Source organism: Streptacidiphilus sp. MAP12-33, from assembly GCF_041261265.1.
Taxonomy (GTDB): Bacteria; Actinomycetota; Actinomycetes; order Streptomycetales; family Streptomycetaceae; genus Streptacidiphilus.
This window is the reverse complement of the sequence record NZ_JBGCCA010000038.1, coordinates 1-103,876: the sequence shown is the minus strand read 5'-3', so window position 1 is coordinate 103,876 and position 103,876 is coordinate 1. Positions and strand designations below refer to the sequence as shown.

At 72.8% G+C, this 103,876-nt stretch carries 78 protein-coding genes and 1 rRNA gene; 20 read left to right on the top strand and 59 right to left on the bottom strand.

Going from position 1 to position 103,876, the window contains the following annotated elements:
• Positions 1-150: 150 nt before the first annotated feature.
• Positions 151-2,256: a type IIA DNA topoisomerase subunit B gene (locus tag ABH931_RS31755; protein WP_370121013.1), complete on the bottom strand. Its 2,106-nt coding sequence runs from the start codon at positions 2,254-2,256 to the stop codon at positions 151-153.
• Between the two features lie 489 nt (positions 2,257-2,745).
• Between ABH931_RS31755 and ABH931_RS31750 the strand changes: the two genes are divergently transcribed.
• The gene (locus ABH931_RS31750) at positions 2,746-2,982 is read left to right on the top strand and encodes a hypothetical protein (RefSeq protein ID WP_370121010.1); all 237 of its coding nucleotides are present in this window, start codon (positions 2,746-2,748) and stop codon (positions 2,980-2,982) included.
• A 155-nt stretch (positions 2,983-3,137) separates the two neighbouring features.
• Here the strand turns inward: ABH931_RS31750 and ABH931_RS31745 are convergent, their stop codons facing one another.
• From ABH931_RS31745 to ABH931_RS31715, 7 genes are all read right to left on the bottom strand, one after another.
• Positions 3,138-3,977, bottom strand: coding sequence for a trypsin-like serine protease (locus ABH931_RS31745; protein WP_370121007.1), 840 nt, complete (start codon positions 3,975-3,977; stop codon positions 3,138-3,140).
• A gap of 333 nt (positions 3,978-4,310) precedes the next feature.
• Complete coding sequence (locus ABH931_RS31740; RefSeq protein WP_370121004.1) at positions 4,311-5,939, bottom strand: RNA polymerase sigma factor; 1,629 nt, start codon at positions 5,937-5,939, stop codon at positions 4,311-4,313.
• A gap of 388 nt (positions 5,940-6,327) precedes the next feature.
• Positions 6,328-7,272: a FadR/GntR family transcriptional regulator gene (locus tag ABH931_RS31735; protein WP_370121001.1), complete on the bottom strand. Its 945-nt coding sequence runs from the start codon at positions 7,270-7,272 to the stop codon at positions 6,328-6,330.
• A gap of 162 nt (positions 7,273-7,434) precedes the next feature.
• Entirely contained in the window at positions 7,435-8,292 is an 858-nt protein-coding gene (locus ABH931_RS31730) for a hypothetical protein (RefSeq protein ID WP_370120998.1), read from the bottom strand.
• 226 nt (positions 8,293-8,518) lie between these two features.
• Positions 8,519-9,634 (bottom strand): ATP-binding cassette domain-containing protein, encoded by a 1,116-nt coding sequence (locus ABH931_RS31725; protein ID WP_370120995.1) that lies wholly within the window; start codon positions 9,632-9,634, stop codon positions 8,519-8,521.
• A gap of 109 nt (positions 9,635-9,743) precedes the next feature.
• Complete coding sequence (locus tag ABH931_RS31720) at positions 9,744-10,490, bottom strand: NUDIX domain-containing protein (RefSeq protein WP_370120992.1); 747 nt, start codon at positions 10,488-10,490, stop codon at positions 9,744-9,746.
• 43 nt (positions 10,491-10,533) lie between these two features.
• Positions 10,534-11,736, bottom strand: a complete 1,203-nt coding sequence (locus tag ABH931_RS31715; RefSeq protein ID WP_370120989.1) for a DUF4192 domain-containing protein — start codon at positions 11,734-11,736, stop codon at positions 10,534-10,536.
• A gap of 191 nt (positions 11,737-11,927) precedes the next feature.
• Here ABH931_RS31715 and ABH931_RS31710 point away from each other — a divergent pair, with 191 nt between their 5' ends.
• Both ABH931_RS31710 and ABH931_RS31705 read left to right on the top strand, forming a co-directional pair.
• Positions 11,928-14,144 carry a DEAD/DEAH box helicase gene (locus ABH931_RS31710; RefSeq protein ID WP_370120986.1) on the top strand — a complete coding sequence of 739 codons (2,217 nt, stop codon included), beginning with the start codon at positions 11,928-11,930 and terminating at the stop codon, positions 14,142-14,144.
• A 215-nt stretch (positions 14,145-14,359) separates the two neighbouring features.
• A complete protein-coding gene (locus ABH931_RS31705; protein ID WP_370120983.1) occupies positions 14,360-15,025 on the top strand; it encodes a hypothetical protein in 666 nt (221 codons plus the stop codon).
• A gap of 82 nt (positions 15,026-15,107) precedes the next feature.
• On the opposite strand, the gene ABH931_RS31700 is transcribed toward ABH931_RS31705, so the two are convergent.
• The 3 genes from ABH931_RS31700 to ABH931_RS31690 all read right to left on the bottom strand — a co-directional run bounded on the left by ABH931_RS31700 (position 15,108) and on the right by ABH931_RS31690 (position 17,315).
• Positions 15,108-15,641, bottom strand: coding sequence for a hypothetical protein (locus ABH931_RS31700; protein WP_370120980.1), 534 nt, complete (start codon positions 15,639-15,641; stop codon positions 15,108-15,110).
• Positions 15,642-15,929: 288 nt separating this feature from the next.
• Entirely contained in the window at positions 15,930-16,613 is a 684-nt protein-coding gene (locus tag ABH931_RS31695; RefSeq protein ID WP_370120977.1) for a ribonuclease HII, read from the bottom strand.
• 54 nt (positions 16,614-16,667) lie between these two features.
• Positions 16,668-17,315: a TetR/AcrR family transcriptional regulator gene (locus tag ABH931_RS31690; protein ID WP_370120974.1), complete on the bottom strand. Its 648-nt coding sequence runs from the start codon at positions 17,313-17,315 to the stop codon at positions 16,668-16,670.
• A 193-nt stretch (positions 17,316-17,508) separates the two neighbouring features.
• Between ABH931_RS31690 and ABH931_RS31685 the strand changes: the two genes are divergently transcribed.
• Both ABH931_RS31685 and dapA read left to right on the top strand, forming a co-directional pair.
• On the top strand, positions 17,509-19,080 hold the full coding sequence (locus ABH931_RS31685; protein ID WP_370120971.1) for a DHA2 family efflux MFS transporter permease subunit: 1,572 nt from the start codon (positions 17,509-17,511) through the stop codon (positions 19,078-19,080).
• A 104-nt stretch (positions 19,081-19,184) separates the two neighbouring features.
• A complete protein-coding gene (gene dapA / locus ABH931_RS31680) occupies positions 19,185-20,090 on the top strand; it encodes a 4-hydroxy-tetrahydrodipicolinate synthase (RefSeq protein WP_370120968.1) in 906 nt (301 codons plus the stop codon).
• Here dapA and ABH931_RS31675 read toward each other — a convergent pair.
• From ABH931_RS31675 to nrdR, 4 genes are all read right to left on the bottom strand, one after another.
• Positions 20,066-20,365 carry a YciI family protein gene (locus tag ABH931_RS31675; protein ID WP_370120966.1) on the bottom strand — a complete coding sequence of 100 codons (300 nt, stop codon included), beginning with the start codon at positions 20,363-20,365 and terminating at the stop codon, positions 20,066-20,068. The two genes, dapA and ABH931_RS31675, sit on opposite strands and share 25 nt — an antisense overlap.
• Before the next feature lie 42 nt (positions 20,366-20,407).
• Positions 20,408-21,040 (bottom strand): histidine phosphatase family protein, encoded by a 633-nt coding sequence (locus ABH931_RS31670; RefSeq protein ID WP_370120963.1) that lies wholly within the window; start codon positions 21,038-21,040, stop codon positions 20,408-20,410.
• 594 nt (positions 21,041-21,634) lie between these two features.
• Complete coding sequence (locus ABH931_RS31665) at positions 21,635-24,544, bottom strand: vitamin B12-dependent ribonucleotide reductase (RefSeq protein WP_370120960.1); 2,910 nt, start codon at positions 24,542-24,544, stop codon at positions 21,635-21,637.
• 137 nt (positions 24,545-24,681) lie between these two features.
• A complete protein-coding gene (nrdR, locus tag ABH931_RS31660) occupies positions 24,682-25,164 on the bottom strand; it encodes a transcriptional regulator NrdR (protein ID WP_370120957.1) in 483 nt (160 codons plus the stop codon).
• Positions 25,165-25,728: 564 nt separating this feature from the next.
• Between nrdR and lexA the strand changes: the two genes are divergently transcribed.
• Complete coding sequence (lexA, locus tag ABH931_RS31655; protein WP_370120954.1) at positions 25,729-26,421, top strand: transcriptional repressor LexA; 693 nt, start codon at positions 25,729-25,731, stop codon at positions 26,419-26,421.
• Between the two features lie 81 nt (positions 26,422-26,502).
• Here the strand turns inward: lexA and ABH931_RS31650 are convergent, their stop codons facing one another.
• The 13 genes from ABH931_RS31650 to miaA form a co-directional block, all read right to left on the bottom strand.
• On the bottom strand, positions 26,503-26,808 hold the full coding sequence (locus tag ABH931_RS31650) for a hypothetical protein (protein ID WP_370120951.1): 306 nt from the start codon (positions 26,806-26,808) through the stop codon (positions 26,503-26,505).
• Positions 26,809-26,979: 171 nt separating this feature from the next.
• Entirely contained in the window at positions 26,980-29,106 is a 2,127-nt protein-coding gene (locus ABH931_RS31645) for an ATP-dependent DNA helicase (RefSeq protein ID WP_370120949.1), read from the bottom strand.
• A gap of 12 nt (positions 29,107-29,118) precedes the next feature.
• Entirely contained in the window at positions 29,119-29,973 is an 855-nt protein-coding gene (locus ABH931_RS31640; RefSeq protein ID WP_370120946.1) for a carbon-nitrogen hydrolase family protein, read from the bottom strand.
• Positions 29,974-30,005: 32 nt separating this feature from the next.
• Complete coding sequence (locus ABH931_RS31635; RefSeq protein WP_370120943.1) at positions 30,006-31,568, bottom strand: lysine N(6)-hydroxylase/L-ornithine N(5)-oxygenase family protein; 1,563 nt, start codon at positions 31,566-31,568, stop codon at positions 30,006-30,008.
• 66 nt (positions 31,569-31,634) lie between these two features.
• Positions 31,635-32,393: a GNAT family N-acetyltransferase gene (locus ABH931_RS31630; protein ID WP_370120940.1), complete on the bottom strand. Its 759-nt coding sequence runs from the start codon at positions 32,391-32,393 to the stop codon at positions 31,635-31,637.
• The gene (locus tag ABH931_RS31625) at positions 32,390-34,585 is read right to left on the bottom strand and encodes an IucA/IucC family siderophore biosynthesis protein (protein WP_370120938.1); all 2,196 of its coding nucleotides are present in this window, start codon (positions 34,583-34,585) and stop codon (positions 32,390-32,392) included. Before ABH931_RS31625 ends, ABH931_RS31630 begins: the two co-directional genes overlap by 4 nt.
• Positions 34,582-36,618, bottom strand: coding sequence for an aspartate aminotransferase family protein (locus ABH931_RS31620; RefSeq protein ID WP_370120936.1), 2,037 nt, complete (start codon positions 36,616-36,618; stop codon positions 34,582-34,584). The genes ABH931_RS31625 and ABH931_RS31620 overlap by 4 nt, the downstream gene beginning before the upstream one ends.
• Entirely contained in the window at positions 36,615-38,144 is a 1,530-nt protein-coding gene (locus tag ABH931_RS31615; RefSeq protein WP_370120933.1) for a diaminobutyrate--2-oxoglutarate transaminase family protein, read from the bottom strand. The genes ABH931_RS31620 and ABH931_RS31615 overlap by 4 nt, the downstream gene beginning before the upstream one ends.
• A 268-nt stretch (positions 38,145-38,412) precedes the next feature.
• Positions 38,413-39,957 carry a GTPase HflX gene (hflX, locus tag ABH931_RS31610; protein ID WP_370120930.1) on the bottom strand — a complete coding sequence of 515 codons (1,545 nt, stop codon included), beginning with the start codon at positions 39,955-39,957 and terminating at the stop codon, positions 38,413-38,415.
• A 60-nt stretch (positions 39,958-40,017) separates the two neighbouring features.
• Positions 40,018-42,603 (bottom strand): bifunctional (p)ppGpp synthetase/guanosine-3',5'-bis(diphosphate) 3'-pyrophosphohydrolase, encoded by a 2,586-nt coding sequence (locus ABH931_RS31605; RefSeq protein ID WP_370121027.1) that lies wholly within the window; start codon positions 42,601-42,603, stop codon positions 40,018-40,020.
• A gap of 419 nt (positions 42,604-43,022) precedes the next feature.
• Positions 43,023-43,901 (bottom strand): diaminopimelate epimerase, encoded by an 879-nt coding sequence (dapF, locus tag ABH931_RS31600; protein WP_370120927.1) that lies wholly within the window; start codon positions 43,899-43,901, stop codon positions 43,023-43,025.
• 54 nt (positions 43,902-43,955) lie between these two features.
• Positions 43,956-44,450, bottom strand: coding sequence for a hypothetical protein (locus tag ABH931_RS31595; RefSeq protein WP_370121024.1), 495 nt, complete (start codon positions 44,448-44,450; stop codon positions 43,956-43,958).
• A gap of 216 nt (positions 44,451-44,666) precedes the next feature.
• Positions 44,667-45,578 (bottom strand): tRNA (adenosine(37)-N6)-dimethylallyltransferase MiaA, encoded by a 912-nt coding sequence (miaA, locus tag ABH931_RS31590; RefSeq protein ID WP_370121022.1) that lies wholly within the window; start codon positions 45,576-45,578, stop codon positions 44,667-44,669.
• 146 nt (positions 45,579-45,724) lie between these two features.
• On the opposite strand from miaA, the gene ABH931_RS31585 reads away from it, so the two are divergent.
• Complete coding sequence (locus ABH931_RS31585) at positions 45,725-46,033, top strand: antitoxin (RefSeq protein ID WP_370120925.1); 309 nt, start codon at positions 45,725-45,727, stop codon at positions 46,031-46,033.
• Here the strand turns inward: ABH931_RS31585 and ABH931_RS31580 are convergent.
• Positions 46,000-46,704, bottom strand: coding sequence for a class III extradiol dioxygenase subunit B-like domain-containing protein (locus ABH931_RS31580; protein ID WP_370120923.1), 705 nt, complete (start codon positions 46,702-46,704; stop codon positions 46,000-46,002). The two genes, ABH931_RS31585 and ABH931_RS31580, sit on opposite strands and share 34 nt — an antisense overlap.
• Before the next feature lie 339 nt (positions 46,705-47,043).
• A complete protein-coding gene (gene miaB, locus ABH931_RS31575) occupies positions 47,044-48,567 on the bottom strand; it encodes a tRNA (N6-isopentenyl adenosine(37)-C2)-methylthiotransferase MiaB (protein WP_370120921.1) in 1,524 nt (507 codons plus the stop codon).
• 118 nt (positions 48,568-48,685) lie between these two features.
• On the opposite strand from miaB, the gene ABH931_RS31570 reads away from it, so the two are divergent.
• Positions 48,686-49,711 carry a TAXI family TRAP transporter solute-binding subunit gene (locus tag ABH931_RS31570; protein WP_370120918.1) on the top strand — a complete coding sequence of 342 codons (1,026 nt, stop codon included), beginning with the start codon at positions 48,686-48,688 and terminating at the stop codon, positions 49,709-49,711.
• Between the two features lie 21 nt (positions 49,712-49,732).
• Here the strand turns inward: ABH931_RS31570 and ABH931_RS31565 are convergent, their stop codons facing one another.
• The 4 genes from ABH931_RS31565 to ABH931_RS31550 form a co-directional block, all read right to left on the bottom strand.
• Complete coding sequence (locus tag ABH931_RS31565; RefSeq protein WP_370120915.1) at positions 49,733-50,737, bottom strand: MerR family transcriptional regulator; 1,005 nt, start codon at positions 50,735-50,737, stop codon at positions 49,733-49,735.
• A 59-nt stretch (positions 50,738-50,796) separates the two neighbouring features.
• Positions 50,797-51,756, bottom strand: a complete 960-nt coding sequence (locus ABH931_RS31560) for an alpha/beta fold hydrolase (protein ID WP_370120912.1) — start codon at positions 51,754-51,756, stop codon at positions 50,797-50,799.
• Between the two features lie 256 nt (positions 51,757-52,012).
• Positions 52,013-53,410, bottom strand: coding sequence for a sensor histidine kinase (locus ABH931_RS31555; protein ID WP_370120910.1), 1,398 nt, complete (start codon positions 53,408-53,410; stop codon positions 52,013-52,015).
• Positions 53,411-53,447: 37 nt separating this feature from the next.
• Complete coding sequence (locus ABH931_RS31550; protein ID WP_370120907.1) at positions 53,448-54,176, bottom strand: response regulator transcription factor; 729 nt, start codon at positions 54,174-54,176, stop codon at positions 53,448-53,450.
• 255 nt (positions 54,177-54,431) lie between these two features.
• On the opposite strand from ABH931_RS31550, the gene ABH931_RS31545 reads away from it, so the two are divergent.
• The 4 genes from ABH931_RS31545 to ABH931_RS31530 all read left to right on the top strand — a co-directional run bounded on the left by ABH931_RS31545 (position 54,432) and on the right by ABH931_RS31530 (position 58,233).
• Positions 54,432-55,196, top strand: a complete 765-nt coding sequence (locus tag ABH931_RS31545) for an ATP-binding cassette domain-containing protein (protein ID WP_370120904.1) — start codon at positions 54,432-54,434, stop codon at positions 55,194-55,196.
• A gap of 128 nt (positions 55,197-55,324) precedes the next feature.
• A complete protein-coding gene (locus ABH931_RS31540) occupies positions 55,325-56,953 on the top strand; it encodes an FAD-dependent monooxygenase (protein WP_370120901.1) in 1,629 nt (542 codons plus the stop codon).
• A 348-nt stretch (positions 56,954-57,301) separates the two neighbouring features.
• Positions 57,302-57,847 carry a cysteine dioxygenase gene (locus ABH931_RS31535; protein WP_370121019.1) on the top strand — a complete coding sequence of 182 codons (546 nt, stop codon included), beginning with the start codon at positions 57,302-57,304 and terminating at the stop codon, positions 57,845-57,847.
• Positions 57,844-58,233: a rhodanese-like domain-containing protein gene (locus tag ABH931_RS31530; protein ID WP_370120898.1), complete on the top strand. Its 390-nt coding sequence runs from the start codon at positions 57,844-57,846 to the stop codon at positions 58,231-58,233. The genes ABH931_RS31535 and ABH931_RS31530 overlap by 4 nt, the downstream gene beginning before the upstream one ends.
• A gap of 179 nt (positions 58,234-58,412) precedes the next feature.
• Here the strand turns inward: ABH931_RS31530 and rny are convergent, their stop codons facing one another.
• Positions 58,413-59,825, bottom strand: coding sequence for a ribonuclease Y (gene rny, locus ABH931_RS31525; RefSeq protein WP_370120895.1), 1,413 nt, complete (start codon positions 59,823-59,825; stop codon positions 58,413-58,415).
• Positions 59,826-59,997: 172 nt separating this feature from the next.
• Positions 59,998-60,981 (bottom strand): zinc-binding dehydrogenase, encoded by a 984-nt coding sequence (locus ABH931_RS31520; protein ID WP_370120892.1) that lies wholly within the window; start codon positions 60,979-60,981, stop codon positions 59,998-60,000.
• A gap of 137 nt (positions 60,982-61,118) precedes the next feature.
• Here ABH931_RS31520 and ABH931_RS31515 point away from each other — a divergent pair, with 137 nt between their 5' ends.
• Positions 61,119-61,754 (top strand): TetR/AcrR family transcriptional regulator, encoded by a 636-nt coding sequence (locus ABH931_RS31515; RefSeq protein WP_370120889.1) that lies wholly within the window; start codon positions 61,119-61,121, stop codon positions 61,752-61,754.
• Here ABH931_RS31515 and ABH931_RS31510 read toward each other — a convergent pair.
• The 5 genes from ABH931_RS31510 to ABH931_RS31490 all read right to left on the bottom strand — a co-directional run bounded on the left by ABH931_RS31510 (position 61,730) and on the right by ABH931_RS31490 (position 66,946).
• Positions 61,730-62,284, bottom strand: coding sequence for a regulatory protein RecX (locus tag ABH931_RS31510; RefSeq protein ID WP_370120886.1), 555 nt, complete (start codon positions 62,282-62,284; stop codon positions 61,730-61,732). The genes ABH931_RS31515 and ABH931_RS31510 overlap by 25 nt on opposite strands.
• Before the next feature lie 401 nt (positions 62,285-62,685).
• Positions 62,686-63,816, bottom strand: a complete 1,131-nt coding sequence (recA, locus tag ABH931_RS31505; protein WP_370120883.1) for a recombinase RecA — start codon at positions 63,814-63,816, stop codon at positions 62,686-62,688.
• 149 nt (positions 63,817-63,965) lie between these two features.
• Complete coding sequence (locus ABH931_RS31500) at positions 63,966-65,114, bottom strand: AI-2E family transporter (protein WP_370120880.1); 1,149 nt, start codon at positions 65,112-65,114, stop codon at positions 63,966-63,968.
• 74 nt (positions 65,115-65,188) lie between these two features.
• Complete coding sequence (locus tag ABH931_RS31495; RefSeq protein WP_370120877.1) at positions 65,189-65,383, bottom strand: DUF3046 domain-containing protein; 195 nt, start codon at positions 65,381-65,383, stop codon at positions 65,189-65,191.
• Between the two features lie 30 nt (positions 65,384-65,413).
• On the bottom strand, positions 65,414-66,946 hold the full coding sequence (locus ABH931_RS31490) for a helix-turn-helix domain-containing protein (RefSeq protein WP_370120874.1): 1,533 nt from the start codon (positions 66,944-66,946) through the stop codon (positions 65,414-65,416).
• 163 nt (positions 66,947-67,109) lie between these two features.
• On the opposite strand from ABH931_RS31490, the gene ABH931_RS31485 reads away from it, so the two are divergent.
• Entirely contained in the window at positions 67,110-68,459 is a 1,350-nt protein-coding gene (locus ABH931_RS31485; protein WP_370120871.1) for an MFS transporter, read from the top strand.
• Positions 68,460-68,472: 13 nt separating this feature from the next.
• Here ABH931_RS31485 and ABH931_RS31480 read toward each other — a convergent pair whose 3' ends face one another.
• The 4 genes from ABH931_RS31480 to ABH931_RS31465 all read right to left on the bottom strand — a co-directional run bounded on the left by ABH931_RS31480 (position 68,473) and on the right by ABH931_RS31465 (position 72,315).
• Entirely contained in the window at positions 68,473-68,784 is a 312-nt protein-coding gene (locus ABH931_RS31480) for an AzlD domain-containing protein (protein WP_370120869.1), read from the bottom strand.
• Positions 68,781-69,581, bottom strand: a complete 801-nt coding sequence (locus ABH931_RS31475) for an AzlC family ABC transporter permease (protein WP_370120865.1) — start codon at positions 69,579-69,581, stop codon at positions 68,781-68,783. The genes ABH931_RS31480 and ABH931_RS31475 overlap by 4 nt, the downstream gene beginning before the upstream one ends.
• Entirely contained in the window at positions 69,578-70,429 is an 852-nt protein-coding gene (locus ABH931_RS31470) for an AraC family ligand binding domain-containing protein (protein WP_370120862.1), read from the bottom strand. The genes ABH931_RS31475 and ABH931_RS31470 overlap by 4 nt, the downstream gene beginning before the upstream one ends.
• A gap of 314 nt (positions 70,430-70,743) precedes the next feature.
• Entirely contained in the window at positions 70,744-72,315 is a 1,572-nt protein-coding gene (locus ABH931_RS31465) for an MFS transporter (protein ID WP_370120859.1), read from the bottom strand.
• Positions 72,316-72,466: 151 nt separating this feature from the next.
• Here ABH931_RS31465 and ABH931_RS31460 point away from each other — a divergent pair, with 151 nt between their 5' ends.
• Positions 72,467-73,123: a TetR/AcrR family transcriptional regulator gene (locus ABH931_RS31460; protein WP_370120857.1), complete on the top strand. Its 657-nt coding sequence runs from the start codon at positions 72,467-72,469 to the stop codon at positions 73,121-73,123.
• A gap of 112 nt (positions 73,124-73,235) precedes the next feature.
• Here ABH931_RS31460 and ABH931_RS31455 read toward each other — a convergent pair whose 3' ends face one another.
• Positions 73,236-74,714, bottom strand: a complete 1,479-nt coding sequence (locus ABH931_RS31455) for a S8 family serine peptidase (RefSeq protein WP_370120854.1) — start codon at positions 74,712-74,714, stop codon at positions 73,236-73,238.
• 334 nt (positions 74,715-75,048) lie between these two features.
• Between ABH931_RS31455 and ABH931_RS31450 the strand changes: the two genes are divergently transcribed.
• Entirely contained in the window at positions 75,049-79,704 is a 4,656-nt protein-coding gene (locus ABH931_RS31450) for an ATP-dependent helicase (protein ID WP_370120851.1), read from the top strand.
• A 512-nt stretch (positions 79,705-80,216) separates the two neighbouring features.
• On the opposite strand, the gene ABH931_RS31445 is transcribed toward ABH931_RS31450, so the two are convergent.
• From ABH931_RS31445 to ABH931_RS31410, 8 genes are all read right to left on the bottom strand, one after another.
• Entirely contained in the window at positions 80,217-80,567 is a 351-nt protein-coding gene (locus ABH931_RS31445) for a helix-turn-helix domain-containing protein (protein WP_042374105.1), read from the bottom strand.
• Positions 80,568-80,758: 191 nt separating this feature from the next.
• Positions 80,759-81,250, bottom strand: coding sequence for a CinA family protein (locus ABH931_RS31440; protein WP_370120847.1), 492 nt, complete (start codon positions 81,248-81,250; stop codon positions 80,759-80,761).
• Positions 81,247-81,882, bottom strand: coding sequence for a CDP-diacylglycerol--glycerol-3-phosphate 3-phosphatidyltransferase (gene pgsA, locus ABH931_RS31435; RefSeq protein ID WP_370120845.1), 636 nt, complete (start codon positions 81,880-81,882; stop codon positions 81,247-81,249). The genes ABH931_RS31440 and pgsA overlap by 4 nt, the downstream gene beginning before the upstream one ends.
• A gap of 65 nt (positions 81,883-81,947) precedes the next feature.
• Positions 81,948-83,429 carry a 30S ribosomal protein S12 methylthiotransferase RimO gene (gene rimO, locus ABH931_RS31430; protein ID WP_370120842.1) on the bottom strand — a complete coding sequence of 494 codons (1,482 nt, stop codon included), beginning with the start codon at positions 83,427-83,429 and terminating at the stop codon, positions 81,948-81,950.
• 292 nt (positions 83,430-83,721) lie between these two features.
• Positions 83,722-84,546, bottom strand: coding sequence for a helix-turn-helix domain-containing protein (locus tag ABH931_RS31425; RefSeq protein WP_370120840.1), 825 nt, complete (start codon positions 84,544-84,546; stop codon positions 83,722-83,724).
• Between the two features lie 294 nt (positions 84,547-84,840).
• Positions 84,841-87,624 (bottom strand): DNA translocase FtsK, encoded by a 2,784-nt coding sequence (locus ABH931_RS31420; protein ID WP_370120837.1) that lies wholly within the window; start codon positions 87,622-87,624, stop codon positions 84,841-84,843.
• A 110-nt stretch (positions 87,625-87,734) separates the two neighbouring features.
• Positions 87,735-88,385 (bottom strand): response regulator, encoded by a 651-nt coding sequence (locus ABH931_RS31415; protein WP_370120834.1) that lies wholly within the window; start codon positions 88,383-88,385, stop codon positions 87,735-87,737.
• Positions 88,386-88,758: 373 nt separating this feature from the next.
• Positions 88,759-93,294 carry a HAMP domain-containing protein gene (locus tag ABH931_RS31410; protein WP_370121016.1) on the bottom strand — a complete coding sequence of 1,512 codons (4,536 nt, stop codon included), beginning with the start codon at positions 93,292-93,294 and terminating at the stop codon, positions 88,759-88,761.
• 396 nt (positions 93,295-93,690) lie between these two features.
• Here ABH931_RS31410 and ABH931_RS31405 point away from each other — a divergent pair, with 396 nt between their 5' ends.
• Positions 93,691-96,387 carry a SpoIIE family protein phosphatase gene (locus ABH931_RS31405; protein ID WP_370120831.1) on the top strand — a complete coding sequence of 899 codons (2,697 nt, stop codon included), beginning with the start codon at positions 93,691-93,693 and terminating at the stop codon, positions 96,385-96,387.
• A 10-nt stretch (positions 96,388-96,397) separates the two neighbouring features.
• Here the strand turns inward: ABH931_RS31405 and ABH931_RS31400 are convergent, their stop codons facing one another.
• Both ABH931_RS31400 and ABH931_RS31395 read right to left on the bottom strand, forming a co-directional pair.
• Positions 96,398-96,652 (bottom strand): nitroreductase/quinone reductase family protein, encoded by a 255-nt coding sequence (locus ABH931_RS31400; RefSeq protein ID WP_370120828.1) that lies wholly within the window; start codon positions 96,650-96,652, stop codon positions 96,398-96,400.
• A gap of 43 nt (positions 96,653-96,695) precedes the next feature.
• Complete coding sequence (locus ABH931_RS31395) at positions 96,696-97,454, bottom strand: DUF817 domain-containing protein (protein WP_370120825.1); 759 nt, start codon at positions 97,452-97,454, stop codon at positions 96,696-96,698.
• Between the two features lie 156 nt (positions 97,455-97,610).
• Here ABH931_RS31395 and ABH931_RS31390 point away from each other — a divergent pair, with 156 nt between their 5' ends.
• Positions 97,611-100,217 (top strand): cellulase family glycosylhydrolase, encoded by a 2,607-nt coding sequence (locus ABH931_RS31390; protein WP_370120822.1) that lies wholly within the window; start codon positions 97,611-97,613, stop codon positions 100,215-100,217.
• A 208-nt stretch (positions 100,218-100,425) separates the two neighbouring features.
• Positions 100,426-100,995: a GPR1/FUN34/YaaH family transporter gene (locus ABH931_RS31385; RefSeq protein WP_370120819.1), complete on the top strand. Its 570-nt coding sequence runs from the start codon at positions 100,426-100,428 to the stop codon at positions 100,993-100,995.
• On the opposite strand, the gene ABH931_RS31380 is transcribed toward ABH931_RS31385, so the two are convergent.
• Together ABH931_RS31380 and ABH931_RS31375 are read right to left on the bottom strand one after the other, a co-directional pair.
• The gene (locus ABH931_RS31380) at positions 100,976-101,878 is read right to left on the bottom strand and encodes a phosphatase PAP2 family protein (RefSeq protein WP_370120816.1); all 903 of its coding nucleotides are present in this window, start codon (positions 101,876-101,878) and stop codon (positions 100,976-100,978) included. The genes ABH931_RS31385 and ABH931_RS31380 overlap by 20 nt on opposite strands.
• A gap of 79 nt (positions 101,879-101,957) precedes the next feature.
• Positions 101,958-102,524, bottom strand: coding sequence for a helix-turn-helix domain-containing protein (locus tag ABH931_RS31375; protein ID WP_370120813.1), 567 nt, complete (start codon positions 102,522-102,524; stop codon positions 101,958-101,960).
• 36 nt (positions 102,525-102,560) lie between these two features.
• Here ABH931_RS31375 and ABH931_RS31370 point away from each other — a divergent pair, with 36 nt between their 5' ends.
• A complete protein-coding gene (locus tag ABH931_RS31370) occupies positions 102,561-103,715 on the top strand; it encodes a benzoate/H(+) symporter BenE family transporter (RefSeq protein WP_370120810.1) in 1,155 nt (384 codons plus the stop codon).
• Positions 103,716-103,771: 56 nt separating this feature from the next.
• Here ABH931_RS31370 and rrf read toward each other — a convergent pair.
• A 5S ribosomal RNA gene (gene rrf / locus ABH931_RS31365) occupies positions 103,772-103,876 on the bottom strand; the annotation flags it as partial.

Genomic DNA, 103,876 nt, shown 5'->3' with positions numbered 1-103,876 from the left:
TTTTTGTTTTTTTTCGTTGTTTTTTGTTTTTGTTTTGGGTGGGTGTGTGTTTTGGTGTTTGTGGGTGGGGGGGGGGGGGGGTGGGGGGGGGGCGCCCCCCCCCCCCCACCCCCGGGTGGACCGCTCGGACGACAGGCCGTCCGGAACGGGTCAGACGTCGATGCGGGAGCGGTCGAGCAGCGAGGCGGACTCGACGATGAACTCCTTGCGTGGCGCGACGTCGTTGCCCATCAGCAGGTCGAAGACCCTCTCCGCGGCGTCCAGGTCGCCCAGGTTGACCCGGCGCAGGACGCGGTGCCGGGGGTCCATGGTGGTCTCCGCCAGCTGGTCCGCGTCCATCTCGCCCAGACCCTTGTAGCGCTGGATCGGGTCCTTCCAGCGCTGGCCCTTGCGCTGGAGCTCCAGCAGCGTGTTGCGCAGCTCGCTGTCGGAGTAGGTGTAGATGTACTTGTCCTGGCCCTTGCGCGGGCTGGTCAGCTCGACCCGGTGCAGCGGCGGGACGGCCGCGAAGACCCGGCCGGCCTCGACCATCGGGCGCATGTAGCGCTGGAAGAGGGTCAGCAGCAGGCAGCGGATGTGGGAGCCGTCGACGTCGGCGTCGGCCATCATGATGACCTTGCCGTAGCGGGCCTGGTCGATGTCGAAGGTGCGGCCCGAGCCCGCCCCTATGACCTGGATGATCGCCCCGCACTCGGCGTTCTTGAGCATGTCCGAGACGGACGCCTTCTGCACGTTGAGGATCTTGCCCCGGATCGGCAGCAGTGCCTGGAACTCGGAGTTGCGGGCCACCTTGGCGGTGCCGAGCGCGGAGTCACCCTCGACGATGAACAGCTCGGTGCGGTCGACGTCGTCGCTGCGGCAGTCGGCCAGCTTGGCCGGGAGCGAGGAGGTCTCCAGCGCGGTCTTGCGACGCTGCGCGTCCTTGTGCTGACGCGCGGCGACACGGGTGCGCGCGGCGGCGACCACCTTGTCCATGACCGTGCGGGCCTGGGCCTTGGCATCTCGCTTGGTGGAGGTCAGGAACTCCTTGAGCTCCTTGGCCACCACGGCCGCCACGATCCGCTGCGCGGCGGAGGTGCCCAGCACCTCCTTGGTCTGTCCCTCGAACTGCGGCTCGGCGAGGCGGACGGTGACCACCGCCGTCAGCCCCTCGAGCGCGTCGTCCTTGGTGATGTCGTCCTCGGCGACGCGCAGCAGCTTCGCCGCCCGCAGCGCCTCGTTGACCGTCTTCGTCAGCGAGCGCTCGAAGCCGGCGACGTGGGTGCCGCCCTTGGGCGTGGAGATGATGTTGACGAATGAACGGACCGTGCTGTCGTAACCGGTGCCCCAGCGCAGCGCGATGTCGACCCCGAGCTCGCGCACGACCTCCGTCGGGGTCATGTGGCCGAGCTCGTCCAGGACCGGGACGGTCTCCTTGAAGGTGCCCTGGCCGGTGATCCGCAGCGTGTCGCAGACCGGCTTGTCGGGCGCGAGGAAGTCGCAGAACTCGGCGATGCCGCCGTCGAAGCGGAAGACCTGCTCGTCCACGGGGGCACCGTCGACGCCGCGCTCGTCGCGGACGACGATCGTCAGGCCGGGCACCAGGAACGCCGTCTGCCGGGCCCGGTTGTGCAGCTGCTCCAGGGAGAGCTTGGCGTCCTTGAGGAAGATCTGCCGGTCGGCCCAGTAGCGGATCCGGGTGCCGGTCCTGCCGCGCGGCGCCTTACGGCCCGTGTCCAGCATGCTGCCGGGAGTGAACTCGGCGTCGGGCCCCTCCCCCTGGAAGGAGCCCGGGGTGCCACGACGGAAGCTGAGGGCGTGGACCTTGCCGCCGCGGTCCACCTCGACGTCGAGGCGGGCGGAGAGGGCGTTCACGACGGAGGCGCCGACGCCGTGCAGACCGCCGGAGGCGGCGTAGGAGCCGCCGCCGAACTTGCCGCCGGCGTGCAGCTTGGTCATGACGACCTCGACGCCGGACAGGCCCGTCTTCGGCTCGATGTCGACCGGGATGCCGCGACCGCTGTCGCGGACCTCGACGGAGCCGTCACTGTGCAGCATCACCTCGATGCGGTCGCCGAAGCCGGCCAGGGCCTCGTCGACGGCGTTGTCGATGATCTCCCACAGGCAGTGCGTGAGGCCCCGGCTGTCCGTGGATCCGATGTACATGCCGGGGCGCTTGCGGACCGCCTCCAGCCCCTCGAGGACGAGAAGGTGCCGCGCGGTGTAGTTGGAGCCGTCCTTCTGGGCGCTGGCGGGCACGGTCTGTTCGGCGGTCACGCGGTCCTGCTCCTTAACCTTCAAAGCCTTCGCTACGGATGGACGAAACGACTTGGGATTCGCGTGACGGAATTCATGCCGACTTCCGCTCGCTGCGAACAAGAGCTCCTTCCCTGGCTTCCGGCCCGGGGGCCAAGGCACCATGGCAGGAATGCTGCCGGGATGCAGGCTACCGGTGCGTGGGCTGGGGCTATTGCTTCCCGCTCATCGTGGCTTATGCTACGCGCACCTCGCACGGGCGTTCGATAACACGTTCGAGTGAAGGTTAGCCATCCACGACAGCAGGCATGAACCGTTCCCACTCCGGGCACGTCCTCATCAACAACAAGGCATCACAGAACCACGCACCACCGACAGCATCGCTACCAAGACCGCCGTCTCCATCCCCGTCCGGACACCGCTCAAAAAGAAAGACCGAGCGGGAACGAATCCGGCCTGGTTGGATGTTGACCCTGGTAAGACAGCTCGTCGAGCTAGAGAAGAGGCGACGTGACTACTAACGTTCTCACCCCCGCGACCCCGCTGACCGCGGCCGACCGCTGCGACCGCTGCGGCGCCCAGGCCTACCTCCGCGTCGTGCTCGCGTCCGGTGGAGAGCTGCTCTTCTGCGCTCACCACGGCCGCAAGTTCGAGCCGGAGCTGAAGAAGATCGCCGCTGAGATACAGGACGAGAGCGGCCGTCTGTCGGCCACGCCGGCGGCGGCGACCGAGGCGGACGAGCGCTGACCCTGCGCGGTCGAGCGAACACGCCCGGCGCACGAAGGCCCGGGCCCTGCGTCTCGGTTGTCCTGGTCGACGACGAGCTGAACTGAAGAACAGAGCTGTCGCAGACGGTGGGCGGCGGACCGAAAGGTCCGCCGCCCACCGTCATGTGACGTCCCTCACAGTTGGCCGCGGATCGCGTCCACCATCGCCGACAGGCGGGTGTAGACGCCCGGATGCCCGGGCTCCGCGCAGCCCTCGCCCCAGGAGACGACACCGACCAGACGCCCGGCCACCACCAGCGGCCCGCCGCTGTCCCCCTGGCAGGCATCGCGGCCCCCGAGGGACTGCCGGCCCGCACAGACCATCGTGTGGCCGTCGAAGCTGCCCGAGGGGCCCGAATGGTAGTCGGCCGCACAGGTGGCGTCGGCCACCATCGGCACCTGCACCTGGTGCAGGGTGGTGGGGTAGCTGCCGTTGCCGCGCAGATCCCCCCAGCCGAGTACGGTGGCGGCGGTGCCCGCCACATAGGGGGCGGTCGCGCCCTGGTCCACCATCGGCAGAACGGCCGCCGGATCCTGCGGCTCGGCGAGCGTGAGGACCGCCACGTCCCACTCGTTGGTGGACATGTCGTAGGACGGATCCACCCAGGTGTCGACGACGGGCACCTCGCTCCCCGAGGAGGAGGCGAGATCGGTGCGCCCCACGATCACGGAGAGGTCGGGCCGGCTCACCCGCTGCCCCGTCGACTCGTCGTAGAGGCAGTGCGCCGCCGTCACCACCTTGGTCGGACTGACGAGCGTGCCGCCGCAGAACTGCCCGGAGCGCGAGTCGCCGTAGACCGACCGGCTGGACACGGCCACCATCCACGGGTGGTCCGTCGTACTCGCCTTCACCCCGCCGACGATCGCCGCCGCCGGCGTCGCCGGACAGGCGAGGGCCGCCGGCAGTGCCGCGAACAGCACCAGCAGCGTCCGCCTGCGCTTCGGTGACTCCCCGCACCTCTGCCTGGATCCCACCCTGTTCCCTTCGCCGCACAGACTCCCGTCGCGCCACAGGGTATCGAGGTGATCACGGAACGTGCCCGAAGCCATGCACGAAAGAGCACCAGAACGTCTGCCCGAAGAGTGAACCGAACCTGTTGGTGGACGGAACTCCCGCTCTGGATTCCCTGCCTGACGGATCGTCGACCCAGCGAGGGGGGAACCGGTCATGCTGATCGCCTGGATCATCCGGCTGTTCGAGCGCCCCAAGCAGCAGGGTGGCGCCGGAAACGCCCACCGAACCGGCAAGGCCCCCGAACCGCACGCGGTTCGGGGGCCTTGCCGGTGTCATGCGCCGGACGCGACCGATCAGTCCAGGTAGTCGCGCAGGACCTGCGAGCGCGACGGGTGGCGCAGCTTCGACATGGTCTTGGACTCGATCTGGCGGATGCGCTCACGGGTGACCCCGTAGACCTTGCCGATCTCGTCCAGCGTCTTCGGCTGACCGTCGGTCAGACCGAAGCGCATGGAGACGACGCCGGCCTCGCGCTCGCTCAGGGTGTCCAGCACCGAGTGGAGCTGCTCCTGAAGCAGGGTGAAGCTGACCGCGTCAGCCGGGACCACGGCCTCGGAGTCCTCGATGAGGTCACCGAACTCGCTGTCGCCGTCCTCGCCGAGCGGGGTGTGCAGCGAGATGGGCTCGCGGCCGTACTTCTGGACCTCGACGACCTTCTCGGGCGTCATGTCCAGCTCCTTGGCCAGCTCCTCCGGGGTGGGCTCGCGACCCAGGTCCTGGAGCATCTGGCGCTGGACGCGGGCCAGCTTGTTGATGACCTCGACCATGTGCACCGGGATACGGATGGTGCGGGCCTGGTCGGCCATCGCGCGGGTGATCGCCTGACGGATCCACCAGGTGGCGTACGTGGAGAACTTGTAGCCCTTGGTGTAGTCGAACTTCTCGACCGCGCGGATCAGACCGAGGTTGCCCTCCTGGATCAGGTCCAGGAAGAGCATGCCGCGACCGGTGTAGCGCTTGGCCAGCGAGACCACCAGACGGAGGTTGGCCTCCAGCAGGTGGTTCTTGGCCCGGCGGCCGTCCTCGGCGATGATCTCCAGCTCGCGCTGCAGACGCGGCGCCAGCTTGTCCTCGGTGGCCAGCTTGTCCTCGGCGAAGAGGCCGGCCTCGATGCGCTTGGCGAGCTCGACCTCCTGCTCCGCGTTGAGCAGCGGGACCTTGCCGATCTGCTTGAGGTAGTCCTTGACCGGGTCGGCGGTGGCACCGGCCACGGCGACCTGCTGGGCGGGAGCGTCGTCCTCGTCCTCGTCGGACAGGACGAAGCCCTCGGACTCCTCCTCACCCTCGGCGGGCGCATCGCCCTCGGGGGTAGCCGTCACAGCGGCGTCCTCGAGCAGCTCCTCGTCTCCGAGCTGCTCCTCCTCGCCCTCGGCCTTCTTGCCGGGGGCCGCCTTGACGGCGGTCTTCTTGGCAGCGACCTTCTTGGCCGCCGGAGCGGCCTTCTTCGCCACGGCCTTCTTGGCCGCGGCTGCCGTGGCCGGAGCGGCCACCAGGGTCGCCTCGACCTCGACGGAGGTGACGGACTCGGTGACCGAGACGGTCACCGGCGCCGCGGCAGCGACGCGCGGAGCAGCGGTACGGGTCGTGCTCGCGGCAGCCGCAGGGCGCGGAGCGACGGACTTGGTCGCCGTCGTCTTCGTGGCAGTGCTCTTCGCCGCGACGCTCTTGCGGGGGCGCTTGGGTGCGGACGACTCCGCAGCGCTCACCATCAGCGTCACACCCTCCTCATCGAGGACCTGGTTGAGGCTGCGCATGACGTTCTTCCACTTGGTGACCGGGATCTGGTCCACCTCGAAGGCATGCCGCACGTCATCACCGGCGATCTGCCCCTGAGCCTTACCCCGCTCGATGAGCGCCATCAGAGCGGCGGACTCGGAGATCTCGGGAGGGAGCGAACGGGATGTGCTGGCCGACACGAACAACCTCTCGGAAGTGAGTGGACAGAAGGCCCGCCACAGCGGCGGCCCTCTGGAAACTGCAAATGCTGTGGATCTGGCGGATCAGTACGGATCTGTCACCGCCCTCGTACACATCGCTCGGCGCGGCAAAGCGTTACGCCCTACTTACGTGGCGCAGGTCACATACTTCGGGAGTCGCTTGCCAAACTGAGGTGTACCCCGTTCAACCATGCCAGATCCGTGCTCATTCCGAGTGTCGCCTGAATCGGGTAGCGCGATCGGCCCACGAGCGCCCCGGCGCGACCCGGCGGTGGTGTCCCGGCCGGTCGATCGCACCGAGAACGCCGCAGGCCGCCGCGGTCATGGCGTGGTCCACGCATGACGGCGGCGGCCTGCCGGGTGCCCTGCGGCGTCAGTGCTCGCGCGGGCCGGGGACGAGCGGGTCGACCTCCGGGTGCACCATCAGCAGGGACCGCGTGGCGGCCTCGGCCGCGGTGCCGTCACCGGTGGCGAGCGCTTCGACGAGGCGCACGTGCAGGCCCACGGACGGCTCGGACGGGCGGTCGCAGGCCGTGATCGGCCCACCGGAGACCTGGAGCGCGGAGCCGACGATGCCCGCGAGGTGCTCCAGCATCTTGTTGCCCGCCAGGTCCATCAGCACCGCGTGGAACTCGGCGTCGGCCCGGCCGTAGGTGAGCGCGTCGCCCTGGGCGGCGGCGTGGCCCATGATCTCGGTCATGTCGTGCATGCGCTGGCGGGCCTCGTCCCGGCCGTGCCCGGCAGCCAGCCGGGCCGCCAGCGGCTCGATGGCCCAACGGAGCTCGAACAGCTCGCGACGCTGGTCCTCGCGCTGCGGGCCGAAGGCGCGCCACTCGATGATGTCGGGGTCCAGCAGGTTCCAGTCGGCGACCGGACGGACTCGGGTGCCGACATTGGGGCGGGCGCTGACGAGGCCCTTGGCCTCCAGTACGCGCAGGGACTCGCGGACGACGGTGCGGGAGACCTCGAACCGCTGCCCGATCTCCTCGGGCACCAGCGGGCGGTCGGCCCCGAGGTCACCGGAAACGATCATTTGACCGAGCTGCTGGACCAGCTGTCCGTGCAGTCCGCGACCGCGACTTCCGGCGGCGCGGCGGCCGACCCGGCCGAGGTCGGGGTCGGAGCTCTCCCAGTGCAGCGAAGCGCCGCTCGTGGCGTGGGACACACCAGGGGCCGAGCTGTGCGAGGCGCCTACGGGGAAGCGGTCCAGCTGAGTGGACGTCATCTGGGCGGGGGGCATCGTGGGGTGCGCAACGGTACTCACGTCTCCTTTGTCGGCGATGGGCCTCGCGCCCTTGAGGAATTTCGTGAAAAGCACACGAAAGGGTGATCGCGCATCACTACACAATTGACGCCATATCGGCAGTTATTGCCCATCTGTGCCCTGGGCATGCCACAGCGCGCCTCGACGTGCCCTTGACACGCCCCGGAACGGCCGCCACCGGTCCCGAACCGCCGGCTCAAGCGACCCCTCGACGGCTCACAGGGCGCTCCGGCGCGGGAGCAGCACCAGGTAGGCGAGGAGCAGCACCGCGACGGGCGCCGCCACCGCGACCGCGAGCCCGGCGTCGGAGACCGTGGTCCCGCTGTGCAGTCCCGTCAGGGCCCCGTAGAGCCAGGCGTGGTGCCCGTCCACGGGGAAGAGCCGGCCCCAGCGGAAGGCCGGCGCCGGGCTCGCGGTGGCGGTGGCGGTGGCGGTGGCGGCGCCCGCCGCGGACTGCCCGAACAGGGCCGAGGCGACCGGCTCGATCAGCACCGGGATGGTGATCAGCACGAGCATCCCTGCGGCGGCGCTGCGCAGCAGCACGGCCCCGAGCAGGCCGATCCAGCCCCCGGCCACGACCAGCGCGAGGTAGCCGCCCAGGGCAGGCGGCACATGGCCGTGGAACGCGGCGGACTCCAACGGCACCGCCAGCGCGCGGTTCCCGACGTGCAGCACCACCGCGTCCAGGGCGAGGGTGCCCACCCCGAGCAGTGCGGCGAAGACCCCGACGGTGAGCAGCTTGGCCAGCAGCAGCGCCAGCCGCCGTCGCAGCGGACGCAGCAGCGCGAGCGGTGCGGGATGCCGGAACTCGTGACCGGCCGAGAGTGCCCCGACGACGCCGGCGCCCAGCGCCGCGAGTGGGAGCGGAAGCAGCGGCAGGCCCGCCGTCAGCACCCGCACCGGATCGGCCGACGGCGAGCCCGCCGCCGCGGTCTGTCGCAGCGTCAGCGCCGCCACGGTGGCACTGGTGACCAGCACCACGGCCGGGACCAGCCAGGTCGATCGCACCCCGGCCAGGCGTCGGCGCTCATAGGTCAGTGCGTGCACGGGTCGCTCGCTCTCGTTGTCCGTCACTCGTTCTCGTCGCCGGTTGCGCGTCGCCGGCAGCCCGTCGCTGCCGGCCCGTCGCCCGTTGCCCGTCGCGGTCGTGCCAGGGCTCTTGCCCGTCCTCGGACGGGCGCAGGGGGGTGGTGGCGTGCTCCGCGCTCATAGGCGCGGCGTCCGGGCTCGGTGGTCGCAGCCGGGCCCTCACCGGGCCATCGCCGGGCCCCAGGGGCTCCGCCCTCGCCAGGTGTCCCGGTCAGCCGTCCTCGTCGGCGAAGAGGGGGCCGCCGACCTTCGGCTCACGACGTGCGGGCAGCACGTCGGCACTCGCGGCGGGCACGATCACCTGCGCGGTGACCGTCTCTCCCGGGCCCACGGCAACCGTCGCCCGAGCAAGGGTCGCTCCGGCCGGTTCGGGCGGACGCGGCCCGGGCGTGGGGGCGTGCTCGACGACCTGGTCGGCCAGCTCGTGGAGCAGGATGCCATGCCGGAAGGCCAGCTCACCGATCTCGGTCCGGGCCACGCCCTCGACGGCGATCACGTTGCCGCCGTCGTGGCGGACGGTCGCGCCGTTGGCCGACAGCAGGTCTGCCAGACGGGACACCTGCGGGCCACGGACGGACACCTCGTCGCGCAGCCTGGTGCGCCGGAACTCCTCCACCGGCTGGTCCGCCAGCAGCCGACCGAGGTCGAGCGTGACCACCCGGTCCGCCAGCTGGGCCGCCTGCTGCGGGCTGCGCAAGGTCACCAGCACCGCCCCGCCGCCGGCCGCGAACGCCCGCAGGAAAGCGTGGAACCACTCCACGTTCTTGGGCGAGAGGCCCTCGGTGGGCTCGTCGAGGACGAGCGTGCGGGGGTCGCCCAGGAGCGCCTGCGCCAGCTGCAGGCGACGGTTCATCCCGGGCGAGAAGGTGCGCAGCCGGTGCTCGGCCGCCGGTCCGAGGCGGGTCTGCTCCAGCAGTTGATCGGCCCGGCGCGCCGGGACGCCCGCGGCGGCCGCCATCATCCGCAGGTGCGCCCGGGCCTTGCGCCCGGGGTGGCCCGCGGGACGGTCGGCCTCGCCGAGCACCACGCCGACCTCGCGTTCCGGCCGGGACAGCCGCCGATAGGGGCGTCCGTGGAACAGGGCCGCGCCCTGTCCCCGCTCGAGGCCGAGTGCCAGGCGCAGGGCCGTGGTGCGCCCGGAGCCCTCCGGGCCCAGCAGGACCGTGACCTGACCTGCCCGGGCGTCGAAGGACAGGTCCAGCACCGCGGGCGGCCGACCCCGCCGCCCGGCCTTGGTCAGTCCGATCGCCTGGAACGGGTGGTGGCCCTGCCGCACCTGCCGGCTCCGGGCGGCCTCGTCGGCCTGGGTCTGGACAGTCTGAGCCACGGTCGGGCACCTCCGCGCTGGTCACCCCCAACGCCAGCACGATAGACCGACATGGTTACTTTGCGTGGGATTGACCGATACGGCGCGTGGGCGTCGGCGCCCCGCGGCGTCAGCTGTCGGGGCGCAGCATCGGCGGGTTCAGCACCATGGCTCCCCCGGCACGGAACAACTGCGCAGGTCGGCCGCCCTGACGTGTCGTGGTGCCGCCGGCCGGGACCAGGAAGCCCGGCGTGCCCGTGACCTTCCGGTGGAAGTTGCGCGGGTCCAGCTGCACGCCCCAAACGGACTCGTACACCCGGCGCAGCTCGCCGACGGTGAACTCCGTGGGGCAGAAGGCCGTGGCCAGCGCCGAGTACTCGATCTTGGACCGGGCACGCTCGACTCCGTCCGCCAGGATCGCGCTGTGGTCGAAGGCGAGCAGCATCCCGTCGTCCCCCTTGCGGCCGAGCAACTCCTCGACCGGCGCCCAGCGGGCGCTGCGGACATCGCCACCGGGCCTGGGGGTAGGCAGATCCGGAGCCAGGGCCAGGTAGGCCACGCTCACCACGCGGAGTCGCGGATCGCGCTGCGGGTCTCCGTAGGTGGCGAGCTGTTCCAGATGGGCGCCGACCCCCGGCCCCTGGCCGGGGGCGCCGTGCGCCCGCAGGCCGGTCTCCTCGGCCAGCTCACGGGCCGCCGCCTCGACGAGTCCCTCGTCGGGACGGACGAAACCGCCGGGCAGGGCCCAGAAGCCCTGGAAGGGAGGTTCACCTCGGCGGACCATCAACGCGCACAGGGCATGGTCGCGCACGGTCAGGACCACCAGGTCGACGGTGACCGCGAAAGGGGGGAAGGCCGACGGATCGTAACGCGACATGGGCCGCATCTTAGTCGTCTCTGTGACGATAAACAGTGGGCCCTCAATCGGCCGATCGGCCCAGGCAGCGAGGAAGCCTGCCGCGGCGACGCCGGCCGCCCCTGCGGATGCGGGCCGCCCGCTCGGCCCGAAGGGTGGCGCACAGCGTGTCCGGTACGGCTCCGCAGTTGATCGCCTCGTACAGGAGCGAGGCGAAGGTGTAGGTCGGATCGAGGGACAGTGCCCGGCCCAGGGCCACCCGAGCGGTGACCGTGTCCCCCGTCACCCAGGCCGTCCAGCCGAGCAGTGAGAGCGGGGCGGCCGCGTGGTCGGCAAAGGGGCCGACACAGCGTCTGGCGAGGTAGCGCCAGAGCCTGGCGGCATGGGCGACATCGGGCGGGTCGAGCCATTCGGCGGCTCGATCGCGGGTGAGGCGGTCCTGGAGGCCGAGAACGATCCGCGCCGCCTCGCGGTCGTCCAGCCGGCTGTCGCCGTGCCGGAAACGGACGACGGCGGCATCGATCAGCATGACCGTGGTCTCCCGCAACCGCTCGCGCCCTCCCTCCCGGTCGAGCTCTGCGGAGATCGCCGGCATCTCCCTCTCGAAGGCGTGCAGCAGGGGCACGGCCGCGTCGGCGACCACGGGTTCCAGCTCCCGGTGCATGTCGCTGAGGGTGCCCCGGACCTGGATCCCGGCGAACGCCGCCGCCGCGGCGACGGCCGAGGTACTGCCGGGAGCGCGGACCGGCGCCCCCTCCGGAGGGCAGCAGGTGGCGTCGGTGCAGGTGTAGGAGAACCACCGCCCGGCCGACAGGCACAGGGACTCGTGGACCGGGACGCCGGCCGCCGTGAATGCCCGGGTGAGCAGCGCGGAAAGGGGACGCAGCCGCTCCGCCACCGCCTGTGGGCTCCCCGCCGGCCCGGGGTCCTGGCAGAGGTAGACGATGACGGCGTCCGGCGGCCGGTCGCGCTGCTCCGACAGCGCCAGCAGGAAACCCACCACCTCCGCCGCGGCGGCCGGCCAGGCCCCGGGAGGCGGGATGTCGACGCGGACGGAGCCACCCTGACGACGGCGCTCTCCTTGCAGCCCCAGCGCCACCACGCTGTCACTCGGATAGAAGCCGAGCAGGTAGGGCAGTGCGTCCGCCATGTCGGCGGGAGACCTCATCCGGACCACGGGACGCTCGAAGGCGGAGAGGGCCGGTACCGGCGGATCGGACGGGGAGGGCGAGGCCGCGGAGTGCGGCGGGATGCTGTGCTCGTTCATGGGGCGAGCGTGTCCCGACGCGGGAGGGCCTGCTCCGGCGGCCGCGAATCTGTGGACAGGTCGACGGGTGTGGAAAACTCCGCCACCCGATCGAGTGAGCCTTGGGCCGTTTCGGGTCCCGCGAACCGTTTCTCCACAGGTTCGAGGTGACCGGTTCGCCTTTGTCGGCGCCGCCGACTATCAATGAGCGCATGGATGAGACCCAGCTCCAGGACCGCACCGCCGTGCGGGCACAGGCCGACGCGGTACTGCGCTCGCTCGCCGGCGGCGACGCCCGACTGCGCGAGGACCAGTGGCGCGCGATCGAGGCGCTCGTCGTCGACCGGCGTCGGGCGCTGGTCGTGCAGCGCACCGGCTGGGGCAAGTCCGCCGTCTACTTCGTCGCCACGGCCCTCCTGCGGGCCGCGGGTTCGGGGCCGACGGTCATCGTGTCGCCCCTGCTCGCCCTGATGCGCAACCAGGTCGAGTCCGCCGCCCGCGCGGGCATCAGGGCGCGCACCATCAACTCCTCGAACACCGAGGAGTGGGAGTCGGTCCACGCCGAGATCGCCGGCGGAGAGGTCGACGTCCTTCTGGTCAGCCCCGAGCGGCTGAACAATCCGGATTTCCGGGACGAGGTCCTGCCCCGGCTCGCGGCCGCCACCGGTCTGCTGGTGGTCGACGAGGCACACTGCATCTCCGACTGGGGCCACGACTTCCGCCCCGACTACCGCCGGCTGCGCACCATGCTGGCGGACCTGCCGGCCGGTGTTCCGGTCCTGGCCACGACGGCCACGGCCAACGCGCGGGTCACCGCCGACGTCGCCGAGCAACTCGGCACCCACTCCGGGCCCGCACAGGAGCCCAGCACCCGGGGCGAGGCCCTGGTCCTTCGCGGTCCGCTGGACCGGGAGAGCCTCAGTCTCGGGGTCCTTCAGCTGGGCGACCCGGCCCACCGGCTCGCCTGGCTCGCCGACCGGCTGGAAGAACTGCCCGGCTCCGGCATCATCTACACCCTGACCGTGGCGGCCGCCGAAGAGGTGACCTCCTTCCTGCGGCAACGCGGTCACACGGTCGCGTCCTACTCGGGTCGCACCGAGGACGCCGAACGGCAGGCCGCCGAGGCGGACCTGCTGGCCAACAGGGTCAAGGCGCTCGTCGCCACCTCCGCCCTGGGTATGGGCTTCGACAAGCCGGATCTCGGCTTCGTGGTTCACCTCGGGTCGCCCAACTCCCCGATCGCCTACTACCAGCAGGTGGGCCGGGCCGGGCGCGGTATCAAGCACGCGGAGGTGCTGCTCCTGCCCGGAGCCGAGGACGCCGCCATCTGGCGCTACTTCGCCTCCTTGGCCTTCCCCGGCGAGGCGCAGGTCCGGACGACGCTGGAGGCGCTGGCCGGCCACACCACCCCTGCGGGGGAAGCACTGCCGCTCTCCACCCCGGCCTTGGAGGCCAGGGTCGATCTGCGCCGTACCCGGCTCGAGACCATGCTCAAGGTGCTCGACGTCGACGGCGCGGTCCGCAGGGTCAGGGGCGGCTGGGTCGCCACAGGGCAGCCCTGGGCCTACGACGCGGCCCGCTACGCCCGGGTGAACGAGACCCGGGTGGCCGAGCAGCAGGCGATGCTCGACTACGCGGCCTCGGAGGCCTGTCGTATGGAGTTCCTGCGTCGCCAGCTGGACGACCCCGAGGCGGCGCCCTGCGGACGGTGCGACAACTGCACCGGCGGGCGCCGTCCCACCGAGGTGAGCGCCGAGACCCTCGCGGCCGCCCGGGCCGCCCTGGGCCGGCCCGGCCTCGAGATCGAGCCCCGCCGGATGTGGCCGACGGGCATGCCCGCGGTCGGGGTCGAGCTCAAGGGCCGGATCCCGGTGGGCGAGCAGGCCGGCGCCGGGCGGGCCCTCGGGCGGCTGTCGGACATCGGTTGGGGCACCAGGCTGCGTGCCCTGCTCGCTCCGGAGACACCCGATGCCCCCGTTCCGCCCCAGGTGCTCGACGGCGTCGTCACCCTTCTGGCGGACTGGTCCCGCGGGCCCTCCGCCTGGGAGCAGCGCCCCTCGGCCGTCGTGGCCATCGCCTCGCGGACCAGGCCCGAACTGATCGGGAGCCTGGCCGCGGGCATCGCCCGGATCGGCAGGCTGCCACTGCTCGGCCAGGTCGAGTACGCCGCGGGCGTCGACCCGCGACGGGGCGGGCGCGGCAACAGCGCCCAGCGGCTCAAGCAGCTCCACGACGCGTTCGTGCTGTCGCCGGATCTGGCCGCCGCCCTGGCCGCGCCGGACGGGGACGGCGCCGGGGCCCTCAGCGGTCCGTTGCTGCTCGTCGACGACTACGCGGACAGCGGCTGGACCCTCGCGGTCGTGGCGCGGCTGCTGCGCCGCGCCGGCGCTCCAGCGGTCCTCCCCCTGGTTCTGGCACAGTCCTCCTGACCGGGTGTCGGCTGCCCAGGCGGCCGAACGGTGGAGACACCTCGGCGTGCCGAGTGGGACTTATCTGTCGGATCACCAGAAGCAGGGACACTTCCGGCGGGATCACCGTTGCCGGTCCGTGCGGAGCACGTGAGAATTGGCAGGTATCCCGGCCCGACGTTCCGTCCACGGCTGGTGTGCGAGGTGCCCGCGCCCGGGCACGGGGAAGGAGGATCTTGAGCATCGGCCATCCCCTCAAGCTGTCCGGGGAGTCGCACACCCCAGCCCCGGCACGTTCGGTCGACCCGTCCACCTGGGCCGACGCGGGGCTGCCCACGCTGCTCGACCCCCGATCCGTGGTGGGCGAACTGCACCGCATCCACCTGCCACACCCCGGTGTCACCGTGCTGGGGGTGCTGTCCGGTGAGGGCCGCGTCGTGGGCGGCGCCTCGTTCGTGGTCCCCGAGCGGATCACCGATGGCTGGCATCTGCGCAACGTCCTGCTCGCGCACCTGCGGCACGTGGTGCCCCACGGCCTGCGGCGGCGCTCCCCGGCCCACAGCACGGTGGTGCTCCAGTGCCGCGACAGCCCGGCGGACTGGACGGACCTGGACGGTGCCTGGATGTGGGCCCTGCAGGACGCCTCGGTCCTGCACGGCCTCCGGTGCGGTGCCTACATCACCCTGACCGAGGAGGGCTGGCAGGTCCTCGGCGAGAGCCGCCGCGGCCGCAGTCCGCAAGCCGGGTCCTGGGTGCGCCGTACCGTCAGCACGGTCAGCGAGCTGCCCAGCAGAGAACGCCTGCCGTCCCTTTCGACGATCACGCCGGCGGCGGTCGAGAGCGCTCGACCGCGCCCCGCGCTGATGCCGGCCGCCCCGGTGGCGCAGGCAGTGGCCCACTGACGGCCCCGCGTCCCCAGGCGGCCTCCCACGAGGACGCCCCGGGCCCCGCCGGACGGATCCCGTCGGGGCCGGGGGGCGATTCTCAGCGCTGCGCCGGCAGCGGGGTCTCCCCGCAGACGATCAGCAAGGACGTGGCACGGGCCAGGGCGACCGCGAGGGCGTCCTGGACGGTACCGGTGTCGCCGCCGTTGACGCAGAGCACGACGACCTCACGACGCGTCGGCCGGCAGTCCTGGGCGGAGGCGTAGAAGACGTCATCCCCGGCCTCCAGTTGTGCCCAGTAGCGCTCGGCGCCGAAGGACTGCTCGTGCTGCTGCCAGGGGTGCGCCTCAGCAGTGGTCAGCACCAGGATCTGTCCGGGCGTGCGACCGGCGTCGAGCAGCAGGTCGACTGCCTCGTCCGCGCGGTCCAGCGCGACGTCGGGGGCGGCCGGCAGCAGTTGCAGCTCCGGAAGGGTGGGCAGCGATTCGGCGCTCCGACGGGCCGGGGCTCCCGGCTTGGCGGCGCGCGTGGGCCCGGCCGGAGGGCCGGGAACGGGACGCCGGGCCGTCGGTCCGGGCCGGGGCCCGGGACGCGGCGTGGCGGCCACGATGGTGGGGGTGGGTACTGCGGTCACGGCGGTGCGGGCTACCGGGTCCGTCTCGTCGATGGATGGAACGCCCTGGCCCGAGTCGGTCTTGTGGATCTCCAGCTCCTCGGCACGATTTCTGGCGGCGCACTGGGTAGCGCCGAACAGCGCCCCAGAGCTTACTCGTTGCCTGTGAGCAGCCGATAGGGGGGTTCGCCCGCCGGACAGGACGATGACCGAACATGCATCCGCAGGCTTCCTGGAAGCAGACTCGGGGTCGTCTCCAGGCCATCGGGGCTCGATAGCGGAACGCCACCCGCCGCTGCCGACGCGTCGTCAGAACCCGAGCGAGAGCTGCTCCCCGGCGTCCACCGGCTCGCGGTGGACCCGCAGGTGCCGCCATTCGGGGAGCTCCTCCAGATACGCCCAGGAGAGTCGGTGCTGCCCTGTCGGACCGAGCCGTTCGAGCGCGGCCCGGTGCACCGGCGAGGGGTAGCCGGCATTGTCGGCGAAGGCGAAATCCGGGTACTGGCTACCCATCTCCGCCATGAGCGCGTCCCGGCGGACCTTCGCGATCACAGACGCCGCGGCGACGGCGATGCAGGACTGGTCGCCCTTGATAACGGTCCGCACCCGCCAGGGGCCCCCGAGGTAGTCGTGCTTGCCGTCGAGGATGACCGCGTCGGGCTGCTCCGGCAGGGCATCCAGTGCCCGCACGGCGGCGAGCCGCAGCGCGGCGGTCATGCCGAGCTCGTCGCACTCCCGTGGGCTGGCGTGACCGAGGGCATAGGCATGGACCCACTTGGCGAGCAGCGGCTCGAGTTCCTCACGGCGCCGCTGGGTGAGCAGCTTGGAGTCGGTGAGCCCGGCCGGCGGCTTGCGCAGGCCGGTGATCGCGGCGCAGACGGTGACCGGTCCGGCCCAGGCCCCGCGCCCCACCTCGTCGACCCCCGCGACCAGCTGGGCACCGGCCCGGCGCAGCGAGCGCTCGACGGAATGGGAGGGTGGATCCACAGGCATGCCTTCAGCCTAACGGCCCCGCCGGGGCCCGTTGGCGCGCCTGTGGGAGGAGCCCTACGGCCGGGCGACCCCTCGGCCCTCGCGGGTGACCCCTCGACCCTCGCCGGGCGGCCGGAGCACGGGCAGCAGCACCTCGTCGACGAGGGCCTGCGCCTCCTGCTCGGTGAACCGCCCCTGCCGGGTCTTGGTCCGGTACATCATCATCGCCGGCACGAGGTCGAGCACCATCGGCGTCGCGACCTCCAGGCGGACCTCCCCGCGCTCGGCGGCCGCCCGGATCACCTGCAGGAGCAGCAGGTGCGCCGGGTCCAGGATCTGGCGGTGAACGAGACCGATGAAAGCCGCCGCCCGCTCGTGGTCCAGCTCACTGATCACCGCGCGCGCGGCACAGCCGGGGCGGGAGCTCATGGCGACGCGCAGCCCCGCGAGCACGGCGAGCAGGTCGGTGCGCAGGTCGCCGGTGTCCGGCGGCGCTCCGGCGGGCGGCAGGCTGGCGCTGAGGGCGTCGAGGACCAACTGCTCCTTGCTGTCCCATCGCCGATACAGGGAGGCCTTGCCGGTCTGCGCGGCCGTGGCCACCGCCTCCATGCTGAGCCGGGCGTAACCGGAGGCGATGAGCTGCTCGAGGGTGGCCTCGAAGATCGCCTGCTCCAGGGCCGGGCCGCGGCGCCGGACCGCGACGGAGGGCGTCGTCCTTCGCATGGCCGTGCACCCCCGAACATGACGTTGCTGACTGGTGGGCGCCGGGCCAGATAGAGAGCTAGCCAGTTAGAGAGCTATGAGTCTTGTGTCCCTATTTGTCCGGGTCTAGGGTCGAGGCTAGTGAACGCCTCCGTTCATTCCAAGCCCCTTTTCCCCGCATCCAGCCTCCGCGCCACACATCCCAGGGGGAGCCGTGGCCACTTCGAAGACCCTCACCCGCAGCGCTCCGGCCCAGGCCCGGCGTGGCCAGCACTCCGGCATCTCCCTGGCGGTCATCGCGACCACGCAGCTGATGGTCGTGCTGGACATCACGATCGTGAACATCGCGCTGCCCCACATCTCCACCGCACTGCACTTCACCTCGACCAGCCTGTCGTGGGTGCTCAACGCCTACACGCTGACCTTCGGCGGTCTGCTGCTCCTGGGCGGGCGTATCGGCGACATCCTGGGCCGCAGACCCACGCTGATCACCGGTGTGCTGATCTTCAGCTGCGCGTCGCTGCTCGGCGGACTCGCCACCTCCGCCTGGATGCTCCTGGCGGCCCGGGCACTGCAGGGCATCGGCGGCGCCATCGCCTCGCCGACGGCGTTCGCGCTGATCGCCACCAACTTCAAGGAGGGCCCCGAACGGAACCGGGCGTTCGGCGTCTACTCGGCCGTCGCCGGCGCGGGTGGCGCGATCGGGCTGCTCCTCGGCGGCATTCTCACCTCCTGGCTCTCCTGGCGCTGGGTCCTGTTCGTCAACGTCCCGATCGGCATCGCCCTCGCCCTGCTGGCCCCGCTCTACATCAACGACTCCGAACGCCACCCCGGCCGGTTCGACCTGCCCGGCGCCCTGAGTTCCACCCTCGGCATGGCCACCCTGGTCTACGGCTTCATCCGCGCCGCCGAGGACGGGTGGTCCGACGCCTGGACCCTGGCATCCTTCGCCGCTGCGGTCGCCCTGCTGATCTCGTTCCTGGTGATCGAGTCGCGGACGGAGCAGCCGATCACCCCGCTGCGGATGTTCCGCAACCGGAACCGCTCCGGCGCCTACGTGCTCATGCTGTGCCTGGCGGCCGCGATGTTCGGGATCTTCTTCTTCATGACCCAGTTCATCCAGGACATCCTTGGCTTCAGTCCGATCCGCGCAGGCCTGGGCTTCCTGCCGATGAGCTTCTCGATCATCCTGGCCGCGCAGATCGCGGCACGGCTGCAGACCAGGTTCGGCGCCAAACCGTTCATGATCCTCGGCACGGTCATGATCACTGCCGGCGCCTACTGGATCACTCAGCTGGACGTGCACAGCAGCTACGCGGGAGGCGTCCTCGGGCCGACAATGATCTTCGGCTTCGGCATGGGCTCCATCTTCGTCCCGGTGATGCTGACCGCCGTCTCCGGCGTCGCCCCACACGAGACGGGCTCCGCGACCGGTCTGCTCAACACCACCCAGCAGGTCGGCGGCTCGCTCGGCCTGGCGATCCTGGTGACGGTCTTCGCCACCGCCCAGCGCAACGAGGCCAAGGCGCTGCTGCCGGCGCACGATCCCAACCAGGTCTTCGTCCACGGCATGACCGCCGCCTTCCAGGTGTCCCTGGTCTTCACCGGCATCGCCCTGCTGATGGCCCTGTTCGTGATGAAGCCGCCGCAACGCCTCGGCCTCATGGCGCAGTCGGACGCTCCGCCCACCACCCGGACGACGTCCCGGGATTCGGCCTCAGCGGCGGCCTCGGACCCGGGACCGGGCTCGGGCCCGGAACCGCCGCCGCGCAACGAAGCGGCCTGACGTGGCCGACGGTTCACGGCCGCGCGACTCATTAGCAACCGTGAACCGTCCGCTACAGGAATCGTCGCTGGTGCTTCACGGCTACCGCCGTCCAGGCTGGGGACATGAACGACACCACTCCCCAGGAACCCCTCCCGCTGGGCCGCTGCCTGGCCGCCATGGTGACCCCCTTCCGCCATGACGGGACGCTCGACACCGAGGGTGCACAGAAGCTCTCGGCGCATCTCGCCGACTCCGGTTGCGACGGACTCGTCCTCAGCGGCACCACGGGAGAGTCGCCGACCACCACCGACACGGAGAAGGAACAGCTGATCCGCTCGGTCGTCGAGGCCGTGGGCGGACGGGTCAAGGTGATCGCAGGCGTCGGCACCAGCGACACGGCACACACCGCCACCCTCGCCCGAGCGGCGGAGCGCGCGGGCGCGGACGGCCTCCTCGTGGTGACCCCGTACTACAGCCGCCCCCAGCAGGAGGGCGTGCGGCGCCATCTGAGCGCCGTGGCCGACGCGGTGTCGCTCCCGGTGATGCTCTACGACATCCCCCACCGCACGGGCACCCGCCTCTCGGCCGAGACCCTGCGCACCCTGGCGGAGCATCCGCGGATCATCGCGGTGAAGGACGTCAGCTACGAGCTCGCCGCCGTGGCCCGGACCATCGCCGAGACAGGTCTGCACTACTACTGCGGAGCGGACGAACTGAACCTCCCGCTCCTGGCCATCGGGGCCGTCGGAGTCGTCAGCACGGTCGCCAACGTCGCACCTCGGCAGACCCTGGCCGTACTCGACGCTCACGCCCGCGGGGCCAACACCGAAGCGCTGCGTCTGCACCAGCGGCTGCTGCCGCTGGTGCAGACGATGATGGACGAGGCACCCGGCACGGTCACGGCGAAGGCCCTGCTGACCGATGCCGGCCTGCCCGCGGGCCCCGTCCGGCCGCCCCTGGTCGAGGCCGGCCAAGGACTGCTCGACCGGCTGCGGACGGCCCTTCAGGACGCCGGCAGCTCCCGGTAGGCGGCGAGGCAGTCGGCGGTCTTGGTCGCCGCGAACTCGACCACGTCGTAGCGGGCGACGCCGCCCTTGGCGAAGGGGTCCTCGGCCAGCAGCGCGTCGAGAGCGGGCCGGTCCAGGCCACCGACCAGGAGCACGCCACCCGTCCGCGGCACCTTGGCACCCGAGGCGAGCATCACGCCCTGGGCGTACTGCTCGTCCAGCCAGGCCCGGTGCTCCAGCAGGAGCGCGTCCACCTGCTCGATCGGGGCGGTGTAGGAGAGGGTGACGATGAACACGGGCGAGCTCCTAGCCGGATGCGGACCTCCGGAAGCCTCCGGTCAGGTCCAGCGGTCGAACGGACGATCAAGCGTATAGCGGCCGTCGGGCCCGAGATCGAGGGTCCGCATCTCCCCGTTGTCCGGATTGGACAGCGCCTCGAACTCGTCCACGCTCCAGTGGAACCAGCGCATGCAGAACAACCGCATCAGCAGACCGTGGCAGACCAGCAGCACGTTCGGCGGGTAGTCGGCGCGCTGGAAGTTGCGGTGCAGGGTCTCGAAGAAGGCACCGACCCGGTCGTAGGCGTCGGCCCCGGATTCCCCCTGGGTGAAGCGGTAGTAGAAGTGCCCGTACGCGTCGCGCAGCTTCCGCTGCCGGCGGATGTCGTCGACGTCCTGGAGATTCCCCCAGTCCTGCTCGCGCAGCCGGGGCTCCTCCATCACGCGGATCCGGGCCGGCTCCAGCCCGAGCAGTTCCAGGGTCTGCCAGGTCCGGGTGTAGGGCGAGACGTACACCTGAACCCGCTCGACGCCGAACAACGCCCGCAGTTCCGTGCCGGCCACCCGGGCCTGCTCGCGACCGCGCGCGGTCAGGGTCAGGGCATGATCGGGGACACGCTCGTAGATCGTCTCGTCGACATTCCCCTCAGACTCGCCATGTCTGATCAGGACAATTCGCCTCGGCCGCGCCATACCGGCCACGGTAACCCAGCGGGCGTCGCGAGGCCTCGCCGTCTCACCGCACCGAGCTGCCCCACCGCCGGCGCTCCAGGCGAGGCGAATCCCGGCAGCTCACCGCAGCCGTCGCCCCCAGCAGCGTCGGCCGGGCCGCGAGCCCGGTCGGAGCGTCCGGGAGAGTCCGGAGCAGCACCCGATGGCACAGCTCGGCTGTCGTCCCCAGTCGGCGGCAGCCAGCTCGCACTTCGGGGAATCCCCGGAGCCGGGGCCGGGCTCCGGGGCACACGGACTTCCTGTCGCGGCTCAGGCCTTCACTGATCCTCGGCGTCCGCCCGTCGATCAGGGAATGCTCGCAGCCTCAACCGTGGTGCCCGGTGGTCGGCAAGCCACCGCATCCCGTTGTCGTCCGCAGCGAGAGCGTCACGCGCGGTCCGGGTCCACTCCGCCCGGTCGTGGACCTCGAGGCAGGTCGCCCGGAGCATCTCCTGCTGGGCCTCGGTGCATCCCGCAGCTCCAGGAGTGTGGACGGTCAGCTGCTGAGCCGACCGAGGAACGCGGAGAGGGAGCCGGCCGATGGCCGACTCCCTCTCTCATCCGCAGGTCACAGGATCAGCTGCAGCCGCTGGTGGAGCCGCAGCCCTCGCAGAGGTAGCAGCTGCCGGCGCGGCGCATCTTGGTGCCGCAGGAGAAGCAGAGCGGGGCGTCGGAGTTGATGCCCTGCTGGATCTCCAGGAGCTCCGCGGTGTTGTGCGGGGCGGGGCTCGCCACGGCGGCGGTGGTCTGGATGACGACCGGGGCCGGCGCCGGGACGGCGGCCGCGGCACGCGGGGCGGACTGGGCCAGGCCCTCGACGTCCACATCCTCCTCGTCGGTCGGCTCGTAGGAGCCGGTCTCCAGGTGGCGCTGACGCTCCTCGACCGAGTGGATGCCCAGCGCGGAGCGGGTCTCGAACGGCAGGAAGTCCAGCGCCAGGCGGCGGAAGATGTAGTCGACGATCGACTGCGCCATCCGCACGTCCGGGTCGTCGGTCAGACCGGCCGGCTCGAAGCGCATGTTGGTGAACTTCGAGACGTAGGTCTCCAGCGGAACGCCGTACTGCAGGCCCACCGAGACCGCGATGGAGAAGGCGTCCATCATGCCCGCGAGGGTCGAGCCCTGCTTGGACATCTTCAGGAAGACCTCACCCAGGCCGTCGTCCGGGTAGGAGTTGGCGGTCATGTAGCCCTCGGCGCCACCCACCGTGAAGGAGGTGGTGATGCCGGGACGGCCCTTGGGCAGGCGCTTGCGCACCGGACGGTACTCGACGACCTTCTCGGTGACCGCGACCGGAGCCGAAGCCACCACGGGCGCCGCGGACTTGGCCGAGTCGGAGGACTTGGTCTTGGCCGAGAGCGGCTGGCCGACCTTGCAGTTGTCGCGGTAGATCGCGAGCGCCTTGACGCCGAGCTTCCAGGCCTCGAAGTAGATCTCCTCGACCTCCTCGACGCTCGCGCTCTCCGGCATGTTGACGGTCTTCGAGATCGCGCCGGAGATCCAGGGCTGGATCGCGGACATCATCCGGACGTGGCCCATCGGGGAGATGGAGCGCTCGCCCATCGCGCAGTCGAAGACCTCGTAGTGCTCCGGCTTGAGGCCGGGGGCGTCCACGACGTTGCCGTTCTCGGCGATGAAGGCGACGACCGCCTCGACCTGCTCGTCCTGGTAGCCCAGACGCGTCAGCGCCCGCGGCACGGTGCCGTTGACGATCTGCATCGAGCCGCCGCCGACGAGCTTCTTGAACTTGACCAGGGCCAGGTCGGGCTCGACGCCGGTGGTGTCGCAGTCCATCATCAGGCCGATGGTGCCGGTCGGCGCCAGCACGGAGGCCTGCGCGTTGCGGAAACCGTTCTTCGCGCCGATGCGGACGACGTCCTGCCAGGCCTCGGTGGCCGCGGCCCAGACCGGGGTGTCCAGGTCGTCCATGCGCTTGGCGGCGTCGTTGGCCTCCGCGTGCTGGCGCATGACGCGCTGGTGCGGCTCGGCGTTGCGGGCGTAGCCGTCGAACGGGCCGACGACACCGGCCAGCTCCGCGGAGCGCTTGTAGGCGGTACCGGTCATCAGCGAGGTGATGGCGCCGGCGAGCGCCCGGCCGCCCTCGGAGTCGTAGGCGTGACCGGTGGCCATCAGCAGGGCGCCGAGGTTGGCGTAGCCGATACCCAGCTGGCGGAAGGCACGGGTGGTCTCGCCGATCTTCTCGGTCGGGAAGTCGGCGAAGCAGATGGAGATGTCCATCGCGGTGATGACCAGCTCGACGACCTTGGCGAAGGTCACCGCGTCGAAGCTGTCGTCGTCGCGGAGGAACTTCATCAGGTTCAGCGAGGCCAGGTTGCAGCTGGAGTTGTCCAGGTGCATGTACTCCGAGCAGGGGTTGGACGCGTTGATGCGGCCGGACTCGGGGCTGGTGTGCCAGTGGTTGATCGTCGAGTCGTACTGGATGCCCGGGTCGGCACAGGCCCACGCGGCCTCCGCCATCTTGCGGAACAGGCCCTTGGCGTCGATGGTCTCGATGACCTCGCCGGTCATCCGGGCGCGCAGACCGAACTGCTCGCCCTTCTCGACGGCCTGCATGAACTCGTCCGAGACGCGCACCGAGTTGTTGGCGTTCTGGTACTGCACCGACGTGATGTCGTCGCCGCCCAGGTCCATGTCGAAGCCCGCGTCGCGCAGCGCGCGGATCTTCTCCTCCTCCTTCACCTTGGTCTCGATGAAGGCCTCGACGTCCGGGTGGTCCACGTCGAGCACGACCATCTTGGCCGCGCGGCGGGTGGCGCCACCGGACTTGATGGTGCCGGCGGAGGCGTCGGCGCCACGCATGAAGGAGACCGGACCCGAGGCGTTGCCGCCCGAGGAGAGCAGTTCCTTGGAGGAGCGGATGCGGGAGAGGTTCAGGCCGGCGCCGGAGCCGCCCTTGAAGATCATGCCCTCTTCCTTGTACCAGTCGAGGATCGACTCCATGGAGTCGTCGACGGCCAGGATGAAGCAGGCGCTGACCTGCTGGGGCTGGGTGGTGCCGACGTTGAACCAGACCGGCGAGTTGAACGAGAAGACCTGGTGGAGGAGGGCGTAGGTCAGCTCGTGCTCGAACACCTCGGCGTCGGCGGCGGTGCCGAAGTATCCGTACTTCTCACCGGCGGCGCGGTAGGTCTTCACCACGCGGTCGATGATCTGCTTGAGGCTCCACTCGCGCTGGGGGGTGCCCACCGCGCCGCGGAAGTACTTGCTGGTGACGATGTTGACCGCGTTCACCGACCAGAAGTCGGGGAACTCGACGCCGCGCTGCTCGAAGTTGATCGAGCCGTCACGCCAGTTGGTCATGACGACGTCACGGCGCTCCCAGGTCACCTCGTCGTAGGGGTGCACCCCCGGCGTGGTGAAGATGCGCGCGACCGTGAGCCCGGCGCCCGCCTTGGGCTTGGCGTCGGCCTTGCCCTTGGCCGCTCCGTTCCGGCCGGCGCGGGAGCCGCTCGTGGTGTCTGTCATTGCCGCCTCCTCCTGGGCAAACGCCCTGAGCGCCCCGCTGCTTCCCGGGGTCGCCTGCTGGTTCGTTTGGTTCATGTCGTACAGATCGGCACAGGGTGCCGATGTGGTGCCGCGCGCACCCTGGAACGTGCCGAGGGTCAGGGCGTGGGCGCGGGCACGGGGGACCGCTCACCGGGAAGCTCGGTACGGAGCTCGGCGATGGCGGCCTCGAAGTCTTCGAGTGAGTCGTAGGCCCGGTAGACCGAGGCGAACCGGAGGTAGGCCACGACATCCAGCTCCCTGAGCGGGCCCAGTATGGCCAGACCCACGTCATGAGCGGACAGTTCGGCGCTCCCGGTGGAGCGCACGGCCTCCTCGACCCGCTGGCCCAACAGCGCCAGGGCGTCCTCGGTGACGGGCCGGCCCTGACAGGCCTTCCGCACTCCGCTGATCACCTTGTCGCGACTGAAGGGCTCGGTGACCCCGCTGCGCTTCACCACCATCAAGGCGGCGGTCTCCACCGTCGTGAACCGGCGGTTGCAGTCGGGGCACTGGCGCCTGCGTCGGATCGAGCTGCCGTCGTCGGTGGTACGGGAGTCCACGACCCGGCTGTCCGAGTGGCGACAGAAGGGGCAGTGCATGTCCCGCTCCCCTCCTGACTGTGGCCGCTGCTCGCTCCGAGGCAGACCACAATCTGTGGGCTGCGGTCCCCTATCTAACCACTAGATCTGGTGTGTCACGTACCGACGCGCCACCGCGTGTCGTGTCGGCCGGTTCACGCTTCGAGATCGGTGCAGGTCAGTCGCGAGGCGTCGCGGAAGGGCGTTCTCGGGCCTGTCGAGGGGCGTCGCAGGAGGGGGTTTCGACCACATCCGGAGGTGATCCGTGAGAGGATTCGACTCGAACAAGCGATCGTACGAGCGAGTAGGAAATACACCCTGAACCTTGATCAGGTCAGGGTTTCTGGCAATAATTCACTCGAACGTGTGTTTGGCGCAACCTTTCGATAGGACCTACCGTTGGCCTATTCAAGGGAGAACGTCCGTAGGTAGAGAGGGGCCGCCGTGACCATCGCAGAAAGCAGCACCGTCCCGGTGCAGGAACGCTCCCAGTTCGCCACCCAGGAAGACACGCGAAACCTCGCTTCCGGGCTCGTTCCGGACCAGGCTAGCGGCGCTTCCACCACGCACTCCTCGGGACACTCCTTGGATATTCAAGAAAGCCCCGCACGCGCGCTCCCGGGGCGCCCGCCGGGCATCCGTACCGACGAGGCGGGGCTGACCGAGCGCCAGCGCCGCGTCATCGAGGTCATCCGCGATTCGGTCCAGCGCCGCGGATATCCCCCGAGCATGCGGGAGATCGGCCAGGCCGTGGGCCTGTCCAGCACCTCCTCGGTCGCCCATCAGCTGATGGCGCTGGAGCGCAAGGGCTTTCTGCGCCGCGACCCGCACCGTCCGCGTGCCTACGAGGTGCGCGGCATGGAGGTCGCCCGCCCGGTCCCCGAGGCCAACAGCGGCCGTCCGGCCACCTCCTACGTGCCGCTCGTCGGCCGGATCGCGGCCGGTGGCCCGATCCTTGCCGAGCAGTCCGTCGAGGACGTCTTTCCGCTGCCCCGGCAGCTCGTCGGCGACGGTGAGCTGTTCGTACTGAAGGTCAGCGGCGATTCCATGATCGAGGCCGCGATCATGGACGGCGACTGGGTCACCGTCCGCCGCCAGCCGGTCGCCGAGAACGGCGACATCGTCGCCGCGATGATCGACGGCGAGGCCACGGTGAAGCGCCTCAAGCGCGAGGACGGACACATCTGGCTGATGCCGCACAACGCGGCGTACGAGCCCATTCCGGGCGACAACGCGACGATTCTCGGCAAGGTCGTGGCCGTGCTCCGTCGACTGTAGTGGCGGGTGCCGTCCTGATGGACGGCACCACCCAACGGGCCGTCGGAGCGCGACACGACGGCCCGCTTTCTGCTGCTGGGGCTACCCGGCACGCTGCGGCCGGGCCTTGAGAGACCTGACACATCCGCGGCGGTTGGACAGGATCATCCCGGCGACGCCGGTGCCCTCCGTCACCGCACCCGCGGCGTCACCGCACCCGCGGCGCGCGCCGGCGGGCGGGCCACGCACGAGCAGCACAGCCGGCAGCAGCCAGCGGAGCGCGCAGAAACCGCTCCCCACCACCAGCATCAACCCCACGAACACCGCCACTCCGTGGTCGTCGGCGTCGGGGTGTGCGCCCTCCCAGGCCGACACGGCCAGGTAGAACCAGACCCCGAACCCGGTCACCGCCGCCACAGGCCGACGCCGCGAAGGTCAGCCGAACGGCGTGGCGCAGCGCAAGAGGGCCGCCCAGGTACGCCTCGGCCGGTACCCCTGTCCTGGTCATCGACACGCGGCGATGCTACGGCCGCCCCGGGCCTGCGTCCGGCGAATCGAAGGCCCGGGCGGACTCCTCCACTACCGCGGCCGTACGGGTGCTGCCGAGGCGTTGATGGCGGCCAGGGAACGACGGACCTGGTTGCGGTCGGTGGTGTACCAGAACTCCGGCATCGACGAGCGGAAGAAGCCGCCGTAACGGGCCGTCGCGAGGCGGGAGTCGAGAACGGCTACGACCCCGCGGTCGGCCGCCGAGCGGACCAGCCGGCCGGCGCCCTGGGCCATCAGCAGCGCGGCATGGGTGGCCGCCACCGCCATGAAGCCGTTGCCGCCGTGTTCCTCGACCGCCTTCTGGCGTGCGCTCATCAGCGGGTCGTCCGGACGCGGGAACGGGATGCGGTCCATCACGACCAGCTGGCAGGCCGAGCCCGGCACGTCCACCCCCTGCCACAGTGAGAGCGTGCCGAACAGGCAGCTCTCCGCGTCCGCGGAGAAGCGCTTGATCAACTCCCCCAGTGTGTCCTCGCCCTGAAGCAGGATCTCCCCGGGGACGCGGTCCCGCAGTGCCTCCGCCGCCGCCTGGGCGCCCCGCATCGAGGAGAAGAGGCCGAGCGTGCGGCCGCCGGCCGCACCGATCAGGTCGGCAAGCTCGTCCAGCATCTCGGGGCGCTCCGGGTCCCGCCCGGGCGGCGGAAGGTGCCGGGCGACGTAGAGGATGCCCTGCTTGCGGTAGTCGAACGGCGATCCGACGTCGAGGCCGCGCCAGACCGGCACGGCCGTCGTACCCTCGAGCGTCTCGCCCACGTCGTCGCGCCCCGTCGAGGAGAGGCCGAGCGAGGCGGCGACTCCGGTGAAGTCCCCGCCCAGCTTGAGGGTGGCGGAGGTCAGCACGACGGAGCGCTCGGTGTAGAGGTTCTCCCGCAGCAGGCCGGAGACGCTCAGTGGGGCGACGCGCAGCGAGGCCGGTGCCGCCAGGAAGCGGTCGTTACGGTCGATCCACACGACGTCGTAGACGCTGCCCTCCAGCAGGCGGTCCGTCGTGTCGTGGATCGTCTCCAGCGAGGCCATGGCCTGCTTGCGCACGGCGTCCTCGTCGGTGACGCCGCGGTCGCGGATCTCACCCAGCGAGGTGATCACCTCGCGGGCGGCCTCGCGGATCGCCGCCACCGCGAAGTACAGGTTCTCAGGGAGCTCCTCGACGCGGCCGCCGTCGGCGATCTCCATCAAGCCGTGGTAGTTCTCCGCCGCGGCCTGGAGTTTGTCGACGGCCTTCTCGTTGGCGAGCTTGCCCGCCCGCTTGACGGCGCGGTTGACCGCCGTCGTGGTGAGCTCCGCGGTGGCGATACCGGTGACCCGGGAGACCAGCTCGTGCGCCTCGTCGACGACCAGCAGACCGTGCTCCGGCAGCACCGGCGCGCCCTCCAGCGCGTCGATGGCGAGCAGTGCGTGGTTGGTCACCACGACGTCGGCGAGCTTGGCCCGTTCACGCGCCTTCTCCGCGAAGCACTCCCCGCCGTAGGGGCACTTGGTGGCGCCGAGGCACTCCCGGGAGCTCACCGACAGCTGCTGCCACGCCTTGTCGGAGACACCGGGCGAGAGGTCGTCGCGGTCGCCCGTCTCGGTCTCGTCGGCCCAGTCGCGCAGGCGGACGATGTCCTGGCCCAGCTTGCTGCTGGGCCCGCCCAGCACCTCGGCGGGGTCGAAGAGCCCGTCCTCGTCGTCGCTGGGCGCGCCCTCGTGGGCGCGGTGCAGGCAGAGATAGTTGGAGCGGCCCTTGAGCATGGCGTAGGTGGGCTTGCGCCGCAGCAGCGGATGCAGCGCCTCGACCGTGCGCGGCAGATCACGCTCGACCAGCTGGCGCTGGAGCGCCAGCGTGGCCGTTGCCACGACGACCTTGTCGCCGTGGGCGAGGGAGGGGACCAGATAGGCGAGCGACTTGCCCGTGCCCGTGCCGGCCTGGACGAGCAACTGCTCGCCGTTGTCCACCGCGGCGGCGACGGCCTCCGCCATCGCGACCTGGCCGGGCCTCTCGACGCCGCCCACCGCTGCCACGGCGGCGTGCAGCAGCTCCCGGATGCGGGAGGGGCCTCCCACATCAGAGGCAGCCGCACCGGTGGCGTCGGTGGCGTCGTCTGGGCCGGCCGCGTCGGCCGGGGCGGGGGTGGTGCCGGAATCGGCCGGGGCGGGCTCAAGGATGCTGTCACTCATGGCCCTCCCACCCTAGAGGGCACCACTGACAAATCGCTGCCGGACGGGTGCGGTCAGGCCCGGATCCACCAGCACGGGTTCCTCCTCGCGGGCCGTGCGCAACGCCCTCGGGGAGAACTCGGCGACGGCCAGGCCCGGATCGGCCGTGCCGGCGTCGGCCAGCAGTTCGCCCAGCGGACCCCAGATCGCGCTGTGACCGCCGCCGACGTAGGGGCCGCTGGGCCCGCAGTGGTTGGCCAGCACGGTGTAGGAGGTGTTGTCCATCGCGCGGGCCGGGAACAGGAAGCCGCCCGCCTTGGCCACGAACGTGGGGCTGAACATCGCGCCGTTCAGGTAGGCGTGGCAACCGTCCAGTGCGGCGGCACGGGCGTGCTCGGGAAAGGACGAGTCGAAGCAGATGCTGAGCCCCAGCCGCCAGCCGTCGAGCAGCAGGGTGGCGCCGCAGGCTCCGGGGGCGATGCCGGCCGCGCGCTCGTTCGGCGTCGCGTGCTGCTTGTCGTAGGTGGCTGCCAGACTGCCGTCACGGTCGAAGGCGAGCGCGGAGATGCGCACCTCGCCCTCCTCGGTGCGGGTCGGCGCGCCGACGACGAGGGCGGTGCGGGTGGCGGCGCAGGCCTCGCGCAGGGGGTCGAGGCGCGGGTCGGCTGCGCCGGTGGTGTGGCGGCCCGGGTCGGCGGTGAGGCCGGGAAGCTCGTAGCCGGTGAGGAAGAGCTCCGGCAGGACGAGCAGGTCGGCGCCGCGATCGGCGGCGCGGCGGACCAGGTCGGCGGCGGTGGCCGCGTTGGCGACGAGGTCCAGGGGCGCACACGCGGCCTGTCCGGCGGCCACGGTCAGCGGGGCGGCAGGCAGCGGGGAAAGATCATCCATGGCGTGGAGCGTACTGGCGGAACCCCGAAATGTCAGGGGTGAACCAGGGCTGCGGGTCTTTCAGGGGCGGAGTGCTCCACGTGCTCCCTCGCGGTCGGGGTACGCCCGCGACCGGCCCTGGCCTGGTGGTCCACCGCCGGGACCAGGAGCCGGTCGGCCGCGAGGTCACGCGCGCTGTCAGGACGGCCGAAGGTGGTCCAGGCGGTGGCCCTGGGCAGCCGGTGCACCGGCCGGCCGAGCACCTGCGCGCAGACGGCGTTGAGGATGACGGCCGCCCGGTGGGCGCCGAGGCCCAGGTCCGGGGTGCCGACACCGTGGGTGTGCAGTTCGGCGTTCTGCACGTAGAGGCCGGCGGTGACCTCAGGCCACAGACCCACCCGGTAGTCCAGGTCGACGCGGTACCGGCCCTTGGCGTCCCAGTCCACGAGGTGGTCCACGGGATCGAGCAGGGCCGGGCGTCGTGCCACGTAACCGGTCGCGAGCAGGGCGAGGTCGGTGCGCAGGGTGTACTGGGCGGCCGACTGCGGGTGCGCGCAGTCGAGTTCGAGCCCGCCGTGGGGTCCGCGCCGGGCCGCGAGGACCTCGGTGCCCGGCACGATCTCGACATCCGGCCCGCCGCCCACCGCGCTGCGCTCGTAGAGGGCCTCGTGGATCGCGGCGAGGGTCTCCGCGCTGGCCGCCTTGTAGAGCTGCCACTGACGCGGCACGAGAGCGTCGCGCACCGGCTCCGGCAGGGTGTGGAAGTAGCGGGTGTAGTCCGGGGTGAAGTGCTCCAGGCCCAGCTTGGAGTACTCCATGGGCGCGAGCGCGGCGCTCCGGGTGATCCAGCGGAGCCGCGGACCGCCGACGGGACCCCGGCGCCGGAGCAGGTCGAGAAAGACCTCCGCGCCGGACTGTCCCGAGCCGACCACCGTGATGTCGTCGAGGACGCCCAGCCCGCCGTCGTTGTCAGTGCCCCGCGCCAGCGTCAGGGGTGAGCGAGGAGAGGTGAGGTACTCGCCGGAGTGCAGCACCGGTCCGGCGGTGGCCAGCAGCTCGGTGAAGGCCGGGGGGACGACGGGTTCGGTTCCGACACCGAGAACGAGATGGCGCGCGAGGTAGGGCTCGTGGCCCGGCACCTCCACCTCGAAGAGCTCCCGCTCCGTGTTCCAGCGGACGGCCTTGACGGGGCTGTCGAACTGGCAGTTCGGGAGTCGGGTGGCGGCCCAGCGGCAGTAGTCCGCGTACTCACGCCGGGTCAGGTGCCACTGCTCGGAGAAGTAGAACGGGAAGAGCCGGTCGTGGTCGCGCAGGTAGGCCAGGAACGACCAGGGGCTGGTCGGGTCGACCAGGGAGACCAGGTCCGCCAGGAAGGGCACCTGCATCCTGGCGCCCTCGATCATCAGGCCGGGGTGCCAGCTGAACTCCGGTTTGGCCTCCAGGAAGACCGATCTCAGGCCGGGCACGCGGTCGGCCAGGGCCGCCAGGGAGAGGTTGAACGGGCCGAGGCCCACGCCGACGAGGTCGTGGACCGGGGCAGGTGCGCCGAAGGGCGTGTCGGAGGCTTCCGGTCGGCGGGGGGCGCCGTCTCCGACCGGGGAACGTGAGGGATCCACGGGCTGGCTCTTTCGAACGATGAGAGAAGGGAAGGGACATGAAGGGTGGCTGGTGGGCGCCGGCGGTCATAGCACCCGGTCGTAGACCATGAGCGCGGCGTGTTTCTCCGGCAGCAGCAGCTCGGAGTCGTAACGGAAACCGGCACGGAGGAAGGCCCGCACGGAGGGCAGGTTGCGCACGTCGGGTTCGGCCACGACACGGTGGCAGGCCTGCCGCTCCCGGAGGATCCGCTGGGTCAGCGCCGCGATGAGGGTGCCCCCGAGACCACGCCCCCGCGCGGAGGAGGGGCCGATCAGGAGGTGGATTCCGGTGTCGTGGGGGCGCGCCGGGTAGTGCCTGGCCAGCGGGTCCAGGTCCGCCCGGTACACCTCCCAGTAGCTCATCGGCGCCCCGTCGAGCAGCCCGAGGCAGGGCACGCTGCGGCCGTCGCCGTCGAGTTGGACACGGACATGGTGCTCGGTGAGGTCGGCCGGCCCGCAGAGCTCCCAGAACGTCGAGACGACCGGATCGTTCATCCACTCCACGAGCAGCGCGAGGTCGCGCGGAAGCCGGACGGGCTGAAGCCGCAAGACCCCGTGCCGGGTGTACATCGCACCCCAGCGGGCCACACCGTCGAGCAGATCATCCCGGCGGGGCCGGGGCGGCCCGGGCCAGGGCGCCGGGTGCGGCCGGGCGTGGGTCGTGAGGCGGTGCTGCGCCGGGACCCCGGCCGAGCCCACCGGCACCCCGGCCGGGCCCGCCGAGGTGGTCGAGGCCGTCGCCGAGGCGGCGGCCGGGCCGGGAGTGGGGCCGGACTCCCCTGGTCGGTGGTGCTGCTCGTTCACGCGTCGGCTCCCACGTCGGCTCCCACGAGGGCCTCGCGCGTCGTCGGCACGGCGGTCGTCGCCGGGGTGGCCGGCCGTGCACCGTGGCGCCCGGCGGCCGGTCGGTCCACCAGCGGGTTGGCAAAGGGCACGTACACCGACTGGGTCTCCACCGGGCCCACGAGTTCGTCGAGGCCCTGCAGACGGGTGAGCAGGTTCGCCTTGCACCGCAGTGTGGGTGTCTCCAGCAGGCGACCGGGCAGAGCGGATCCGGTGACGGCCGCGTGCCCGGCCAGGAACCGGCGCAGAGCGGCCAGCAGCACGCGCTCGTCAGCGAGCCCCTGGGCGCCGAAGGCACCCACCAGTCCCAGGAGGTGATTGATACCCAGGTAGTAGGCGAACCGTTCGTCCGCCACGGCGTCCGGTACGAAGGTGTCACTGGCCCGACCGAGGCCGGGGAGCCGGCGCTCCAACCCCGGTGCTGCCGAATCCCGGAAGTAGTAGCCCTGGTTGTCCCGGTAACGTCCGCCGACCGGCCAGCCCTCCTCGTCGAGCAGGACGAGGGTGTTCTGCTGGTGGGCCTCCAGCGCGACACCCGCGTGGCCGTCCAGCCACAGGATGGGCAGGACCACCGCGTCGAGGTGGCGCAGGAACCATTCCGCCGCGACGGTCGTCGCCGGACGGCCGGTCCGGACGGAGAGCCGGTGCACCAGCTCGGCCAGGTGCGAGGCGTGCCCTCCCGGCCACGGCCGCTCCGCGACGAGCCCGGCCAGGCAGTGCGCGCGGTCCTGCGCACCGAACAGGTTCTGCCGCAGGACGGTGTCGAACCCGCTCGCGGCGGCCGGATCCGCCTCGCCGCCCGGCAGGTCCACGCCGATCCAGGCCGGGTCGCGGACGATGTCGAAGCCGGGGTGGGCCGCACGCCACTCGGCGCCCAGCCCGTCCTCGAGCAGGCGGTGCACCTCGGCACCGCGCAGCAGCTCCTTGCGGAGGTTCTCGCGGCGGGAGTTGGTGATCCGCAGCCCCAGGGACAACTTGAGCATCCACGGGGTGCCCGGCTGGTAGACGGTCCGCACCGAGGAGGTCGGGTACCAGAGCCCGCCCGCCTGGCCGAGGTCGCGCAGCCGACCGGCGTCGAGCAGCGCACGGACGTCGGGCCGGTTGCACAACTCCCTGGCCTGCCAGGGGTGGACCGGGAGCACCACGGTCCCCTCGGGCGCGGGCGGCGTGTCCTCTCCCCGCAACGCCTCGGTGATCCGGGCCGTGCCGTCGACGCCGAGGCGATCCTCCAGCGGCCCACCCGGCGCAGCGGTGTGACGACGTGCCGAGGCCGCCCAGGCCGGCAGGACGCCCTCCCCGGCCGCCACGAGCTCGCGGTCGACAGCGAACCAGTGGAGCCGTAGCGCGCCACGCAACTCGGGTGCGTAGGCGGCGGCTTCGGCCTCGCCGAGCCCCTCGCGGCTCTTCGGGGTCGGATGGAGCGGGTGCCCGAGCAGCAGGGCCTGCTCGGAGCGGAGGAACGGCGTCGCCGTCGGCCCCGGTTCGGCGGCCGCCCGCCGCTGGGCGACGAACTGCGCCGTGCGGCGCACCGAGTCGGCGACCCGGCCCGCGAGATCGGCGACGTGGTCGGCGGCCGGTGCGGTGCCGGTTGGAGGGGTGCCGGTAGGAGGGGTGCCGGTGGCTGTGTGCCCCAGCGCGTCGGCCCCCGCCGAGCGTGCGAGCAGGGCGGCCACGGTGACGGCATCGGCGGCGCGGCCCGGCACGGGAACAGAGGCAAGGGCAGAGCCGACGCCAGAGGCAGAGGCGGGCGATGCGGCGCCAGAGGCGGGCGATGCGGCACGGGCGGAAGCCGGGCCCGTGGCAGGTGCGGGAGCAGGCTCCGTGACACCGGGAGCCACGGCCCGGCCCGGCGCCAGCTCGGCGCGCCCGAACCGGTGCCAACCGGCCGCAGAGCGGTATCGGACGGGTGCCCGCAGCAGGAAGCCGTCCCCCAGGGCGAGCTCCAGCCACTCCCCCGCCTCGGGCACCGGAACACCGGTCTCCCGGACCCAGCACCGCAGGAGGTTCTCGGTGGCCGCGGCGTCCGCGACCACGAAAGGATCGGGATGGTGCAGCGTCTCCACGCCGACGGTGCGGGCCCGGTCCGTCGGACGCGCCCCGGACGCGTTCGGGGACGGCGCCGCGGGGGACTGCTGGGCGGGGACGATGGTCACGCGGGCTTCTCCTGAGTCGTGCTCGGGCGGTGCGGGGCGGGCCCGGCCCGACCGGCCCACTCGCGCTCGACGGCGGCTCCTGCCGCGACGACGAGGGCGAGCAGACGGTCGAGGTCCGCCTCGGTGGTGTGCGGGTTGAGCAGGGTGAGTTTCAGACGCACTCCCCCGCCCGGGCCCGGCAGTTCGGTGCGGCCGACGACCGCCGTGCCGTCGGCGAGCAGGAGCCGCCGCAGCTCGGCGTTGACCTCGTTGCTGAGGGCCATGGCCGGGTCGTCCCCGGCCTCGGCGGGTGCCTCCGGGAGGGCAGGGACGGCGGCCAGGTCCGGGAGGTAGCGGAAGAGCACCGTGGTCAGGACCGGATCGGCCACCAGCTCCAGGCGCGGTTCGGCCGCGATCGCGCGGGCGGCGTGGTGGACGAGCTCGTGACAGCGGTCGACAAGGGCGCCGAGGCCGGACCGGCCCAGGGTCCGCAGCGTGACGGCGACCTTGAACGCGTCCGGTCGCCGGGTGGTGCGCAGCGAGCGGCCGAGCAGGGAGGTGTACCCGGCCTCCTCGTCGTCGGCCGGGTTGAGGTAGGCGACACGCTGCTCCAACGGGCCGAGCGTCGCTGCGTCCGCGGCGAGCAGAACGCCTGCCGCGACCGGCTGCCAGCCGAGCTTGTGCAGGTCCAGTCCGACCGTGTCGGCGAGGCCCAGCCCGTCCAGCAGCGGAGCGAGGCGGTCGGAGAAGAGCGCGCCACCCCCGTAGGCGGCGTCGACGTGGAACGGCACGGCGTGACGCCGGGCGACGGCGGCGATGCTCCGCAGCGGGTCGACGGCGCCCCGGTCCGTGGTGCCGGCGGTCGCGACGACGCAGCACGGGATGCTTCCCGCGGTCCGCGCGTCCGCGAGGCCCCAGTCGAGCAGGCGGGGGTCGAGCGTGCCGTCCTCGCCCGTCTCGATCGGGACGACCGCGTGGGCGCCGAGGCCGAGGACGGCCGCCGCCCGGGCGAGCGAGAAGTGCGCGGCGGCCGAGCAGAACACGCGCAGGCGTCCCGCCGCCTCGGCGGGGATCGCGCCACCCCCCTGCACACCGAACTCCCGGGCCAGGACGGCGTCACGGGCAAGCAGGAGGGCCATCAGGTTCGACTCGGTGCCGCCGGTGGTGAAAACGCCGCGCGCTTCCTCGGGCCGCGCGAAGCCGACGGCCCCGGCGAGCAGGCGCAGCACGGCCGTCTCGATCTCGGTCCCGCCCGGTGCCTGGTCCCAGGAGTCGAGCGAGGGATTCAGTGCGGCCACGGCCAGATCGGCGGCGGCGGCGACGGCGAGCGACGGGACGTGCAGGTGCGCGGCACACAGGGGGTCGGCGGGGTCGGCGGCCGTGGCGGCGAGGGCCCGGGTCAACTCCCAGAGGGCGTCCTGCTCTCCGGTCTCGGGCAGCAACGAGCCGGGCGCGAGGAGGTCGCGCAGTGCCCCCGCGACGCCCTCCGGGCCGCCGCCCGGCAGCGGCCCACCCCGCGCCTCCGCGCCGACCCGCAGGGCGCCCAACACCTGTGCCAACAACGGCGCGAGGGCCTCCGGCCCGTCCACTCCCCCGGCCAGCAGCGCCGCCCCACCCACAGAACCGGGGCCGCCGGGGGCGCCGGGACCGCCCGCCGGGGCGGTCGCCGGGACCGAGCCATGAGAGTCGGCCGCGGATCCGGGGATACGGGTGACGTCCGAGTCGCCCGCGGATCCGGGGACGGCCGGGATGCCCCGTACGTCCCCGGCGCCCGCAGCGCCCGGGGCCGGGGCCACCGCGGGAGCGACAGGGTCATCCGGGGTGGGCGTGCTGCGCTCGGTCCGGGTTCGCGCCGTGCCGGACGTGCCCGGGACCGACGCGTCGCCTGCGGAGGTCGGAACATCCGCAGCGGCCGCGGCCGTGGCCGAGGCCGTGGCGTCGTCCACCGCGTCGGGGGCACCCGCCGAACCCGGGGGCCCCGGGTTTTCGGAGGTGCCCGGGAGGGGCGAGTCGGTCGGGTCCGGGGTGTGGCCGCGCGGGTGAACGGGGCTCATGACGTGCCGCCGGAGCGTGAGGCGGCCTCGGGCGCGGCGGACCGGGCTGCGGGTACACGCTCGCGCGCAGCCGCGCCGCCTCCCGCCGCGGCGACCCCGGCCGGCGTACCCGCCGGTGTCGCGGGTGCCGACTGCCACTCCGCGCCGTAGACGGCCCGTGACGCGGCGGTGATGGCGTCGGCGAGGCGGTCCAGGACCGCTTCCGCCTGCTCGTCCGTGATGGTGAGCGGCGGCAGCAGGCGGACCACCGAGCCGTGGCGGCCGCCCAGTTCGACGATGAGGCCGCGGTGGAGGGCCTCCGCCCGGACGGCGTGGGCGAGCTCGGAGGCGGCAGGGCGGGCGCCGAGGTCGTCGGGGGTGGCCCGTGGGTCCACGAGCTCGACGCCGAGCATCAGGCCGCGACCGCGCACGTCGCCGATCACGGGCAGCTCGCGTTGGACTCCGCGCAGCCACGCCAGCATCCGCGTGCCGAGCTCGGCCGCACGCGCGGCCAGTCCCTGCTCGCTGACGAACCGCAGCGTCGCCGCGCCCGCGGCCATGGCGAGTTGGTTGCCGCGGAAGGTGCCGGCGTGGGCGCCGGGCGACCAGCTGTCCAGCTCCGCCCGGTAGACGATGGCGGCCAGCGGGAGGCTGCCGCCGACGGCCTTGGAGACGACCATGACGTCCGGCTCGACGCCGGCGTGCTCGACCGCCCAGAAGGTGCCGGTGCGACCCACGCCGGTCTGCACCTCGTCGACGATCAGCGGGATGCCGTGGCGCGTGGTCAGCTCGCGCTGTTCGCGCAGCCACGCGTCGGGGGCGGGGATGACGCCGCCCTCCCCCTGGACGACCTCGACGAGCATGCCGGCGGGGCGGTCGACGCCACCCTTCGGGTCGTCGAGCAGCGACGTGGTCCAGCGGGTGCCCAGCCGGGCACCGGCCGCGCCGCCGACACCGAACGGGCAGCGGTAGGCGTAGGGATAGGGCAGGCGAGTGACCGGGCCGCCCGCGCCACCCCCCTCGCCGAGCCCGGCGCGGACGGCGACGTCGCCCGTCGCGCCGAGCGCGCCCGCCGTCTGGCCGTGGTAGCCGCCGGTGAAGGCGAGCAGGCCGTTGCGGCCGGTGGCCAGGCGGACCAGCTTCAGCGCCGCCTCGACGGCGTCCGTCCCCGCGGGGCCGCAGAACTGGATCCGGGCGCCACGTGCGAAGGCGGGCGGCAGCGTCTCGAAGAGGGCGGTGGTGAAGTCGTCCTTGACCGGCGTGGCCAGGTCGAGCACGTGCAGGGGGGCCTCTGCCTCCAGGACGGCGCGGATGGCCTGCAGCACGACGGGGTGGTTGTGCCCCAGCGCGAGCGTGCCGGCGCCCGCCAGGCAGTCGAGGTAGCGGCGGCCGTCGGCGCCCTCGACGGTCATGCCCCGGGCCCGGACCGGGACGATCGGCAGCGAGCGGGCGTAGGTGCGGGCGGCCGACTCGCGTGCTGCCTGCCGACCGAGGATCGCCTCCGCGCTCCTGCTGTTCTTCACGATCGGCGGCGCCGTGGCGGACATGGGCTCAGTACCTCCTCGCGGACGGGCAACCACCCGAACGAGCAGCCCCGGTTGCGGTGGTACGCACCCCCTTCGGGTGACGTTCCAACGGGCTAACGACCATGAGCGCCACGGAGAAACGGCTTTGCACAAAGCCCGCACAGGAGCTGCACGTCCGTGCGTGAACGACCCACCGAACCGGGGGTGGCGCAGAGCGCGGGGACGGCGAAGGCCCCCGCGTTCCCGGGGAACCGGGAGCGCGGGGGCCTCGTACGTGATCGTGCGGGCGTCAGCCCTCGACGGCCGCCAGGGCCAGCGGCGCGAGCGTGAACGCCTCGAGCTCGGCGGCCAGTTCGGCGCCGACGCGGGCGCGCAGCACCGTGCCCTCGCCGGTGTGCTCCTCGCCCAGCACCTCGCCGTCCCGGTGGACCTTGGCCACCAGATCGCCGCGCGTGTAGGGGACGAGCGCGGTGACCTCGATCGACGGACGCGGCAGCTCGGACTCGACGAGCGTCAGCAGCTCCTCGATGCCCATGCCGGACCGGGCGGAGACGGCGATCGCGTGGGGCTCACGCCGCAGCAGGCGTGCGAGCACCAGCGGGTCGGCGACGTCCGCCTTGTTGATCACCACGATCTCCGGCACGTTCTGCGCGCCGACCTCGACGATGACCTCGCGCACGGCGGCCAGCTGGGCCTCCGGCTCGGGGTGCGCGCCGTCGACGACGTGCAGGATCAGGTCCGCGTCGGCGACCTCCTCCATGGTCGAGCGGAAGGCCTCGACCAGGTGGTGCGGGAGGTGCCGGACGAAGCCGACCGTGTCGGCCAGGGTGTAGACGCGACCGCCGGGCGTCTCGGCGCGACGGACGGTCGGGTCCAGGGTGGCGAACAGGGCGTTCTCCACCAGCACGCCGGCTCCGGTGAGCCGGTTGAGCAGGGAGGACTTGCCGGCGTTGGTGTACCCGGCGATCGCGACCGAGGGCACCTGGTTGCGACGGCGCTCCTGGCGCTTGGTGTCGCGGCCCTTCTTCATGTCCGCGATCTCGCGGCGCAGCTTCGCCATCTTCTCGCGGATCCGGCGCCGGTCCGTCTCGATCTTGGTCTCACCGGGACCACGGGTGGCCATACCGCCGCCGGACGAGCCGGAGCCACCACCACCCATCTGCCGGGAGAGCGACTGACCCCAGCCTCGCAGCCGCGGCAGCATGTACTGCATCTGCGCGAGCGAGACCTGGGCCTTGCCCTCTCGGGACTTGGCGTGCTGGGCGAAGATGTCCAGGATCAGCGCGGTCCGGTCGACCACCTTGACCTTGACGACGTCCTCGAGGTGGATCAGCTGGCCCGGCGAGAGCTCACCGTCGCAGACCACGGTGTCCGCGCCCGTCGAGAGCACGATCTCGCGCAGCTCGGCGGCCTTGCCGGAGCCGATGTAGGTGGCGGGGTCGGGCTTGTCACGGCGCTGGATCACGCCGTCGAGCACCTGGGAACCGGCCGTCTCGGCGAGGGCGGCGAGCTCGGCCAGCGAGTTCTCCGCCTCCTCGGCGGTGCCATCCGTCCACACGCCGACGAGCACGACCCGCTCCAGGCGGAGCTGCCGGTACTCGACCTCGGTGACGTCCTCGAGCTCGGTGGAGAGCCCGGAGACACGGCGCAGCGAGGCGCGGTCGGAACGGTCGTACTGGTCACCGTCGTAGTTGTTGGTGTAGAGGCGCCCGGGAACCCCGTCGATTCCCGCGAGGTCCTCGTCCATCAGTGCCTCTGCGCGCAGATCGGCGGGGCGGCGGGTGCCGCGGCCGTCGTTCGCGTCGGCGTCGCGGGTTTCGAACGTGGAGGTCATCGCATCCTTAAGGTTCGCGGCCTTGGCGGTCGCAGTCTTCGGGCAGTCGCCCGCTGGCGGCTACTCCCTCGACAGCTCCGGCTGCGGATGCTCGCCCTGCGAGTGCCCGGCCGGGTGCTGGGAGGAATCCCCATGAGAGGACAACGCGGCAGGTCTGCCGCGCATTCCCCTCGATGGTCGCACGGCCCTCGGGCTCCGGTCACCATCATTTCGGGCGGCCGCCCGCTCCGGCTCCGGACCCGTGACCGCGCCGGACGCGCCCGGCGTGCGGCTGCCCGTCCCGGCGGCCCGGTAGACGTCGTAGACGCCCGGCACCCGGAGCATGACCCGCATCAGCTCCGGCAGCGCCTCGGGGTCGGGCAGCTCGACCGTGTAAGTGTGGCGTACCTGCAGCTCACGCGGGGGCTCGACCTCGGCCGAGATGATGTCCACGCCCGCGCCGGACATGGCCGCGGTGAGATCCGCGAGCAGCCGCGGCCGCCCGAGCGCGTCGGCCTGGACGGTGACGCGGTAGCCCGTCGGAATCGGGCTGTCCAGCCAGCGCGCCTCGACCGGCGGGCGGCCCGTGGCGCGCATCGCCGTGCCGGTCGGGCAGTCCGCGCGGTGCGCCGCCAGGCCGCCGCCGCGGATCGCGAAGCAGAGCAGCTCGTCCGGCGGGACCGGGGTGCAGCAGCGGGCCAGGCGGACGGGGGCCTCCGGCTTGGCGGGGGCGGTGATCACGGCACGACCCGCGTCGACGAGGCCGCCGCCCAGCAGCTGGTGACCGCGTGGGGCGCCGAGCAGCGGGCCGGTGGGCAGGCCGGGCTCCTGGTCGGGATGGGTGGCGAGCCAGCGTTCGATGGCGATCCTGGCGCCCGGCGTGCGGGCGTGGGCCAGCCACTCGGGCGCCGGCCCGGCCGTCTCCTCCCCGGGCGGCTCGGTCAGCAGCTCGACCGTGTCGCCGTCGTGGAGCGGCGTGGACAGGGCCGTGAGCCGGCCGTTGAGGCGCATGCCGACACATCGGTGGCCGTGCTCCTCGCCGGCGGCGTACGCGACGTCCACGCCGGTGGCCCCGGCGGGCAGCTGCCGCCGGGCGGGGGGCGCGCCCTCGCGGGCGTCACCGGCCAGAACGGTGATCTCGCCGTCCCCGGCGAGGTCGGCGGTGAGCTGGGACCAGAAGGTGTCCGGGTCCGGGGTCTCGCGCTGCCAGTCGAGCAGCCGGGCGAGCCAGCCCGGACGGGCCGGGTCGGTGTGGTCGAGCGGATCGCGCGTGTCCGCGTCGTCCGGGCCCTCCGCCGCTGCCCCGGCAGCCGCTGCTGCCGCCGCCGGATCCGTGCCGTCCACGCCGTCCGGGGCCGCGCCCGGGGCGCCGAGGGCGACCACGCCGAACTCCGCGACCCGGTGCATTCGCTCCGTGCGCACCAGCACCTCCACCACCTCGCCCTGCTCGGTCGTGACCGAGGTGTGCAGGGACTGGTAGAGGTTGAACTTGGGGGCGGCGATGAAGTCCTTGAACTCGCCGGGCAGCGGGGTCCAGCAGGTGTGGAGTTCACCGAGGACGGCGTAGCAGTCGGCGTTCTCCTCGACGACGACGAGCAGCCGGTCGAAGTCCGTCGGCCCGAGCTCGGCGCGGCGCCGAAGCCGGGACCGCTGCACCGAGACGCAGTGCCGCGGCCGGACGCTGACCTCCGCCGGCACGCGTGCGTCGCGCAGCTGGCGCCGCAGCTGCGCGGCGAAGACCTCCAGCGGGGGAACCGCCCCACCGGCCTCGCCACCCACCGAGACCGCCGAGCCCGCCGCCACGAGCGCCCCGGAGCCGGCTCCGGGGCGCACGCCCACGTCGGCACCGGCACCGGCACCGGGGCGCACACCGATGGCGGCGGCATCCGGGGCGAGCGCGGCCGCGACGCCCCCGGCACGGTCGGCGCCCGCCGTCACCCCGCCCCCCGCGCCGGAGCCGCCGCCCGCACCTGCGCCCGAGCCCGGTGTGCCGGGCTCGGCGCCGTAACGGGCCCGGTTGGCGCCGAGCAGAGCGGTCGTGGCGGCGTACTCCTCCGGGTGGAGGGTGGCGAAGACGATGTCCTCCAGCTCCGTCTTGACCACTTGGATGCCGAGCCGCTCGGCCAGCGGGATCAGCACGTCGCGGGTCACCGTGGCGATCCGGATCTGGCTGGCCGGCTTCATGTGCCGGATGGTGCGCATGTTGTGGAGCCGGTCGGCGAGCTTGATGACCATGACCCGGACGTCCCGGCCGGTGGCCACCAGCATCTTCCTGAAGGTCTCGGCCTCCGCCGCCGCGCCGAAGTCGACCTTCTCCAACTTGGTGACGCCGTCGACGAGATAGGCCACCTCGTCGCCGAAGCCCTCGCGAACCTGATCCAGCGTCATCGCCGTGTCCTCGACCGTGTCGTGGAGCAGGGCGGCCACCAAGGTCGTGGTCTCGGCGCCGAGTTGGGCCAAGATCATGGCCACGGCGAGCGGATGGGTGATGTAGGGCTCACCGCTCTTGCGCGTCTGGCCGCGGTGCGACGCCTCGGCGACCTGGTAGGCGCGGTCGAGCAGGGCGAGGTCGAGGCGGGCCTGCGGATGGTGCAGCCGGTGGGCGCGGACGACGGGAACGAGCGCGTTGGCCGACTGCGCACGCCCCCCGGCCAACAGGGCCGCCATCCCGGCACGCCCGAGGCCCGACCGGCCCAGGGCGGCCCGGCGCAGCCCCGGCAGCGCGCGTACTGCGGACACCGCAGACGCCGACACTGCAGAGACGGTTCTGCGCCCCTCCAGCGGCGCCCCCTCCAGGGGGACACCAGGGACGCCGGGCACGGCGTGGAGATCACCGGCATTCATGCGCACCTCCGGCAGCGATCACCGGAGCAGGCGGCAGCTCCGATGGTCCATGCTAGCGAGTGCAACACACACCGCGACGCCACGTGTTCCCAACGTCACCTTGATCACCCGTTCGGGGGATTTGAACCGGTCCGCGGCTGGCAAGGATAAGAGGTTCACCCGATGCGGTTCGCCGGCCAGACTTCTGGCTTCGCCGGGCAGACTCAGGCTTCGCCGGGCGGCTGAGGCTTCCGCCAGGCGGCTCAGGCGCGGGCGAGCCAGTCGGCGTCGAGTTCGCCCTCGGCGAGGATCACGGCCGGACCGGTCATCTCGACGACCCCGTCGGGGTGCTCGGTGAGGATCAGGCGTCCACCGGGAACGTCGACGGTGTAGGTCACGGACTCGCCCGTCAGGGCCGGGTCCACGCCGTCGCGACGGGCGGTCGCGACCAGCACCGCGCAGGTGCCGGTGCCGCACGACCGGGTCTCACCGGAGCCGCGCTCGTGGACGCGCATCGCGACGTGGCGCGGGCCGCGGTCCACGACGAACTCGACGTTGACGCCCTCGGGGTAGACGGCGGCCGGCGTGACCTCGGGTGCGGCGTGGAGGGTCCCCGCGTCGGCGAGGTCCTCGACGAAGACCACGGCGTGCGGGTTGCCCATGTTCACGTTCCGCGCGGGCCAGCGGTGGTCGCCGACGGCGACCTCGATGCCGGTGTCCGGCCCCGGCAGCAGTGCCTTGCCCATGTCCACCGTCACGTCGCCCTCGGCTGCGGTGCGGACGTGCTTGACGCCGCCCCGGGTGGCGACGGAGAACTCCCCCGGCTCGACCAGCCCGGCCTCGACGAGGTACCTGGCGAAGACCCGGACGCCGTTGCCGCACATCTCGGCGATGCTGCCGTCCGCGTTGCGGTAGTCCATGAACCAGGGCGCGGTAGCGGCGTGGATCTTCGCCTCCGGGTGCGCGGCGGAGCGGACCACCCGCAGGATGCCGTCGGCGCCGAGACCGGCGCGACGGTCGCAGAGCAGGGCCACCTGGCCGGGGCTCAGCTCCAGCAGGCCGTCGGGGTCGGGGAGGATGACGAAGTCGTTCTCGGTCCCGTGGCCCTTGAGGAAGCGGATGCCCTTCACCGTGTCGTTCACGTGATCCATCGTACGTGCGTCAGGTGTGGCTCGGCCGTGGGCTCAGCCGTGGGCTCAGCCGTGGAGGTGGGCGACGCGCCAGAGGCCGAGGGCGAGCAGGACCAGGGCCGTCGCGGTGTAGCCGAGCAGGGGGCGCCAGCCGGCGCGCTTGCCGGAGCCGGCCCGCGGGAGCCCGGGGAAGACGTATCCCGCGCGGCGCGCGGCCATCGCGCCCCAGCCCGCCGACGCGGCGGTCAGCAGCAGGCCGAGCATGCCGACGAGACTGCCGCCGGAGTCACCGGAACCGCCGGAGCCGCCCTCGAAGGCCAGTGGGAAGGCGAACATCAGCGAGCCGAGTATGGCCAGCGCGGCGATCGGCAGGACCTGCCAGACCCGCAGCCGCCCCTCGGGACGCAGCTCACGCGGGTGCAGCGCGTTCTCGTCCTGCGCGGGCAGCGACGGAAGCGGTGTCAGTTCCCGTGCCCGAAGCTCCTGTGCGTGCACTGCGTCCTGGTCCTCGGAGTCGAAGGGGTCGTCCGGGAGGCGATGCGTGTCGGGGCCGGTATCCATGGACACGCGGCCTCCCTGCGCCATACGCCGGGGAGTTCACGCTCCACCGGACCACCGATGCTCTCGATGCTCGATGATGGCACGTCGGTGGTGCGCGACGATGCCCGCACATGGCGTTCTCGGTGATCCGTGGCCATGACGTGATCAGGTCGTAACCGGGCGTCCGATCGTCGGCAACAGACGTGCGAATGACGGCCGACCAGCGACCGTCCGCACTCAGAACAGGGCGAGCGCCCGCTCCAGGAGTTCGGCGGCGGGGGCCTCGGGGTCGCGGTCCAGCCAGTGGACCCGGGGGTCGCGACGGAACCACGACTCCTGGCGCCGCGCGAAGCGGCGGGTGGCCCTGACCGTCTCGGCGCGGGCCTCCGCGTCGTCGTAGTCCCCGTCCAACTGGGCGAGGGCCTGCTGGTAGCCGAGGGCGCGCGCGGCGGTACGGCCCTCGCGCAGCCCCTGGGCCTCCAGCGTGCGGACCTCGTCGAGCAGGCCGCCCTCCCACATCCGGTCGACACGGAGCGCGATCCGCTCGTCCAGCAGCGGACGCGGCATGCGGACGCCGATCTGGACGGCGTCGTAGACGGAGTCGTGGCCGGGCAGGTTGGCCGTGAACGGCAGGCCGGTGATCTCGACGACCTCCAGCGCGCGGACGATGCGGCGCCCGTTGCTGGGCAGGATCGCCCGCGCGGCCTCCGGGTCGACGGCGGCGAGGCGGGCGTGGAGGGCACCCGACCCGTGCTCCTCCAGCTCCGCCTCCAGCCGGGCCCGGACCTCGGGGTCGGTGCCGGGGAACTCCAGCTCGTCGATCGCGGCGCGCACGTACAGGCCCGAGCCGCCGACAAGGACCGGCGTGCGCCCCTGGGCGAGCAGCGCGTCGATCCGCTCGCGCGCCAGGCGCTGGTACTCGGCGACGCTGGCGGCCTCGGTGACGTCCCAGATGTCGAGGAGATGGTGCGGGACGCCTTCACGCTCGTCCATCGTGAGCTTGGCGGTGCCGATGTCCATGCCCCGGTAGAGCTGCATGGAGTCGGTATTGACGACCTCGCCGCCCAGATGCCGGGCGAGGGCGACGCCGAGGTCGGACTTGCCGACGGCGGTGGCGCCGACGACGGCGACGACACGCGCCTGGCCCAGGACGGGGCCGGCGGCGGAGGGCGAGGTGGCGGGACTGGTCACCCCTCTAGTCTGGCAAATCCGCCGCGCGGAAATACCATATGGATATTGATGGGCGATTTGCCCGGCTCTGGGCTCGCGAGCCCCTGGCAAGGAACGGAGCGGTCATGGGCATCACGGACTCCCTCAAGGGCGCCATGAACCAGGCCACCAAGAAGGCCACCGACTACGCCGGAAGTCACAAGTCCCAGATCGGCGCGGGCCTGGACAAGGTCGGCGACATGGCCGACAAGGCCACCAAGGGCAAGTACAAGTCCCAGATCGACATGGGCAAGGGCAAGGCCAAGGACGCCGTCAACAAGATGGGCGGCCCCGCCGACACCATCCAGGGTGAGGCGACCGAGAAGCCGACGGACGCGGCCTCGGATCAGAACCCCGGCGATCAGGCTCCGGGCGACCAGGACGCGACGAAGTAACCGACCCCGTACGGGGCGTCGTCGTAGAGCAGCCGGGCGGAAGCGACCGGCTGCTCGTCGCTGCCCGCGGCGCCCGTCAGCACCTGCCAGGGGGCGCGGCCGGAGGCCATCAGCTCGAACGCCAGCTCCGCGTCCAGCTGCGGCAGCTCACCGGCGGCGAGGCCCGCTGCCACGGCGGCGTCGAAGGGCTCGGCCCGCTCGTCGAGGTAGCCCGGGGCCTTCAGGGTCCGGCGCGCGCTGCCCTCGCCGAGCACCAGCAGGCCGACGCGCGGTGCGGCGTCGCGCAGTCCGGTGCCGTTCTCACGGCAGAGCGGCCACTCCAGGTAGTCCGGAACGGCGAGGCCCTGGGCCGGTCCCTGCCAGCCCGCGCGCTCCAGCAGCCAGGCGCCGACGGCGAGCGACGACGGCAGGGCCTCGCCTGCGGCGCGCTGCCCGAGCCCCACGGACAGGTCGACCCCGAAGCCCTGGAACCCGCCGACCCCGCCCCGGTCGAACAGCCGGTGCTCCGGCCCCGGGCCGACCACCCACACCAGATCCGGCTGCTGCGCGAGCATCGCGCGCAGCGCCTCGTCGCACGCCTCCCGCAGCGGGTCCAGCTCCGGCGCCGCCCCTGCGGCGACCTCGGGCACCAGCAACGGCGGGCAGGGGCAGATGGCTGCGGCAACGAACATGATCCTGACCCTACCCGCAGAACGCTTCGCTACCCCGCGCAGTTGCACACACCTCAGGGGCGCGGGGTGGTGCCGATCCGCGGCTCCGTCGCCTGGGCCCTGGGCGCGAGCCGGGTCACCGGTGCTACCGACTGTGCTTGCACCACCCAGGGGCGCGAGGCTCCGCTGACTTGCGGCTCGGCCGCATGAGCGCGACAAGCCACCCACGTGCGAATGGTCCTCACTGAGCAGGGCCATCCGCACGCCGGTGGTTGCTCGCGCCCATGCGGCCGAGCCGCATATCGGCAGAGCCCCGCGGCCCTGAGGTCGCTGCGACCTGAGGTCGGCGGAAAGGGCGCCTCAGCAGGTGGAGCAGCCCGGGGCTTCGGCGAGGGGGAGGGGAGCCGGGGCGCCGATGGAGGGGAGGCCGAGCAGGACGCCTGCGGGCTTCGGCTTGGCGGCCTCCGCCTGGCGGCGCTCCCAGGCGTCGCCCGCGCGGGTGCGACGCACGGAGAGGGTGGGGCCCTCCGCCAGGAGGTGGTGCGGGGCGGCGTAGGTGATCTCGACCGTGACCATGTCACCGGGGCGCACCGGCTCCTCGGGACGGGTGAAGTGGACGAGCCGGTTGTCCGGCGCCCGGCCGGACAGGCGGGCCGTGGCCTCGTCCTTGCGGCCCTCGCCCTCCGCGACGAGCACCTCCAGGACGCGGCCGACCTGCTTCTTGTTCTCCTCCCAGGAGATCTGCTCCTGCAGCTCGACCAGCCGCTCGTAACGGGCCTGGACGACGGCCTTGGGGATCTGGTTCTCCATCTCCGCCGCCGGCGTGCCGGGACGCTTGGAGTACTGGAAGGTGAACGCCTGCGCGAAGCGGGCCCGACGCACGACCTCCAGCGTCTGCTCGAAGTCCTCCTCGGTCTCGCCGGGGAAGCCCACGATGATGTCGGTGCTGATCGCCGCGTCCGGCATGGCCGCGCGCACGCGCTCGATGATGCCGAGGTAGCGCTCCTGCCGGTAGGAGCGACGCATCGCGCGCAGGATCTCGTCCGAGCCGGACTGAAGCGGCATGTGCAGCTGGTGCATCACGTTCGGGGTCTCCGCCATGGCGGAGATGACGTCGTCGGTGAAGTCCTTGGGGTGCGGGGAGGTGAAGCGGACGCGCTCCAGGCCCTCGATCTCGCCGCAGGCGCGCAGCAGCTTGCCGAAGGCCTGGCGGTCGCCGATGTCGGAGCCGTAGGCGTTGACGTTCTGGCCGAGCAGGGTGACCTCGACGACGCCCTCGTTCACCAGCGCCTCGACCTCACCGAGGATGTCGCCGGTGCGGCGGTCCTTCTCCTTGCCGCGCAGGGCGGGGACGATGCAGAAGGTGCAGGTGTTGTTGCAGCCGACGGAGATGGAGACCCACGCCGCGTAGGCGGACTCGCGCCGCGTCGGCAGCGTGGAGGGGAAGACCTCCAGCGACTCCAGGATCTCGACCTGGGCCTCCTCCTGGACCCGCGCACGCTCCAGCAGGGCCGGGAGGTGGCCGATGTTGTGGGTGCCGAAGACGACGTCGACCCAGGGGGCCTTCTTGACGATGGTGTCCCGGTCCTTCTGGGCCAGGCAGCCGCCGACGGCGATCTGCATGCCGGGGTGCTGCGCCTTGACGGAGGCGAGCCGGCCCAGGTTGCCGTAGAGCTTGTTGTCCGCGTTCTCGCGCACGGCGCAGGTGTTGAACACGACGACGTCCGCCTCGCCTCCGGTGGCGACGCGGGCGTAACCGGCGTCCTCCAGCAGCCCGGAGAGGCGCTCGGAGTCGTGGACGTTCATCTGGCACCCGTACGTGCGGATGTCGTACGTCCTGGACGTGTCGGCGAAGCTGTCAGCGGAGATGTCTGCGGTACCCACGCCCCCAAGGGTACGGGCAGGCGCGAACGCGCTCGGACGCGGCCGCCGGGCGCCGGACGGGGGGACCGAGGCGCGGACGACCCTTCCCCGCGGGCCGCATCGCTGGCAGGATCCGGTCATGCCGCCGACCCTGCCGCCCCGAGTGCGCCGCCTCCTCGGCCTGCGCCGGGTCCGGCTGGGGGTCGCGTTCGTGCTGGTCGCGGCGACCGCGCTGGGCGGCTGGCTGGGCAGCGACTCCGGCCCCGGCTACCCGACGGGCACCGTCCGGATGGCCACCGGCGCGCCCTCGGGCGTGTACGCGCTGTACGGCTCGCTGTTGCAGGCCGCGGTGGACCGCGGCCTGCCGGGAGTCAAGCTGGCGCTGGACCCGAGCGTGGGCGGACCGGACAACCTGGCCCGGGTCGCCGACGGGCGCGACGACTTCGGGATCGCCACGGCCGACGCGGTCGCGCACTTCTCCGGCCCCGGCAAGGACCAGCTGCGTGCGCTGGGCCAGCTGTACGACGACTACGTGCAGCTGGTCGTCCCGGCCGACTCCCCCGTGCACGAGGTCGCCGACCTGAGGGGCCTGCGGGTGGGCACCGGCCAGGCGGGCAGCGGCGTCCAGCTGATCGCCCACCGGGTGCTGGCCATCGCCGGACTGAAGGCCGGAAAGGACCTGGAGGAGCTCCCCTACGGGATCGCCGACGCGCCCGCCGCGCTGGAGGCGCACCGGATCGACGCCTTCTTCTGGTCCGGCGGGCTGCCGACCGAGGGCATCATCGCGCTGACCAAGCGGGCGCACGTGCGGCTGGTGCCGCTGGGCAAGCTCGCCACGCAGATGGACGAGCTGGCGCAGCAGGTCGACCCCGGGGCGCGGAACACCCAGATCTACCGCGCCTCCACGGTGCCGGGCTGGGCCTATCCGGACATCCACCCGTACACCTCCGTCTCGACCCTGGCGGTGGCCAACCTGCTGGTCACCCGGGCGAACGTGCCGAGCACGCTGGTGGAGCGGATGACCGAGGTCGTGATGAGCAGCCGTGACGCGATCGGGCAGCGCGTGCACGCCGCACAGCTGGTGGACGTGCGCTCGGCGATCTACACGCAGCCGCTGCCGCTGGCGGAGGGCGCGCGCCGCTACTACGTCTCGGTCAAGCCCTGAGCCCCTGTCCCTGAGCCCCTGTCACAGCTCCTCCGCGACCGCCTGGCGCACGGGGTCGGGGAGGGCGGCGACGGAGGCCTCCAGCAGCAGGGTCGCCTCGTGCCGCATCGCGCGGGCCAGTTCCGCGTCCACGACCGCACGGGCCAGCGGGCGCATCCGCCGCACCACCTCGGCGGCGCGGGACGCGTCGGCGTCGTCGAGGGGCGCGGCGCCGACGTAGCGGGGGAAGACCTCGACGGCCGCGAAGTGCACGAACCGGCGGGCGAGATGCTCCATGTCGCCGCGCACCTCCTGCAGGTGCGCGATGCTCGCGCCGAGCGGCACGCCCAGCTCGTGCAGGCGCGCGGCGGCGTCGAGCAGGGCGGGGCTCGGGACGCGGTAGCGGACGCCGAGATCCTCCGCGGTCAGGTCCCCCGGGCCCGGGCTCGTCGCGGCGCAGCGCTCCGGTGCCGGAGCCGGAACCTGGGACGGAACCGGAACCGGGACCGGGATTGGGAGCCAGGCCGGGCCCGGGGACGCCGCCGGCACTGCCGCCGCGGGGAGCGCTCCCAGTTCCGGTACGGCTGTGCCCGGCACCGCCGCGGGCTCCACGATCGACTCCACGATCGGCTCCAGGACGCCGAGCCGCACGGCTGCGGCGAAGGCGGCGGGGTCGTGGAGGCCACCGAAGCGGGCCATCAGCTCGGCGCGGTCGAGGTACTCGGGCCGCTCGTCCGACCAGGGCGCGGTCACCTCGGCGACGAGCCCGAGCACGCCGCCGAGGCTGCGGCCGTCCTCCCAGGCGTCGAGGAGTTCCTTGATGCCGGCCAGGGTGTGCCCCCGGTCCAGCAGGCCGGCGATCAGGCGCAGCCGATCCAGGTGGGTGTCGTCGTAGACGTTGGCCCGGCCGCGCCGGTCGGCGCGGGGCAGCAGGCCGCGGTCCTGGTAGGCGCGGACGTTGCGCACCGTCGTCCCGGCCGCCTGGGCCAGGTGATCGATCAGGTACTCCCGGCGCGGGCGCGGCACCGTGTTCATGCCGTCGCTCATGGCGTCCTCCTCCGCTCCCGTCGTCTGCCTCGTCGCACACGACCCCCCGTCAGGCGCCGTCAGAGCGCCGGGGAAGGGTCCGCGAGATGATCGCGTCCCACGGACGGGATGCTACCGACGCGAACCGCGTCGACGAACTCGGCGATCATGTCCGCCAGCTCGGCGGGCCGGGTGAGCGGCAGCCAGTGCCCCCCGTCGACGCTGCGGCGCCGCAGGACAGGTGTCCATCGTTCGAGGTCGTCGTAGAGGTGCGGCCCGAGAAACGGGTCCTTCGTGGGGACGACGAGTTGCACCGGAACCCGGGCGATGCGGTAGGCCCGCGGCGCGCGGGCGCGGCGGCGGGTGTTGGCGCGGTAGAGCCACAGGCCCGCGACGGCGTCCCTGGCCAGGGTGGGCGCGGGGTGCCCCGGCACGCGCGTCCGCTCCAGGGCCCGCCACAGGGCGGCCCAGCCGCCGTGCGCCAACGGGCCACGCCACAGCGCCTCCGGCAGCCAGGGCAGCCGGAACGCGGTGATGTACCAGGAGCGGAGCGCCTGGTCGGCGAGGGCCCGCAGGTCGGCGGCGCTGCGCCGGCGCAGGCGGGTTCGGGCCCAGAGGGCGGCGTGGTCGAGACAGGGGCCGCTGATGCTGGTGAACGACGCGAGCCCGCCCTGCAGGCGCGGCGAGGTCGCGAACTCCCAGCCCTGCACGGACCCCCAGTCGTGCCCCACCAGATGCACCGGCCCGTAGGGCGCTAGTGCGTCCAGCACGGTGAGGAAGTCCTCCTCCAGTCGCTCCAGCGTGTACGCCGCGCGTCCCGGCGCGGTGGGCGCGGTGGAGCGCCCGGTGCCCCTGACGTCGTAGGCGACGACGTGGTACCGGGCCTTCAGTTCGTTCATGACGGGCGCCCAGACGTCCCGGCAGTCCGGATAGCCGTGCAGGAACCAGACGGTCGGGCGCAGGGGGTCTCCCGCCTCCACCACGGCCAGCTCCACGCCGTCGTCGGTGACGACCCGATGCTCTCGCGCCCCGTCGATCACATCAGTCAATGTCCCAGTGCTCACTGGCGCGGTCAATGCTCACGACAAAGGTTCAGTTGCACCCCGCTCAAGGGCGCGAGGGTCTGCTGAGGTGCGGCTCCTCAGCGTCGGCGCGACAGACCACCACGCAGGTAGCGCCCCGAACGCGCAGGGCCATCCGCACGCCCGTGGTTCTCGCGCCCACGCAGGGGCAGCTCCCGGCCGAAGGCTGGGGGAGAAACCGCCCCACAGCCCCGCGCCCCTGAGGTGAGTGCGCCTACATCGGGAGCGTCACGGTGACCGTCAGGCCGCGGGGCTGCTCCGCTGCGAAGTCGATCGTGCCGCCGTTCGCGGTGAGCAGGGCGCGGGCGATGGAGAGGCCGAGGCCGGAGCCCTCGGTGTTCTGGTGGCGCGGGCTGCGCCAGAAGCGGTCACCGATGCGGGCGAGCTCGTCCTCGTCCAGGCCGGGGCCGCCGTCGGAGACGTGGACGACCACCGCCGTGTCCAGTGCGAGCGCCTCGACGCGGACCGTGCCGCCCTCGGGCGTGAACTTGAGCGCGTTGTCGAGCACCGCGTCCAGCGCGCTGCCCAGGCCCACCGGATCGGCCGGCGCCGTCAGCGGGCCGGTGATCGGGCGCAGTTCGAGGGCGACCCCGCGTTCGCGCGCGTAGGCGCCCCAGCCCTCGACGCGGTCGGTGACGATGCGGCCGACGTCGACGGGCAGCGCCTCCGGACGGGCGTTCTCCGCCCGGGCGAGGCCGAGCAGGTCGTCGAGGACCTGCGCGAGGCGCCGGCCCTCCACCCGCACGCCCGTCATCTCCTCGTCGTGGCCCTCGGGCAGCTCCATGCCGAGCACCTCGACCCGCAGCATCAGCGCGGACAGGGGGTTGCGCAGCTGGTGCGAGGCGTCGGCGACGAAGGCCCGCTGCTGGTCCAGGACCAGCTCGACGTGGTCCGCCATCTCGTTGAAGGACCGGGCGAGCCGGCGCAGTTCCGGCGGGCCGCCGGCCGGGGCGACACGTGAGGCGAGTCGCCCGGTGGCGATGTCGTGGGTGACCTTGTCCAGGTCGTGCACCGGCCGCAGCACCCAACGGGTCAGCGCGACGGCGGCGCCCACGGCGAAGAGCACGGCGAGTGCCTCCCCGCCGACCAGCCAGAGCCAGGCGCTCAGCACCCGGGCGCGCAGTCCGTCCGTCGGGGACTCGGTGACCACCACCGCCACCACGTCGCCGTCCCAGACGACCGGCGAGGCGATCACCAGCCGGGCCGAGGAGCCGTCCCACGGCCAGACCTGTGCGGGGTCGTGGCTGCGGCGCCCGTCCAACGCCTCGCGGAAGGGCTCGGCGGAGTCGCCGCTCAGCGCGTTCTTCCAGTCCGAGGGGTAGGCGTGCTGGGCCTTGCCCGCGAGGTCGAAGACGCCGGCGGAGATGCCGTAGACGTCGTGGTAGCGGCGCAGTTCGGCGTCGAGGGTGCGCTGCTGCTCGCCCGCGTCCGGCGAGTCCGGCTGGCCGAAGGGGTTCTGGGCGAGCGCGGCGAAGCGCGCGGTGTCGTCGATCCGGTCGACCACGACCCGCTGCTGCTCGGTCTGCGCCTGGCTGGCGGCCAGGGGCAGACCGAGGGCGAGCAGCACACAGGCGAGCAGCGCGAGCAGGATGCCGAGCAGGCGGGTACGCATACGGATTCGTCCGGATCGGGCGGTGGGGGCGGCCGCGTCAGTCGGCGGTCGGGTGGCCGGGGACGGCCAGTTTGTAGCCGATGCCGCGCACCGTCTCGATCAGGCCGGGCAGGCCGATCTTGCGGCGCAGCGAAGCGACGTGGACCTCCAGCGAGCGGGCGGTGCCGTCCCAGCTGCTGCGCCACACCTCGCTGATGATCTGCTCGCGCCGGAAGACCACGCCCGGGCTCTGTGCGAGCAGCGCCAGCAGCTCGTACTCCTTGCGGGTCAGCGCGACGTCCTCGCCGTGCACGGTCGCGCGGCGCGAGGCCTGGTCCAGCACCAGCCCGAAGGCGCGGCCGAGCAGCCCCTGCGGGTCCTCCCCCGTCGCCTGGGCTGTCGCCGGGACCGGCCGGGCGGCGGCGTCGCGCCTGGCCACGGCGTGGATCCGGGCGAGCAGCTCGCCCATGTCGTACGGCTTGACGATGTAGTCGTCGGCACCGATGTTCAGCCCGTGGATGCGGTCGCGGACCTCGGCGCGCGCGGTGACCATGATCACCGGGATGCCGACGCGGCGCCGGATCTGGTCGCACACGTCGAACCCGTCCCGGTCCGGCAGCCCGAGGTCGAGCAGCACCACCCGGAACTGCGGTCGGCCGTCGGGTACGAGCGCGTCCAGCGCCTCGTTCCCCGAGCGTGCGTGCCGCACCTCGAACCCGTGCTTGCCCAGCACGGCCATCAACGCGGCCGCGACGTGCTCGTCGTCCTCGACCAGGAGCAGGCGCATCGGTCACTCCTCCCGTCAGGGTTCGGTCGGTCTTCTCCAGCAGGAATCCACCCTCATCGGACGGGGTCAGGTCAAGGGGCAGCGGGCGACGGACACGGACCGTTACCGAGCTGCGATGATCCACGACGCCGGACCGGCACCGGGCGAGCACATGATCCTCAAATCACCCTCAGAAGTGTGATGCGCGCGCGAACGGCCCCGTAGAGTCGAGAGCGTCGTCCCCGCCTGCCCAGCACGCACCGAGGAGTGGGAGCCGTGATCTCCGCCGCCGCGCCGTCCGCCGGACTGCTGCAGTTGCGGGGCGTGAGCAAGCGGCACGGGCTGGTGCAGGCACTGGACGAGGTGGACCTGGACCTCTCCCCGGGCGAGGTCGTCGCCCTGGTCGGGCCACCGGGCGCCGGCAAGACGACGCTCTGCCGGGCGATCCACGGCGCCGAGCGGATCGACTCCGGACAGATCCTGCTGGACGGCGCACCCGTCCTCGTCGACGGGCGCGGGCGCGCACGGCGCGCGGCGCGGGCGGACGTGGGGCTCGTACCGCCCCCGGAGACCGTCGAGCACGCGCTGGTCGCCGCGCTCGGCCTGGGCCGCAGCGTCTTCCACGACCTCACCCACTCCCAGGTCGAGGCGCGCGGCACCACGCCGGAACTCGCCGCGGAACGCACCCGGGCGGCCCTGCGGAAGGTCGGCGCGGACGCCGACTCGCACCTGCGCAGCCGTCAGCTGAGCCCGGCGGGCCACGGCCGGGTCGCGCTGGCCCGCGCCCTGGTCCTGGACCCCAAGGTGCTGGTCCTGGACGAGCCGGCGGAGGAGCTGCGCGAGCTCGCCCGCGAACTGGCGGCCGACGGCCGCACCATGCTCATCGTCACCGAGGACCCCTGCTTCGCCCACGCGGCGGCGGACCGCGTCCTGTTCATGTCCGGCGGCCGCATCGTGGAATCCGCACCCCCGGAGCAGTTCTTCTCCGCACCGCGCACCTCCCGCGCACGCGACTTCGTCTCCCGCCTGCGCAGACGCTAGCCACGGGTGCGGGATTCGCGCAGGCGTGTGAAGTGAACCGGCGTACGCCTGACGCTGCTTGACGACGGTGCAGGCGATCTGGTCCATTTCCTTCTATGACTGGCCCTGCCCATTCCGGATCCGACCCCGTGATCATCGCCGGCGCCGGTCCCATCGGTCTCGCCCTCGCGCTCGCCCTGGCCCGGCACGAGGTGCCCAGCATCGTGCTGGACGAGGGCACCGGCCTCGCCCCCGAGAGCTCGCGGTCGACCGTGCTGCGCGCGGACACCGTCGGGTTCCTGCAGCGCATCGGGTACGGGCGGGTCACCGCCGACGGGCGCGGCTGGACCGCATGGCGGACCCTGCGGCGGGGCCGCGAACTGCACAGCGTGGAGCTGCGGCACGACGGGGTGCTGCACCTGGCCCAGCACCGGCTGCTGCGGGGCCTGCGCGACGCCGTCTCCGCGACAGGACTGGTCGAGGTGCTGCCGGAGTCCACCCTGCTGGAGCTGGAGCAGGAGCCCGGCCAGGAGTCCGTGAACGTGCGCACCCAGCGCACCTGGCTGCACGGGGGCTACCTCGTCGGCTGCGACGGAACCCGCTCGACGGTCCGCAAGCGGCTCGCCCTGCGCTTTCCCGGCCGGGCCGCCGCCGACCACTACGCCGTCGCGACGATCCGCGCCGACCTGCCCTTTCCCGGCGAGGCGCTGCTCCACCGGGACCAGCCCCGGCACGCCGGCGCACCCACCGCGCGGGAGGTCGTCGCGCGCCCACTGCCGGACGGCGTGTGGCGACTGGACTGGCGGCTGCCGCCGCGCGCGCCCGGGTTCAGCCCGGACCAGCTGATCGAACAGCTCCGGGCCACCCTGGCCGGCTGGAACGGCGGGCAGGTTCCCCCGTACGAGTTGATCTCGAACGCGGACTACGTCGTGCAGCAGCGCCTCGCCACCCGCTTCCAGGTCGGCCGGGCCTTCCTGGCCGGGGACGCGGCGCACGTGCTCGGCTCCCTCGGGATGCAGAACCTCGACGAGGGCCTGCGCGACGTCGACAACCTGGCCTGGAAACTGGGCCTGGTCTGGCACGGCCACGCGCCCGAGCGGCTGCTGACCACCTACCAGCAGGAGCGCCGCGGCGCGGTCATCGCGCGGCTGCGGGCGGTGGACCAGGCGATGCCGCTGCTGCAGCCCAGCACCCCGCTGCTGGAGGCACGCCGGAGCCTCCTCTCCGGCTCGCTGCGCCGCAACGCGGAGCTACTGTCCGACGGGAGCCTCGGGACGGGACGGCTCGGCGGCGCGCCCGCGTACCCGGCGGCGGGCCGGGGCCAGACCGGTCTCACCCCGGCACTGAGCCCGACCAGCCCCGGCGTGCTGGTCCCCGACCTGCCCGTGATCACCGCCGACGGGACGCAGGACCGCCTGCGCGCCCGGCTCGGCCGGGCGTTCCTGGTCGTGCTGGTCGCCCCGGGCACCGGTGTCTGGGCCACCGAGCACTGGCTCGGCGCCGGGCTGATGCCGCAGCTCAGCGAGACGACCGAGGCCCTGCCGGTACCCGCCGAACTGCTGGTGACCGAGAGCTACCCCGGCGCGCCCGCGCACACCGTGCTGCTGATCCGGCCCGACGGACACCTCGTCGCCGCCGTGCCGGGCAGCCGCCCCGAGGAGCTCACCGTGCTGGCAGACCGCGCCCGCAATGCCGCGGCCGAGCTCCCCGTCCCCCGCGGCGCCGGAGCCGGTGGCGGCACCAAGCAGCGTGAGCGCCTCCCCGCCGGGCAACCCTGACGGGCGCCCTCGTGCGCCCTCGTGCGTCCTCATGGTGGAAGGCTTCTTGACGCGTTTCCGGACGCGTGCTCTACTCCCGCCATGGGGATCATCACCTTGCGGTCAGTCCGCAGCACACGACTCGACGTCGTGAGGTGCCCCCGCCTGTTCTGTACCCCGGGCTGACGTGACGCCCGGCTGGAGAAGAACACTTCTCGCCGTCGTCACGGACGGCCCTTCACACGGCACCTCGCTCCGCCGCGCCCGCTGACCACATCCGTCGCGCCCTGACACCCCCGCGCGCCGCCACGGTCCCGAGCGTGCGGCGGCGCCCCGTCATCGCTCCGACGACCCCAGGACGCCACCGTGCTGCAGACTTCCGCGCCCTCATCCGACGTACCCGCATCCGCCGTGCCCGAGGCGAGCGCCCCCGACCTCGCCGCGCTGCTCGACTTCGCCCGCACCACCGCCGCCGACCCCGAGACGCTGGCCGGGCTCACCCTGCACCCGACCGAACGCACCTGGATCCGGCTGGAGGGCCCCGGCGGCAGCGAAGCCTGGCTCATCGGCTGGCCGCCCGGATCCGAGACCGGCTGGCACGACCACGGCGGGTCCAGCGGCGCGTTCGTCACCGCGCGCGGCGAGCTGAGCGAGCTGTCGCTGGTGATGCCCCTGCCCAGCGCCGGCTGGCGCAGCCTGGAACTGGAGGAGGGCATGGACCGGCAGCGCTCCCTCACCGCCGGACGGGGCCGGGCCTTCGGCCCCCACCACGTGCACCAGGTGGTCAACCCGTCGCAGACGGACCACGCCGTCTCCGTGCACGCCTACTACCCGCCGCTGCCGCGTCTTCGCCGCTACGCCCGCCAGGGCGACGTGCTGAGCGTGGCCGTGATCGAGACGCAGGAGGACTGGTGAGCACGCCGATCGGAATCGACGCACTGCTGGAGCAGGAGCGCGCGCACCTGCGGCGCCTCACGCCGCGGGAGGCGGCGCGGGCGCTCGCCGAGGAGGACGCGCTGCTGGTCGACATCCGCTATGCCGCGCTGCGGGAGCGGGACGGGTTGATCCCCGGCGCGCTGGTCGTGGAGCGCAACGAGCTGGAGTGGCGGATGGACCCCCAGGGCAGCCACCGCTCGCCCGAGGCGACCGACCACGACCGCCTCGTCATCGTGGTCTGCAACGAGGGCTACGCCTCCTCCCTCGCCGCACGTTCCTTGCAGGCCCTCGGCCTGCACCGGGCCACGGACCTCATCGGCGGCTTCCAGGCGTGGCAGGCGGCGGGCCTGCCGGTCTCACGATAGGCACGGTTGCACTCTCCAGCGGCGCGGGGGTCTGCACGCGAGTAGCCAGTTGCACTGTCCAGGGGCGCGGGGAACTGCGCGAGAAACCACCCTGTGCGGATGGCCCTGCACGTTGAGGACCATCTGCTCATCGGTGGCTTGTCGCGCAGTTCCCCGCGCCCCTGGACAGTGCAACTGGCTCACCGGGCGAAGCTGGTAGCCCGGCTCTCCCTGATCACGGTGATCCGGATCTGGCCCGGGTAGGTGAGTTCGTTCTCCACCTCGCGGGCCACGTCCTTCGCGATGACCTGGGCCTGGAGGTCGTCCACCGCCTCCGGCAGGACCATCACCCGCACCTCCCGGCCGGCCTGCATCGCGTAGACCTTGTGCACGCCCTCGTGCCGCCGCGCGATCTGCTCCAGCTTCTCCAGGCGGCGCGCGTGCAGTTCCACCGACTCCCGGCGGGCGCCGGGACGGCCGCCGCTACAGGCGTCCGCGGCCTGGGTGAGGACGGCCTCGACGGTCTGCGGCTCGATCTCGTTGTGGTGCGCCGCCACCGCGTGCACGAGCTCCTCCGACTCGCCGTAGCGGCGCGCGAGTTCCGCGCCGATCTGGGCGTGGCTGCCCTCGACCTCATGGGTGACGGCCTTGCCTATGTCGTGCAGCAGGGTGCAGCGCTTGACCAGCGCCGGGTCGACGTGGAGCTCCGCGGCCATCATTCCGGCCAGGTGCGCGGACTCGACGACGTGGCCCAGCACGTTCTGCCCGTAGGACGTGCGGTAGCGCAACCTCCCGAGCAGGCGCAGCAGTTCGGGGTGGAGTTCGTCGACGCCGACCTGGGCGACGGCCTCCTCCGCCGCCGCCTGGCAGAGGCGCTCGACCTCGGCCAGGCTGCGCTGATAGGCGTCCTCGATGCGCTGGGGGTGGATCCGGCCGTCCGCGATCAGCTCCTCCAGGGTGAGCCGGCCGACCTCCCGGCGGACGGGGTCGAAGCAGGAGAGCAGCACCGACTCGGGGGTCTCGTCGATGACGAGGTTGACCCCGGTCACCGACTCGAACGAGCGGATGTTGCGGCCCTCGCGGCCGATGATCCGGCCCTTCATCTCCTCGCCCGGCAACCGGACGGCCGTGACGACGTAGTCGGTGGTGCCCTGGACCGCGACCCGCTGGATCGTCGAGGCCAGAATCTCCCGGGCGCGGGCCTCACCGTCCGTCCGAGCCTGGCGCTCGATCTCCCGGACCGTCAGCACGGCCTCGCGCTTGGCCTGTTGCTCGGCCGCCCGGACCACCTCCGTGCGGGCCTCCGTCGCGCTGAGGCCGGCCACCTCCTCGACCATGCGCCGCCGCTCGGCGCGCAGCTCCTCCACTTTGACGGTGAGCTCGGCCTGGGCCTGCGCGGTGTCCAGCTCCCGCTGCAACAGCCGTCGCTGCTCCTCGTCGATGCGGGCCTCGCGCTCCGCACTGCGCTCCTCGCGCCGGTCCAGCTCCAGCGCCCGCTCACGGGCGCCGTGCAGGAGCTGACGCACCGCCAGGGCGGCGACGCAGAGCAGGATCAGGCCGAGGGCCAACATCACGATCGGGGCCACCGTGGTCGTGCCGACCGCCAGCGTCATCAGCCCTCCCCGTCCGGCGCGGGATCACGCCGTGATCACAGTGCGATCTCGGTGCGAGGCTGGCATCGGCCTCTCATCACTCATGGTGAGGCTAGGTCCGTGTTACGAAACGGTCAAGATGGCGACTGCTCCTGACCGTTCGGTAGCAGGAGCGGCCCGGGTCACGTCCGCCTCAGGAATCGACACCGGTACGCAACAGCACCACGCCGACGTTCTCGCGCCGCTCCAGCACCTCGTGGGCCCGCGCCGCCTCCTCCAGCGGGTGGACCGAGTGGACCCGGCCCACCAGCCTCCCCGCCGCCGCGTCCTTCAACGCCCGGGCCACGTCCCCCTCCTGCTGTGCCTGGGCGCGGGCGAAGGCGAGCCCGAGGACGCCGACGACGGTCAGCCCGCGACGGCCGATGGCGAACGCGTCCAGCGGAGCCCAACGGCCGGACGAGAACCCGAAGACGCCGATCCGCCCGCCGTCCCGAGCAGCGGCGAGCGCCTGCCGGCCGATCTCGCCGCCCACCGAGTCGAGCACGGCGTCGACGCCGGCTCCCCCGCTGACTTCCCTGACCCGCTCCTCCCACCCGTCGGCGGAGTAGTCCACGGCAGCTACCGCGCCTGATTCGAGGGCCGCCGGACGTTTGGCCTCCGCTCCGACACCGGCAACCACGATCGCCCCTGCGGCACGGGCCACCTGCACCAGCATCGAACCCGCCCGACCGGCGGCTGCCGTGACGAGCACGCTCTCCCCGGCGCGCAGGCCGATCACGTCGAGGATCCCGTAGGCGAGCCCGCCCGGCTCCGCGACCGCCAACGCCTGCTCGGCGGTCACACCCCCGGGAATCCGGTGGGCACGGACCGCATCCACCACCGCGTACTCGGCGTAGCCACCGGACATGCCCGCGGTCGCGGCGACGACCGACTCCCCCACCCGCCCCGGATCGACGCCCGCCCCGACGGCGACCACCTGACCGACCACCTCCAACCCCGGTACGAACGGCAGCGGGAACGGATAGCCCCCGGACCGCACCACCACGTCGCCGCGCACCACCGCCGCGAACACGACGCGGACCAGTGCCTGGCCCTCCCCCGGCTCGGGCCGGGGCAAGTCCTCCGGCCGCAGCACCTCCGCAGCCGCCCCCGTCTCGTGGACCCGAATCGCGCGCATGCCCCACCTCATCCTGAGACACTTGTCTCGTCTCAGACGGACCGTCCGGTCGCCTGCCCTGCCAGTCTTCGGCGGGCCGTGGGCGGGGACAAGGAACAGTCCGAGGCGGCTGTCCCAGGCGCGACGGGGAGCGGGAAATGTCTCAACCGAAGCCGACCCTCCGGTCCGCGGAGGGTGTGCGGGTACGGCGGACCAAGCGGCTGCTCCGCGAGGCCTTGGTGGAGCTGATCGAGGAGCAGGGGTTCGAGAAGGCCACGGTCAGCCAGATCACCGAACGGGCCCTGATCAGCCGCGCCGCCTTCTACCGCGCCTACCGGGACAAGTACCAACTGGCCGAGCAGGTCTTCGAGGAGGCGGTGGCCGAGCTGATCGGCGGCTTCAGCCACGAGGACCCCGAGGGCGGTTCGCCGCAGCGGCGGTGGACGGCGTTCTTCGCGCACATCGCCGGTTACGAGCGGTTCTACCGGGCGATGCTGGGACGCAACGGCGGCGGCTGGTTCGCCCGCCGAATGCGGGACACCCTCGCCCTGGAGATCGCGCGCCATCTGGGCGCGGAGCAGGGGCCGGGGCGCGACGACCCCACCCCCGCGTTGGTCGCCGCGATGTACACCGAGTTGATCACCTGGTGGCTGGAGCAGAGCCGCCCCTGGTCCGCGCAGCGGATGGCCGCCCACACGTCGGCACTGACGCAGACCGTGGTCCGGGAGACGACGTCATGGCCGGGCTCCCACGGCAAGGCGCGCGCGGATCACTCCTCGCCGGAGTCGAGGTAGTCGGTCTCGAAGCCGGAGGCGGACTCGGCGTCCTCGGCGTCCTCGACGACCTCCTCGTCGAGCATGGCGCGGACGACGCGCAGGGCCAGGCCCTCCGGGTAGCCGCGGCGGGCCAGCATGCCCGCGAGGCGGCGGATCCGGACCTGGCGGTCCAGGCCGCGGGTGGAGGAGAGCTTGCGCTCGACCAGGCGCCGGGCGGCGGCCTCCTCGTCGTCCGGGTCGACCTCGGCGACGGCCTCGGCGACGACGGCGCTGTCGACACCCTTGGCGCGCAGCTCGCCCGCCAGGGCGCGCCGGGCCAGGCCCCGGCTGCGTTGGCGCTGCTCCACCCAGGAGCGCGCGTAGGCCGCGTCGTCGATCAGCCCGACCTCGGTCAGCCGGTCCAGGACCTGCTCGGCGATCTCGTCCGGGATCTCCTTGCGCCGCAGCGAGTCGGCGAGCTGACGGCGGGTACGGGCCTGCCCGGTCAGCAGCCGCAGGCAGATGTCCCGCGCGCGGGAGGCCGGGTCGGCGGGTGCGCTGTCGCGCACCTCCTCGCCGTGCGCGCCCCCGAGCACCCCGCCGGAGCGGCGCCGGTCGCCGCGCTGCGTGGTCCGCCGCCCGCGCGAACCCCGCCCAGGTGCGGGCCCCTCGTCGGGACCGTCGGCCTCAACAGCACCGACGCCGGAACCGCTCTCGTCATCGGAGCAGGCACCGTCGAGGGTGGCCCTTCGCCGCCGCGAGCGCCCGGCCCGCGAACGATCCGACGCCGGATCGCCGAAGCCGATGTCGTCGAACTCACCGTCGCCCGGCGGGAGGCCCTGGGGGGCAGGGTCACTGCCCGGGGCGGGGGCGAGGCCAGCCGGCCATTCCGGTCGGCTGCCTCCGCCCCCGTGGGAGGACCAATCGCGCGGACCCCACGCGCTCTCGGTCGGCTGTGATGTCACCCCGCTCAGGCCTTGGCCTCCGCCGGGACGGCCTCGGCAGCCTTGGCCTTGCTGCCGCGCGCGGCGGGCGTCTTGGCGGCAGCGGCGGCGGCCGGTGCCTCACCGACGGCCGGAGCACCCTCGGCCGGGGCGTCCAGCTTCGGGCCGACGCCCAGCTTCTCCTTGATCTTCTTCTCGATCTCGTCCGCCAGATCCGGGTTGTCCCGCAGGAAGTTGCGGGCGTTCTCCTTGCCCTGGCCCAGCTGGTCGCCCTCGTAGGTGTACCAGGCGCCGGACTTGCGGATGAAGCCGTGCTCGACACCCATGTCGATCAGGCCGCCCTCGCGGCTGATGCCCTGGCCGTAGATGATGTCGAACTCGGCCTGCTTGAACGGCGAGGCCACCTTGTTCTTGACGACCTTGACGCGGGTGCGGTTACCGACCGCCTCCGTGCCGTCCTTCAGGGTCTCGATCCGGCGGATGTCGAGGCGGACCGAGGCATAGAACTTGAGCGCGCGGCCACCCGTCGTCGTCTCGGGCGAGCCGAACATCACGCCGACCTTCTCGCGCAGCTGGTTGATGAAGATCGCCGTGGTGTTGGTCTGGCTCAGCGCACCAGTGATCTTCCGCAGCGCCTGGGACATCAGGCGGGCCTGCAGACCGACGTGGGAGTCGCCCATCTCGCCCTCGATCTCGGCGCGCGGCACGAGGGCGGCGACCGAGTCGATGACGATGAGGTCGACGGCGCCGGAACGGATCAGCATGTCCGTGATCTCCAGCGCCTGCTCGCCGGTGTCCGGCTGGGAGACGAGCAGGGAGTCGGTGTCCACGCCGAGCTTCTTGGCGTAGTCCGGGTCGAGCGCGTGCTCGGCGTCGATGAAGGCGACGACGCCGCCGGCCTTCTGCGCGTTGGCCACCGCGTGCAGGGTCAGCGTCGTCTTACCGCTGGACTCGGGGCCGTAGACCTCGACGACGCGGCCGCGCGGCAGGCCGCCGACGCCGAGCGCCACGTCGAGGGCGATCGACCCCGTGGGGATCACCGCGATCGGAGCTCGGGCCTCGTCGCCGAGGCGCATGACGGAGCCCTTGCCGAACTGTCGCTCGATCTGTGCGAGGGCTGTCTCGAGGGCCCGCTCGCGATCGTTCGCTGCTGCCATGGGTGCCACCTTGGGGGTCTGTGCTGAACGCTTCATCACCGAAGACGCTAGCGCGCACCACTGACAAACGGCCCTCGTTGAGAGCAAGCCTGTGGATAACGTGCCGTAATCCAGTATAGGGAACGTGCGTTCGAATATAAGTCAGGCGACTATTTGTCCGGGTTTCCCGGGTCTTCCTTTTTGTTCAGTCCGACTCGCGCATGATCCACCAGTTCGTACCGCCGGATGTAGCTACCGGCGAAGGCCGTCGCCGTCGCCGTCACCGGGATCGCGATGAGTGCGCCCACCGCGCCGAGCAGCGCGGCGCCGACGATCACCGAGCCGAACGCGATCGCCGGGTGGATCTCCACCGTCCGCGCGGTGATCCGCGGCTGCAGCAGGTAGTTCTCCACCTGCTGGTAGACGATGACGAAGGCGAGGATCCACAGCGCGTACCAGGGGTTCACCGTGAGCGCGACGAGGATCGGCAGCGCGCCGGCCAGGTACGTGCCGATGGTCGGCACGAACTGCGACACCACGCCGACCCAGATCGCCAGCGCGGCGGCGTAGGGGATGCCCAGCAGCGCGAGGACCGCGAAGTGCGCGACCGCCGAGAACAGCGCCAGCAGGGCGCGGGAGTACAGGTACCCGCCGGTCTTCTCGATGCCGACCTCCCACGCGCGCAGCACCTCCTGCTGCCGGTGCGGCGGCAGCACCGAGCAGACGGCCCGGCGCAGCCGGGGCCCGTCGGCGGTGAAGTAGAAGGTGAAGAGCGCGATCGTGAAGAGCTGGAACACGCCGCCGAGGAGCGAGCTGGACACGCCCCAGATGTTGTTGGCGGCCTTCTGCGCCCACGCCTCGACGCTGCCCGCGTTGTCGATCAGGGCCTGCTGGAGCTTGTCCATGGAGAAGTGCGTGCCGAAGGTGCTGTTGCACCAGTCCAGCGTCTCCCGCAGCAGGTGCGGGAGCTGGGACGCCACCTGGCCGACCTGGTCGACGAGCAGCGTCACCATCGCGGCGACGAAGCCCGCCCCGACGACGAAGGTGACGAGGAACACCAGGAACGTGGCCAGTCCGCGGCGCATGCCGCGGGCGGCCATCCGGTCGACGGCGGGTTCCATCGCCAGGGAGATCACGAAGGAGACGAGCAGCGTCGCGAGGAAGCCGGTCAGCTGCAGGAAGGCCCAGCTGAGCAGTTGGAACAGACCGACGAGCACCAGCACGAGGACGACGGCACGCGGCAGCCAGCGCGGCATGCCGCCCGCACGCGGGCGGGGGGAGTCGACGGCGGGATCGGGGGTCTGTTCACGGGTGGCCACGCGGACAGTCTTACGCGGATGGGATCAAATCCGGCAAACCTCGCAGTTACCCCTGCTTTACCCGCCTCTGACCACTACCGGCTCGTCTCCGGAACGCCCATCGAGACGCACACCGCACGCCAGACGTCCTTGGCCTCCCAGCCCGCGGCCAGAGCCTCGCGGACGGTGCGGCCGCCCAGCTCCGTCATCACGTGGTCGGTCGCGAAGCTCTCCGCGTAGCTCTCCCCGAAGTGGGCGTACATCCGCTTCCAGAACTCGGTCAGGCGCATGCGCCCAGTATCCCGCCCGCTCCGCGCCGCTCAGAGCGGCCCGCGAAGATCGCGGAGGGTGAGCGCGGTGAGGGCGAGCGCGTAGCCGCGCGGTGCGGTGACGTCGATGCCGACGAGCTCGCCGGCCCGGGTCAGGCGGTTGTCGACGGTGTTGGGGTGCAGGCCGAGCTCGCGCGCGGTGGCGCGGCGGTCCTGCTGGTGGGCGAGGTAGGAGCGGAGGGTGGCGAGGAGTTCGGGGCGGTCCGCGAGTGGGTCCAGCAGCGCGGCCAGCGGGGCGCTGGCCTCGCCTGCGCGGGAGAGGTGGAACTCCAGCAGCACGTCGTCCAGGCGGTAGACGCCGGGGCGGCGTCCGAGCGCGCGGGCGAGGCGCAGCACCTCGCCCGCCGTCCGTCCCGCAGCCGCGATGCCCGGCCCGTCGCGGGCCTCCGTGGCGGCGACCCACACGTCCGCCTCGCAGACCCGGGCCAGGCGCGCCGCGAGCATGTCGGGCACCCGCCCCGCCTCCGGCCCTCGCGGGCCGAGCGCCTCGGCGGGGACGAGCGCGTGCCCGCCCTCGGCCTCCGCGACCACGAGCACCTCGGCCCCGAACGCCCGCTCCAGGACCCCTTGCACCCGCCGCAACCTCCGCCCGAGCGCGACCGACGGCGCCTCGCCGCCGCCCACGGCGGGCGCCAGGGTGGGTGCCAGGGCGGGCGCCGGGGTGAGGCTCTCGGCGGCTGCCGCAGCGGTAGCCCGGCCGGGGCCAGGGGCGGCCCGGGTGCCGGCCGGGACGGAGGCCTGGGCGGCCCGGCCGGGGCCAGGGGCGGCCCGGGTGCCGGCCGGGACGGAGGCCTGGGCGGCCCGGTCAGGGCCAGGGGCGGCCCGGGTGCCGGCCGGGACGGAGGCCTGGGCGGCCCGGTCAGGGCCAGGGGCGGCCCGGCCGGGGGCCGGGGCGGGAGCCGGGGTGCCGTGCGCGGTCGGGGTGGACACGGCGAAGGCGAGGACGAGGGAGCCGTGCTGAAGTCCGGCTTCCTCCAGGCGGCCGGGGAGGACGGGGAAGCCGGCCAGCAGGGCGCGGGCCAGCGTGCGTCGCTGTTCGCGCCGCTCCGCGAGCAGCGCGGACTGTTCGAGCTGGTAGGTCTCGGCGAGCGCGCCGATCAGCTCGGCGGAGCCGCCCAGCAGCAGGTCGGCGAGCTCGGCCAGGGCGGCCTCCTCCCCCGGCTCCGCCGCCGCGCGCAGCACGCGGAAGAGCGCGTGCCGGCTCAGCAGGTGGGTGCGCAGCAGCAGGTGCAGCGGCCAGCCCTCCTCGGCACGTTGCGCCGCGCGCTCCTGGAAGAACCGGAACTCCTCGTCCCGACCGGCCCGCCCCTCCCGTACGAGGGTGAAGAAGAGCCGCAGACCGTAGCGGACCGTGGCCGCCATCTCGGTGTGCTTCATGTCGTCCGGCAGGCCCTCGTAGCCGGGGAAGACGGCGAAGTCCTCGCGGGTGATCCGCCGCGCGAGCTCGTTGACCTGCCCCTCGCAGCGCGCGGCGAGCGCCCGCGCCTGCGGCGAGAGCGAGACCGGGAGGGCCGCCTCGGTCATCCGTCCCCCCTTCCACCCTGCTGTGACGCATCACAGTATGCGGGGTGGTCACTTGTGACACGGTCCGTTGTCGCCGTCCCCCGGCGACCGGCAGGCTCCATTGCACGCTGCGCCGTCCCCACCGGCGGCACGGCGTCCCGACAGGATCCTGTGGAGGTACCTCGTGACCACCGTGACCCCGGACGCGGCCGACGGTCCGGCCGCCCCGGCCGACGGCGCCCCGGACCGGGCCGGTCGGGCTCCGGGCTGGCGGGCGACCTGGCTGCTGCTGGCGTTCATGCTGGTCAACTTCGCCGACAAGACCGTGCTCGGGCTCGCCGCGACGCCGATGATGCACGACCTGGGCATCACCCACGCCCAGTACGGGCGCGCCGCGGCGGCCTTCTTCGCCCTGTTCAGCCTGGCTGCCCTCGGCGTCTCCGCGCTCACCCGGCGGATCAGCACCACCACACTGCTGCTGGTCCTGGCCCTGCTGTGGTCCGCCGCGCAGCTGCCGATGCTGCTCGGCGCGGCCGGCCTCGGCACGCTGCTGGTGACCCGGGTGCTGCTGGGCGCGGCCGAGGGGCCCGCCTTCCCGGTGGCCACGCACAGCCTCTACACCTGGTTCCCCGATCGGGAGCGCAGTCTGCCCACGGCGGTGCTCGGTCTCGGTTCGGCTGCGGGCGTCGCCCTGGCCGCGCCGCTGCTGACGGCGGTGATCAACGGGGCCGGCTGGCGGTGGGGGTTCGGCGCGGTGGGTCTGGCCGGGCTGGTCTGGGCGCTGGTGTGGCGGCGGCTGGGTCGCGAGGGGCCGGAGCCGATCCGCGGCGGGACGGTCCTCCGGGCCACCAGCGACGGCCCGGAACCGCCTCTGCGGCGCATCCTGCTGACCGGCACCTGGATCGCCTGCGCGCTCGGCGCCTTCGCCTCCTACTGGGCGACGGTCTCCTCGCTCACCTGGGGCGCGGACTACCTGCGCACGGTCACCGGGCTGACGGCGACGCAGGCCGGCCTGGTCACGATGGGCACCGGGCTCAGCTCCGCGCTGGTCATCACGGCCTTCGGAATGCTGTCGCAGCGCACCCGCCGCCGGGGCGGCACGCTCACCGGCGTCGCCCGGTGGACCGGTCTCGCGGCGGTCGTCGCCGGAGGCGCGAGCGCGGTGTTCGCGGTGACCGGCTCGGTGCCGCTGAAGCTCGTGCTCCTGATCGGCCCGTGTGTGCTCTCCACGATGCTGCTGATCCTCGCGCAGACGGCGGTCGCGCGGATCACCCCACCGGGACGCCGCGGAGTGGTGCTGGGCGCGACGGCCTTCGTCTACTCGCTGGCCGGTGTCCTTTCCCCGCTGGTCGTCGGCTCGCTGACGACCGGCAGCCACCTCGCCGCCGGCTACCGGGAGGGCTACCTGCTGAGCGCCGCGATGGTCGGCGCGGCAGGCCTGCTGGTCACGCTGCTGGTCCGCCCCGAACGCGACGCCGCCCGCCTCGGCCTCCCGCCGGAGCCCCCCACCGCGGCGGGCCACCCGGCCGCCTGACCAGGGGCGCCCGTCAGGCGAGGGCGCGGACCAGGGCGGTGACCGCCACCGCCAGCACCACCACGAGCAGGAACGGCGCCCGGCGCCAGATCGCGACCCCGGCGGCGGCGAGACCCGCAGCGCGGGCGTCGAGGGTCAGCCCGTGGGCGCCCTGCCCGAAGGTCTGCAGCGCGGTCAGCGCGGCCAGCAGGGCGACAGGGGCGAGCGCGGCGAACGTCCGCACCGCGGGCCGGTCCAGCAGGCCCGTCGGAACGGAGAGGCCGAGCAGCTTGAGGCCGTAGCAGCCGGCCGCCGTGCCCAGGATGGCCCACCAGGTCGCGTTCATCGTCCGTCCTCCTCTTCCTCTTCTCTCTGCTGCGACGGGGCCACCCGGCGCCGGGGCCCGAGCAGCAGTACGGCCGGCACGGCCGCCAGGGCGATCAGCACCGGCACGCCCGCCGGGACCAGCGGCACCGCGGCCAGGGCGAGCACCGCACCGATCAGCGCGGTCGCCCGCTCCGCGCCGCCCTCGCGCAGACGCGGGGCCAGCAGGGCGAGGAAGACCGCCGGGCCGGCCACGTCCAGGCCGTAGCGGGAGGGGTCGCCCAGCGCGTTCGCGCCGAGCGCGCCGGCCAGGGTGGTCGCGTTCCAGATCAGGTAGAGGCTGATCCCGGTGACCGCGAAACCGAGCCGCGCGGAGCGCCGGTCGGGCTGGACCAGGCTCACTGCCGTCGTCTCGTCGATCACCGCCTGCGCGGCGAGCGGCCGGAGCCAGCCCGGCAACGCGAGCCGCTCCGCGAGGCGCAGGCCGTAGAAGCTGTTGCGCACGCCGAGGAAGAGCGCCCCGACGACGGCGGCGAGAGGCGCGGCGCCCGCGGCCAGCGCCGCGACGAGCGCGAACTGGCTGGCGCCGGTGAAGACCAGCAGGCTGAGCGCGCACGTCTGCCACACCGTCAGGTGGGCGGCGGTCCCGGCCACCCCGAAGGCGACGCCGGAAACACCCACGGCCACGCCGATACCGAGGGAGTCGCGGATCACGGCGCGGTCGGAGCGGGCACCCGCCTGAGCGGGACCGGGTGGTGCGGCGGGCGGAGACGCAGCGGTCGCTGCCGTCGGTCTGGAAGGTGCCGTCATGAGGTTCATGCTGCCGGGGGCCGGTCACCTGTTTCTTGTACGTTCTTGCGCGCCCGCCGGTAGGCACCCGGAGGGACGCCGACGATCCGGCGGAAGTGCCGGGTCAGATGGGCCTGGTCGACGAAGCCGACGGCGACCGCCGCGTCGGCGGGCGCGACGCCCGCGTCCAGCAGTGTGCGGGCGGTCCGCACCCGGTACTGCGTGAGCCACGCGTGCGGCGGCAGGCCGTAGGCGTCGCGGAAGGCCCGCAGCAGCGGGAACGGCCCGGTCCCGACGGCGGCGGCGAGCTGCTCCAGCGTGGGTGGTTCCTCCAGCCCCGCCGCGAGCAGGTCCCTCGCGACGCGGGCGGTGTCCCGCCCGGCGGCGGGCGGCTCGCGGACGAGCCGCTGCGAGGAGTGCAGGCGCACGGCCCGCGCCAGGGCGAGCCGGAGCAGGGTCCCGGCGGCGAGTGCCTGGTTCTGTTCGGCGGCCTCGTGGGTGCGCGTCACCAGCCGGGCGAGCTCGTCGTCGTGGACGACGGCCGTCCCGAACCCCGGCGCGCCGGGCGCGACGCCCAACTCGGCGGCGACGGCGACGACCTGGTCGGCGCTCGGGTAGAGCACCTGGTAGCTCCACCCCTCCGGCTCCCCGGCGTGGCCGGTGTGCACCCGGTCCGGCTCGACCAGCGCGACGCTGCCGGCCGGGGCGATCTCCAGCGTGCCGCGGTACTGGAAGGCTTCGACGCCTTCGGTGATGGCGGCGAGGACGTAGGTGTCGTGGGTGTGCTTCCCGAAGCTGTGGCGCACGTAGTGCGCGCGCAGCAGGTCGACGCCGGGCAGCGCGGGGTGCTGCCAGTAGTGCGCGCTCTCTGCACCCATGACACCAGCCTCCCCGCCCGGCAGGCTCCCACGCCACCGGAATCCACGCCGGAGAGGTCCGCCATGCAGGACGCCCCGGGGCCGCGGCACTCTGCACGGCCAGACACCCGCACCACCTGGGCGCGGAGACCTACGCGACAAGCCACCCACGTGCGGATGGCCCTGCGCGTCGGGGGCCATCCGCACCGGGTGGTCGCTCGCGGCCGCGCAGGGGCACCTCCCGGCCGAAGGCCGGGGGTGGAGGCCGGGGGTGGAGGCCGGGGGTGGAGCCGCAGATCAGCAGAGCCCCGCGCCACTGATGCGTCTGCGGCGCCTCAGTGGCCCGTGGTCGCGCTCTCGTGGAGGTCCTGGCGGCGGATCGTCGCGAAGGCGATGGCCGAGGCGAGGGCCGCGCAGATCGCGCAGAGGGTGAGGACGTCGGTGAGGCCGTGGACGAAGGAGGCCCGGGCCGCCTCCGCGACGGCGGCGCGCAGGGGGCCCGCGGCCTGGGCGACCTGGTCACCCGCGCCCGCCGCGACCGCCTGCCGCGCGCTCTCGGACGCACCGGGGACCGCCGCGCCGAACAGGTCGCCGACGCGGTGCTGGAAGAGCGCGCCGAAGCCGGCGATGCCGATCGCGATGCCCACCTGCTGGAAGGTCTCGCCCATCCCCGCGGCCATGCCGGCCCGTGCCGGCTCCGCGACCCCGATCGAGAGGGAGGCGCGGGGCGGATTGAACATGCCCATCCCGGCGCCGGTCAGCAGCATGCTGGGCAGCATCGCGGTCCAGCCGCTGTGCACGTCGACCAGTCGCATCGCGAACAGTCCGCCCGCCATCAGGGCCATGGCCGTGCCGACGAGCAGCCGCGGCGGGACCGCGACCGTCAGGCTGCCGGTGACCGCCGCGACGACGAACAGCACCAGCGTCAGCGGCAGGAAGCGCAGGCCCGCCTGCCAGGGCGAGGCGCCGAGCACGTTCTGGACGTAGGAGACCTCCAGGAAGATCGACGACATGCCGGCCGCGTTGCCGAGCAGCGTGGCCGCCGAGATGCCGTTGAAGGTGCGGTTGCGGAACAGCGTCAGGTCGAGCATCGCGGCGGCGCCCAGCCGCCGCTCGACCAGTACGAAGGCCGCGAGCAGCACGGCGGACCCGGCGAAGAGGGAGAGGATCAGCGGGCTGGTCCACCCCTGCGCCTCGCCGCGCAGGAAGCCGAGCACGAGGGCTCCGAGCGCGACGGAGAAGAGCGTCAGGCCGACCCGGTCGATACCGTGCGCGCCGGGCTCGCGCGACTCGCGGATCCGCAGCGAGCTCAGCACGATGGCGACGATGCCGATCGGCACGTTCACCAGGAAGATCCAGCGCCAGCCGACGCCGCTGGTCAGCGCGCCGCCGATGAGCGGGCCGAAGGCGATCGCGAGACCGGAGACGCCGCCGAAGATGCCGAAGGCCATGGCGCGGTCCTTGCCGCGGAACTCGTGGCCGAGCAGGGCAGGTCCGACGGCGAAGAGGACGGCCGCACCGACGCCCTGCAGACCTCGGGCCAGGTTGAGGGTCAGCACGTCCGGGGTGACCCCGCAGAGCAGCGAGGCGGCGGTGAAGACGGCGAAGCCGGCGATGAAGACGCGCTTGCGGCCGAGCCGGTCGGCGAGGGAGCCGCCGGTCAGCAGGAAGGCGGCGAGGGTGAGCGCGTAGGCGTCGAGCACCCACTGGAGGCCGGAGAAGTCGGCGTGCAGGGCGTTGCGCAGGTCGGGCAGGGCTACGTTCACGACGGTGAGGTCGAGCATCAGCATGAACGTCGCGATGGAGACGATCGCGAGCGTCCAGCCGCGACCCGGAGCGCGCTCGGCCGACGCGGGCGGGGCGGGCGGGGCGGCGCTTGTGCCGACGGTGTCGACGGTTGCGGACATGGGTGTCCCCCTGAGCGGGCGTGAGAGGAGAGAGAACCGAAAAAGGGCAGGTCAGGGCCCCGAACCAGAACGCGAGTCTTTACTCACATTTCCTGCTCACGAGATTACGAGTGATTGCTCGCATTCGTCAATGCGGCCTACCATCGGCAAGGTGACCGCCGAGACCGCACCCGAGACCGCACCGCAGAGCCGGCCCGTCGACGCCGAACGCCCCAAGCGGCGGCAGGCCCGGGGGGAGCGCCGGATCGCCCAGCTGCTGACCGCCGCCGGGCAGGTCTTCGCCGAGTCCGGCTACGCGGCCACCACGACCAACGCCATCGCCGCCCGTGCGGGCGTCTCCCCCGGCTCGCTGTACCAGTACTTCCCGAACAAGGACGCGATCGCGGCGGCGCTCGCGGAGTACTACGCCGACAGCCTCGACGTGCTGCTCGCACCCTTCGCCGTGGTCGACCCGGCCGCCGTCACACTGGAGCAGGCGCTCGGTGCCTCACTCGGCCCGATCGTCGAGTTCCACCGGGAGAACCCGGCCTGCCTGGCGCTCTTCATCGGGGGCAACGCCCCCGGCCACGTCATGGACCTGCAGGCGCCGCTGATGGCCCGCACCCACCAGCGCATCCAGGCGCTGCTCACCCTCTACGCGGGCAACCTCCCGGCGGAGCGGCTCGACCTCGCCGCGGCGGTGGCCCTGGGCGCCTACAAGGGCGTACTGCCGCTGCTCGTGGAGGCCCCGCAGGAGCAGGTGGGAGCCCTCACCCTGGAGGTGCGGGACCTGCTCCTCGGCTACTTCGACCGCCTGCTGGCCCCGTGACGGCCGATCGACGAACGGCCGGTCAGCGCAGTCAGCGCGGTCAGCGCGGTCAGCGCGGTCAGCGCAGTCAGCGCGGTCAGCGCAGTCAGCGCAGTCAGCGCGGTCAGCGCGGTCAGCGCACGTCGGCCAGGCCGTAGCCGTAGTACGGGCCGCCCGGGCAGTCCTTGCCCGTCGGGGCGCGGGAGGGACAGCTCAGCGGCATGGCCCGCTGCTCCAGCAGGTGGACCAGGGCCGCGCCGCGCACCCCCGGGTGACGGGCCGCCTCCACGGCCGCGACGCCGCTGACCGTGGCCGCGGCCATCGAGGTCCCGGCCAGCGCGGCGTACCGGCCACCGGGCCAGTCGGAGACGACCGCCTGGGCCAGGCCGCCGTCCGGGTCGCCGCCGGGAGCGGCGAGCGCGATCTGGCCGTTGCCCCAGTTCGAGTACGCGGCCAGGCTGCCGTCCGCGACCAGCGCACTCACGTCGACCACGCCCGGCAGGCCGCCGGGCAGCCGGATGCACTCCTTGCCCAGGTGCCGGACCGGCGCCACGATGCCGTCGGCGCGGTCGTTGGGGCTGCGGTCGTCGATCCGCGGGCCCGCGAGGTCCTGCCCGTCGTTGCCCGCCGAGGCGACCACCACGGCGCCCTTGTCCTGCGCGTACTTCACCGCACGGCCGACCGCCGCGGCGATCGCGGCCTGGTCGGCGTTCTCCGGGCAGTTGTACTTCCACGGGTCGGCGAAGTAGCTGTCGTTGATGACGGCGGCGCCGTGGTCGGCGGCCCACAGGAAGCCGCAGACGATGTTCTCGCCGTAGTACTGGCCGGCGGAGCCGAGCAGCCGCACCGCCGCTATGCGGGCGCCGGGCGCCACCCCGACGACGCCCTCCCCGGGCCGGTCGGCGGCGATGATCCCGCTGACGTGCGTGCCGTGCCCGCTCTCGCCCAGCGAGGAGTCCGGGCGCCAGGCGCCCGCGCGGGTGTCGGGCGTGCCGGTCGCGCAGGAGGCCGAGCGGGTCGGGTCGACGGCCGCGCGCAGATCCGGGTGGGTGTCGTCGACACCCGAGTCCAGCACGGCGACCACGACGCCGCGCAGCGCGGAGCTGTCCGCGGCGGAGAGGCGGGCGCTCTCGCCGACCATCTGCTGGTTCCACTGCGTCCGGCCGTGCGGGTCGGCCGCGAGCGGGACGTCGTCGCCGGGCGCGGCATCACCCCCACGCTTGGCGGAGACGACGGCGGTCTGCCCCTGCGCCCCGCTGTAGGGCGTGCCCGCCCGCGGGTCCGGGACCGGCGCGGTCCGGCTGGCGCCGGCCGCGGAGATCCCGGGGTGTGCCCGCACCCGCGCGCCGAAGTCGGCGGCGGAGGCGTAGGCGAGGACGACGCCGATCTGCGGGTACTCCTGACCGACCATGCCCTGCTCGTCCCTGATCGCCTGGTCCGCGGTGGCGACGCCGTCGGCGTCGGCGCGGTCCGCGACGACGAGGTACGCGAGGTACAGCCGGCCGGTGCCACCCACATACGGGACGGCGCCACCGAGCAGGAGGGTCACCAACGCGATCACGACGGCGCATCGCGTCGTCGCCGATCGCAGGCCCTTCGCGACACGCGCCACCAGGCCTCCAGAGGTCGGGGCGCAGAACCGCGCGCCCTGGGCGAGGGATATTCCGACGATATGTACGCTTTGCCGGATTCCGCCCGCCGAGCTCCGCCGAAGGGGGCGCAGCCCCAGGAGCGCTCCCGCGGGCCGTCGCACCGTCAGGGGCGCGGGGCTCTGCTGACCGACTGCCCGCGCGACAAGCCACCCGGGACAGTCAGATCCCGGGCGAGCAGGGCCGTCCGCCCCGGGGTGGGTCGCTCGGGCACGCAGTTGATCAGCAGAGCCCCGCGCCCCTGGTGATTGCCACGGGCTCGCTGCCTTTGTCAGTCCCTCAGGGCACGATGGGCGCATGGCACGCGCGAACCCTGGACCGTCCGCCCTGGAGAACTTCGGCGCGCCCACCAGGGCGTGGTTCGAGGGGGCGTTCGACGCGCCCACCGGGGCGCAGGAGGGGGCGTGGCGGGCCATCGCGGCCGGGAGCGACGTGCTGGTGGTCGCGCCGACGGGCTCGGGCAAGACGCTTGCCGCGTTCCTGTCCGCGCTGGACTCGCTCGCGTCCGCCCCGCCCCCCGCGGAGGCGAGGAAGCGGTGCCGGGTGCTCTACGTCTCGCCGCTGAAGGCCCTCGCCGTCGACGTGCAGCGCAACCTCCGCGCACCGCTCGCGGGCCTGCGGCAGGCGGCCCGGCGGATGGGCCTGCCGGAGCCCGAGATCGAGGTGGGCATCCGCTCCGGCGACACCCCGCCGGCCGAGCGGCGGCGCTTCGCCACCCACCCGCCGGACATCCTGATCACCACCCCCGAGTCGCTCTTCCTGCTGCTCACCTCGAACGCCCGCGACGCCCTGCGCGGCGTGGAGACGGTGATCCTCGACGAGGTGCACGCCGTCGCGGGCACCAAGCGCGGCGCGCACCTCGCGCTCTCCCTCGAACGCCTCGACGAGCTGCTGCCCCAGCCCGCCCGCCGCATCGGGCTCTCCGCCACGGTCCGACCGGTCGAGGAGGTCGCCCGTTACCTCTCCCCCGGCCGGAACACGACGATCGTCCAGCCGCCCTCGGAGAAGAAGTTCGACCTCTCCGTCGTCGTCCCGGTCGAGGACCTCGGCGAGCTCTCCGGTGGCCGCGGCACCCACGGCACGGCGGAGGAGGACCCGCAGCAGGCCGCGTCGATCTGGCCGCACGTCGAGGAGCGGATCACCGATCTCGTCCAGGCGCACCGCTCCACGATCGTCTTCGCCAACTCACGGCGCCTGGCCGAGCGGCTGTGCAACCGGCTCAACGAGATCGCCGTCGAGCGCGCCGCAGGCGAGGCTCTGCCCGCCGCGCACGCGCCCGCGCAGCTGATGGCCCAGGCGGGGGCGAACAAGGCCGCCCCGCCGGTGCTCGCCCGCGCGCACCACGGCTCGGTGTCCAAGGAGCAGCGCGCCGAGGTCGAGGAGCAGCTGAAGTCCGGCCGCCTGCCGGCCGTCGTCGCCACCTCCAGCCTGGAGCTGGGCATCGACATGGGCGCGGTCGACCTGGTCGTGCAGGTCGAGTCGCCGCCGTCGGTCGCCTCCGGACTGCAGCGCGTCGGGCGCGCCGGGCACCAGGTCGGCGCGGTGTCCACGGGCGTCGTCTTCCCCAAGTACCGGGGCGACCTGGTCCAGTCGGCCGTGGTGACGGAGCGCATGCGCGCCGGGCGGATCGAGGCGCTGCGCGTGCCGCGCAACCCGCTGGACGTGCTGGCGCAGCAGCTCGTCGCCATGACGGCCATGGACGAGTGGGACGTGGACGAGCTGCTCACGCTCGTCCAGCGCGCGGCGCCGTTCGCCGGGCTGCCGCGCTCCGCCTACGAGGGTGTGCTCGACATGCTCGCCGGGCGCTACCCCTCCGACGCCTTCGCCGAGCTGCGGCCGCGCATCGTCTGGGACCGCGTCACCGGCACGGTCACCGCCCGGCCGGGCGCGCAACGCCTCGCCGTCACCTCCGGCGGCACGATCCCCGACCGGGGGCTCTTCGGCGTCTTCCTGGCCGGCCACGACTCCAAGAAGGGCGGCGGACGCGTCGGCGAGCTGGACGAGGAGATGGTCTACGAGTCCCGCGTCGGCGACGTCTTCACCCTCGGCACCAGTTCCTGGCGGATCGAGGACATCACCCACGACAAGGTGCTGGTCTCCCCCGCCCCAGGCGTGCCGGGCAAGCTGCCGTTCTGGCACGGCGACGCGCTCGGCCGCCCGCTGGAGCTCGGCCGGGCCGTCGGCGGCTTCCTGCGCGAGATCGCGGCGCTGCCGCCGGAGAAGGCCACCGCCCGCCTCGCCGAGGCCGGGCTGGACGCGTGGGCGGCGGGCAACCTGCTCGCCTACCTCTCCGAGCAGCGACAGGCCACCGGCCACCTCCCGGACGACCGCACCATCGTGGTCGAACGCTTCCGCGACGAGCTGGGCGACTGGCGGATCGCCGTCCACTCCCCGTTCGGCGCCCAGGTCCACGCGCCGTGGGCGCTCGCGCTGGCCGCCCGGCTGAGCGAACGTCACGGACTGGACGCGCAGGTCATGCACGCCGACGACGGCATCGTGCTGCGCCTGCCGGACGCGGACCTGCTGGACTTTCCAGATTTCGAACCGGCACAGCCGTCCGCGCCACCGAAGGCGAGCGCCGGTGACGAGGCGCCCGTCGGCGCGGAGGCGGTCGTCTTCGACGCCACCACGATCGAACAGACCGTCACCGACCAGGTCGGCGGCTCCGCCCTGTTCGCCGCCCGCTTCCGCGAGTGCGCCGCCCGGGCGCTGCTGCTGCCGCGCCGCAATCCCGGCCGCCGCACCCCGCTGTGGCAGCAGCGGCAGCGGGCCTCGCAGCTGCTGTCCGTGGCCGCCGAGTTCGGGTCCTTCCCGATCGTGCTGGAGGCCGTCCGCGAGTGCCTCCAGGACGTCTTCGACGTCCCCGGCCTGGTCGAGCTGATGCGGGACATCGAGTCGCGCCGGGTCCGCATCGTCGAGGTGACGACCCCCGAGCCCTCGCCCTTCGCCCGCTCGCTGCTCTTCGGCTACGTCGCCCAGTTCCTCTACGAGGGCGACTCGCCCCTCGCCGAGCGCCGCGCCTCCGCGCTCGCGCTGGACTCGCGGCTCCTCGCGGAGCTGCTCGGCCAGGCCGAGCTGCGCGAGCTGCTCGACGAGAACGTGCTCGCCGAGCTGGAGGCGGAGCTGCAACGGCTCACCCCGGACCGGCGGATCAAGGACGTCGAGGGCGTCGCCGACGCGCTGCGCCTGCTCGGCCCGCTCTCCGACGCCGAACTCGCCGGGCGGGGCGCCGAGGCGGCCTGGGTGCGCGAGCTCCAGGCCTCCCGCCGCACGATCGAGGTCCGGATCGCGGGCGAGCAGCGCTGGGCCGCGATCGAGGACGCGGGCCGGCTGCGGGACGCCCTCGGTACGCCCCTGCCGGTCGGCGTCCCGGAGGCCTTCACCGAGCCGGTCAAGGACCCCCTCGCCGATCTGCTGGCCCGGCACGCCCGTACCCACGGCCCGTTCACTGCCGCCGACGCGGCCGCGCGACTGGGCCTCGGCCCGGCCGTCGTCCTCGGCACCCTGCAGCGCCTCGCCGCGACCGGCCGCGTCGTCCAGGGCGAGTTCCGCCCCGGCGGCTCCGGCACCGAGTGGTGCGACGCCGAGGTGCTGCGCCGGCTGCGCCGCCGCTCGCTCGCCGCGCTGCGGCACGAGGTCGAACCGGTGCCGCCACGGGCCCTGGCGGCGTTCCTGCCGCAGTGGCAGCACCTCGGCGGAGGAAACCGGCTGCGCGGCGTGGACGGCCTGCTGCGGGCCGTCGAGCAGCTCCAGGGCACACCTGTGCCCGCGTCCGCGCTGGAGCGGCTGGTCCTGCCCTCCCGCGTCGCCGACTACAGCCCCGCGATGCTGGACGAGCTGACCTCCCAGGGCGAGGTCTTCTGGGCCGGCGCGGGCGCGCTGCCCGGCAAGGACGGCTGGGTGGCCCTCCATCCGGCGGACGCCGCCCCGCTGCTGCTGCCGGAGGCACTGCCGCTGGAGCTCACCCCCCTGCACTACGCGGTCCTCGGGGCGCTGGCACCCGGCTACGGGCTGTTCTTCCGGCAGCTGTCGGAGGAGGTCGCCCGGCAGCTGCCCGGGGTGGAGACCTCACCGGCCGAGCTCGCCACGGCCCTGTGGGACCTCACCTGGTCGGGCCGGATCACCAACGACACCCTGGCTCCGCTGCGCGCCCTGCTCGGCTCCGGCCGCACCCCGGGCGCGACCGCGCACCGCGCCCCCCGGGCGACCCCGCGCGCCCGCTACGGCGTCGCGCGGCCCATGCCGCGCGTCCCGCAGCTGCCGACGACGGCGGGCCGCTGGTCCCTGCTGCCCGCAGCGGTCACCGATGCCACGCAGCGCGCGCACGCGCTGGCCCAGACGCTGCTGGACCGCCACGGCGTCGTCACCCGCGGCGCGGTCCAGGCCGAGCGGGCGCCGGGCGGCTTCGCCGGCGTCTACCGGGTGCTGTCCGCGTTCGAGGACACCGGCCGCACCCGCCGCGGCTACGTCGTGGACGGTCTCGGTGCGGCACAGTTCGCCTCCGACGGCGCGATCGACCGGCTGCGCGCGGTGAGCACCGCGCTGGAACGCCGCGCGGAGGGCGGCGGCGAGGAGCCGCCACAGGCGGTGGTCCTCGCCGCCGCCGACCCCGCGAACGCCTACGGCGCGGCGCTGGCGTGGCCGGAGCCGCCGAGCGGCGGCGCGTCGGCCCACAAGCCCGGCCGCAAGGCGGGCGCGCTGGTCTCCCTGGTGGACGGCGAGCTGGTCGCCTACGTCGAACGCGGCGGCAAGACGCTCCTCGCGTGGGCGAGCGATCCGCTCCGGCTGGGCCACGCGGCGACGGCGCTGGTGCGGGCGGTGCACGAGGGCGCGCTGCGGGATCTGGTGGTGGAACGCATCAACGGCGAGCCCGCCCTGACCTCGTCGCTCAGCCCGACGCTCGAAGCCGCGGGCTTCGTCCCGACGCCGAGGGGTCTCCGAGTCCGGGGGTGATGGTTCGCTCCCGCAGGCAGTCGCACTTCCCAGGCGGCGCAGCCGCCAGGGGCGCGGGGCGCTGCTGATGTGCGGCTCCTCCCCCAGCCTTCGGGCGGGAGGTGCCCCAGAGGTGCCCCCTCCGGCGTGCGGATGGTCCTCAACGCGCAGGGCCATCCGCACGAGGTGGTTCCTCGCGCGGTTCCCCGCGCCCCTGGGGCCCTGCAAGCGGGCGTGCGTGCACGGGGAGCAGGCTCACGTTCCAGCCGCCCGCGAACATCAGGCCGACGCCGGCCGCCTCGCGGCCGGTGAGCAGGAGCACCCACGCGCCCACGCTCAGCGCAGCGCACAGCGCCCAGACGAGCGGTCTGCGCCGGGGTATCGAGAGCATCGATCTCCTCCCGCACGGGGTCACGGGGTGGGGACGGAACCAGCCTCAGCGTATGCGCGGGGAGCACGAACGGCCCCTCCCCTGAGCCACTCGGGGCTCAGGGGAGGGGCCGTTCGCGACACGCAGCGACTCGCGGCAGCGACTACGCCGCGACAACGTCCATCGCGCTGGCCTTGGGCACCAGCGAGGGCACGCGCTCGGCCGGCGGGACCGGCACGGGCTCCAGCAGGGCCGGGCGGACCGCCTCACCGGCGGCCAGCTCGGCGAGCGAAAGCTCGTCGCTGACCTCGCGCATGACCTCGGACATGCGCACGTCCAGGGCGTCACAGATAGCGGAGAGCAACTCGGACGAGGCCTCCTTCTGTCCGCGCTCGACCTCGGAGAGGTAACCGAGCGAGACCCGCGCGGCAGCCGACACCTCGCGCAGGGTGCGGCCCTGGCGCTGGCGCTGCCGACGCAGCACGTCACCCAACAGACGACGGAGCAGGATCATCGGTTGCTCCCTCCTTGGACCGCGGCTCGGAACCTCACAGCCCCACCGTACCGCCTGCCCCGCATCACGTGCGGGGAGCCTGGTCGTGTTCACTCTGGGCTGCATCCATGGCCCCTCCCCTGTTGTTCGCGGTATCGTCCGCGAATCTTTCCGGCCCGTCCCTTGTGTTCTTCCCGGTGGGAACGGGCTTCCTAACCCACCGGTTTGCCCTCCAGTACGCTGACGAGCAAGTCCACGGCGGCCTCAACCGCCTTGCGTCGGATTGTGGCACGATCCCCTGACAGGCGTAGGGGAGTGACCAATTCTCCACTCGTCCCCGCCGACGGTTCGAACGCGACGGCGACGAACACCGTGCCGACCGGCTGCCCGTCCTGCGGATCCGGACCGGCCACGCCCGTCGTCGCGACGCCGATGTCGGCGCCCAGCAGTCGTCGCACGCCGCGGGCCATCTGCGCGGCGACGTCCGGGTCGACCGCGCCGCGCGTGGCCAGCAGTTCCGGGTCCACTCCGAGGACGGAACCCTTGAGCTCGGTGGCGTAAGCCGTCACCGAGCCGCGGAACGCCTTGGAGGCTCCGGGCACGGCCACGAACTCGGCCGCGAGCAGGCCGCCGGTCAGCGACTCCGCGACCGCGAGGGTGGAACCCGCGCGGACCAGCTCCGCCAGCGCCCGCTCGGCGCTCATCGCGCCGGACCCGCCTGCCCGCCCGCGACCTGCCCGGCCTGCCCCGACTGGCCGGCCCGGGCGGCGAGGCCCTCGCGGCGCAGGACCAGCGCCTGACGCACGTAGTCGACCCCACTGCCCACGGTGAGCAGGACGGCCACGCCCATCAACCACCAGCGTGCCGACGCCAGCGGACCCGTCAGGGGCAGTACGTACATGCCGACCGCGATTCCCTGGGTCAGCGTCTTGATCTTGCCGCCGCGGCTCGCGGGGATCACGGCGAAGCGGATCACCCAGAAGCGCATCAGGGTGATCCCGATCTCGCGGACCAGGATGACCACCGTCACCCACCAGGCCAGATCGCCGAGCGCGGAGAGGCCGATCAGCGCGGTGCCCATGATCGCCTTGTCGGCGATCGGGTCGGCGATCTTGCCGAAGTCGGTGACCAGGCCCATCCGGCGGGCCAGCTCGCCGTCGAAGAGGTCGGTGATCATGGCGATCGCGAAGGCGGCCCAGGCGTAGGCGCGCCACTTCGGGTCGTGTCCGCCATCAGCGAACAGCAGCGCCGCGAAGATCGGAACGATCACCAGACGGAGCATCGTCAGCAGGTTCGGGATGTTCCACAGCCCTGCCTGGCCGTCGGCGTCCCCCACCCCAGCGGGCTCCGGAGCCGCCGGAGCACCGGCTCTCGCGGCCCCGCCGCCCCCCGAGGTCTGATTCACGCTCGCGCTCCGACCGGCCGGGTCACCTCGGCGTAGAGGTCCACTCCCTCACTCGCGGTGACCTTGGCCTCCACGAAGTCTCCGGGAGCGAGGTCCTCGACGTCACCGAGCAGGATCGTGATGCCGTCGGTCTCCGGCGCCTGGTGCGCGGCGCGGCCGATCACCCCGTCCTCGCCGTCGTTCGACTCGACCATCACCCGCACCGTGCTGCCGATCCGCTGCTCGGCCCGCTGCGAGGTCAGCTCCTCCGCGAGGCGGCTGAAGCGGGCGAGGCGTTCGGCGACCTCGTCCTCGGGCAGCTTGCCGTCGTAGCCGGCGGCCTCGGTGCCCTCCTCGTCCGAGTAGCCGAAGACGCCGATGGCGTCCAGGCGGGCGCCGGTGAGGAAGCGCTCCAGCTCGGCCAGGTCGTTCTCGGTCTCGCCGGGGAAGCCGACGATGAAGTTGGAGCGGACGCCCGCCTCCGGCGCCTTGGCGCGGATCTGGTCCAGCAGCTCCAGGAACCGGTCGGTGTCGCCGAAGCGGCGCATGCGGCGCAGCACGTTGGGCGCCGAGTGCTGGAACGACAGGTCGAAGTAGGGCGCGACGTTCTCGGTGGAGGTCAGCACGTCGATCAGGCCGGGCCGCATCTCCGCGGGCTGGAGGTAGCTGACGCGCACCCGCTCGACGCCCTCGACGGCCGCGAGCTCGGGCAGCAGCGTCTCCAGCAGGCGGATGTCGCCGAGGTCCTTGCCGTACGAGGTGTTGTTCTCGCTGACCAGCATGACCTCGCGGACGCCCTGCTCGGCGAGCCAGCGGGTCTCGTTCAGCACGTCCGAGGGCCGCCGGGAGAGGAAGCTGCCGCGGAAGGCCGGGATCGCGCAGAAGCTGCAGCGCCGGTCGCAGCCGGACGCGAGCTTGACGCTCGCCACGGGGTTGTCGTCCAGGCGGCGGCGCAGCGTGCGGGGGCCGGAGGCGGGGGCGAGGCCGTCCGGGAGGTCTTCGATCTTCGCGTCCTCGGCCGGGGTCTCCCCGTGGCCCGGGATCGCGACGCCCTCGGCGGCGGACTGGCGCTCCGCGGGCGTGAGCGGGAGCAGCTTGCGGCGGTCGCGCGGGACGTGCGAGATGTGCTTCTCGCCGGAGAGGATGGTCTGCAGGCGCTCGGTGATGTCCGCGTAGTCGTCGAACCCGAGCACGGCGTCGGCCTCCGGCAGCGCCTCGGCGAGCTCCTTGCCGTAGCGCTCGGCCATACAGCCGACCGCGACGACGGCCTGGGTGCGGCCGTGACCCTTGAGGTCGTTGGCCTCCAGCAGGGCGTCGACGGAGTCCTTCTTGGCGGCGTCGACGAAGCCGCAGGTGTTCACGACGGCGACGTCCGCGTCAGCGGCGTCGGCCACGAGCTCCCACCCGTCGGCCTCCAGCCGCCCGGCGAGTTCCTCGGAATCCACCTCGTTGCGGGCGCATCCAAGGGTGACGAGAGCGACTGTACGGCGTTCGGGCATGTCGCCAAGGTTACCGGGCGGGCGAGCTTTCAATGTCCAGGGGCGCAGTTGCACTCACCTCAGGGGCGCGGGGAACTGCGCGAGAAACCCATCCGAGGGGGATGGCCCTGCTCACATCGGGACCATCCGCACATCAGTGGCTTGTCGCGCAGTTCCCCGCGCCCCTGGATGGTGCAACTACCTGCGGGAGCGCATCCGACCCAGTCGCGCCCACGCAGGGGGCACCTCCCGGCCGAAGGCTGGGGGAGGAGCCGCAAATCAGCACAGCCCCGCGCCCCCGCGCCCATGTCGCCTAGCCGGCGACGGGGTCGCCCGGGGTGTAGGTGACGTTCACGACCTGGCCGTCGCCGCCGGCGGTGCCGAGGTCCTTGCCGTTGGCCCAGACGTGGACGCCGCCCGCGTTGCCGAAGACCAGCTTGAGCTGCTTGTTGTCGGTGAAGGTCTGGCTCTGCCCCTGGGCCAGGTCGCCCTCGAAGATGACCTTGCCGGTGCCGTCCTTGACCATCATCCAGCTGTCGCCGTTCTGCGCCAGCAGCTTCACCGTGACCTTGCCCGCCGGGGCGGCCGCGATCGCGCTGCCCTTGACGGGGGCCGGGGTGGAGGACGGGAGGGTCGGGTGGAGGACGGGACCGATCGAGGGGGTGGCCGCCGCGGACGGGGTGTTCGCCGCGGCGGGGGTCGCGTGCGGGCTCTGGGCGAGGTTGAAGCCGATCACCGCGATGACCACGACGATCGCGGCGACCATGGCCGCCGTCCAGTTCGGACGGCGCCGCTCCGCCGAGATGCGGCGGTCGCCGACGTTCTCGAACAGGGGGACCTTCGCGTCCTGCGGCGCGCCGCCGTGGGCCGCGTCGTAGCGGCGGACCAGCTCGTCGCCGTCGACGCCGACCGCGCGCGCCAGCGCGCGGACGTGGCCGCGGGCGTAGAAGTCGCCGCCGCAGCGGCTGAAGTCGTCCTCCTCGATGGCGTGCACGATCGGCACGCGGACCCGCGTCTCCGCGCTGACCTCGTCGACGGTCAGCCCGGCGGCCACGCGAGCGTTGCCGAGCACCTGACCGATGGAGGGCTCGTTCGCGAGGGGTTCGGTCGATCCGGAGGCGGTCGTGCCGGTCGTCACAAGGGGCGCCTTTCCAACGTGGGCGGCCAGGGCATCTCAGGGGGCTTCTCAAGAGGGTCGCGACCCCCCGTGAACGCCGTCGAAACACCAGTCTAGGGGGCGGGTCTGAGCCCCGCTCAACCGGGATTCGGCCGAAAGGGAAGCTCTGCGTCCCGATCGTTATCGGGAGGATCCGCGCACCACTGAGGCGCGTGTTGACGGAGTGTCGGAAGACGACACGCAACGGACCGCGCGATGGTTCCCGCCCGGTCGTATCAACGACAACGAGATCCGAACGGGTACGTGTACGCCCGCTCATTCCCCCCGGAGAGTGAGCAAAACCCCGTCGAGCTCATCCGGCTGAACCAGGACGTCGCGCGCCTTGGATCCCTCGCTCGGCCCGACGATGCCGCGCGACTCCATCAGGTCCATCAGCCGGCCCGCCTTGGCGAAGCCGACCCGCAGCTTGCGCTGGAGCATCGAGGTGGAGCCGAACTGGGTGGAGACGACCAGCTCGGCGGCCTGGACCAGCAGGTCCATGTCGTCGCCGATCTCCTCGTCGATCTCCTTCTTCGGGCCCGAACCGACGGTGACGTCGCTGCGGTACTCGGCCTGGAGCTGCGCCTTGCAGTGCTCGACGACGCCGGCGATCTCCTCCTCGGTGATGAAGGCGCCCTGCATGCGCACCGGCTTGCCCGCGCCCATCGGCAGGAAGAGCGCGTCGCCCTTGCCGATCAGCTTCTCCGCGCCGGGCTGGTCGAGGATGACCCGGCTGTCGGCGAGGGAGGAGGTGGCGAAGGCGAGCCGCGAGGGCACGTTCGCCTTGATCAGCCCGGTGACGACGTCCACCGAGGGACGCTGCGTGGCGAGCACCAGGTGGATGCCGGCGGCGCGGGCGAGCTGGGTGATGCGGACGATGGAGTCCTCGACGTCGCGCGGGGCGACCATCATCAGGTCGGCGAGCTCGTCGACGATCACCAGCAGGTACGGGTAGGGCGTCAGCACCCGCTCGCTGCCCAGCGGCGGCTGGAGCTTGCCCGACCGCACCGCGCGGTTGAAGTCGTCGACGTGGCGGAAGCCGAAGGCGGCGAGGTCGTCGTAGCGCAGGTCCATCTCGCGGACCACCCACTGGAGCGCCTCGGCGGCCTTCTTCGGGTTGGTGATGATCGGCGTGATCAGGTGCGGCACGCCCTCGTAGGCGGTGAGCTCGACGCGCTTGGGGTCGACCAGGACCAGCCGCACCTCCTCCGGCGTGGCCCGCATCAGCACCGAGGTGATCAGGCAGTTGATGCAGGAGGACTTGCCCGCGCCGGTGGCGCCGGCGACGAGGATGTGCGGCATCTTGGCGAGGTTGGCCATGACGGTCTGGCCCTCGACGTCCTTGCCCATGCCGACGAGCATCGGGTGCGCGTCGCCGGTGGAGGCGGGCGAGCGCAGCAGGTCGCCGAGGTTGACCATCTCGCGGTCGGTGTTCGGGATCTCGATGCCGACCGCCGACTTGCCGGGGATCGGGCTGATGATCCGGACGTCGGGGCTGGCGACGGCATAGGCGATGTTCTTGGCCAGCGCGGTGATCCGCTCGACCTTGACCGCCTGGCCGAGCTCGACCTCGTAGCGGGTGACCGTCGGGCCGCGGGTGAAGCCGGTGACGGCGGCGTCGACCTTGAACTCGGCAAAGACACCCATCAGCGAGGCGACCACGTCGTCGTTGGCCTTGGAGCGGGCCTTGCCGGGGCCGCCGCGGGTCAGCAGGTCCGGGGAGGGCAGCCGGTAGTGGCCGCCGTCGGGCAGCTTCAGCTGCTCGGAGCGGAGCGGCGGGATCGCGCCGTCACCCGCCGCCTGGGAGGCGTCGGTGCGGGCGGCCGGCACCTCGGGGGCGTGGTCCGGCATCGGCGGGGCGTCCGCCGGCATGTCGAAGGGCGCGTCGAGCGACGGGGTGTCGGACGGGGGCGTGCGGTCCTTGACCCGGCCGAGCATGTCGGCGAGGGCGGCGGACGGCTGGACGCCGTGCATCACCGCGCCGTCGAGCTCGGCGGCGGCCGCGGCGGCGACACCGATGGTGTCGAACGGGTCCGGCTGGTCCGCGTCGGAGGCGGCGGTGCCCACGCGGCGGCGCGGACGGCGGCGACGGGTCGGCGCCACCTCGCCTTCGCGCTCCATCGCGCTGCGCTTGGCCTCCAGGACCGCGCGCTCCTCGGGGGTCCCGGGCTCCCCCTCGAAGTCGCCGAAGCCGATCCCGTCGAGACCCTCCAGCCCGTCGAGCCCGGCCTCCTCGTCGAAGTGTCCGTAGGCGTCCGGGCGCGGCTCGATGATCGACAGTCGCTCCCCGAGCAGCCGCAGCCGCTGCGGGATCTGGTTCACCGGCGTGGCGGTGACCACCAGCAGGCCGAAGAAGGAGACGAGCGTCAGGAACGGCACGGCGAGCGCGGGCCCCGCGGCGGCCATCAGCCAGCGGGAGGCGGCCAGGCCGATCAGCCCGCCGGACTCGCGGATCCGCCCGGCGCCCGCAGCGAGGCTGGGCGCGCCGTAGCTGATGTGGATCAGGCCGAGGACGCCGACGGTCAGCGCGCCCAGGCCGATGACGATCCGTCCGTTGGCCTCGGGCCGCTCCGGGTGGCGCATCAGCCGCACGGCGATGCCGAAGAGCAGCACCGGCACGACGGCGGTCAGCTTGCCGAAGGCGCCCTTGACCACGTCGGTGACGGCGACGCCGAGCCAGCCCTGCGGGTCGGACCAGGAGCCGGCGGCGATCAGCAGCGCGAGGGCGATCAGCAGCAGCGCCAGGCCGTCCTTGCGGTGGGCCGGGTGCAGGTTCTTGGCGCCGTTGCCGAAGCCGCGGGCGACCGCGCCGACGCCGTTGGCGACGCCGAGCCAACTGCCGCGCACGGCACGGTAGGCGATCGGCTTCGGCGGCCTGGGCGCGGGCGGCGCGGGGGCGGCGGCCGCCTTCTTGGCGGGCGCCTTCCTCGCGGGGGCGGCGGCCTTCTTGGCCGGGGCCTTCGCCGCGGCCTTCTTGGCGGGTGCCTTGGCGGGCGTGGCCTTCTTCGCCGTCCCCGCGCCTCGGGTCTGCGAACCGCTTCCGGACGTGCGTGTGGCCATGGCGTTCAGATTACTAGCGAGAACAGGGGTGCAACACGTGCTGCACGTGGTTGCTCCGCTCGTGTCGCGGCACGCGTGCCGACCACCCACCCGTCAAGCACGACACGCCGTCAGGCGTCGCCGTTCCCGCCCCGGTTCGGGTTGCCCGGCTCCAGGGCGTCGATCGCGCGGCGCAGACCGGCGAGGCGGCGCTCCAGGTGCGTGGCGGTGGCGACGGCGGCCTGGTCGGTGCCCTCGGCGAGCTGCTTGGTGAGCGCCTCGGCCTGCTCCTCGACGGAGGCGAGCCGGGCGGAGAGCTCGGAGAGCAGCCCGGCGCCGGGGGCCTGACCGGCCTCCAGTTGCAGGCGCAGCAGCGCGGCCTGCTCCTTGAGCTGGCAGTTCTTCATGTACAGCTCGACGAAGACGGAGACCTTCGCGCGCAGCACCCACGGGTCGAACGGCTTGGAGATGTAGTCCACCGCGCCGGCCGCGTAGCCGCGGAAGGTGTGGTGCGGACCGTGGTTGATCGCCGTGAGGAAGATGATCGGGATGTCCCGGGTGCGCTCGCGGCGCTTGATGTGGGCGGCGGTCTCGAAGCCGTCCATGCCGGGCATCTGCACGTCGAGCAGGATGACCGCGAAGTCGTCGTTGAGGAGCGCCTTGAGCGCCTCCTCGCCGGAGCCCGCGCGGACCAGGGTCTGGTCGAGCGCGGAGAGGATCGCCTCCAGCGCGAGCAGGTTCTCGGCGCGGTCGTCGACGAGCAGGATCTTGGCCTTCTGCACCTTGGCCTGCCCTCCTCGCGCCGGTCCTGTCGCCGGTGCGGCGGTCGCCGCCCCCCGGTGAGTGTCGGATTCGTACGTCACTCGTGTGTCCACCACTGCCCTGCCGACGGTCATGCTAGCCGCACCTCACTGCCCGCACCCGGTGAACTGCTCGCCTCCGGTCACCGTTCCGGTACCGGTAGCAACGCCGAGTGACCTTATCCCGTTCCTGTGTCACGGAGCCACCACCCTGACGAGTGGGGACAACCGATTCCTGACGGATCGTCCGGGGGTGCGGTGCCGGATGGATGCCCGGTGACCCACCGTTCAACCGGGCCGCGCACGGGCTCGGACGCATATGCCCCGGTCCCGTGCACGCCTGGACGATCGGCTCTCAGGCTTGCCTGGCCCGCAGCCAGTGCTCCATCACCCCCAGCAGGTGATCGGTGTCCACGGGCTTGGTGACGTGGTCGGAGGCGCCGGCGGCCAGGCTCTTCTCGCGGTCGCCCTTCATGGCCTTGGCCGTCAGCGCGATGATCGGCAGACCCGCGAACTGCGGCATGGAGCGGATCGCCTCGGTCGTGGCGTAGCCGTCCATCTCCGGCATCATGATGTCCATCAGCACCAGCTCCACGTCCTCGTGCTGCTCCAGCACCTCGATGCCCTCACGGCCGTTCTCCGCGTACAGCACCGCGAGCCCGTACGTCTCCAGCACGCTGGTGAGCGCGAAGACGTTGCGGATGTCGTCGTCGACGATGAGCACCTTCTCGCCGCCGAACCGGCCCGAGAACGGCGCGAAGGATCCCTCACGCGCCCCCTCCTCCGGACCGGCTTCGATCTCCTCCGGACGGTGCAGCGACGCCGGCGGCGCCACGGGCACGTCGGCCCGGACCGGGACGGTCGGCGACACGGTCGAGGTGGAGGCCGACACCGAGGGCGCGCGTCGGCGCTCGTGCGCCGCCTCGATGACCTCCTGGGCCCACAGCTCCGCCGGGCTCGTGCCCGCGTGGCCGTGGCCGTCCGCCGCTGCGGCGTCGTGCTCGGCGGCCTCGCGCAGCGGCAGGTAGAGGGTGAAGGTGGAGCCCCGGTCGATCTCGCTCTCGGCGTAGATCTCGCCGCCGAGCAGCCGGGCGATCTCGCGGGAGATGGAGAGCCCGAGGCCGGTGCCGGCGTACTTGCGACTGGTGGTGCCGTCGGCCTGCTTGAACGCCTCGAAGATCTCCCCGAGCTTGTTCTGCGGTACGCCGATGCCGGTGTCGGTCACCGAGAAGGCGATCAGCGGCTCCTCCGGGTCGGCGATCGCGCCGGACTCCAGCAGCTGCTCGCGGATCGCCTGCGGCACCGGGTGCTCGCCGCCGGAGCCGCCCGCGGGCTGGATCAGCAGCTCGACCGCGCCGGAGTCGGTGAACTTGACCGCGTTGGAGAGCAGGTTGCGCAGCACCTGCTGGAGGCGCTGCTCGTCGGTGTGCAGGGTGACCGGCAGCTCCGGCGAGACCCGCACCGCGAAGTCCAGGCCCTTGTCGGCGGTCAGCGGCCGGAAGCCCGCCTCGACGTAGTCGACCAGCTGCACCAGCGCGATGCGGGCCGGACGGATGTCCATCTTGCCCGCCTCGACCTTGGACAGGTCCAGGATGTCGTTGATCAGCTGGAGCAGGTCGGAACCGGCGCCGTGGATGGTCTCGGCGAACTCGACCTGCTTGGGGCTGAGGTTGCCCTCGGCGTTGTCGGAGAGCAGCTTGGCGAGGATCAGCAGCGAGTTGAGCGGCGTGCGCAGCTCGTGCGACATGTTGGCCAGGAACTCGGACTTGTAGCGGGTGGAGAGGGCCAGCTGCTCGGCTCGCTCCTCCAGCACCTGCCGGGCCTCCTCCATCTCGGAGTTCTTGATCTCGATGTCGCGGTTCTGCACCGCGAGCTGCTCGGCCTTCTCCTCCAGCTCGGCGTTGGAGCGCTGCAGCTCCTCCTGCCGCGCCTCCAGCTCCGCCGACCGCATCGACAGTTCGGCCGTCAACCGCTGGGACTCCAGCAGCAGGCCCTCGGTCTTGGTGTTGACCGCGATGGTGTTGACGGTGACGCCGATCATCTCGGCGATCTGGTCCAGGAAGTCCATGCTGATCTTGGTGAACGGGTTGAACGAGGCCAGCTCGATCACGCCCAGCAGCCGGCCCTCGAACAGCACCGGCATGACGATCACGTTGACCGGAGCTGCCTCGCCGAGCCCGGAGGCGATCTTCAGGTATCCGGGCGGGGCGTCCTTGAGCAGGATCGGCTTCTTCTCGATCGCCGCCTGCCCGACCAGGCCCTCCCCCAGGTGGAACGAGGTCGGCATGGCCCGGCGCTGGTAGCCGTAGGAGCCGATCAGGCGCAGCACGGTGTCGTGCTCGATCGTCTCCTCGCCCGCGTCGACGGTCATCTCGTTGCGCAGCGCCGGCATGGCCAGGAAGAAGGCGCCGTGCTGGGCGGAGACGACCGGGGTCAGCTCGCTCATGATCAGCGAGCTGACCGCCTCCAGGTCCCGGCGGCCCTGCATCAGACCGGAGATCCGGGCCAGGTTGGTCTTCAGCCAGTCCTGCTCCTGGTTGGTCCGGGTGGTCTCGCGCAGGTTGGCGATCATCTGGTTGATGTTGTCCTTGAGCTCGTCGAGCTCACCGGCCGCGTCCACGTCGATGCGCAGGCTCAGGTCGCCGCGGGTCACCGCGGTGGCGACCTGGGCGATGGCGCGCACCTGGCGGGTCAGGTTGCCCGCCAGCTCGTTGACGGACTCGGTCAGGTCCTGCCAGGTGCCGGCGACCCCCGGCACACGGGCCTGGCCGCCCAGGCGTCCGTCGGTGCCGACCTCTCGGGCGACGCGGGTGACCTCGTCGGCGAACGCAGAGAGCTGGTCGACCATCGTGTTGATGGTGGTCTTCAGCTCCAGGATCTCGCCGCGCGCGTCGACGTCGATCTTGCGGGTCAGGTCGCCCTTGGCGACGGCCGTGGTGACCTGGGCGATGTTGCGGACCTGGCCGGACAGGTTGTCGGCCATCAGGTTGACGTTGTCGGTCAGGTCCTTCCACATGCCCGCGACGCCGGGGACGCGGGCCTGGCCGCCCAGGATGCCCTCGGTGCCCACCTCGCGCGCCACGCGGGTCACCTCGTCGGCGAAGCCGGAGAGCTGGTCGACCATCGTGTTCAGGGTGTCCGCGAGCGCGGCGACCTCGCCCTGGGCGTCGATGGTGATCTTCTTCGACAGGTCGCCACCGGCCACGGCCGTCGCGACCTGGGCGATGTTGCGCACCTGGAAGGTGAGGTTCGAGGCCATCAGGTTGACGTTCTCGGCCAGGTCGCGCCAGATGCCCTCGACGCCCTTGACCCGGGCCTGGCCGCCCAGGATGCCCTCGGTGCCCACCTGCCGGGCCACCCGGCTCACCTCGTCGGCGAAGACCGAGAGCTGGTCGACCATGGTGTTGACGGTGGTGACCAGCTCCAGGATCTCGCCACGCGCGTCGACGGTGATCTTCTTGGACAGGTCGCCGCGGGCCACGGCCGTGGTGACCTCGGCGATGTTGCGGACCTGGTTGGTCAGGTTGTTGGCCATCAGGTTGACCGAGTTGGTCAGGTCCTTCCAGGTGCCCGAGACGCCCGGCACCCGGGCCTGACCGCCCAGGCGGCCCTCGGTGCCGACGTCCGTGGCCACCCGGGTCACCTCGTCCGCGAAGGCGGAGAGCTGGTCGACCATCGTGTTGAGCGTCGTCTTCAGCTGGAGGATCTCGCCGCGGGCGTCCACGGTGATCCGCTGCGTCAGGTCACCGCGCGCGACCGCCGTCGAGACGGTCGCGATGTTGCGCACCTGGAAGGTGAGGTTGGACGCCATGAAGTTGACGTTGTCGGTCAGCCCGCGCCACACGCCCGCCGCGCCCGGCACCATCGCCTGACCGCCGAGGATGCCCTCGGTGCCGACCTCGCGCGCCACACGCGTCACCTCGTCGGCGAACGCCGAGAGTTGGCCGACCATCGCGTTGATGGTGTTCTTCAGTTCCAGGATCTCGCCGCGCGCGTCGACCTCGATGGTCTGCGACAGGTCGCCGCGCGCCACGGCCGTGGTCACCTGGGCGATGCTGCGGACCTGGCCGGACAGGTTGTCGGCCATCAGGTTGACGTTGTCGGTCAGGTCCTTCCAGGTGCCGGCCACGCCCGGCACCTGCGCCTGGCCGCCGAGCTTGCCCTCGGTGCCCACCTCGCGCGCCACGCGGGTGACTTCGGAGGCGAAGCCGGAGAGCTGGTCCACCATCGTGTTGACGGTGTTCTTCAACTCCAGCATCTCGCCCGCGACCTGGGCGGTGACCTTGCGCGACAGGTCGCCCTTGGCGACGGCCGTGGTGACCAGCGCGATGTCGCGCACCTGCGCGGTCAGCCGGCTGGCCATCATGTTGACCGAGTCGGTCAGGTCCTTCCACGAGCCGGACATGCCGCGCACTCGCGCCTGGCCGCCCAGCTTGCCCTCGGTACCGACCTCCACGGCCAGCCGGGTCACCTCGTCGGTGAACTCCGAGAGCTGCTCGACCAGTCCGTTGACGGTCCGGCCCACCTTGAGGAACTCGCCGCGCAACGGGTGCGAGCCGCCGTCGGGGCCGAGCGCGCGCAGCTCCATCCGCTGCTGCAGGTCACCCTCGGCGATCGAGCCGAGCACCCGGCCGACCTCGGCCATCGGCCGGGCCAGGTCGTCGATCAGCGCGTTGGAGTTGTCGATCGCCGTCGCCCAGGCGCCCTCGCAGGAGCCCACCTCCAGCCGCTCGCCGAGCCGTCCCTCACGCCCGACCGCGCGACGCACCCGGGCCAACTCCCCGGTCAGGTGCTGGTTGCGCTCGGCGACCTGGTTGAAGACCGCGGCGATCTCCGCCACCACCGAGTCCCCTGGCACGGTCAACCGCTTGCGGAAGTTGCCGTCGCGCATGGCCGTCAGAGCGGTCAGCAGCTTGCGCAGATCGGCCGCGTCGGCGCCCGGGCCGCCACGGCGGGATTGCCGCGTGCCGCCGGGCTTCGCCACGACCGCCGTCGCCCTGCTCGAATCCACCGGCGTGCCTCCAGAGTTGCGTTGATCGCCGCGCGTGGGACGCTTCCCCACAATCTAACGACCCAGGCGGGTTGGGGGAGGGCCATGGACGGGTATCGGCATCGCTGAACACCGTCCGCACACCGTCCGCCCGCCTGTCAGGTGCAGATCGAGTCACCGAACGTACCGGCTTCGCTCCCCAAGCGGTACCGGGGATCAGTAACCTGACGGCACAGGTCGGTGTTTGTCCCAGTGAAGCCGGGCCCGACGGCGTCCGGCAGAGGCCGGACGCGTAACGTGAGCCGGGAGCCCGGAAGAAGGAGGAGGCGCCTCGTGGGTGACGCCACCGCGCGGGCCGCCGCCACGTTCGAGCCCGTCGGCCGCTCCGTCGCCGCCGCGCGTGCGTTCGTGCGCGACACGCTCCAGGGCTGGGGCTTCGGCGAGGTCGTCGACGACGCGGTGGTACTGGTCAGCGAGCTGGTGACGAACGCCGTCGTGCACGCGGGCACCGCCGCCCTGGTGGAACTGGCGCGCCAGGACGACCAGGTGCGCGTCGAGGTCGGCGACCGCTATCCGCGCCGCGCCCTGCCGATCTACCCCGGCGCCGAGGAGGGCCCCGCCGCCACCGCCGAGTTGGAGCGCGAGGGCGGGCGCGGCCTGCTGCTCTGCGCCGCGCTCGCCAAACGCTGGGGCGTCGACTACACCGCGACCGACAAGCGCGTCTGGTTCACCCTCCACCTGCCCACCCGTCCCACCGGCACCAGGGCCGCCGGACCGCTCACGCCCGACGCCCTGCTGCCCGAGGCGGAGGAGCAGGTCCACGTCGCCGTGGTGCAGGTCGACGGTGAGGGTTTGGTCTCCGCCTGGAACCAGGACGCCGAACTGCTCTTCCAGCACCCCGCCGTCAAGGCCGTCGGCCGCCCGTTCGCGGAGCTGGCCGCCTGGCCCCAGACGCCCGGCACCGGTCTCGGCGTCGACGAGGCGCTGCGGCTGTCGCGCTGGGAGGGCAGCTACGCCATGCGCCGCGGCGACGGCCGCCTGCTCGGCGTCTACGGCTCCCACCTGCGCGTGCGCGACACCCACGGCAACCCCTCCACCGTCTGCCTGCTGGTGCGCGAGCAGGAGCGCGCGGTACTGCAGACGCCCTCGCGCGGTGCCCAGGGGGGTGGCGCGGAAGCCGGCGCCCGCGCGGACGGACCGGCCATGGACGCCTTCCTCGGCCCGCTCACCGGCGGCCAGGCCCCCGACGACCTCGACGGACTGCTCCAGCGCACCGTCGAGCGCGCCCGCGACCTGCTCGACGGCGACGCCGCCTACCTGCTGCTGGCCACCGACGACGAGACCGAGCTGGAGGTGCGCGCCAGCTGCGGCCTGCCGTCGGGGCGGCAGCGCTTCGCGCGGGTGCCGGTCGAGTCCGGTGTCGGCCGCTACGGCTCCGCCCGGCTCCCCACCGTCCACGAGGACCTGGCCGACTCCCCCGGCGCGGTGCCGCTGCTCGGCGGCACCGGGCTGCGCTCGGTGGTCACCGTGCCGCTCAAGGTCGAGGGCCGGCTGACCGGCTCCCTCGCCGTGGCCGCGCAGTCACCCGGCCAGTACCGCAACGACGACGCGCTGCGGCTGCAGTTCGCCGCCGACCGGATCGCGCTGGCGGTCGAGAGCGCGCGGCTGACGGAGCTGGAGCGGCTGCGGCGCGGTTCGCTGTCGTTCCTCGTCGAGGCCTCCGACCTGCTGGCCGGCACCCTGGAACGGGACCAGACCTTGGCGCTGGTCGCGCAGATGACCGTGCCGACGCTCGCCTCCTGGTGCGCGGTCTACACGACGTACACGGGCGTCGACCCGTCCGTCCCCGAGCTCGCCTACGTCCTGCACGAGGACGAGGAGCAGATCGACGGCCTGCGCGCCCTGCTGGAACGCATCGCGCCCCCGGAACCGCTGAACACGCCCGGCGCGCGGGAGTGGCCCGCACCCACGGACGCGGCGCAGGACGCCGCGCTGCGCGCCACCCTGCGGGCCCGCACGCAGGGCGCGGGCGAGACGGCCGCGCAACGCGCGGCGCTCGCCACGGCCGCGACGGTGGGTGGCGACACGGTGGTACTGCCGCTGGTCGCCCGCAACCGCGTCATCGGCATCCTGACGCTCGGCAAAGCGGCCGACGAGAAGTTCCGCCGCGAGATCCTGGAGCTGGCCGAGGACCTCTCGCGCCGGGCGGCGCTCGCGCTGGACAACGCCCGCCTGTACTTCGAACGCACCGCCACCTCACGGGCCTTGCAGCGCAGCCTGCTGCCGCCCGCGGTGCCGCGGGTGCCCGGCGTCGAGGTCGAGGTCATCTACCGCGCGGCGGGCGAGGGCAACGAGGTCGGCGGCGACTTCTACGACATCTTCCCGATCCGCGAGGGCACCTACGGCTTCGCCATCGGCGACGTCTGCGGCACCGGCCCCGAAGCAGCCTCCGTCACCGGGCTCGCCCGCCACTCGTTGCGGCTGCTCGCCCGCGAGGGCCTGGCCGCACCGGAGGTGCTGAAGCGCCTGAACGCCGCCATCCTCGACGAGGGCGACCGCGGCCGGTTCCTGACACTGCTCTACGGCGAGATGACCCCGCGCCAGGACGGCTCCGTCGAACTGCGCACCGTCTGCGCGGGGCACCCCCTGCCGCTGCGGCTGCGCCCCGACGGGACCGTCTGCGCCGCGGCCTCGCCGCAGCCCCTGCTCGGCGTCCTCGACGACCTCGACCTGGAGACCGAGACCCTGGTCCTCGAACCGGGCGACGTCCTCCTGTGCGTCACCGACGGCATCACCGAACGCCGTGACGGCCCCCGCATGCTCGGCGACGACGGCCTCGCCGAGGTCCTCACCACCTGCACCGGCCTCACCGCCGGCGCCGTCGCCACCCGCGTCCTGCGCGCGGTGGAACGCTTCGCCGCCGACCCCGCCTCCGACGACATGGCCATCCTGGCCCTCCGCGTCCTGGGCGCCCCGGCGCCCCAGGCGCGGTAGTCGGCTCCGCTCAGCCCTGACGCGTCAGCACGACCACCGGGACCAGGCGCACCGCCCGCTCCTGGAAACCCTCGAAGCAGGGGGTGCGCCGCACCTGCTCCGCCCGGAGCCGCTCGCGCTCCGCGCCCTCGGCCACCGACGCCGACGCCGTCACCCGGTATGCCTCGGTCCCGGCCTCGAGCCGTGCGTCGGGACCGGCGAGCAGGCTGTGGTAGCAGCCCGGACGGTTCGGGCGGCCGCCGGTGGACCGGAATTCGTCGATCACCAGCTGGTTCCGTCGAAGGCGCTCCGACATGTGCTCCACCCCGTCAGGAATCCGCCCGCCCTTGGCCGCCGGGCGCCAGCAGACGTACGAGTGCGAACAGTACGGCGATCAGCAGGGCCCACGAGCCCCACTCGTGCGTGGAGACCGGCCGCCAGCCGTGGCGTTGGTACGGGTAGCGCCAGGCGCCCAGAAAGGTGGCGATGTTCTCGGCGAGCCAGAGGAAGAAGCCGATGAGGACGAAGGAGAACGCCAGCGGCATGCGGTGGTCGCGGCCGCCGACGGTGTAGTGGACGGTGGTGCCCCACAGCGCGACCGCCAGCATCGCCGCCAACGGCCAGCGGACGTCCGGCAGCCAGTGGTCGGTCAGGAAGTTGACGAAGACCGCGCCCGCGAGCAGCGGGACGGCGACGCGGCGGTAGCCGGTGACGCGGAGGCGGAGCATGCGCCAGGCGCAGCAGACGTAGCTGCCGACCGCCGCGTACATGAAGCCGCTGTAGAGCGGCACCCCGCCGATCTTGCTGAGCGCCTGCTCCGGGTAGCTCCAGGAGCCGACCCGGACCTTCACCAGTTCCAGGGCCAGACCCAGCACGTGGCAGGCCAGCACGGCCACCACGTCGCGGCCGGACTCGACCCCGAGCGTCCACATCAGCGCGGTGAGCGCGATGCCGTAGGCGAGCAGCAGGTCGTAACGGGCCAGTGGCAACGCCGGGGCCACGCGGATCGCCGCCATGCCGGCGAAGAGCAGGACCGAGAAGGTACAGCACTGAGCCTGGGTCCAGCCGAATCGAAGGAGTTGCCGCACAGTAGGCGAGGACGGTCCGGCGGACGAACCCGGTTCCCTGCGCCAAACCTTCACAACCGGGACGTCCCGGCTTGTCCGGGTCTGGGAGCGTCGGGTTTTCTGTGAGACGGGAGTGACCCCTGTTGCGCGCCTACGCGCGTCCCTAGCATCGGCCGGGTGTCCCGCACCTCCCGTCGCGCTCCGTTCGCCGCCGTCGTCACCGCCGGTGTGCTGGTCGCGGTCTGCGTGGCCGCGGCCTACGCCGATCCCACCTCGTTGTTCGCGCCGCTGCCGTGGTCCGCCTTCCAGGTGACGCCCGTACGCGGGGTGTGGTCCGTGGCGGGGGTCGCGGTCTTCCTGCCGGTGCTCGTGGTGGTGACTGCCTGGGGCACCGCCGTGTCGTTCCGGGGCGCGGCCGTCGCGACCGGACGCAAGCGGATGGTCTTCCGGCTCTGGGGCGTCACCATCCTCGCGACCGCCCTCGCGCGGCTCGCGCAGATGATCGCGGAGACCGCGGGCGTGGGGATCCACGGCGGCGCGCGGACGCTGGTGGCGACCGCCCTGTGGGACTGCGGGCTGCCCGCCTCGCGGGTCGCGTTGATCGGCTGGGTCCCGGCCGTCCTCGGCGCCTACGCGCACCGGTACCGGCCACGGCCCGAGGGGCCGAAGCGCAGGCGACTGCCGACGCCGCCGCACTACGGATGGCGCTGGTGCCTGACCGGGACGGCGCTCCCGCTCGCCCTGCTCGGCCCGCTCGTCGGGCCCATGCTCTGGGAGGGCTCGCCCGCCGCCGCGTTCTACGGCGAGCAACTGAGCCTGCGGCGGATGCCGTTCGGCCTCGACCTCGGCCCGGCCCGGTTCTCCGTCGAGCTGGTGACCGCGGCGATCGTGGGCGCGATCATGCTGGCCCGCTCCTCGCGGCGGTTCGACTACACCCGCCCGGCCGACCTGCTGCTCGGCGGCTGGCTCGCCGCCCTCGGCGGCGGCGCGGCCGCCGGAACCGTCCAGGCACTCCTCGCGCTGCCGCGCGACCTCCAGGGCTCCGACCTGTTCGTCGTCCCCGACGCCGCGCTGCGGATCGGCACCGGGCTCTCCCTCGGCGTCGCCTTCGGCTGGGCCGTCGTCCCCTCGCTGCTGCTGTTCAGCCGCCTGCTGGACGTCATCTCCGGGCAACGGCGCCGCTTCGCGACCGTGCTGGCCTCCGCCACCGTGCTGGCACTCGGGTCCTGGCTGCTCGCGCAGGCCACGCCGAGCGTGGCGACGACCACCCCCACCCTCGACGCCGGTGCCCGCGCCACCGCGAACGCACCGCTGCCCGCGCTCACCGTCCGCCCGGCCACCTCGACCTCCGCCGCACTGATCAGCGACGTGGACGGCCGCCAGGTGCTGCTCCGCGGCGTCAACGTCAACCAGCTCGTCGACTACGCCGCCCCGCCGACACCCGGCCGCCAGACCGTACGGCCGCTCGGCGACTCCGACTTCGCACAGATGGCCGCGCTCGGTTTCGACGTCGTCCGGCTCGACCTGTCCTGGTCCGCGCTGGAGCCGAGCCGCGGGCAGTACAGCCAGACCTACCTGGACCGGATCAAGGCCACCGTGGCCATGGCCGCCCGGCACGGCCTCTACACCGACCTGGACATGCACGAGGACGCCTGGGGTGCGGCCATCGCCGCCCCGGCCGGCACCGGCTGCCCGAGCGGCAGCTCGCCCTCCCTCGGTTACGACGGCGCGCCGGCCTGGGCCACCCTCACCGACGGCGCCTCCCGTTGCCAGGGCCTGAGCCGGGACCTCACCCCCGCCAACACCCGGGCGTTCACCGCCTTCTACCACGACACCGACGGCATCCAGACCGAACTCGTGAGCGCCTGGGCCATGCTGGCGCGCACCTTCGGCAACGACCCGGCCGTCGCCGGCTACGGGCTGCTCAACGAGCCCGGTATCGGCGACGATCCGCCCGCCACCTCCTCGGTGCTGCTGGGCGCCTACGAGAACCGGGCCGTCCAGGCGATCCGGAGTGCCGAGCAGCAGGTCGCCGGAGGCTTCCCGCACCTGGTCTTCATCGAGCCGAGCGTGCTCTGGTCCGGTCTGGGCTTCGACGCGGCACCGCCGCGTGGCTTCAGCGCCGACCCGTACCTGGTCTTCGCCCCGCACCTGTACAGCCAGTCCATCACCATGGACCAGTCGCTCGGGCTGACGCTGGTCTCCGTCGAGCGCGGCTTCGCCCTCGCCGAACAGCAGGCACAGGCCTACGGGATGCCACTGTGGGCCGGCGAGTGGGGCTGGTTCGGCTCCACGACCGGGACCGCGGGCAGCCCGGCCGACCCGTCCGGCAGCCCGGCGATGCTGCACCGGTTCGCCGCCGTCGAGGACCAGGCCAGGATCGGGGACGCCTACTGGGTCTGGAAGCAGGCCTGCGGCAGCCCCGAGAGCGACCAGCATGCGACCGTCGTCGGCAACCTCGTCGGCGTGGACTGCGCCACCGGCAAGGACGTGGCCCCTTCGGCCGCGACCGTGGCCGTGCTGTCGCGCGCCTACCCGCGCTCGGCGCCAGGCACGCTCACCGCCCTGACCTCCGACACCATCAGCGGCGCGTTCTCCCTCACCGGCGCCACGCCCGTGGCGACCGCCGCGGGACCGGCCTGCACCCTGGACGTCTGGTATCCGGGAACGGCCAAGCCCACGCCGACGGCCACGGGCATCGCCCGGCTGACGGTACGCCAGGTGCCGGGTGGCTGGCGCATCACGGGCTGTGCCAGCGGTGACTACCGGCTGTCGATCGACTGACCGGCCCGGTGACCGGGCGCGAATGCGTCGGACACGGCCTCTACACCTGCCATCAGCGGCTCCGCCGATGATTTTCGCATTTGCTCGATATCACTCTGATTACGGTATGTTGACGAGCCGTCACTGTCGGGTACTGGACAGTTGTCGGACATCGGCGGCCGGAAGCCGACCCGACCGTCGACCAGCATCACCAGTGAAAGGAGCCCCCGTGAGCAACGAAGCCGCGGTGGCCAACAACCGCTCCCTCACTCTCGGTGCCGCAGCGGGATCGCTCGGCTACCTCGCCCTCGGCCTCACCCTCCTGGCCGTCGGCATCGTCTCCACCGGCGTCATCCACAACACCACCGTCGCCGACACCCACGGCCTGACCCTCTGGGTCGGCGGGGTCGCCCTGTTCATCTGCGGGCTGCTCGAGTTCCGCGGCGGCAGCAACGCCACCGGCACCGCCTTCGCCGGCCTCGGCGCCCTCTGGGTCGTCGCGTCGGAGACCTCACCCTCGTCCGCCAACGCGGCCGGACTCTTCTACATCCTCTGGGCCCTGCTGGCACTCGCGCTCACCGCATCGCAGTGGCGCGGCGGGAGCCTGCTGCTCCGCGGGGTCTACGGCCTGTTCACCGTCGCCCTGATCCTCTGGGCCGTCGGTGCCTTCGCCACCAGCTCCGGCCTGGACAAGACGGCAGGCTGGGTGGCCGCGGTGGCGGGCCTGCTCTCCTGGTACGCGGCGACGATCTCGCTCGGCGGCAGCACCTGGGCCGGGCTCAATCTCCCCGTCCGCTGACCGCACGCACGGGGGCGGGCGGAGACCCGAGGGGGGCCTCCGCCCCGCCTTCCGCCCCCACCCCGCTCACGACGGCACGGCGCAGCAGGTACGCGGCCCGCGACCGGGCCGCGTACCACTGCACGAGGTAGGCCAGCAGCAACAGCGCGATCGCGGCCACCCCGTCCAACCAGTAGTGGTTGGCCGTGACCACCACGACCGCCACCGTCAGGATCGGATGGGCCAGAACCAGCCAGCGCCAGCGACTCCGGCTCACCTTGATCACCGCGACGGCCACCAGCACGCACCACGCCACGTGCACCGAGGGCATCGCGGAGTAGGAGTCGGCCTGCAACCCGCCGATCGTCGTCCCGTAGACGGACTGCCCGTACTGGACCGCCACGTCCACCATGCCGTCGTCGGGCAGCAGCCGCGGCGGCGCCACGGGTATCAGCTGCACCAGCAGGGACCAGGCCGTCACCAGGACCAGGGTCATCCTGACCCAGGGATACGCCTCCCGGTGGCGCAGGAAGAGCCAGATCAGCAGCGCGATGACCGCGCCGAAGTGCAGCGACGCGTAGTAGTAGTCGGCTCCCTGGATCAGCCACGGGTGCGGCAGCGCCCAGCCCTGGACCCTGGCCTCGCTGGGCAGATGGAGCCACCGCTCGGCGTTCCAGATCGCCTCCCCGCGCGCGTAGGCGCCGTCCCCGCTCATGACGGAGATCTGCCCGGCGTACTGCCAGATCGCGAAGAGCCCGACGACCACGGCCGCCTCACGCAGCACGAGCCCCACGTTGACCCGCCGCGGCGACGGCGCGCCGACGCGCCGCACGGCCACCGAGGCGGCGAAGGCCGCCACCGCCAGCGTGCCCGCCGACTGCCAGTTCAGCGTGAGGTTCAACACCGCGCCGACCCCCTTTCGATGCGCTCACCGTAGTGCCTACCTCGGACGACGCGCGCGCCGGGGGCGGGTCGGCCCGGGTTCACGCAAGCGGCTGGAGCGGGTGCCGGATCAGCAGGGACGCCCGGACCGGTTCGTCGCCCAGGGCGGCGTAGGTGTGCGGGGAATCCGAGACCCAGGAGGCGTGCTCACCGGCCCGCACCACGACCGGCTCGCCGACCGGACCCACCTGCGCGGTGCCGGAGAAGACGGTCAGGTACTCGACCACACCGGCCGGGTGCGCGGGCGATGTCTGCAACAAGCCCGGACGGATCTCCAGCCGGTAGAGCTCGGTGCTGACCCCGCCGTCCTGGAAGGCCTCCAACAGCTGGGCGGCCACCGCTGTCCCGCGCACCTCCGGCACGCGCAAGGGCTCGCCCGGCGTGGAGAGCAGCATCGCCAACGGCACGCCCAACTGCCCCGCGATCGCGTAGAGCGTCTCCGCGGTGGGATTGCGTGATCCGGTCTCCAGGCCTGACAGCGTCGCCTTGCCGACGCCGGCACGCCGAGCGAGTTCGGACAGGCTGATGCCACGCTGCGCGCGCAGCGCGCGAATGCGGTCGCCCGTCGCGGCAGCCGCCTCCGCCGACCACGGTCCGGGATTCTCCATGGTGCCGAGTATCTCGCGCCGACTATCGTTCCGTTTATGGAACACGCGCGGATACCCGTCCAACCACTCACCGCGGGACTGATCACCGCCGTGGTCGGCTTCAGCAGCTCCTTCGCCCTCGTCCTGACAGGCCTGCGCGGCGTCGGGGCCGACCGCGACCAGGCCGTCTCCGGACTCCTGCTGCTCTGCCTCAGCATGGGCGGTCTGGCTGTCTGGCTCGGCCTCCGGTACCGACAGCCGATCAGCATCGCCTGGTCCACGCCCGGCGCCGCGCTTCTGGCGAGCGCCGGGGTCCCGGCAGGCGGCTACCGAGCCGCAGTGGGCGCCTTCGTCCTGTGCGGCCTCCTGCTCACACTGACCGGACTCTGGCCCCGACTGAGCCGCCTGGTCGCCGCGATCCCACCCTCGCTGGCGACGGGTCTGCTGGCGGGCGTGCTGCTTCCGCTCTGCCTCGCCCCTGTGCAGGCGGCCTTCCACCTTCCCGGCCTCATGCTGCCGGTGCTCGCGGTCTGGGCACTGCTGATGCGCTGGGCACGTCGGTGGGCAACCCCCGGCGCCCTGGTCGCGCTGCTGATCGTGCTGGCCGTCCGCACTCCACTGCACTTCGGCGGGGCCGCCGGTTCCCTGTTCCCGCGCGTCGACATCACGACACCCGCGCTCAGTTGGTCCGCGGCGATCGGGATCGCGCTACCCCTCTACGTCATCACCATGGCCTCCCAGAACATCCCGGGCATCGCCGTCCTGCGTCACTTCGGCTACCAGCCACCGGTACGCCCCATCCTCACCGCGACAGGCATCAGTACGACGGCAACGGCATTCGGCGGCGGCTACGCCGTCAACCTGGCAGCCATCACGGCCGCGCTGGCCGCCGGCCCGGACGCCCACCCGGACCGCGACCGCCGGTGGATCGCCTCCGTCACCGCCGGCGCCTGCTACATCCTGCTCGGACTGACAGCAGGGGCCTCCGCCGTCCTGCTGACGCAAGCGCCCCCGCAACTCGTCGAAGCCATCGCCGGCCTCGCACTGCTGCCGACGCTGGGTTCGGCCCTGTCGTCCGCGCTGGGAGAGGAGAAGGGACGCGAGGCCGCGGTGCTCACCTTCGTCATTGCTGCATCCGGGGTATCCGCGTACGGCATCGGGGCGCCGGTGTGGGCGCTCGCCGCCGGGCTCGCGCTGCGACTGCTGATCTGACCCGGAACGCAGTGAAGCCCCCTGACCGGAGGTCAGGGGGCTTCACTGTAATAGTTGTTCGGCGGTGTCCTACTCTCCCACAGGGTCCCCCCTGCAGTACCATCGGCGCTGTGAGGCTTAGCTTCCGGGTTCGGAATGTAACCGGGCGTTTCCCTCACGCT

What these genes read in the sequence shown, in the direction of transcription:
- ABH931_RS31720 (WP_370120992.1), bottom strand. Translation starts at nt 10,490, where the DNA reads ATGTCGCGTTACGATCCGTCGGCCTTCCCCCCTTTCGCGGTCACCGTC.
- ABH931_RS31715 (WP_370120989.1), bottom strand. Translation starts at nt 11,736, where the DNA reads ATGAACGAGCACAGCATCCCGCCGCACTCCGCGGCCTCGCCCTCCCCG.
- ABH931_RS31710 (WP_370120986.1), top strand. Translation starts at nt 11,928, where the DNA reads ATGGATGAGACCCAGCTCCAGGACCGCACCGCCGTGCGGGCACAGGCC.
- ABH931_RS31695 (WP_370120977.1), bottom strand. Translation starts at nt 16,613, where the DNA reads ATGCCTGTGGATCCACCCTCCCATTCCGTCGAGCGCTCGCTGCGCCGG.
- ABH931_RS31690 (WP_370120974.1), bottom strand. Translation starts at nt 17,315, where the DNA reads ATGCGAAGGACGACGCCCTCCGTCGCGGTCCGGCGCCGCGGCCCGGCC.
- dapA (WP_370120968.1), top strand. Translation starts at nt 19,185, where the DNA reads ATGAACGACACCACTCCCCAGGAACCCCTCCCGCTGGGCCGCTGCCTG.
- ABH931_RS31670 (WP_370120963.1), bottom strand. Translation starts at nt 21,040, where the DNA reads ATGGCGCGGCCGAGGCGAATTGTCCTGATCAGACATGGCGAGTCTGAG.
- ABH931_RS31665 (WP_370120960.1), bottom strand. Translation starts at nt 24,544, where the DNA reads ATGACAGACACCACGAGCGGCTCCCGCGCCGGCCGGAACGGAGCGGCC.
- nrdR (WP_370120957.1), bottom strand. Translation starts at nt 25,164, where the DNA reads ATGCACTGCCCCTTCTGTCGCCACTCGGACAGCCGGGTCGTGGACTCC.
- ABH931_RS31645 (WP_370120949.1), bottom strand. Translation starts at nt 29,106, where the DNA reads ATGAGTGACAGCATCCTTGAGCCCGCCCCGGCCGATTCCGGCACCACC.
- ABH931_RS31640 (WP_370120946.1), bottom strand. Translation starts at nt 29,973, where the DNA reads ATGGATGATCTTTCCCCGCTGCCTGCCGCCCCGCTGACCGTGGCCGCC.
- ABH931_RS31620 (WP_370120936.1), bottom strand. Translation starts at nt 36,618, where the DNA reads ATGAGCCCCGTTCACCCGCGCGGCCACACCCCGGACCCGACCGACTCG.
- ABH931_RS31615 (WP_370120933.1), bottom strand. Translation starts at nt 38,144, where the DNA reads ATGTCCGCCACGGCGCCGCCGATCGTGAAGAACAGCAGGAGCGCGGAG.
- hflX (WP_370120930.1), bottom strand. Translation starts at nt 39,957, where the DNA reads ATGACCTCCACGTTCGAAACCCGCGACGCCGACGCGAACGACGGCCGC.
- ABH931_RS31605 (WP_370121027.1), bottom strand. Translation starts at nt 42,603, where the DNA reads ATGGCGGCCCTGTTGGCCGGGGGGCGTGCGCAGTCGGCCAACGCGCTC.
- ABH931_RS31595 (WP_370121024.1), bottom strand. Translation starts at nt 44,450, where the DNA reads ATGGATACCGGCCCCGACACGCATCGCCTCCCGGACGACCCCTTCGAC.
- ABH931_RS31585 (WP_370120925.1), top strand. Translation starts at nt 45,725, where the DNA reads ATGGGCATCACGGACTCCCTCAAGGGCGCCATGAACCAGGCCACCAAG.
- ABH931_RS31580 (WP_370120923.1), bottom strand. Translation starts at nt 46,704, where the DNA reads ATGTTCGTTGCCGCAGCCATCTGCCCCTGCCCGCCGTTGCTGGTGCCC.
- ABH931_RS31570 (WP_370120918.1), top strand. Translation starts at nt 48,686, where the DNA reads ATGCCGCCGACCCTGCCGCCCCGAGTGCGCCGCCTCCTCGGCCTGCGC.
- ABH931_RS31565 (WP_370120915.1), bottom strand. Translation starts at nt 50,737, where the DNA reads ATGAGCGACGGCATGAACACGGTGCCGCGCCCGCGCCGGGAGTACCTG.
- ABH931_RS31555 (WP_370120910.1), bottom strand. Translation starts at nt 53,410, where the DNA reads ATGCGTACCCGCCTGCTCGGCATCCTGCTCGCGCTGCTCGCCTGTGTG.
- ABH931_RS31550 (WP_370120907.1), bottom strand. Translation starts at nt 54,176, where the DNA reads ATGCGCCTGCTCCTGGTCGAGGACGACGAGCACGTCGCGGCCGCGTTG.
- rny (WP_370120895.1), bottom strand. Translation starts at nt 59,825, where the DNA reads ATGACGCTGGCGGTCGGCACGACCACGGTGGCCCCGATCGTGATGTTG.
- ABH931_RS31520 (WP_370120892.1), bottom strand. Translation starts at nt 60,981, where the DNA reads ATGCGCGCGATTCGGGTCCACGAGACGGGGGCGGCTGCGGAGGTGCTG.
- ABH931_RS31515 (WP_370120889.1), top strand. Translation starts at nt 61,119, where the DNA reads ATGTCTCAACCGAAGCCGACCCTCCGGTCCGCGGAGGGTGTGCGGGTA.
- recA (WP_370120883.1), bottom strand. Translation starts at nt 63,816, where the DNA reads ATGGCAGCAGCGAACGATCGCGAGCGGGCCCTCGAGACAGCCCTCGCA.
- ABH931_RS31495 (WP_370120877.1), bottom strand. Translation starts at nt 65,383, where the DNA reads ATGCGCCTGACCGAGTTCTGGAAGCGGATGTACGCCCACTTCGGGGAG.
- ABH931_RS31490 (WP_370120874.1), bottom strand. Translation starts at nt 66,946, where the DNA reads ATGACCGAGGCGGCCCTCCCGGTCTCGCTCTCGCCGCAGGCGCGGGCG.
- ABH931_RS31480 (WP_370120869.1), bottom strand. Translation starts at nt 68,784, where the DNA reads ATGAACGCGACCTGGTGGGCCATCCTGGGCACGGCGGCCGGCTGCTAC.
- ABH931_RS31475 (WP_370120865.1), bottom strand. Translation starts at nt 69,581, where the DNA reads ATGAACCTCATGACGGCACCTTCCAGACCGACGGCAGCGACCGCTGCG.
- ABH931_RS31470 (WP_370120862.1), bottom strand. Translation starts at nt 70,429, where the DNA reads ATGGGTGCAGAGAGCGCGCACTACTGGCAGCACCCCGCGCTGCCCGGC.
- ABH931_RS31465 (WP_370120859.1), bottom strand. Translation starts at nt 72,315, where the DNA reads ATGTCCGCAACCGTCGACACCGTCGGCACAAGCGCCGCCCCGCCCGCC.
- ABH931_RS31450 (WP_370120851.1), top strand. Translation starts at nt 75,049, where the DNA reads ATGGCACGCGCGAACCCTGGACCGTCCGCCCTGGAGAACTTCGGCGCG.
- ABH931_RS31445 (WP_042374105.1), bottom strand. Translation starts at nt 80,567, where the DNA reads ATGATCCTGCTCCGTCGTCTGTTGGGTGACGTGCTGCGTCGGCAGCGC.
- ABH931_RS31440 (WP_370120847.1), bottom strand. Translation starts at nt 81,250, where the DNA reads ATGAGCGCCGAGCGGGCGCTGGCGGAGCTGGTCCGCGCGGGTTCCACC.
- rimO (WP_370120842.1), bottom strand. Translation starts at nt 83,429, where the DNA reads ATGCCCGAACGCCGTACAGTCGCTCTCGTCACCCTTGGATGCGCCCGC.
- ABH931_RS31420 (WP_370120837.1), bottom strand. Translation starts at nt 87,624, where the DNA reads ATGGCCACACGCACGTCCGGAAGCGGTTCGCAGACCCGAGGCGCGGGG.
- ABH931_RS31410 (WP_370121016.1), bottom strand. Translation starts at nt 93,294, where the DNA reads ATGCGCGACGGCAACTTCCGCAAGCGGTTGACCGTGCCAGGGGACTCG.
- ABH931_RS31375 (WP_370120813.1), bottom strand. Translation starts at nt 102,524, where the DNA reads ATGGAGAATCCCGGACCGTGGTCGGCGGAGGCGGCTGCCGCGACGGGC.
- ABH931_RS31370 (WP_370120810.1), top strand. Translation starts at nt 102,561, where the DNA reads ATGGAACACGCGCGGATACCCGTCCAACCACTCACCGCGGGACTGATC.